Origin of the sequence: Glycomyces sp. NPDC046736, assembly GCF_040645615.1 — a bacterium.
GTDB lineage: Bacteria > Actinomycetota > Actinomycetes > Mycobacteriales > Micromonosporaceae > Glycomyces.
In genome coordinates, this window is record NZ_JBEYYO010000021.1 from 1 (window position 1) to 104,968 (window position 104,968).

Genomic DNA, 104,968 nt, shown 5'->3' on the forward strand with positions numbered 1-104,968 from the left:
CAGAAGTCGCGGCGGCCCTCGCGCATGAACGAGCCGACGTTCACCACGCCGGGGATGTTGGAGCCGACGCCCCATTTCGCGCCCGGGAACCGCCGGGCCTGGCCGGGGTCGGCTCGGACCCCGGTGACGTTCGCCCACGGGACGGCGAGCGGCCGCCACCGCCCGAACGCGCGGCGCGCGCCGTGGAGCCGGACGACGAGATGACGATCGGTGGTCTGGACAGTGGCCATGAGGTGCTCCTTCGTGAACGGTTTCAGGTGACGTCGCGGCGCATGGGCGCGGTGACCGCCGCGAGGGACGCCGCGAGCGCGTAGGCCAGCAGCACCGCCGCTCCCAGCAGCGGCGGCAGCAGCGTCGGGGCGCTGCCCGCGGCCGCGGCGGCCTCGCGCATGAGGCTCGACTCGGTGAGCGCGGCGGTCGCGCCGCCGGGCAGGAACGGGTAGACCGCGTTGAACCCGGGGACGAGCGCGAGCGCGTGCTCGACCATGTACAGGTACCCGCCGAGGACGATGAGCGTCGCGGTCTGGTTGCGTACCAGGGCGCCGAAGCCCACTCCGATCACCGTGTACGCGGCCATCGCCGCGGCCTGCCCCGAAAGCATCGCCGCGACCTCCCCGAACGAGACTCCGACCGGGACGCCGCGAGCGGCCGCGCCCGCGTACAGGGCCGCTGCGACCGCGACCGCGACGAGTACGCCGTAGACCGCGCCCGCCGCCGCGTAGGCCGCGAGCTTCGCGGCGAGCACCCGGTATCGCTTGGGCGCGAACAGGAACGTGTGCCCGATCGTGCGGTGGCGGTACTCCGAGGTCACCGCGAGTGCCCCGAACAGGGCCGGGACCAGCACGGTCAGTCCGACCGCCGAGAGCACGATCCGCACCCCGGCGGCCGTCTCGACGCCGGGCATCGGCGGTTCGAACCGCTCGGGCCCGATGAGCACCAGCAGCAGCGTCAGCCCGCCGCCGCACGCGAGGGCCGCGAGCGGGCCCCAGCGCCACAGCCGCGTCGAGAGCAGCCTGCGCATCTCAGCTCGGATCAAGCGGTTCACGCCAGGGCTCCGATCCGGTCGAGGAACACCGTCTCCAGGTTCGCCTCACCGGTCAGCTCGGCGAGCGGCGCGGCGGCGACGAGGCCGCCGCGGTGCATGATCAGCACGTCGTCGACGAGCCGTTCGGCCTCGGCGAGCACATGGCTGGCGACCAGCACCGTGCGCCCTTCGGTGGCGGCCTCGCGCAGGAACCCGCGCAGCCAGGCGATGCCCTCGGGGTCGAGTCCGTTGGTGGGCTCGTCGAGGACGAGCACCGCCGGGTCGCCGAGGATCGCTGTGGCCAGGTTGAGGCGCTGGCGCATCCCGGTGGAGTAGCCGCCGACGCGGCGTCCGGCGGCCGCTTCGAGGCCGGTGCGGGCCAGGACCTCGTCGACGCGCGCGTCGGGCAGGCCGAGCATCGCGGCGTAGACGCGCAGGTGGTCGCGGCCGGTGCGGCCGGGGTGGAAGCCGTCGGCCTCCAGGGCCGCACCGACGGTGCGGGCGGGTTCGGGCAGGTCGCGGTAGGCGCGACCGCCGACGCGGGCGGTGCCGGCGTCGGGCGCGACGAGGCCGAGCAGCATCCGCAGGGTCGTGGTCTTGCCGGAGCCGTTGGGGCCCAGGAATCCGGTGACGCGGCCGGGCCGGGCGTCGAACGAGACGCCGGCGACGGCCTCGACGTCGCCGAAGCGCTTGGCGAGGTTCCGGACCTCGATCGGGACGGGGGTCATGCGTGCCTCCTGGACATCACAGCTATCTGTTATAGCTCATGTATATCAGATATAGTCCTGAGATGCGATTGACGCTCGACGTGGACAGCGAGATCCCGATCTACCAGCAGATCCGGGATCAGGTCGTCGCGGCCATCGCCGCCGGGGAACTCTCCGCCGAGACCCCGCTGCCGTCCACGCGGCAGCTCGGCGCGGACCTGGCGATCAACTTCCACACCGTCAACAAGGCCTACGACCTGCTGCGACGCGAGGGCTTCATCCGCGTCAACCGCAAGAGCGGCGCGGTGGTCCGCCGCGACCGCGCCTCCGGGCCGCCCGACCCCGGTGTCGCCGATGCCTGGCAAGAGCGCCTGCGCATCCTCCTCGCCGAGGCCGTCGCCCACGGTCTCACCGCCGAGGAAGTCCACGAGCGCTCGACCCGAGTGCTCGACTCGTTCACCCCCGCCGAAGGGAAGACCCCGTGAACCTCGCCTCGCTCACCCTGCTGCTCGCCTCCACCGGCACGGCCACCGCCGTGTGGTGGACCGTGCCCGCGCTGAGCCGCCCGACACTGCCCTTCGGCGTGGCCGTCCCCGAAGGCCGCGTCGCCGACCCCGCGATCGCCCACGCGCGGGGCCGCTACTCCCGCACCGTGATCGCCTCCGGCGTGGCGGTCACCGCGCTGGCGTTCCCGCTCGTGCTCCTGCTCGGCGAGGCGGTCGCCCTTACGGCCGCCACGCTCGTGCTCGTCGCGGTGGGCCTGGCCGCGTATCTCGCCGCGGGCCGCGCTGTGCGCGAGGCGAAACGCGCGGGGGACTGGTACGGCGGCGCGAAGCAGGCCGTCACCGCCGATCTCAGCTTCCGCACCGACCCGGTGCGCGTCCCCTGGCTCGCCCTCGCCCCCGCGGCGGCGATCGCCGCGGCCACGGTCGTCGTCGGCTTCGCGGTCCCGCTGCCCGAGACGCTCCCCGGTCTCCAGGGCCTCGACCTCGACGGCGGCGAACGGGTCGCGACCGGGTTCTGGACCGCGTGGAACCCGGTGGTCGCCCAGGGCGCGGTCACGCTCGTCACCGCGTTGTGCCTCGCCGGGGTCGTGCGCGTGCGCCCCGAGATCGACGCCGCCCGCCCGGCCGGGACCGCCCGCCGCTACCGGGTCTACCTGCGCTCGGTGTGCCTCCTCGGCGGCTTCATCGCCGCGTGCGTCAACCTCACCCTGCTCGGGGTCGCGTTGCGGCTATGGGAGATCGCGCCCGCCTCCCCGGTCACCACCGCCTTGGTATTCGCCCCGCTGGTCGCGATCGCCATCGCCCACATCCGCTTCGAGCTCAAAGTCGGCACCGGCGGCCACCGCCTGCCCGCCGCTCCCGGCGAGGCCGATGAGGACACCGGTCTGCTCCAGAGGGACGACGACCGCCACTGGCACCTCGGCGGCTTCGTCTACCTCAACCGCGACGACCCGGCCGTCTTCGTCCACCAGAGGGCCGGAGGCGCGCAGTGGACGATCAACCTCGGCAGCCCCGGCGGCCGTCTCGCCGGTCTCGTCATCGCCGCGATCACCGTCGCCGCCTCGGCTACCGCCGCGCTCGACGCCCTCGGCGTGCTCGACCTCCCCAGCACCGCAAGGTTCTGACCGCCGTTCAGCGTCGCGCCGCCGAATCCTGACCGCGTTCGAGAGGCACTGTCGCACCCCCGGCCTACCCTCATGAGTCAGTTCCCTCGCCGCATGAAGGACGACCATGACTGAACACGTTGCGCCCCAACAAGTCTCGATCGAGCTGCCGAAGGCCTTCGCCGCCAAGGTCCTGCCGCGCCGCGACCGGCCCGCGGCCCCGGCCCCGCCCGCGCTCGACCCGGACGCACCGCAACGCCTCCGCGAAGCGCTCGCCGACAAGGCCGAACTCATGGAGCGGGCCCTCCACATGCGCAAGAACCGCCGCCACAAGAACGCCGTCGCCGCCTATTACGAGGGCCGACCCGACGCGCGCGGCGCGGCCGTCACCGGGGAGCTCCTGCGCTACGTCGGCCCCCACGACCCCGACGAGTGGAGCCGTCTCGAACTCCACGCCTGGCTCCAGACCCACGGCCTGGCCTGGACCGTGCGCGCCTGGCTCGAACGCGGCGACGTCGAGATGATCGGCTACCACTGGAAACACGTCGAAGTCCCCCTCCAAGACCTCGTGCTCCTGCCGACCTCGATCCACAACACCCGCTCCCTGACCCGTGAGATCGACAACGGCACCCTCGCCGAGATCCGCGCCCACCTCGCCACCGCACCCGAAGCGGACTACACCGCCGCGCTCGCCGCCGCCGCGGAGCACCGCGACACCATCGGCAAGATCTTCGGCGCCGCGCTCCTGTTCCCCGAACGCCGCGACTGGGTCCTCGACTCCTGCAACGAATACCGCAACCGCCCCTGGAACATCGGCTTCGACAAGGTCGTCCTCCACGCCATGAGCGAGAAGGCCCACCTCAAGGCCGCGAGGATCACCGAACTCCACGACTACTACATGGACGTCGAATCCATCGCCGCCCTCGTCGACGGCCTCGGCACCGCCGCCCTCCCCGTCCTCACCACCACCCTCGGCAGCCGCTACCACCAGGCCAAACCCGTGCGCCAAGCCCTCTACCAGGCCGTCGCGCTCCTGCCCACCTCCGAGGCCACCGACCACCTCGTGGCCAACCTCGACCAGCCCCACGCCTTCGACGCCGCCGTCCAGGCCGCCGAGCGCCACCCCGAACTCATGCTCCGCTCCCTGGCCGTCGAGACGGGTGAGGTCAGCACCGCCCTCAGGGGCCGCTTCGCCGCCCTCGCCGAACACGCCGGACCCGCGGCCCTCGACAACCTGACCGACGCCGAACGCGCCGCCATCGCCGCGTTCACCGCCTCCCGCACCGCCGTCCCCGAAGCCGACCCCGCCGACCTTCCCCAGCTCCTCACCGCCCCGCCCTGGACCCGAAAGCGCCCCAGGCACAAACCCGTGACCATCGAAGGCCTCGCCCCGATCGGCGAGCCGCGCCTGGTCTGGCCCGAAGGCCGCCACCGGCACTGGCTAGACTACGCCGACGAACCGCTGCGCGACGACCCCTTGGGCGAGGTGCGGCAGTTCTGGTACGAGCACGCCGAGACCCTCCGCCGAGGCGACACCGTCGATCGCCGCGACCGCCTCGGCGTCCTGGTCGCCCACGGGCCGATCGAACTCGCCGAAGAGTTCGTGGCCGAATGGGCCGCCTCCGGCGACGAACCCGGCGGCTGGCAGGCCATCGCGATCCTCGCCCGCTTCGGCGAGATCGGTATCCCCAAAGCAGTCACCGCCGCGATCGAGTACTGCGGCATCGACCCGGTCCTGGAACCCGTCCTCTCAGTCGAGGCCGCGAGGTTCGTCGCCGACCAACTGGTGCGCCTCAAATCCGCCCGGCCCCAAGCGGCCGCCTGGCTCGACCACCACGGCCTCGACGTCGTGCCGCTCCTGGTCCCCGACGCGTTCGCCCCCGCCACCGACCCCGCGGCCAAGCGGGCCCGCAAGGCCGCCGAGACCGCCCTGGCGCACCTCGCAGTCCGCCACGGCGCGGCCGCCGTCGCAAAGGCCGCCGAACCCCATGGGCCCGAAGCGGTCGCGGCCCTCACCGAGATCTACGCCGACCCGTACGAGCCCTACGGCACCACCGTCCCCAAGCCCGGCCCGTGGGCCACCCCGGTCATGTTCCCGCAGGTGCTCCTCAAAGGACGCGACCGCGCCTTGCCCGCCTCCGCGATCCCGCACCTGCTCACCGTGCTCGCGCTGGCGGCCCCGGACTACCCCTACCCGGGTCTGGCCGCCGTCGTGGAGATCTGCGACCGGGCCTCGCTGGCGCGGTTCAGCCGGGCCGTGTTCGACCAGTGGCTCGCGGTCGGCGCCCCGCCGAAGGACTCGTGGGCTTTGACGCAGCTCGCGCATGTGGCCGAGGACGAGACGGTGTGGGCGCTGGCGCCGAGGATCGCCGAGTGGCCGGGGGAGAACCAGCACAAGCGGGCGGTCGCAGGTTTGAAGGTGCTCGGCGCGATCGGTTCGGAGGAGGCGCTGCGCGCGGTGAAGCGGATCGCCGACCGCTCCAAGTTCGAAGCGCTGCAATCCGAGGCCGCGACGCAGATCAAGGGCATCGCGGCCGCCTTGGGCCTGACCGAAGACCAGCTCGCCGACCGTCTCGTCCCGGATTTCGGGCTCGACGACGAGGCATCGCTCATCCTCGACTACGGGCCCCGCTCGTTCACCGTCGCGTTCGACGAGCACATGCAGCCCTTCGTGATCGACGACGCTGGCAAGGCCCGCAAGGCCCTCCCCAAACCCGGCGTGAAGGACGACCCGGACGCGGCCGAGGCTTCCCGCGCCCGGTTCTCGGCGTTGAAGCGCGAACTCAAATCCGTTGCGGCCGAACAGGTCAAACGGCTCGGGGCCGACCTGGTGACCGGCCGGGCCCACACCGTGGAGGACTTCGGCCGCTACGTCGCGGGCCATCCGCTCACCGGCCGCCTCGCGCGCCGCCTGGTGTGGCTCGCCGAGACCGCCGAGGCGCGACTGGCGTTCCGCATCGCCGAGGACGGCACCTACAGCGATGTCGAGGACGACACCGTAGACCTTCCCGCTGACGCGTCGATCCGCCTGGCCCACCCCGTCCATCTCGGGTCGCAAGTGGACGAATGGGCGAAGCTGTTCGCCGACTACGAGATCCTCCAGCCCTTCGACCAGCTCCTGCGCCCCGCAATGCGGTTCACCGAAGACGAACTCGCCACCGGCCGCCTCGCGCGCTTCGAAGGGGCCACGGTCGCGACCGGCCGAGTCCTCGGCATGACCCGCCTGGGCTGGCACCGCGCCGCCCCCGAACCGGGCGGCCGAGCCCGGGGAATCAGCTACCCGCTGCCGAACGGCGGCTTCGTGACCGTGGCGCTCGACCCCGGCATCGAGGTCGGCTACGTCGAAGAGACCCCGACCCAGACGATCCGCGGCGTCCACCTCACCTCCACAGAGGAATACCCCTGGGCCGGGCAGAGCGCCGAACCCCCGGCACGAGGACCGCTCGATCCGGTCGCGGCCTCCGAGGCCCTCGCCTCCCTCACCCGACTCACCCGCCCCTGAAACCCCGCCAGGGCTGTCGTACCCGCGCTCTATGCTCGATGCCGACAACCCCGGTCCAACGAAAGACACCGATGACTGAACACACCGCATCCCCCGAATACCGCCTCGACCTCCCCGAGGACTGGACCGGCCTCCTCCTGCCCCGCCGAGGCAAGCGCACCGGCGAGCCGGTCGTGCTCGACCCCGAAGCGCCCAAACGCGTCCGAGGCCTGATCAAGTGGCACCAGGACGAGCTGCGGGCCGCGTTCGCGCTCAGCGACAACCAGCCGTACGCGCCCGCGGCGCTGCGCCACCTCGACAGTGTCCTCAACGACAGCGTCTCCACCGGTTCGACTCCCGACCCGGCCGGGGCCGGCGCCATCGCCGCGGTGCTGCTCAGCTCCGAGAAGCGGTACCGCAGCGGGAACCTCCGGCCCGAACTCGACGCCTGGTACCTCGAACACGGCCTGGCCTTCGCCGTCGGCGCCCTCATCGAACTGACGAGCCTCAACCCCTGGCCGAACTCCTGGCACCGCACCCGGGACGACTCCGTGGCCGAACGGCGGCTCCGCGACTCCACCCGCTCGCAGCTCAGCTACCTGCACACCGAACTGCGGCACGGGATCGCGGCCGCGCGGGGCCTCATCGCCACCGCGCCCGAACCCGACTACGAGGCCGCGGTGGCCGAGGCCGCAACGCACCGCGGCGATCCCACCCGCCGCCTCCTGACCTCGCTGCTGTTCCCCGAACGCGCCGACTGGGCCGCCGAGGTCGCCGCCGAGCACGACAACGGCATGGACGACTACGCGGCCGTGCTCATGTGGTACCTCCTCGAAGATCCCGCGCACCTCGCGGCGGCCCGCCTGACCAAGTTCGCCGACTGGTGGATCAGCGACCTCCTCGTCGCGAACACCCTCGCGGGCCTCGGTGCGGCCGCCTACCCGGTCTTCGCCGCCACGATCCGCCAGCACCCCGACGCCGAGTCCCGCCAGCGCCTCTACCGGGCCCTCGCCCTGACTCCGAGCGACGAGGCCGCCGCGTTCCTTTTCAGCCGCCTCGACGAGCAGTTCACGCTGCCCGCCGCCGAGACCGCGATCGCCCGCGCCCCGCAGCGCGCGCTGCGCGTCATCGCCGGTTTGAGCGCATCGGCCGCCCCGGAGTTGCGCCCCCGCTTCGCCGCGCTCGCCGCGAAGGCCCCCGAAACCGCGCTTGCGGCCCTCGACGTGGGCGACCGCGCCGCGATCGAGAGCCTCCTCAAACCCGCTGGGCTTCCCGAAGCCGCCCCCGAGGCGCTCCCGCCGCTGCTGGTGACCCCGCCGTGGACGGTCAAGCGCCCCAAGCGCAAAGCCGTGACCATCGACGGCCTCGAAGCCTCAAGCGACCTCGACCTGGTCTGGGCCGAAGGTGAGGAGGAGGCCTGCGCAGTCCCCGGGGCCTCCTACTTCAGCCGCTTCACCGAGGAGAACTGGCGCCAACGCGCACGCAGCCTCGGCACCCGCGACCGCGGCTACATGCTGTGCGCGATCCTCGCCTACGCGCCCAAGGAGATCGCCGAGACCGTCGTCGATCGCTGGGAGGGCACGACCTCCACCTATGAAGCCGACGACTGCAAGACGATCCTTGCCCGCTTCGGCCCCCGGGTCGTCCCCGGCGTCATCGAAACGCTCCGCGCCAACCCCGCCTACCACGAAGCGCTCGTCCCGATCCGCAGCGTCGAGGCCGCCCGCCTGGCCGCCGACTGGTTCGCGCGCCTCAAGACCGCGCGCGCCGGCGCCGTCGCCTGGGTCGACCGGCACGGCCCCGAAGGGGTGAGCCTCCTGGTCCCCGACGCGCTCGGCGCCGACCGCAAGGCCCGCCAGAGCGCCGAAGGGCTCCTCGTGCTCGCCGCGATGCGCCACGGCGCCGCCGCCGTCACCGCCGCGGCCGAACACTATGGGCCCGAAGCGACCGCAGCGATCGCGGCCCTGGTCGACGGCGACCCGCTGGAGCCGCGCGGCGTCAAGGTCCCCAAGCTCCCCGCCTGGGTCGACCCCGCGATGCTCCCGCCGGTCACCCTCGCCGACGGCACCGCCGTCCTCCCGCCCGAAGCGGTCAAGCACCTCGTCACCGTCCTGGCCCTGACCTCCCCGGATTACCCGTACGCGGGCTTCGACGTCGCGGTCGCCGCGTGCGACCCCGCGTCCCTGACCCGCTTCAGCCGCGCCCTGTTCCAACTGTGGCTCTCCTCGGGCGGCACTTCGAAGGACGGCTGGGCCCTCACCCAGCTCGCGCATTTCGCCGACGACGACACCGTGCGCCTCCTCGCCCCCAAAGTCCGCGAATGGCCCGGCCAGAGCCAGCACAAACGCGCCGTCACCGGCCTGGGCGTGCTCGGCGCGATCGGCTCGGAGACCGCCCTGCGCGCCGTCCAGGGCATCGCCGACAAGGTCAAGTTCAAGGCCCTCAAAGTCGAAGCGGGCGTGCAGATCGCCGCGATCGCCGCCGAGCTCGGCCTGACCCGCGACCAGCTCGCCGACCGGCTCGTCCCCGACTTCGGACTCGCCGGCGAGGCCGCCCTCACCCTCGACTACGGGCCGCGATCCTTCACCGTCCGCTTCGACGAGCAACTCAAGCCCTACGTCACCGACGCCGACGGCAAGCCCCGCAAGAGCCTGCCCAAACCCGGCGCGAAAGACGACGCCGCACTCGCCGAACCGGCCTACCAGCGGTTCACACTCCTGAAGAAGGAACTGCGCTCCACTTCGGCCGACCAGGTCGCCCGCCTCGAAAAGGCCATGGCCCAGGCCCGCACCTGGACCGTCGAGGAGTTCGAACGGTTCTTCGCCCGCCACCCGCTGGTCAAACACCTCGCCCGCCGCCTCGTGTGGACCGCCGAAGCAGACGGCACCCGCACCGGGTTCCGCATCGCCGAGGACGGCACCTACGCAGGTGCCGCCGACGACGACTTCGACCTCCCCGAGCACGCCACCGTCCGCATCGCCCACCCCTTCCACATGCAGCCCAAGGAGATCGACGCCTGGTCGGAGATCCTCGCCGACTACGAGATCCTCCAACCGTTCGAGCAGCTCACCCGCCCCGTCATGGCCTTCACCGACGCCGAGCTCACCGACGGGCACCTCGCCCGCTTCGAAGGCGTCGAAGTCGAAGTCGGCCGCCTGCTGGGCCTGACCAAGCACGGCTGGCACCGCGGCGCGCCCGAAGACGGCGGCGTCGAACCCGGCATCGCCTACGCGATCCCCGGCGGCGGCTACGTCACCGTCGCCCTCGAACCGGGCATCTGGGTCGGCATGATCGCCGAAAACCCGATCCAGAAACTCGTCGGCGTCCGCCTCGCAGACCAAGAGGACTACTACTGGCACGGCACGGCCAAGGACACCCAACCCCGCCCGCCCGAAGTCGACCCCTTGATCGCCTCCGAGATCCTCACCGCCCTCGCCCGCGTCACCGGCCGCGGCTGACCCACCGACCCAGAGAGACCACCATGAGCTCCCAAGCCACACCCGAGCTGCGCCTCCAACGGCCCCCGGCCGAACGCCGCTACGCCGACGAACTGGCCAAACTCGCCGCCGAAGACGACGCGCCCCGCCCGCCCGGCTGGGCCCTCAGCCTCCAGGCCGCCCGCACCTTCGTCGTCGGCGACGAATCCCGCGGCATCGCCAAGAAATTCGTCGGCGACCCCTCCCTGATCGACCGCGCCCTGGTCACGCTCGCCACCAACCGCGGCCTCATGCTCGTGGGCGAACCCGGCACCGCCAAATCGCTCCTGTCCGAACTCATCGCCGCCGCCGTCTGTGGCGACTCCACCCTCACCATCCAAGGCGGCGCCTCCACCACCGAAGACCAGATCGCCTACTCCTGGAACTACTCCCTGCTCGTCTCCGAAGGCCCCACCCAGCGCGCCCTCGTCCCCGCACCCCTCCTCCAAGGCATGGCCGAAGGCCGCGTCGTCCGCTTCGAAGAGATCACCCGCTGCCCCCTCGAAGTCCAGGACTCACTCCTGTCGCCCCTGTCCGACCGGGTCCTGGCCATCCCCGAACTCGACGGCGACTCCATGGTCTTCGCCCGCGAAGGCTTCAACATCATCGCCACCGCCAACACCCGCGACAGGGGCGTCAACGAGATGAGCGCGGCCCTCAAGCGCCGCTTCAACTTCGAGACCGTGTTCCCCATCGCCGACTTCAACACCGAACTCGACCTGGTCGAGACCGAGGCCGCCGCCGCGCTGGCCCGCTCGGGCGTGCCCGCGCCGCCTTCGCGCGATGTCCTCGAAGTGCTGGTGCGGGTCTTCCGCGACCTGCGTTCGGTCGACGCCTCGACCGGCGGGCGCCCGCAGGCGGTCATGTCCACCGCCGAGGCGGTCTCGGTGGCGCACGCCGTGGGCATCAAGGCCTGGTATCTGAGGGGCGGTGAGGCCGAAGCGGGCGACATCGTCGACTGCATGGCCGGGGCCGCGGCGAAGGACAACGCCGAGGACCTCGCGCGGCTGCGCCGCTACCTCGAACAGAAGGCCGCCAAACGCAAAGGCCCGCAATGGCAGTCGCTCTACCAGGCCCGGAATCTGCTGCCCGGATGATCGAACGCCTCACCGTGCTGGGCGTGCGCCATCACTCGCCCGCGTGCGCCCGCCTCGTCGCCGACACGATCGACCGGTTGCATCCCGCGGCGGTCCTCATCGAGGGCCCCGCGGACTTCAACGGCCGCCTCGACGAGCTCGCGCTCGAACACGAACTGCCCGTGGCGATCTACTCCTACGCCAGCACCGGGTCGGCCGTGCGCCGTTCGTGGGCCCCGCTGTGCGACTACTCGCCCGAATGGGTCGCCCTCACCGAGGGCCGCCGCACCGGAGCGGACGTCGCGTTCATCGACCTGCCCGCCTGGCACGACGCGTTCGACGGGATCGAGAACCGCTACTCCGACGCCGAACGCCGCTACACCGAAGCGACCGAACGGCTCTGCCGCGCCTTCGCCGTCGACAACTCCGACGCCCTCTGGGACCACTTGGTGGAGATCGCGGACGCGGACGGCCTGGCCGAACGCCTTGACCACTACTTCGACCTCGTTCGCGGCGAAGCAGAAGCGAACGAGGCCGACACGGCCCGCGAAGCCCACATGGCCGCGTGGATCCGCTCGGCCCTGGCCGAGCACGAGGGCCCCGTCCTGGTCGTGTGCGGCGGCTTCCACGCCCCGGCCCTGCGCCGCCTCGCCGCCACCGGACCGGCCGAGCGACCCGAGGTCCCGGCGGCTCCCGAAGGCACCGACACCGGCGGGTTCCTGGTGCCCTATTCCTTCCGCAGGCTCGACGCGTTCGCGGGCTACCAGTCCGGGATGCCCTCACCGGAGTATTACCAGCGCCTGTGGGAGGACGGCCCCGAGCCCGCCGCGGCCGCGCTCGTGCAACGCATCACGCACCGCCTGCGCGGCAAGGGACTCCACGTCTCCACTTCGGACCTCATCGGCGCGCGCAGCCTCACCGACGGCCTCGCGCGCCTGCGCGGTCACCACCGGCCCGGCCGCACCGACCTCCTCGACGGCCTCGCCAGCGCCCTCATCTCCGACGACCTCGAACAGCCCCTCCCGTGGACCCGCCGCGGCACCCTCACCGCCGGCACCCATCCCGTCGTGGTCGAGATGACCGCCGCCCTCACCGGCGAGCGGGTCGGCCGCCTCCACCCGGACACGCCCGCCCCGCCGCTGGTCGCCGACGCCGAGTCCGCGCTCGAACGAGCCGGCCTCCACGCCGACGGCTCCGTCCGCCTCGACCTCGCCAAGGCCCGCGACCTCGAACGCAGCCGCCTCCTGCACTGCCTGCGCCTGCTCAACGTCCCCGGCGTCACCCGCGACGCGGGCCCGGCCGCGGGCAGCGACGTCACCGCCGAAGAGCACTGGGCCGTCCGCACCCACCCCGACCGCCTGCCCGCGCTCATCGAGGCCGGCGCGCTCGGCGCGACCCTCGGCGACGCCGCCCAGACCGCCCTCGAACAGCGCCTCGACGCCGACAACGGCCTCAACGCCCTGGCGGCGATCCTGTTCGACGCGGCCCTGTGCGGGCGCGCGCATCTGACCGACCGCCTCGGGCAGGCGGTGCGAAGCGCGGTCGCCGCCAGCGGCGACACCGCCGCCGTGGGCCGGGCTCTCGGTGTGGCCCTTGCCCTGTGGCGGCACGACCACCTGTTCGGGACGGTCGGTTCGGACCTGTACGCCTCGGTGATCGCCGCGTGCTGCGACCGCGTCCTGTGGCTGGTCGAAGGCCTCCACGCCCCGCCCGGCCCGGCCGACCTGGGCCGCCTCCAGGCGCTCACCGCTTTGCGGGACGCCGTGCACCACGCGCCCGGGCACGCTCCCGGCCCTTCAGTGGTCACCCAAGCGGCCGAGCGGATCGCCCGCGACGGGGCCGCCCCGCCGGATCTGCGCGGTGCGGCCTTGGGCCTGGCCTGGTCGCTCGGCGCGTCCGCCGACGCCGCCGCGGCGGCCGAAGGCGCGGCTGGGCCCGACCGGCTCGGCGACTGGCTCGCGGGCCTGTTCGCTCTGGCCCGTGAGGAAGTGCTCGCCGAGCCCGAGGACGGCGGCGTGGTCGCCGCGGTCGACACTCTCGTGGGCGACTTGACCGAGGGGGAGTTCCTCGAATCGCTGGCGTCGCTGCGTCAGGCGTTCGCGATGTTCCCGCCCCGCGAGCGGGGCCTGATCGCCGAGCGGATCGTGGGTCTGCGCGGCGGCGGCGACGCCCGATCCCTCACCGCCCGGCACGAGGTCGACCCGCATGTGGTGGCCGCGTCGATGGCGCTCGAAGCCCGCGTGGAGGCCGCGCTGGAGCGCGAGGGCCTGCGTTTGCTGTTCCCCACCAACCGATCGGAGACCTGATGGGCGCCGAACTGGAACGCTGGCGGCTCATCCTCGGGCCCGCCGCCGAGCGCAGCACCGGGGGCTTGAGCGATGAGAACGCCGGTCGCGACGCGGCCCTGGACTGGCTGTACGGCCGCGACGAGGACCTCGGCAAGCGGGAGGTCCGCCGCGGCGGGGCGCGCTCGGATTCGCGCTCGGGCGGCGACGACCCCTCCATCGTGACCACAGTGGACTGGCTGGACGGGATCCACCGGCTCTTCCCCAAGGAGACCGTCGAACGCCTCGAACGCGACGCGATCGAACGCTACGAGATCCACGACGTGCTCACCGACCCCGAGGTCCTCGCCCGGGTCGAACCCAACCCGGCCCTGCTCAAAGCGGTCCTGCGCACCAAGCACCTGATGAACCCGCAGGTCCTGGCCGCCGCGCGCCGCATCGTCGAAGAGGTCGTGCGCGCCCTGGTGGAGAAGCTCTCGGTCGAGGTCCGCACCGCGTTCACCGGCAGCCGCAACCGCAAGCCCAGCCGCCACCGCCGCGCCCGCGACTTCGACCTCAAGACCACCCTGCACGCCAACCTCAAGCACTACCGGCCCGAAGAGCGCCGCGTCGCGATCGAGAAGCCCCGCTTCCACTCCCGCACCGCCAAACGCCTCGAACAGTGGCAGCTGGTGCTCCTGGTCGACCAGTCCGGGTCCATGGTCAGCTCCGTGGTCCACTCCGCGGTCACCGCCGCGTGCCTCTACGCCCTGCCCGGCCTCAAGACCCACCTCGTCGCGTTCGACACCGACGTGGTCGACATGACCTCCGAAGTGGACGACCCGGTCGAGACCCTCATGAAGGTCCAACTCGGCGGCGGCACCGACATCGCCCGCGCCGTCGACTACGCCGCCGGCCTGGTCGAGAACCCCCGCCGCTCCATCGTCGTCCTCATCACCGACTTCTACGAAGGCGGCTCCGAAACCCGCCTCGTCCACACCGTCAAACAACTCTGCCAGCAGGGCACCCAGGTCCTCGGCCTCGCCGCCCTCGACGAGGAGGCCAACCCCTCCTATGACCGGGCCCTCGCCGCCCGCCTGGCCGAGCACGGCGCCCACATCAGCGCCATGACCCCCTCCCACCTCGTCGAATTCGTCGCCGAAAGGCTCGGCACATGACCCGCCACGACCTCCTCGCACTCACCCCCGACGCCCTCGCCGCCCTCGCCAACCGCGGCCTGGTCAAACGCGCCGCCAAGGACCTCGACGCCGGCGCCGTCCCCACCGTCGACCTCGCCGACGACGGCACCCTCACCGCGCGTTTCCCCGACGACGCCGAGACCGTCCTCCCCGCCCACGGCGGCCTCGACACCGCCACCTGCACCTGCGGCGCCCCCGGCAAATGCCGCCACCGCGTCGGCGCCGTCCTCGCCTACCAACGCGCCCAACAAGACACACCCGAGCCCGAACCCGAAGCCCCCGCCACCCCCGCGGCCATCACCGACGAGCAACTCCTCGACGCCTTCGGCCCCCACACCCTCAAAGCCGCCGAGACCACCCGCCGCGCCGGCTACACCGCCCGCCTCACCTGGCCCGGCCCCGACCAGCCCGCCACCGCCGAACTCCCCGCCGCCACCGTCGCCTTCCTCGTCCCCGGCCTCGGCTACGTCCACACCGACGCCACCGGACCCGCCCGCGACACCGCGATCGTGCTCGCCACCTGGGCCTTCCGCGAAGCCCCAGGCCCAGGCACCACCACCGTCACCGTCGGCGGCACCACCACCGAAGACCCCCTCAGCGACGCCCTCGACCTCACCCACCGCGTCCTCCTCGACGGCGCTGGCAGCGCCGACGCCGTCCTCCGCGCCGCCCTCCAACGCGAAGCCAAAGCCCTCACCCGCCGCCGCGCCCACTGGCCCGCGGGCGCACTCACCGACCTCATCGACCAGCTCACCCGCTACGAAGACCGCTCCGCCGCCTACGACCCCGCCCGCCTCGCCGCCCTCCTCACCGAACTCCCCGCCCGCGCCGCGGCCGCCGCCCACCCCCACGGCACCCCCGCCACCCACATCCTCGGCAGCGAAGAAGCCGACGCCACCCCCCTCACCCTCGTCCGCCTCACCGGCCTCGGCGCCCGCATCGGCACCGAAGGCGACCGCCGCACCCTCCAGCTCTACTTCGCCCAACCCGAAACCGGCATGGTCCTCGCCCTCCAACGCGACTGGGCCCTCACCGAAGACCACAGCCCCACCGGCGCCGAACTCGCGAACCGCCGCATCGCCGGGTGCCGCATCGCCAGCCTCGCCGCAGGCAACACCGTCACCGAAGCCGCCACCCGCACCGCCGCCCGCAACCTCAAACTCGGCACCGGCCGCCTCGCCAAGACCCAGGTCCTCCCACTCGGCAGCGCCTGGAACGACCTCCCCGCCACCCTGCGCACCACCGACCTCGACGCCCTCGCCACCCACCTCGCCGACCTCCCGCCCAGCCTCATCCGCCCCCGCATCACCGCCGAAACCCTCCGCGTCATCGCCATCGCCGAAGTCACTGACCTCGGCTACGACCCCGCCGCCCAACGCCTCGAAGCCCGCATCACCGCCCCCGACGGCGGCACCGCACTCCTGCGCGTCCACCACCGCGCCGCCACCCCCGGTGCACTCGAAGCCATCGAAACCGCCCTCACCGCCGGCCCCCACGCCGTCGCCGGCCACCTCACCCGCCACAGAGGCGACATCGTCATCGACCCCACCGCCATCCACACCCCCACCGGCCTCACCGTCCCCGACCTCGCCCCCGGCGACGACACCGCCGACCTCACCGCCGCCCAAGACCCCACCACCACCGACCCCGTCACCGCCGCACTCGACACCGCCGCCACCGTCTGCGCCGACCTCGCCCACACGGGCCTGCGCCGCGCCCGCACACCCTCCATCGCCCGCGTCGACACCGCCGCCGCCCACCTCGCCCGCGTCGGACTCCAAAGCGCCGCAAACGAATTCGCCCAACTGTCCAAAGCGTTGACCCACGAGGACGACACCACCCGAATCACCGCCTGGACCGCCGCGGCACTCCGGATCCACCTCACCGCTGAGCTACACTGACCCGATCCCGGGGCCAGGCGCACGGGCCACGAACCCGCGCCCAACGCACGCCGCCACTCGAACCACACCGCAGAGCCATCGCTCCGCGACACCAGAGCCGGCGACCGTCACCGAAGCAATGAGGCTTTCCATGCCAGCGCACACCGTGGTCGACCTGCAAGACCCGATCTTCCTCGCCCACCGCGGCGGCAAACTCCGCACCGCCACCACCATCCCCCTCGACAGCCGCGAAGACCTCTCCGTCGCCTACACACCCGGCGTCGCCCGCGTCTGCGAAGCCATCGCCGCCGACGAAGCCCTCGCCCGCACCCACACCTGGCGCTCCAACGTCGTCGCCGTCGTCACCGACGGCACCGCCGTCCTCGGCCTCGGCGACATCGGCCCCGCCGCCGCACTCCCGGTCATGGAAGGCAAAGCCGCGCTCTTCCGCCAATTCGCCGACATCGACGCCGTCCCCATCTGCCTCGACACCAAAGACCCCGACGCCATCGTCGCCGCCGTGGCCGCCATCGCCCCCTCCTTCGGCGGCATCAACCTCGAAGACATCTCCGCCCCCCGCTGCTTCGACATCGAAGAGCGCCTCAAGACCCAGCTCGACATCCCCGTCTTCCACGACGACCAGCACGGCACCGCCGTCGTCGTCCTCGCCGCCCTCACCAACGCCCTCCGCCTCCAAGAACGCCGCGCCGAAGACCTCACCGCCACCATCGTCGGCGCAGGCGCCGCAGGCGTCGCCATCACCAAGATCCTCAACGAAGCCGGCGTCGGCGACATCATCGTCTGTGACTCCACCGGCATCATCCACCAAGGCCGCGACCGCCTCAACCCCGTCAAGACACACCTCGCCGCCACCACCAACCGCCACGGACGCACCGGCGACATCACCACCGCCCTCAAAGGCGCCGACGTCCTCGTCGGCGTCTCCGGCGGCACCGTCCCCGAAACCGCACTCCAAGGCATGGCCCCGAACGCGATCGTCTTCGCGCTGGCGAATCCGACACCGGAGGTCGCCCCGGAGGTCGCGGCCCGCCACGCGGCGATCGTGGCGACCGGCCGCAGCGACTATCCGAACCAGATCAACAACGTGCTGGCGTTCCCGGGGATCTTCCGCGGCGCGTTCGACGCGGGGGCCGCCCAGATCACCGAGGCGATGAAGCTCGCCGCGGCCAGGGCGATCGCCGACATCGCGGCCGAGGACCTCGCCCCGGACCGCATCGTCCCCTCGGCCTTGGACCCGCGGGTGGCCCCGGCAGTGGCGGCAGCGGTCAAGGCCGCCGCCTGACCGGGCCGGGTTAGATTCCTCGACGGTCTCGCGTCTCGCGTCTCGGACCGAGGCCGGTCGTCATGCGTGGATCGTATACTATATATGAGATAGGATATACGATCCACGCGGGTAAGTCCCTTACGCCGCCATCAACTCCGCGAGCGTCTCGATCGTCTCGCGGCCCTCGACCTGCGAGGCCCATTCGCGCGGCAGCGCGTCGTGGCCGTAGGCGGCGCCGTAGAGGTTGCCGAGGATCGCTCCGGTCGAGTCGGAGTCGCCCGAGTGGCTCACGGCCGCGATGAGGCCCGCGCGCACGTCGTCGGTGCCCAGGAAGCAGTAGACCGCGATAGCCAGGGCCTCCTCGGCCACCCAGCCTTCGCCCAGTGGCGCGCACGTGTTCGGCCCGGGCGGCACGTTCCCGGCCAGTGCGTAGGCCGCGCCGAGGGCGTCGGCGGTCTCGGAGCGGTCGAGGCCGCTGCGCAAGTGCAGCATGGTCTCCGAGACCGCGCGCTGCGGCGCCTCGCCGTTCATCAGGTGCGCGGTGATCATCGCGAACGCGCCCGCGGCGGCCCCGGCCGTCGGGTGCCCGTGGGTCAGGCGCGAGCATTCCTCGGCCAGTTCGTAGGCCTCGGCGGGGGAGTAGCGCAGCCCGAACGGGGCCGAGCGCATCACGGTCCCGCAGCCCTTGGAGTTCGCGTTCACGACCGCGAGGGTGCTGCGCCAGTCGGCCGCGGCGCTGCGGTCGTGCGCGGCCAGCCCCGAGATGCACGCCCCGCCGGGCGCGCGCCGCGCGTACAGCCACGGCTGCGCCGCTAGTCCTTCAGAACCGTTGGGAGGCATGGGTTCTCTTTGGGTCTGCAACCACCGCAGGTACGCCAGCCGCACCGAGTCGACCTCCGCGCCCGCCTCGGCCAGGAGCAGCCCCTCGGCGGTGAACAGCGTCATCTGCGTGTCGTCGGAGACCCGGTTGTACTGCATCTGGGTGACCCCATCGGGCCCGAAGTCGCTCGCGATCCGCTCCCACGAGTCGAACTCGACCTGATACCCCAGCGCATCGCCGACCGCGCCCCCGATCAGACACCCCATCACACGGCTCCGCCGCGAAACTCCATCACTCACGCCGAGATTCTATGGCCCCCATGCCTCTCGGCGGAACCTCCAGATCCGGGGCTCTAGACGGCGGGTTCTCGCTCGATGATCTTGTCGCCTTCGCGTTCGCCGTGGATCTCGTAGTGGAGGGGCGTGACGCCTTCGGTGCGGGGGGCGCGGCGGCGGAGGCTGAAGGGGATCGCCATCGCGGCGGCCCACAGGACGCCGGCGCCGAGCATGTGAAGGCCGACCAGGAGGATCGGCAGGTCGAGGTAGTACTGCGTGTAGCCGATGACGCCTTGGAGGAGTTCGACCACGAGCAGCACGTACGCGGCGCGCTTGGCCTTGTCGGGTGCTTTGACCGCGTGGAGCGCGGCGATGAGGGCCACGGTCAGGCCCAGCAGGAGCCACACGAGGTCGGCGTGGAGCTGCGACATCAAGGCCGGGTCCATGCCGTTGCGCGGGGTGTCGGCGTCGCCCGCGTGCGGGCCCGAGCCGGTGACGACCACGCCGAGCACGATCACCGCGGCGGCCACGCCCACGATGCCCCGGCCCAGGAGCTTCACGGCGCGCGGCACGAGCGGCACGACCTCGCCGTCGGGTTCGCCCGATCGCACGTACAGCGTCACCGAGATCGCGACCAGCGGGATCGAGGCCAGGAAGTGCAGGCCCACCACCCACGGGTTGAGGTTGGTCCACACGGTGATCCCGCCGATGATCGCCTGCGCCGGGACGTACAGGAGCCCGGCGAACGCGAGCTTGACCAGCGAGGCGCGGCGCGGGACGCGCCGCCAGGCCGCGAGGAGCGCGCCGACGGCGATCGCGACGAGCAGGAACGTCAGCACCCGGTTCCCGAACTCGATGACCCCGTAGATCCCCATCTCAGGGGTGGTGACCAGGGATTCGGGCGTGCACTTGGGCCATTCGGGGCAGCCGAGGCCCGATTCGGTCAGGCGCACCGCGCCGCCGGTCACGATGATCCCGATGTTGGCGATCACGGCCGCGAGCGCCCACCGGCGAATCGCACTGGGCCGACCGAACCAACGCTGCAACAGCTCCACGGCGCGAATCTAACCTTCCAGGCGGCTCCGGCCACGGGCCGGGTCGAGCGATGTGTCCGGCGCTTCCCGACAGGCGCGCCGGTGGTTCGCGAGCCGCCCCTTGGGGCAGGTGAGGTTAGGCATGCCTGCGTGCCCCGTCTCACCTTCCGCCATATCGACGCCCCAACGCGAATTAGGTAACATTTAGCTTGTGGAAATGGTGACGAGGGCGACCAGCCACTCGACCGACGGGGACACCCGCCGTCGAGTGACCCGGTTGCTGCTCGAACGGGGCCACGCCACGGCCTCCGACCTCGCGCAGGACCTCGGCATCACCGCCACCGCCACCCGCCGCCATCTCGACGCGATGGAGGCCGAAGGCCAGGTCGAGACCCGCGTGGTCCGCACCGCCGGCCGCGGCCGACCGGCCAGGAGCTACCAGCTCACGCCGGCCGCCCGCACCTCCTTCGGCCACACCTACGACGATCTCGCGATGGAGGCGCTGCGCTGGATCCGCCGGTTCGAAGGCGAGGACGCCGTCGGCGGTTTCGCCGCCGAGCAGGTCGCGCGCTTGGAGGCCCGTTGCCGGGCCGCCATGGACGCGGTCGACTCGCAGGACCCGATGGCGCGCGCCCAGGCGCTCGCCACCGCGATGTCCGGGGAGGGCTACGCCGCCACGGCGTCGGTCATCGCCTCGGGCGGGCAGATCTGCCAGCATCATTGCCCGGTGGCGGGCGTGGCCGCGGAGTTCCCGCAGCTGTGCGAGGCGGAGACCAGGGTGATCAGCCGTCTGCTGGGCGTACACGTCCAGCGGCTGGCCACGATCGCCAACGGGGACGGGGTGTGCACCACCCATGTGCCCGGCCAGAACCACGGCCGCGAGGCCGCCTGCGCCGACGGGGGAAGCGGCCCGGTGCCGCTGCCCGATCCCGAACGCGCCGACCGATAACCCGACAGGTCAAAGGTGAGACTTGAGATGACCGACACGCAGAAGAGCGAACCGCTGAGCCAGGAGGAGGCCCTCGCCTCCCTGGAGCGGTACGAGTACGGCTGGGCCGACTCCGACATCGCCGGTGCGAACGCGCGGCGCGGGCTGACCGAAGAGGTCGTCCGCGACATCTCCGCGCGCAAGAACGAACCGGAGTGGATGCTGGACCTGCGCCTCAAGGGGCTCAAGCTCTTCGGCCGCAAACCCATGCCCAACTGGGGCGCCGACCTCTCGGGGATCGACTTCGACAACATCAAGTACTACGTCGAGGCCTCCGAGAAGCAGGCCGAGTCCTGGGAGGACCTGCCCGAGGACATCAAGAAGACCTACGACAAGCTGGGTATCCCCGAGGCCGAGCGCCAGCAGCTGGTCTCCGGCGTGGCCGCCCAGTACGAGTCGACGGTGCTGTACCACTCCATCCGCGAGGACCTGGAGGAGCAGGGCGTGGTGTTCATGGACACCGACACGGGCCTGCGCGAGCACCCCGAGCTGTTCAAGGAGTACTTCGGTTCGGTGATCCCGGTGGGCGACAACAAGTTCGCCGCGCTGAACACCGCGACCTGGTCGGGCGGCTCGTTCATCTACGTCCCCAAGGGCGTCCACGTCGAGATCCCGCTCCAGGCCTACTTCCGGATCAACACCGAGAACATGGGCCAGTTCGAGCGCACGCTCATCATCGCCGACGAGGGCTCGTTCGTGCACTACATCGAGGGCTGCACCGCCCCGGTGTACTCCTCGGACTCGCTGCACTCGGCGGTCGTGGAGATCATCGTCAAGAAGGACGCGCGCGTGCGGTACACGACGATCCAGAACTGGTCGTCGAACGTCTACAACCTGGTCACCAAGCGGGCGATCGCCGAGCAGGGCGCGACCATGGAGTGGGTCGACGGGAACCTCGGCTCCAAGGTCACCATGAAGTACCCGGCCGTGGTCATGGTCGGCGAGCACGCCAAGGGCGAGGTCCTGTCGGTCGCGATGGCCGGCGAGGGCCAGCACCAGGACACCGGCGCGAAGATGACGCACGCCGCGCCGCACACGTCCTCCACGATCGTCTCCAAGTCGATCTCCCGGGGCGGCGGCCGCACCTCCTACCGCGGCCTGGTGAAGGTCGACGACGGCTCGCACCACGCGAAGTCCACCGTCAAGTGCGACGCTTTGCTGGTCGACACGATCTCGCGTTCGGACACGTACCCGTACGTGGACATCCGCGAGGACGACGTGGACATGGGCCACGAGGCCACGGTCTCCAAGATCGGCGAGGACCAGATGTTCTACCTCATGAGCCGCGGCCTGACCGAGGACGAGGCCGCCGCGATGATCGTGCGCGGCTTCATCGAGCCCATCGCCAAGGAACTCCCGATGGAGTACGCCCTGGAGCTCAACCGCCTGATCGAACTTCAAATGGAAGGCGCGGTCGGTTAAGCGGCCCGGCTAGGAACTAGGAACCGAGATTCATGAGCATCGAATTGGCGAATGCCAAGCCGCACACCCACGGCGTGGGCGAGGCGCCGCCCAAGACGAAGTCGCAGCTGCTGCGCTCGTTCGACCCTGCCCAGTTCCCGACCCTCACCGGCCGTGAGGAGGAGTGGCGGTTCACGCCGATCAAGCGCCTCGCCGGGCTCGACTCGGCCGAGACCGCTCCGGCGGCGAAGGCCGCGGAGTACGCGATCCGCAGCCTGCCCGAGGGTGTGAGCGCCGAGGCCATCGGCAAGGACGACGCCCGCCTGGGTTCGATCCTGACCCCGTTCGACCGCCCGAGCGCGGTCGCGTGGGCCAACAGCGAGAAGGCCCTGCTCGTGGCCGTCGCGCCCGAGACTCAGGTCGCCGAGCCGGTGTGGCTCGACGTGACCGGCGGCGGCCTGGACGGCGCCACGTGGGCCCACACGTACATCGAGGTCGGCCGCCACGCCGACGTCACGTTGATCGTGCGTCACACCGGTCAGGCCCGCCTGGGCGACAACGTGGAGATCTCGGTCGGCGACGGCGCGCACCTGCGCTTGGTCGTGGTCGCCGAGTGGGACCGCGAGTCCACCCACGTCGAGCACCAGAAGGCCCGCCTGGGCACTGACGCGAAGCTCGACCACATCGCGGTGACGCTCGGCGGCGACCTGGTGCGCCAGTACCTGTCGATCGACTACGCCGGCCGCGGCGGTTCTGTGGACGCCTACGGGCTCTACTTCGCCGACGCCGGCCAGCACTTGGAGCAGCGCCAGCTCGTGGACCACTCGGTGCCCGACTGCCACTCCAACGTCAACTACCGCGGGGCGCTCCAGGGCGCGACCGCGCACACCGTGTGGGTCGGCGACGTCCTCATCCAGGACAAGGCCACCGGCACCGACACGTACGAGATCAACCGGAACCTCGTCCTCTCCGACGGGGCCCGGGCCGACTCGGTCCCCAACCTGGAGATCGAGACCGGTGAGATCGTCGGCGCCGGGCACGCCTCGACCACGGGCCGCTTCGACGAGGAGCACCTGTTCTACCTCCAGTCGAGGGGGATCCCCGAGGCCGAGGCCCGCCGCCTGGTCGTCAAGGGCTTCTTCAACGAGATCGTCTCGAAGATCCCGTCCGAGGAACTGCGCGAGGAGCTCACCGAGCTCGTCGTGGCCCGCCTCGATGCCGGGCCAGCCGAGGCCGGTGCGTAGATGACCGACACGGATTTCCTGCGCGTGTGCGCGCTCGACGAGCTGCCGGAGGCCGAGCCGATCGCGGCCGACATCCACGGCACGTCGATCGTGCTCGTGCGCAAAGGCGACGAGGTCTTCGCCCTCTACGACGAGTGCTCCCACGCGGCCGTGGCGCTCTCGGAGGGCGACGTCGAGGACTGCTCGATCGAATGCTGGCTCCACGGCTCCAGCTTCGACCTGCGCACCGGGAAACCCTCGGGACCGCCCGCCACGGCGCCGGTCCCGACCTATCCGGCCGAAGTCCGCGACGGCGACGTCTACCTCAGCCTGAAACCCAAGACCACCGAACACGCTTAGGAAACCAGCAATGAGCAAGCTCGAGATCCGCGACCTGCACGTCTCGGTCGACACCGAAGACGGCGCCAAGGCGATCCTGCACGGCGTCGACCTCACCATCAACTCCGGGGAGACCCACGCCATCATGGGCCCCAACGGGTCCGGCAAGTCGACCCTGGCCTACTCGCTGGCCGGGCACCCGAAGTACGAGATCACCGGCGGGACCGTCCACCTCGACGGCGAGGACGTCCTGGAGATGACCGTCGACGAACGCGCCCGCGCCGGCCTGTTCCTGGCCATGCAGTACCCGGTCGAGGTCCCCGGGGTGAGCGTCTCCAACTTCCTGCGCACCGCCAAGACCGCCGTCGACGGCGAGGCCCCGAAGATCCGCACCTGGATGAAGGACCTCAAGGGCGCGATGTCGGAGCTGAAGATGGACGAGGCGTTCATCAACCGCAACGTCAACGAGGGCTTCTCCGGCGGTGAGAAGAAGCGCCACGAGATCCTCCAGATGGAGCTGCTCAAGCCCAAGTTCGCGATCCTCGACGAGACCGACTCCGGCCTCGACGTCGACGCGCTGCGCGTCGTCTCCGAGGGCATCAACCACGCCAAGGCCACCAGCGACTCCGGTGTCCTGCTCATCACCCACTACACGCGCATCCTGCGGTACGTCAAGCCCGACTTCGTGCACGTCTTCGTCGACGGCAAGATCGCCGAAGAGGGCGGCCCCGAACTGGCCGACAAGCTCGAAGCCGAAGGCTACGAGTCCTACGTCGGCCAGAAGGCCGCCTAGACCACCAGGAAGAAGGAGCCCGTGGAGGCTGTCACCAAGCTCGACGTCGAGGCCGTCCGCGCCGACTTCCCGATCCTGGACCGCAGGATCGGGGGCCGGCGGCTGGCCTATCTCGACTCGGCCGCCACCTCGCAGAAGCCCGTCCAGGTGTTCGAGGCGATGCGCCGCTTCACCGACCACTCGAACGCGAACATCTCACGTTCGGTGCACACGCTCGGCGCCGAAGCGACCGAGGCCTACGAAGGCGCCCGCGCCCGCGTGGCCGCGTTCATCGGCGCCCCCAGTGCCGACGAAGTGGTGTTCACCAAGAACTCCACCGAAGCGATCAACCTGCTGGCCTACGCGTTCCAGAACGCCGCGTTCGACCCCGGCGCCGACCCGCGCTTCAAGCTCGGGCCCGGCGACGAGATCGTGGTGACCGAGATGGAGCACCACGCGAACCTGATCCCGTGGCAGCAACTCGCGCAGCGCACCGGCGCCACGCTCAAGTGGATCGGCGTCACCGACCACGGCCGCCTCGACCTGGAGAGCGTCCCCGAGGTCATCACCGAACGGTGCAAGATCGTCTCGTTCACCGCCGTGTCCAACCTGCTCGGCACCGTGAACCCGACCTCGCAGATCACCGCCCGCGCCCGCGAGGTCGGCGCGCTGGTGGGCCTGGACGCCTCCCAGTCCGTGCCGCACATCCCGGTGAACGTGTCCGAGCTCGGCGTCGACTTCATCGCGTTCACCGGCCACAAGATGCTCGGGCCCACCGGCATCGGCGTCCTGTGGGCGAAGGCCGAACTGCTGGAAGCGATGCCGCCGTTCCTGACCGGCGGCTCGATGATCAAGACCGTCACCATGTCCGGTGCCTCTTTCGCCGACGCACCGGCGAAGTTCGAGGCCGGGACGCCGCCGATCGCCGAGGCCGTGGGCCTGGCCGCCGCGGTCGACTACCTCGAAGGGCTGGGCATGGACAACGTGCGGGCCCACGAGAAGGAACTCGCCGGGTACATGCTCGAGCGCCTGGAGACCGTCGACGGGCTCACCGTGGTCGGCCCCCGGGTCCCCATCGGCCGCAGCGCCACCGTGTCGTTCACGTTCGCCGAGGTCCACCCGCACGACGTGGGCCAGATCCTCGACTCCGAAGGGATCGCCGTCCGGGTCGGCCACCACTGCGCCAAACCCACCTGCGACCGCTTCGGCGTCAACGCCACCACGAGGGCCTCGGGGTACGTCTACAACACCCACGAGGAAATAGACCGGCTCGTGGAGGCGTTGGGCAAGGTGCGAAAGGTGTTCGGCTGATGGATCTCGACGAGCTGTACCAGGAAGTCATCCTGGACCACTACAAGCGCCCCCGCGGCGCGGGACTGCGCGAACCCTTCGAGGGCGAGTCGCACCAGGTCAACCCGACCTGCGGCGACGAGATCACCCTCCGGGTCCACGTGGAGGGCGACAAGGTCGCCGACGTCTCCTACGAGAACGTCGGCTGCTCGATCTCCAAGGCCTCCGCGTCGGTCCTGTACGAACTGGTCCAGGGCCAGTCCGTGGACGACGCTCTGGCGCGCCTCGCCGAGTTCACCGAGCTCATGAACTCCAAGGGCCACGGCGAGGGCGACGAGGAGACCCTGGAGGACGCCGTCGCGTTCGCGGGCGTCTCGAAATACCCGATGCGCGTCAAGTGCGCGCTGCTGGGCTGGATGGCGTTCAAGGACGCCCTGGTCCGCGCTTCGGCGACCAATGATTAAAGCCTCGATCCCCGGAAGGACCGGAGCATGACCGACACCGTGAAGGCCAAAGAGGACGACATCCTCGAAGCCATGAAGGACGTCGTCGACCCCGAGCTGGGCATCAACGTCGTCGACCTGGGCCTGATCTACGGCGTCCACGTCGACGAACAGAACGTGGTCACCCTCGACATGACCCTGACCTCGGCGGCCTGCCCGCTGACCGACGTCATCGAGGACCAGTCCCGCACGGCCCTGACGACCGGCGCCGAAGGCGGCCTGGCCTCCGACCTCAAGATCAACTGGGTGTGGATCCCGCCGTGGGGCCCCGACAAGATCACCGACGACGGCCGCGACCAGTTGCGCGCCTTGGGCTTCAACGTCTGACGGCGTCAGACGTTGAAGGATGAGACGCAGCAGCGTCTAGCGACATGGTGAAGGTCCGCCCCGCCTCCGGCGGCGGCAAGATCGTCGAGGTCGAACCCGAACGGCTCCCCAAGTGGGTCGCGAACTTCGCCGCCCGCAACGGCGGCATCGCCGCCCACCACGCCGAGGGCGACGCGTGGACGATCGAATCGAACGAGGGACCGTTGGCGAGCGTCGTCTGGACGCTCGCCGGCGGCCTGCCTTCGGCGTGGCTGCTCGACCCCGACCCGATCCGCGCCGCCGAGCACCTGAGGGACTACGCCCTCGAACCCCGCCGCATCGCAGTCCTCCTGGCCCGCAAAGGCGCCTACTCCGTCGGCATCCTCGCCGACGGCCGCATCCTCACCTCCAAGACCGACACCTCCTACGTCCAGGGCACCACCAAGGCAGGCGGCCAATCCCAACAGCGCTTCGCCCGCCGCCGCGAAGGCCAGGCCAAAGCCGCCCAGAAACGAGCACGCGAAGCGGCCTTCGCCGTCCTCGGCAACGCCAACTTCGACGCCCTGGTCACCGCGGGCCCGGTAGAGGGCATCCTCGAAGACCCCCGCCTCACCGCTCTCAAGCCCGCGGTCCACTTCGGCGACACCCCCGAACCCAAACAAGCCCTCCTCGCCCCGACCGCCTACAGGGCAATAAGCTTCCAAATCCACCTCCCCGACCCGGACAAGCGCCGAGTGACCTTCGGCAGCCTGAAAGGCCAGCTCGAATACGACGACGCCGCGTTCGACATCGACCCGGACATCCAAGCGGCGTTCTACGCAGACGAGCCCTAACCCAACGCGAGCTCCACCAGCCGTTCAGTGTGGATCCGCGTGGAGTCGAAGACCGGGACCGGACTGTCCGACCCGTCCACCAGCAACGTGATCTCGGTGCACCCGAACACGATCCCCGCCGCCCCCCGCGAGGCCAGACCGGCCATGACCTCGCGGTAGACCTCCCGCGACGCCTCACGGACCTGCCCGAGCGTCAACTCGCCGTAAATGATCTCGTGCACCGCCTCCCGCTCGGCCTCGGCCGGGACCAGCACCTCGATCCCGTGACGCGCCATCCGCTCGGCGTAGAACCCCATCTCCATCGTGAACCGGGTCCCCAGCAACCCGACCGTCCCCGGCCCGCCCGCCCGCGCGCTGGCGGCGACGGCGTCCACGAGGTGCACGAACGGCACGTCGATCGCGTTCTCGATCGTTTCGGCGACCACGTGCATCGTGTTGGTGCACAACGCGACGTATTCGGCGCCGCCGCCCCGGCGCGGGCCGGGGCGGCGTCTGCGTGTTCAGGCTTCGGTGAAGGCGATAGCGGTGGTCCAGCCGCCGTTGATCTGGTCTTGGACTTTCATGTGCAGCAGCTGGAACGCTTCGAGGGCGCGGGCGTGTTTGAGGCCGCCGACGTCGATGGGGCGCAGGTCGGCATCCAGGCACAGGCCGGTGACGGTCTTCTTCGCGTCGGGGTCGTCCCCGGCGATGAACACGTCCAGCGGCGTCGAGTTGGCAAGGCGGGACGCGAACGTGGTGTTGAACGCTTTGACGACGCGCGCCCCGGGTGCGGCGTCGGCGATCTGTTGGGCCGCGGACTTGTCGGGCGGGGTCACCAGGCCATCGAAGGTGTCGAAGTCGACCGGGTTGCAGATGTCGACGACGGTCTTGCCCGCGAGCTGGTCGGCCCACAGCCGCGCAACCTCAAGGCTCCCCTCGTACGGGGTCGCGAGCACGATCACCTCGGCTCCGGCGGCGCTGTCGAGCACTTCTCCGGCGGCGCTTTCGCCGAGTTCGGCGGCGAGGTCGGCGGCCTTGTCGGGTTGACGGTCGGCGATGCGGACCTGGTGGCCGCCGCGGACGAGCCGCAGCCCGATGCCGCGGGCCATGTTGCCCGAGCCGACGATGAGAATCTCCATGTGCGTTTCCTCCTTGTGTTGGCGTGCAAGCAGTTCGATCTCAGGGGGAGGTCTCGGCCTTGATCTCGGCGGCTTTCGCGTCGGGGTCGTCGGGCGCTTCGCGCTGGGTGGCGCGCAGGGTCAGGTTCGGCATGAACAGGGTGAGGACGATGGTGACGGCGGCGATGCACGCGGCGATGAGGAACACGCGGTCGAGGCCGTCGGTGAAGGCCTGCTGCACCACGGTCCGCACGGGCCCGGGGAGGTGGGCGACCACGGTCGGCGATTCCATGACGGCGTTCAGGTCGGTCTGGGCGAACGCGGCCTGCTCGTCGGGGGAGAGCTCACCGACCGCCCCGGGGAGGTTCGCGTCGAGTTCGGTGCCCAGGCGGGTGGTCATGACCGCGCCGAGGACGGCGGTGCCGACCGCGCCGCCCAGCGACCGGGCGAAGTTGTTGGTGCTGGTGCCCGCGCCGAGGTCCTCGATTCGGACGATGTTCTGCATGGCCAGCACCAGCGGCTGCATGAACATGCCCATGCCGACGCCCAGCACCAGCAGGTAGACGCTGGAGACCCACAGCGGCGTGTCGACGTGCAACTGCGTGAACAAGGCGAGCCCGGCGGTGATCACGACCGACCCGGCCACCAGGAACCACTTGTAGCGCCCCAGCCGCGAGATCACGAACCCCGAACTCACCGAGGTGATGACCATGCCGACCATCATCGGCAGCATGAGCAGCCCCGATTCGGTGGGCGTGTATCCGCGGACCATCTGGAAGAACAGGGGGATATACACGATCCCCGAGAACATCCCCACCCCGAAGATCAAAGCGATGACGCTCGCCAGAGCGAACGTCCCCTGCTTGAACATCCGCAACGGCAGGATCGGCTCCTCGGCGCGGGTCTCGACCACGATGAACGCCGCGGTCAGCAGCGCCGCGGCCCCGAACAGGCCGACGATGACCGGTGAGCTCCACGCGTAGTCCTTCCCGCCCCAGGTGACGGCCAACAGGAGACTGACCACGGCCGGGACGAGGCAGCCCGCGCCGAGCCAGTCGATCTGGTGGGGCCGGGTCGGGAAGTGGTGCCTGCGCAGGATCTGGTCGACCGCGATCATCGCGGCGAACCCGAGCGGCAGGTTGATGTAGAAGATCCACCGCCAGTCGACCTCGGCCAGCCACCCGCCGAGCACCGGTCCCGCCACCGACGAGATCCCGAAGACCGCACCGAAGAACCCCTGGTAGCGGCCCCGCTCCCGCGGAGAGACCACGTCGGACACCACGGTGAACGCGAGCGTGATCAGTCCGCCGCCGCCCAGGCCCTGGAGCCCGCGGAACAGCACCAGTTGCAGCATGTTCTGCGCCAGCCCGGCCAGCGCGGACGCGACCAGGAAGATCACGATCGCCGTCAGGATCACCGGTCGCCTGCCGTACAGGTCCGAGAGCTTGCCGTACAACGGCACCGACGCGGTCGTGGCGATGAGATAGGCGGTGACGACCCACGTGTAGTCGTCCATGCCATGAAGATCACCGACGATCGTCGGCAGCGCGGTCCCGACGATCGTCTGATCGAGCGAGGCGAGCAGCATCGTGAGCATGAGCGCCCCGAACAGCGTGTACAGCTCGCGTTTACTCATGGTGGCGCTCGGGCTCATAGAGCCGAGCGTATGGCCCGCCTCCGCGAAGACGGGCCGAAACGGCCTATTCGGGCCGCCGGTCGACCGCCCACGACCCGGCCGGGACGATAACCTGCCCGACCTGGGCCTCCTTCTCGGTGTGGTTGACGATGAACCGCCAAGGCCCTCGGTCGACCACGTCGACCCCAGGCGAGCCCGGCCCGGTCAGTTCGAGCTCCTCGAACAGCCGGTCCCAGGCCTCGTCCACGAGCTTGCACGACACATACCACGCCTCGCCCTCGCCGAAGGGATTCACCGTGACCGCGGGCTGGTTCTCGATCACGTCCCCGGTCGCGTACTGGGTCACGCATTGGGCTCCGCGAAGTTCCACGAGTTCGCAGAACCGTTCGGCCGCACCGAAATTCCACAACGCCCGCAATTCACCGGCAGGTTGAGGCAGATGCTCGGTGACCCGGATCCCGAACAGATCGGTGAGCCCGCCCAGATACCCACCGGTCCACACCTGACAGTGTTCATCGACCGCGCCGGTCAGATACGACGCGACGAGGCGACCGCCCCCGGCGGTGAACCAGCGGAGGTTCTCCGCTTCGGCCTCGGAGAGGATGTAGGTGCTGGGCGCGATCACCGTCCGGTACTTCGACAGGTCTCCGCCGGGGGTCGCGAAGTCGGCCACGACGCCTCGCTCGCGTAGGACGCGGTGGATCTGCGCCACGTTCTCCAGATAGTCGACGGGCGCCGGCAGGTGCGCTCCGCCGGTGGCCCACCAGGATTCGTGGCTCCACAGGATCGCCGTGTCGGTCTCGACCGGGGAGGCGACGGTGTGCGCGATGCCGGGCAGGACGTTCCCGAACTCGGTGACTTCCCGGAACATCCGGGTGTGCTTGCCCGCGTGGGGGAGCAGCGCGGAATGCCATTGCTCGGCCCCGCCTTTCCCTGCCCGCCATTGGAAGAACAGGGCGCCTTTGGAGCCGCGGCTGATGTGGATCATGGAGTGGCGGGCCATGCGGCCGGGAGTCTTGGCGATGTTGCCGTGCGGGGAGTGGACGGTGGCGGCGGCCTGCTCCATGAGCAGCCAGTCGCCGCCGCCGGCCCACGACCGGGAGAGGTCGGCGTGGAGGGCGCTCTGTTGCTCGGCTCGCTCGTCGGGCGCCGAAGGGTAGGAGTCGAACGCGATCAGGTCGACCTCGCTCGCCCACTGGTGCGGGTCGACCGGAACCCATTGGCCGAACACGAGATTGGTCGTGATCGGGACCTCGGGGTTCGCCTCCCTGAGAATGTCGCGCTGGTCCTTGTAGTGGGCGAGCATGGCGTCGGAGGTGAAGCGCTTGTAGTCGAGTTCGTGGGTGGGGTTGGCGAGGTATTGGGTGGCGCGGGGCGCGAGGATCTGGTCCCAGTCGCTGTAGGCCTGGGACCAGAACGAGCCCCACCATGCTTCGTTGAGCGCTTCGAGGGTCTTGTACTTCTCCTGGAGCCAGACGCGGAAGGCCCGTTCGGCGTGCGCGGAGTGGGTGGCCGAGCCGTATTCGTTGTGGACGTGCCACATCGCCAGCGCCGGGTGCTGGGCGTACCGCTCGGCGAGCGCGGCGGCGATCCGCCGGGAGGCGTCTTGGTAGGCGGGCGCGCAGATGTCGTAGGTGTCGCGGGAGCCGTGGACTTGGAGGACCCCGTCGGGGCGGGTGTTCAGTGCGTCGGGGTGGGCGAGGGTGAACCACGGCGGCGGGGAGGCGGTGGGGGTGGCGAGGTTGACGCGGATGCCGCCGGCGTGGAGTTTGTCCAGGACGCGGTCGAGCCAGTCGAAGTCGTATTCGCCTTCTCTGGGTTCGAGGCGGGACCAGGAGAACACGCCGACGGTGACGAGGTTGACGCCGGCTTCGCGCATGAGGTGCACGTCGTCGTCCCAGATGTCCTCGGGCCACTGCTCGGGGTTGTAGTCGCCGCCGTAGCTGAGGCCGTCGAGGCCTTTGGGCCAGTCCATCAGGGGTCCTCCATCACACGGGGCGGCGAGCCATTAGTTGCAAGACTAAACTAACGGCTTGTGGGGCGATTTGCCCAGCCTAATGTGACCCCTTTTCGGGTTCGCTTATTGGGCGTTCGCCAACGCCCCGAACCGCTCGCTCCGCAGCCGCTCGGGCCACGAGTCGTCGATCTGCGGCAACTGCCCCGGATTCACCCCGACCGCCCACGCCAGCAACAGATCAGCGAGCTTGGGGTTGCGAGCCAGGCCCGGACCGTGCATGTACGTCCCGATCACGTGACCGGCCCAAGCGCCCTCGGTCGCCCCGTCATTGCCGATCCCCGACGTGACCCGCGCCAGCGGCTGCACCGCCTCACCCAGATGCGTACGCCCGCCGTGGTTCTCGAACCCGGTGATCGGACCGATGCCCAGCTGCGGCGCGGTCTCCCCGGCGATCTCCCCGACCGCACGCGACGGCCCCCGGTCCGAACGCAGATCGAGGATGTTCAACCCCTCGTGAGCGCGCCCGTTCGCGTAGAACGACGACCCCAGCAACTGGTAGCCCGCGCAGATCGCCAGGATCGGCTTCCCCGCCTCGGCCGCGCGGCTCAGCGCGCCGTCCTGAAGCAGCCGGTCGGCGGCCACGGCCTGCGGACCGTCCTCGCCGCCCCCGATGAGATACAGGTCGGCGGAGTGGGGGACGCGCTGGTCGCTGCGGACCTGCATCGGCTCGACCTCGATGCCGCGGGCCCGGGCCCGGTGGGCCAGGACCAGCAGGTTCCCGCGGTCGCCGTAGGTCGACAGCAGGTCGGGGTAGAGCCAGACGATGCGCAGGGTGCTCATGGCCACGGTCGGACGCTCACTCTCTTCTTGCTAGTTGACCCGGTTGAATTCGGCGCGGATGTCCTGGAACGCCGTGTAGTTCGCCACGACCTCGACCGGGCCCGGCGGCACGGCCGCGATCGCGGCGCGAATGTCGTCGACGACCTGGAAGCGGACGTTGTCGACCTCCAGGCGAACGGCCAGGTCGGTGCGACGGTCGCCGGTGACCACGACGTTGCGCCCCGACAGGGACGTGAAGTCCACGTCGTAGATCCAGGAGGTGTCGAACCCGTCGACCTCGCGGGCGTTCAGGGACAACACGACCGGCGGCACGGGGTCGATCATGTCGAACGATTCGAGCCACCCGGCCGGGTTCTTCGCCAGCAGCAGCCGCAGCTGCCGCCCGTCGCGTTCGACCCGCGCGTACCGCCCGGCCACCGAGGCGACCTCGGACAGGCGCGGCGCGGCCTGGGCCGGGTCGACCCCGAACAGGCTCGCGATCGCCAGGGCCGTGGCCGCATTCGCGCGGTTCACCCGGCCCGGAAGCTGCAGGTTCAGTTCATAGCGTCGCCCGTCGGGGCCGACGACGGCCTCGCCCTGCTGCGCGACCGACCACTGCGGGCTCGGGCGGTTCAGGCCGCAGTTCGTGCACCGCCAGAACTCCCCGAACCGGTCCAGGTGCGAACCGCAGTTCGGGCAGATCGCCGAGTCGGCCGTCCAGCTCTGGCCCGCCGCGACCCATACCACCCGCGGGCACACCGACGCGGCCCACACGATCAGCGGGTCGTCCGCGTTGGCCACGATCGTCGACTGCGCCGCCGCCTCCTGCAACGTTTGGCGCCACTTCGCGGCCAGCGCCGTGACCTCCATCGCCCGGTCGAGCTGGTCGCGCGAGAGGTTCAGCAGCGCCACGACCTTCGGGCTCGCTGCGTCCAGCAGCTGCCCCAGGTAGTGCTCGTCGCACTCCAGGGCCGCGTACTCGGCCTTCGGGGCCTTCGCCAGCGCCGTGGTGTGCCCGGTCGGCATATTGGCGCCGAACGAGTTCGTGGCGACCTTCCCGATCGCCTCCAAAGCCGCGGTCGTGAACCGCGTCGTGGTCGTCTTCCCGTTCGTCCCCGAGATCAGCACCACGTGGCGGCCCTCGGCCAGCAGCTCCAGCAGCCGCGGCTCCACGATCAACCCGACCCGCCCGCCGATCACCGAACCGTCACCCCGGCCGGTCGCCCGCGACAGCGCGGCTGCCGTCCGCAGGAGCGTGGTGGCGAACTTCGCGCGTGGGGTCAGATTCGCGCTCATGCGGACTCTCGCTTTCGGCTGGATCGGACGCGGCGACGGCGTACTGCAACGCCTAAGAGTTTGTCACACGACCCTCAGAACCCGTGCCCAGTGGCAAGGGAGCGTGAGACCGCCCGCCCCCGCGCTGACGACCGTCGATGCCCCGCCCCACCCGCCCCCACTCCACAGTGACCACCCGGCCCCGCACCGTGCCCGCCGCCGTGGCGCAGCGTGCCCGAACCAGGGCGCCCAGTCCGGTCCCCTTGCGGCCCAAGCCACCCGAACGAATGAAAAACGAATGAACCTCACGTCTCGACACCGGTGTCGCACACACCTCCCTCCACCCCACACCACCACCAACCACCAGCACAAACACCACCCACAACACGAAAGCCCCACCAAAACAACCCCCACAGGTGGGGAAGAGTGGAGTAAGGTGGGGCGCAATGGCGGGACCGGTGGCCCGCCACAGCGGTCGGGGAGGCCGCGCAGACACCAAGTCACGGGGGGTGGCGCCAATGTTCCTCGGCACCCACAACCCCCGCCTGGACGACAAGAACCGCGTCATCCTCCCCGCCAAATTCAGGGAAGGACTAGCGGAGGGCATCGTGATCACCAAAGGCCAAGAACGATGCCTCTACGTCTTCCCCCAGACCGAATTCACCCGCATCGCCGAAGCACTCCAACAAGCCCCCATGTCCTCCAAGACCGCCCGCGCCTACAGCCGCGTGTTCTTCGCCTCCGCCCACGACGAGACACCCGACAAACAAGGCCGCATCACCATCCCCGCCCGCCTGCGCGAATACGCCGGACTCGACCGCGACCTCGCCGTCATCGGCGCCTCCAACCGCGTCGAAATCTGGAACACCACCACCTGGGACGACTACCTGGAGGCCTCCGAAGAGGCCTTCGCCGACATCGAAGAGGGCGACCTGCCCGAAGGACTGTGAGAAGGAGGTGAGCCACATGAACGCACCGCACATCCCCGTCATGCTCGACGAGGTACTCGACTACCTCGCCCCCGCAGCCGCACGAGACGGCGCGCTCGCGGTCGACGCCACCCTCGGCGCCGGCGGCCACACCGAGGCCCTCCTCACCGCCCACCCGGGCCTCACCGTCATCGGCGTCGACCGCGACCCGACCGCGCTCGAGCTCGCCTCGAAGCGCCTCGCCGACTTCGGCGAGCGCTTCATCCCCGCCCGCGCCGTCTACGACCAGATCCCGCAGGTGCTGGCGGACAACGGCTTCGACCGGCTCGACGCGGTCCTGTTCGACCTCGGCGTCTCCTCGATGCAGCTCGACCAGGCCGACCGCGGCTTCGCCTACAGCCAGGACGCGCCCCTGGACATGCGCATGAACCCCGACGACGACCTCACCGCCGCGATCGTCGTCAACACCTACCAGCCCGGCGACCTCGTGCGCCTCCTGCGCACCTACGGCGAGGAGAAGTTCGCCCCCCGCGTCGTCAGCGCCATCGTCAAGACCCGCGAGAAAGCACCCATAACCTCCAGCCGAGCCCTCGCCGACCTCGTCCGCGACGCCATCCCCGCGGCCGCCCGCCGCACCGGCGGCAACCCCGCCAAGCGCACCTTCCAGGCGCTGCGCATCGAGGTCAACGGCGAACTCGACACCTGGGAGCGGGCCCTGCCCGCCGCCCTCGACGTCATGAACCCCTCAGGGCGCATCGTCGTCCTCTCCTACCACTCCCTCGAAGACCGCATCACCAAACAGGAGCTCACCCGCCGAGCCACCTCCACCAGCCCCGCCGGACTGCCCGTCGACCTCCCCGGCACCGAGCCCACGTTCCGACTCCTCACGAAGAAGGCCCAGCAACCGACCGAAACCGAACTCGACCGCAACCCGCGAGCGGCGCCCGCCCGGCTCCGCGCCGCGGAACGCATCGCACCGTCCACAGGAGCAGGAGGCGCACCATGAGCGACCAGCCCTACCGCCGGCCCCAGGCCGACCCCGAGGAGATCATCAAGGCCGCCCGCCGCCGGGCCCGCGCCGCGTCCTCGCGCCGTAGGTCCCTCGTCGGCGACGCCGAGACTCCCGTGTTCGACGGCAACCTCGCGGTCCAGCCCGCACCGGTCGAAACCCCGGCAGAGGCCCCACCCGCCCCGGCACCAGCCGCGCCGCAACGCGAGACCGTGGTGCTCCCGCGCACCCGACCGACCGAGCGCACCGCCGCAAAGCCCGCGCCCGACCCGGTCGAAGTCCCGCGCCCGGCGTTCGTCGGCGGCATCGTCGCCCTCGTCGTCGCCGGCATCGTCGGCCTCCTCGTCCTCAACACCGTGATCAACGAGGACGCCTACCACCTCCAAGACCTCCGCACCCAATCCGGAGAACTCGACCAGACCGAGCAGGCCCTGGCCGACGAGCTGACCAACCTCAACTCGCCGAACAACCTGGAGGCCGCGGCCTCCGAGCTCGGCATGGTCAAGCCCGAGAAGGTGACCTACCTGTACCTGCCGGGCGGCCAGACCGTCGAGATGCCTTGGAGCGGAAAGTAAAGGACGTCGATGACCGAATCCGACCCCCGTCGACGGCGCGACCCCTCCTCCATCAGCCGAGCCCGTCGTTACACGCCTCGCGGACGCACCGTCCGCGAGGCGGCGGCGGGCTCGGAGGACAACCGCGCCCGCGAGAACGGCGCCCGCGACCGCGAAGCCGCCCGCCGCGAACGCAACCGCGCCGCCGCCGACGACACCGACGCACAACGCCCCGACGACCTCGCCGCACGCCGCCGCCGCGAGGCCGCCGCGCGCTCCCGCGAACGCCGCCAACGCGAAACCGGCGTCATCCCCGACGAGGCCCCCGCGCCCCGCACCCCACGCCGCCCCGCACCCGCGAAATCCGAACCGGCACGCCGAGACGACACCCGACGCACCCCCACCAACCGGACCGAACCGCGCCGCACCGGCACCGTCCGAAACACCGGAACGATCCGCAACACCGGCACCGTCGGCCCCCAACGGCGCGGCTCGACCCGCGCCACCGGCCCGATCTCGGTCCGCGCCGAACCACGCCTGCCCCGACTGGGAAGCCCGGCAAGACGCCTGCGCATGGCCTCGGCATTCGTCATGGTCCTCCTGGCGCTCTCCGGAATCCGACTCGTCCAACTCCAGGTCACCGACTCGGCCGTGTACGCCGCCGAAGCGATGAACCAGCGCCTGACCACCGAACCGCTCACCGCCGAACGCGGCGCCATCCTCGACCGCAACGGCAACCGGCTCGCCTACTCCATCGAATCGAACTACATCGCCGTCGACCCGGTCATGCTCAAAGGCGACGCCGCCGAAGTCGCCGAAGCGCTCTCCAGGCTCCTGCCCGTCCGCGCCTCCGAACTCGAACCGCTCCTCGCCACCGAGGCCACCCCCCAAGGCGACCCGATCCGCTTCCAATACCTCCAACGCGGCGTCTCCCTCAGCGTCGGCGACCAGATCCGCGACATGGCTGACCCCGGCCTCATCATCGGCCACGACGAACGCCGCGTCGTCCCCGGACACGACCTCGCGGCCAACGTCATCGGCTTCACCGGCGGCGACTCCGGCGAAGGTCTCGGCGGCCTGGAGCACACCTACGACTCCTGGCTGTCCGGCACCGACGGCGAAGTCTCCTACGAACGCAGCCAGTCCGGCCAGCCGATCCCCGGGGCGTTCTACCGCGAAGAACCCGCCGTGCCCGGCAAGGACATCCAACTGACCCTCGACTCCGACCTCCAGTTCCAGGTCCAGAAGATCCTCCAAGCCACAGTGGACGAACACGACGCCGAATTCGGGTCCGCGCTGGTGATGGAGGTCGGGTCGGGCGACATGCTCGCGATGGCCTCGACGCCGACGTACGACGCGGCCAACCCGTTCGAGGTCGACGACGACGAGGCGTACCGCGACTACTCCACACAGGCCACAGTGGACCCCGGTTCAATCCACAAGGCGATCGTGTTCGCCGCGGCCCTGGAGGAGGGCTGCATCGAGCCCGACGGGACGATGCCGGTGGCGCAGTCGATCAACAGGGGCGGCACCGACTACAAGGACGGTGTCAGCCACGGTGACGCGGTGCTGAGCCTGGCGGGAATCATCGCGCAGTCCTCGAACGTGGGCACGATCCAGCTCGCCGACTGCATCGGCAAGGAGAAGCTCTACGAGTACCAGCTCGCGTTCGGTCTCGGCGAGGTCTCCGGCGTGGGCGTCGAGGGGGAGGCCGCGGGCCTGCTCCAGCCGCCGGAACTGTGGTCGGGGACCTCGTACGGTTCGGTCCCGATCGGCCACGAGGGCACCGCGACCATGATGCAGATGGCGGCCATGTACGGCGCGATCGCCAATGACGGCGTGTATGTGCAGCCCAAGCTGGTCGACCACCGGATCGACGCGAACGGCGACGTGGTGGAGGAGGACGAGGAGCAGGTGACGCGGCGGGTGATCTCCACCGAGACCGCCGAGGACCTCCAATACCTCCTCCAGGCCCCGATCACGGCCGAGACCGGCACGGGCCGCCAGGCCCAGCTGGAGAACTACCACCTGGCGGGGAAGACCGGTACCGGCGGCCTGGTGGTCGACGGCGTGTACGCGCCGGGCAACGTGACCTCGTTCGTGGGATTCGCTCCGGCGGAGGACCCGCAGTACGTGGTGGCGGTGAGCGTCTACGTCCCCGACGGGGGCGGTGGCGGTTCGACCACCGGCCAGGCGTTCAAGGAGATCAACGAGTTCGCGTTGGGCTACTTCGGAGTCCGGCCCGCGACCGAACCGGCTCCCGAGTTCGACGTCTGGGGTTAGGCGGTCGCGGATTCGGGCGTGACGCTTCTCCGAAGTCTCCCTGAGGGGAATCGGAGGTCGGCCCCGGGCGTTAGCATCGAAGGCGTCAAGGAAGAAGGAGCCGATTGTTTTGAACGTTGACCCTTGGGCACTGTGTGAAGTCCTTGCCGAACCCCCGGAGGCGCGGGGCGCGGTCCTGCTGCACTTCCTCGACGGGTTCATGGACGCGGGGCAGGCGGGGCGCGGGGTCGTGGACCACCTGTTCAAGAACTTCGAGCACACACCGGTCGCGTCCTTCGACGTGGACCAGCTCATCGACTACCGCTCGCGGCGGCCCAACCTGACGTTCTCGATCGACCGCTGGTCCGATTTCGAGGCGCCCCAGCTGGTCGTCTACCTCATGCGCGACGCCTCGGGCCGCTCGTTCCTGCTCCTGACCGGCCCCGAACCCGATTTCGCGTGGGAACGGTTCGTCGACTCGGTGGAGGACCTGATCGAGCACTGGCATGTCCCGCTCACCCTGGGCTTCCAGGGCATCCCCATGGGCGTCCCGCACACGCGGTCCCTGGGCATGACGGTGCACGCCACCCGCCCCGAGCTCGTCTTCGACAACCGCCCGATGTTCAACGAGGTCACCGTCCCCGGCAACGCCGCTGGCCTGCTGGAGTACCGCCTCGGCGAATCCGGTCGCGACGCGATCGGCCTGTCGGTGCACGTGCCGCACTACGTCATGCAGATGACTTACCCGGCCGCCACGATCCGCCTCCTCGAAGGCATCCGCGAGGCCACCGGCCTCGACCTCCCCTCCGACGAGGAACTCGAACTCGAACGCGCCCAAGTCGACTCGGACATCGCCGAACAGGTCGCCGAATCCGACGAGGTCGCCGAAGTCGTGAAAACCCTTGAGGAGCAATACGACTCCTTCACCGAAGCCGCCGAGGCCGACGAAATGCTCCAAGACGGCCGCATGCCCACCGCCGACGAACTCGGCGCGGCCTTCGAACACTTCCTCGCCGAGCGCCAGCGAGGAGAGGACGACAAGTAGGGGCTCGCCGAGCGCCAGCGAGGAGAGGACGATAAGTAGGGGCTCGCCGAACGACCAACGAGGCGAGGACGACAAGTTATCCACAGCCCCAGGCTCGAACGTGTCACCTGCTCACGGAGTTATCCACAGCCAGAATCTTTTCCTTGAGGGTGTTGACTTTCTGTGTAAAGCTTGCCCCAGTTTTGGTGTAGGTAGGCGGTGAGTAGGGGAACCGCGCGGACCGCCACAAGACTCGGGCGCGGGGTGGCTCCCGCGTCCGGGCACCTCCACCAGACCGCGCAGCGCACAACTGGATACGAAGCGAGGGCCGGAGCCCCGCCAGGCCCCGGCCCTCGCTTACTCACACGAAACTACTTGTTGTGCTTGGCCTTCGAAGCCGAGCGGCCCCGTTCCTTCTGGTCCAGAACGACCTTGCGGATGCGAACGGTGTCGGGGGTGATCTCCACGCACTCGTCCTCGCGGCAGAACTCCAAGGACTGCTCAAGCGACAGCGCCCGCGGCGGGACCACGTTCTCGGTCGAGTCGGCCGAGGCCGCGCGCATGTTGGTGAGCTTCTTCTCCTTGGTGATGTTGACGTCCATGTCGTCCGAACGAGAGTTCTCGCCCACGATCATGCCCTCGTACACCTCGGTGGTCGGGCCCACGAACAGCGTGCCGCGCTCCTGGAGGTTGATCATCGCGAACGCGGTGACCGCCCCGGCCCGGTCGGCCACGAGCGAACCGTTGTTGCGGGTGCGCAGCTCGCCGAACCACGGCTCGTGCTTCTCGTAGATCGAGTGCGCGATGCCGGTGCCCCGGGTCTGGGTGAGGAACTCGGTGCGGAAGCCGATGAGGCCGCGGGAGGGCACGAGCCACTCCATGCGGATCCAGCCCGAACCGTGGTTCGTCATGGTCTCCATGCGGCCCTTGCGGCTCGCCATGAGCTGCGTGATCGCACCCAGGTGCTCCTCGGGGGAGTCGATGGTCAGGCGCTCGACCGGCTCGTGGGTCTTGCCGTCGATCTGCTTGGTGACCACCTCGGGCTTGCCCACGGTCAGTTCGAAGCCCTCGCGGCGCATCTGCTCGACCAGGATCGCCAGGGCCAGCTCGCCGCGACCCTGCACCTCCCACGCGTCCGGGCGCTCGGTCGGGAGGACCCGCAGCGACACGTTGCCGACCAGCTCGCGGTCGAGGCGGTCCTTCACCAGGCGCGCGGTGACCTTGTGGCCCTTGCCGCCCTTGCCGACCAGCGGCGAGGTGTTCGTCCCGATGGTCATCGAGATCGCCGGCTCGTCCACGGTGATCAGCGGCAGCGCCACCGGGTTCTCCGGGTCGGCGAGGGTCTCGCCGATCATGATGTCGGGGATCCCCGCGATGGCGCAGATGTCGCCGGGGCCGGCCATGTCGGCGGGCTTGCGGGTGAGCGCCTCGGTCATGAGCAGCTCGGTGATCCGCACGTTCGACATCGACCCGTCGCGCTTGATCCAGGTGACGGTCTGGCCCTTGCGCAGCTCGCCCTCCTCGACGCGGCACAGCGCGATGCGGCCGAGGAAGTTGTCGGCGTCGAGGTTCGTCACGTGCGCCTGGAGCGGCGCGCCCGGGGTGTACTCGGGGGCCGGGACGTGCTCGATGATGGTGTCGAAGAACGGCTTCAGCGAGTCCGAGTCCTCGGGGACAGTGCCGTCCTTGGGCTTGTTCAGCGACGCGACGCCGTCGCGCGCGCACGCGTAGACGATCGGGAACTCGATCTGCTCCTCGTCGGCGTCCAGGTCCAGGAACAGGTCGTACGTCTCGTTGACGACCTCGTCGATGCGGGCGTCGGGACGGTCGGTCTTGTTGATGCACAAGATGACCGGGAGCCGCGCGGTGAGCGCCTTGCGCAGCACGAAGCGCGTTTGGGGCAGCGGGCCCTCGGAGGCGTCGACCAGGAGCACCACCGCGTCGACCATGGACAGGCCGCGTTCGACCTCGCCGCCGAAGTCGGCGTGGCCGGGCGTGTCGATGATGTTGATGACCATCGCCGAGTCGTCGGCGGGGTTCGTGTAGTGGACCGCGGTGTTCTTCGCGAGGATCGTGATGCCCTTCTCGCGTTCAAGGTCACCCGAGTCCATGACGCGGTCGTCGACGGCCGCGCCCTCGCGGAAGGCGCCGGCCTGCTTGAGCATGGCGTCGACGAGCGTGGTCTTGCCGTGGTCGACGTGGGCGACGATGGCGATGTTTCGCAGATCAGAGCGTGTAGACACGACGACCATTGTCGCCTAAGCACAGGACCGGTCTGGCGTCAACCCTGGTGATCGCGGCCACCCCGGTGGAGGAATGTTCACATTACTGCATTCCATGACGGAAAATCCCTCACTGCTTACACTCCCTGGGTATGGGCGTAATCCATATCTCCATCCGATTCGTTATGGTCCTCGCGCTCGCCGCCGGAGCGATCCTCGTCGGCGCGCTCCCCGGCTACGCCAAGATCACCGGCGCGGTCGTCTCCACCGCGGAGGGCCCGCTCAACGTGCGATCCGGGCCCGCCACCGACCAGAAATCCGCCGGCACCCTCGCCAGAGGCGCCAGTCCCGAGGTCTTCTGCAAGGCCCGCGGCGAGCAGATCCGCGGCCACGTGCGCAACACCTCCACCTGGCTCAACATCGGCAAGGGCCGCTGGATCTCCGAGGCCTACATCGTGTGGTCCCCGTTCCAGAACGTGCCCTGGTGCGCAGCCGCCAAGGAAGTGGCCACCGTCTCCAAGGTCACCACCGCCGGCGGCGAACTCAACGTGCGCGCCGCCGCCAACTCGACCTCGGGCCGCCAAGGCGGCCTCGCCAACGGCGCCGCCGTCCTCGTCCAATGCCAGGTCTGGGGCCAGGAGGTCAACGGCACCGCCGGCAAGTCCGGCGTCTGGTACCAGGTCGGCAGCAAACGCTTCGTCTCCTCCGCCTACATCAAATGGAGCTCGGGCCAGCCATGGCTGCCCTGGTGCGGCCAAGACGCGCCCACCGTCCCGCGCGGCGGCCAGATCGGCTTCATCCAGTCCCACGCCCCCGCCGCGAAGGCCAGCGACAAAGCCACAGGCGTGCCCGCCTCGGTCACCCTCGCCCAGGCGATCCTGGAGACCGGCTGGGGCAAGGGCGCTCTCGCCCGCGAGGACCACAACCTGTTCGGCATGAAGTGCTTCGGATCGCCCGGCGACCACGCGATCGGGTGCCGCGACTACGCCACGTTCGAGTGCAGCCCCACCGCCGGGTGCTTCGACATGAAGGCGACCTTCCGCGCTTACGCGAACGTGGCCGACTCCTACCGCGACCACGGCGAACTGCTGTCGAACTGGGCCCGCTACGACACGGCGATGTCGCACGCAGACGACCCGAAGCGCTTCGCCAAGGAGATACAGAAGGCCGGCTACGCGACCGACCCGAAGTACGCCGAGAAGCTCATCGGAATCATGGACCAGTACGACCTGTACCAGTACGACTGACCGCCGCGGCGGACACGGGCCCCGAGCAGCCGCTCCGGGCCCGTTCAGCTCTCCGCGAATCATGAGGCGAAGGTCACACTTGCGACGGAAACCGCAGGATGCGGCGAGGTAGCCTCGAACAGCGGCCCTCGACAGCGTCATGTTCGAACAGCGGGCCTCCCAGAACTGTCGGACCCGAACGTTAGATTCCCACCGTGGCCAACGAGCACCGTCTTCCAGATGCACCGTCGATCGAACCCAGCGCGCACTCGAGCACCATCGTCGTTCGCGGCGCGCGCGAGCACAACCTCAAGGACGTCGACCTCGACCTGCCCCGCGACTCCTTGATCGTCTTCACGGGGCTGTCCGGCTCCGGGAAGTCCTCCCTGGCGTTCGACACGATCTTCGCGGAGGGCCAGCGCCGCTACGTCGAGTCGCTCTCGGCCTACGCCCGCCAGTTCCTCGGCCAGATGGACAAGCCTGACGTCGACTTCATCGAGGGCCTGTCCCCGGCGGTGTCGATCGACCAGAAGTCGACCTCGCGGAACCCGCGTTCGACCGTCGGCACGATCACCGAGATCTACGACTACATGCGGCTCCTGTTCGCGCGCGTGGGCGTCCCGCACTGCCCCGTCTGCGGCGAGGAGATCGGCCGCCAGTCGCCGCAGCAGATCACCGACCAGATCATGGCGATGCCCGAGGGCACCCGCTTCCAGGTGCTCGCGCCGGTCGCGCGCAAGCGCAAGGGCGAGTTCCTGGAGCTGTTCGCCGACCTCCAGCAGCAGGGTTACGCCCGTGCGCGGGTAGACGGCGTGGTGTACGCGCTGACCGATGTGCCGAAGCTGAAGAAGCAGGAGAAGCACGACATCGACGTGGTGATCGACCGCCTGGTCGTGAAGCCCTCGTCGGTGCAGCGCGTCACCGACTCGGTGGAGTCGGCGCTCGGGCTGGCCGACGGCGTGGTCGTGCTCGACTTCGTCGATGTCGCCGAGGACGATCCGGCGCGCACGCGGCGGTTCTCCGAGAAGCTCGCCTGCCCGAACGACCATCCGCTCACGCTCGACGAGCTGGAGCCGCGCACGTTCTCGTTCAACGCGCCGTTCGGCGCGTGCCCGGTGTGCCATGGCCTGGGGGTGCGCAAGGAGGTCGACCCGGATCTGGTGATCCGCGACCAGGAGGCCACGATCCGGTCCGGGGCGCTGGCGCCGTGGTCGTCGGTGGGCATGGGCGATTACTTCCTGTACCAGATCGCGTCGCTGGGCGAGGCGGTCGGTTTCGACGTGGACACGCCGTGGGCGGATCTGCCGTCGCGGGCCCAGAAGGCCGTGCTGTACGGGCATGACGAGACGCTTCAGGTGTCATACCGCAACAAGCGGGGTCAGAAGCGTTCGTACGAGACGCGGTTCGAGGGCGTCGTGCCGTGGGTCGAGCGTCGTCACCATGAGACCGACTCGGAGTGGACGCGGGAGAAGTACGAGCTCTTCATGCGGGAGATCCCGTGTTCGACGTGTGCCGGGACGCGGCTCAAGCCGGAGGTCCTGGCGGTCACGGTCGAAGGCTTGTCGATCCATGAGGTCTGCACGCTGTCGATCGCCGAGTGCGCGTCGTTCTTCAACGCGCTCAAGCTTTCCGACCGGGATTCGATGATCGCCGCGCCGATCGTCAAGGAAGTCACGGCGCGACTTCAGTTCCTGCTCGACGTCGGTTTGGACTATCTGACGCTCGCTCGCGCCTCGGGGAGCCTTTCGGGCGGTGAGGCGCAGCGCATCCGGCTCGCGACGCAGATCGGCGCGGGCCTGGTGGGGGTGCTGTACGTGCTCGACGAGCCGTCGATCGGTCTGCACCAGAGGGACAACAACCGGCTCATCGCGACGCTGGAGCGCTTGCGGGACTTGGGTAACACGCTGATCGTGGTCGAGCATGACGAGGACACGATCCGCATCGCCGACCACATCGTCGACATCGGCCCTGGGGCCGGGGAGCACGGCGGGGCGGTCATCTACTCCGGCCCGGTGGCCGGTCTCACCGATGCCGAGGGGTCGATCACCGGTGACTACGTGGCGGGCCGCCGGCATATCCCGGTGCCGGAGAAGCGACGGAAGGCCGATCCTTCGCGGGAGCTGGTCGTCAAGGGCGCCACGGAGAACAACCTGAAGGGCGTGGATGTGGCGTTCCCGATGGGTTGCATGGTGTCGGTGACGGGCGTGTCGGGTTCGGGCAAGTCGACGCTGGTGAACGAGATCCTGTACAACACGCTGGCCGCGGAGATCAACGGCGCGAAGCTGGTGGCGGGGCGGCACCGCACGATCACCGGCCTTGACGGGGTCGACAAGGTCGTGGGCGTGGACCAGTCGCCGATCGGGCGCACGCCGCGTTCGAACCCCGCGACGTATACGGGCGTGTTCGACAAGGTCCGGAAGCTGTTCTCGGGTACGCCGGAGGCGAAGGTCCGCGGTTGGGGGCCGGGGCGGTTCTCGTTCAACGTCAAGGGCGGGCGCTGCGAGGCGTGCTCGGGTGACGGCACGTTGAAGATCGAGATGAACTTCCTGCCTGACGTGTACGTGCCGTGCGAGGAGTGCGGCGGGGCGCGGTACAACCGCGACACGCTGAAGGTGCACTACCGGGGCAAGACGATCTCTGACGTGCTGGACATGCCGATCGAGGAGGCCGCGGAGTTCTTCGAGCCGATCCAGTCGATTCACCGGCATTTGAAGACGCTGGTGGACGTGGGCTTGGGGTATGTGCGCCTGGGGCAGCCGGCGCCCACGTTGTCGGGCGGTGAGGCGCAGCGGGTGAAGCTCGCGTCGGAGTTGCAGAAGCGCTCGACGGGCAAGACGGTGTACATCTTGGACGAGCCGACCACGGGCCTGCATTTCGAGGACGTGCGCAAGCTTCTCGGGGTGCTCGACGGGTTGGTGGACAAGGGGAACACGGTGATCACGATCGAGCACAACCTTGAGGTGATCAAGTGCTCGGACTGGGTGATCGACCTCGGCCCTGAGGGCGGCGACAAGGGCGGCACGCTCGTGGCGGCCGGTACGCCCGAGGAGGTCGCGGCGATCGCCGCGAGTCACACCGGTGACTACCTGCGGCCGCTGCTCGGCCTTGATGGCAAGGGCAACGGTGACGGGCCTGCGGCGAAGCGGGCGCGAAGTGGCAACGCGCGGAAGAAGGCTGTGGCGAAGAAGACGGTGGCGAAGGCGACCGCGAAGCGCTGAGCGAACGGGCAGCGGCGGTCGGGCGATAGCCCGGCCGCCGCTCGCGGTTTGCGGGGAGTAGGGCGGCAGTTCGCGGCGGGTTGCCCGACCCCCGCGGTCGGGCGTGTCGCCACTGAGTCGCCCCCGAATCAATTATCGCGCGAGGCACCGACACTCCTCGCCGCTGACGCTGACGCTGACGCTGACGCTGACGCTGACGCTGACGCTGACGCTGACGCTGACGCTGACGCTGACGCTGACGGCTCTCGCGCGTGAGCTTCACTCGTTTAGCGGGGTTGTCGTACCTTCGCGCGATCATTGCAGTCGGGGGCAGTCGAGTTTGGACACGCCCGAGCGCGGGGGGCGACACACGCGGTCGGGCGTGTCGGGATTCAGCTACCCCCGGTTCACATGATCGCGCGAGGGTCTGACATTTCTGGTGGCGTTTGCGAGGTGGCGGTGTTCGATCGGTTATCGGGTTCGGTTGCGACACTTTCGGACTCGGCCGGGTCGGTTCGTGTTTTTGCGGGGTTCGGTTGCGAGGATTGGGCGGTGTTGCTCGTGCTCGGTGCCGTTGGTGGGTTGTTGGTGGTTCCCGCTGTGGTGTTCGTGGTGCGGGTTGGCGCCGGGAGGCGGGCGAATTCTGGCTTGGTCGGGTTCGTGTGCGTTGCGGCCTCGCTCTTGGTGGTGTGGAGCGCGAGTGGGGTGCTGCATGCCGGCGCGCTTTCGCTTGTCGTGGTTTCGGGGATCGCGGCCGGGTGGATTGATGCGTATGAGCGGCGTCTTCCTGACCTGCTGATCTTGCCTTTGTATCCGGCTGTCGGGTCGTTGCTCGTCGCGACTGGGGATGCCGACCTCATGCTTCGGGCTGTCGTCTGTGCTGCCGCTGGGATCGGTTTGTGCGGGGTCGGTTGTGCCACTGGGCAGCTCGGGTTCGGGGATCTCAAGCTTGCCGGGGTGCTCGGGCTCGTGCTCGGGTGGGATTCGTGGGGCACCGCCGCCGTCGCTGTGCTCGCCACCGTGGTCGTCGGTGGGGTGCAGGCCGCCGTGGTGCTCGCGCTCGGGCGTCACGATTTTCCCTACGGTCCCGCCATGCTCACCGGTGCCGCAGTCGCGCTCGCTGCCGCGCCCCTGCTTTGATCCACACCTTCGGAGACATTGACACAGTTGCATGTCTTACTTAGTCTAAGTCTTACGTGTAAGTCTCGATCCGTAAGGAACCGCTTATGAATCGCAAACACCTCCCGGGCCGGAGGCTGGCCGCCGTCGGCGTCAGCCTCGCCGTGCTCGGGTCCTCCCTAGTGGCGGCGGGGCTCGTGTCCTCGGCGCAAGCGGCCCAGGGCCAGGCTGACGTCTGGGTCACCACGGCCGATCAGAGCAAGCTCCTCGCGCGGCAGCCGAGCGTCCCCTTCGGCAGCGGCGGCACCGGGCCGGTGATCACCGTCGACACCGGCACCACCTATCAGACGATGGACGGCTTCGGCGCCTCGTTCACCGACTCCTCCGCCTGGCTCGTCCAGAACGAGCTCGACCAGAGCCAGCGCGACCAGCTCATGCAGCGGCTCTTCGGCGATGACTCGGGGATCGGCCTGAGCATGGTCCGCCAGCCCTTCGGGGCCAGCGACTTCACCGCGAACAACGCCGACTACACCTACGACGACACGTGCTGCGACCTCGGCGACTTCTCCATCGGGCACGACCTGCCCTACACCGTCCCGATCCTCCAGCAGGCCAAGGCCATCAACCCCGACCTCAAGATCATGGGCACGCCGTGGACCGCCCCGGCGTGGATGAAGACCAACAACTCGCTCTTCGGCGGGCAGCTCGCGCCCGACCGGTTCGACGACTACGCCGACTACCTCGCGGCCACCGTGGAGGCGTATCGCTCCCACGGGCTTCCGATCTACGCGGTGACCCCGCAGAACGAGCCCCACCACGAGACCGGCTCCTATCCCTCGATGCGCATGACCTGGCAGGACCAGGCCGCGCTCATCGGAGACCACCTCGGCCCCGCACTCGAGGGCACCGGCACCAAGATCATCGCCTGGGACCACAACTGGGACGAGGCGTACTACCCGATCAACGTCCTGAACGACCCCGAGGCGAACCGGTACGCCGCCGGGAGCGCCTTCCACTGCTACGGCGGCGACGTCTCGGCGCAGAGCCAGGTCCACGACGCCCACCCGGGCAAGGACCTGTGGTTCACCGAGTGCTCCGGCGGCGAGTGGGCCACCGACTTCGGCGGCAACCTCAAGTGGAACATGCAGAACCTCGTGATCGGCTCGACCCGCAACTGGGCCAAGGGGATCACGCTGTGGAACATGGCGCTCGACCAGAACCACGGGCCCACCAACGGCGGCTGCGCCGACTGCCGCGGCGTCGTCACCGTCGACACCGGCAACGGCGCGGTGACCTACAACGTCGAGTACTACGTGCTGGGCCACATCAGCAAGTTCGTCGAGCCCGGAGCGACCCGCATCGCCTCCACCAGCACGCCCGGCGACATCGAGACCGTGGCCTTCCGCAACCCGGACGGCACGATCGCGCTCCTGGCGCTCAACGCGGGCTCGGGCGAGCGGACCTTCACCGTCTCCCAAGGCGGACAGGACTTCGGGTACACCCTCCCGGCCGGGGCCGTCGCGACCTTCACCTGGGACACCGGCGGCACGCAGCCGCCCGGCGACATCGACCAGAACGCGACCTACGCGATCGGGTCGGTCAGCAGCGGCAAGACCCTCGACGTGCAGGGCTGGTCGGTCGCGGACGGCGCTCTCGTGCAGCAGTGGGCCGACCACGGCGGCGAGAACCAGCGCTGGCGCTTCACCGATGCCGGTGGCGGGCACTGGCGGATCGACAACCTGCACTCGGGCAAGGCGCTGACCGTGGCGAACGGTTCGACGGCGAACGGCGCGGCGATCCATCAGGTGACCTATACGGGCGCGGCGAGCCAGCAGTGGCGGCTCGACCGGCTCGCGGACGGCACTTACGCGATCGTCAACCGCGGCAGCGGGAAGGCGCTCGACGTCAAGGACGTGTCGCAGGCGGACGGCGGCCTGATCCAGCAGTGGGACTACTTCGGCAGCGCCAATCAGCGCTGGAGGCTGACCCTGGACTGACCCGGGCGGCGATTCTGCGAATCTCCCTTGTCGACTCTGAGACGACGTTATATTCATGGCCGACCTGGCACGAAAGGGTCGCAAGGAGACACGAGTACTGAGAGGTGACAGTGATTCGTTTTATCGCCAAGACCGCCGTGGCGGCCGCCGCCGCGGGCGCCCTGGCCGCCGGGGCCGCTACCCCGGCCTTCGCCGCAGCACCGACCGAGGGGACGCACTACGACCCCTCCGACTTCGGCGGGGTCAACTTCCTGTCGAACCTGTGCATCGGCAACTGGAGCGGGGACGTCCTCTCCCTGCTCAACGTCGGCAAGAGCGACGTGACCAACCTGTGCAACGGCTGGGACCAGAACCCGAACGGCGTGAACGTCGCCTCCAACATCTGCGCCCTGAACTGGGACTGGAGCAACGCCGCGAGCCTGGGTCTGCTCGGCGTCTCGGACGTGGACAACGTCTGCAACTGGTCGTCGGAGGAACTGGCCGCCTCCGCGGAGTGAGGTGCGGGTTCACTCGAAACCGCGGGGCGGCCGCTGTGAAGCGGCCGCCCCGTCGCCGTGCCCGGGCTCACCCTGCCCGGTCACGGCCGATTGATGCTCAACTCGCCGAGCAGGTCACCGCCCCCGGGAGCACCGCGGTGCGGGCGTCCTTGGCGCCGATGAACCCGAACGAGAACGTCTTGCCCGGCTTGAGGGCCGCGCCGCCGGCGAGCGAACTCGCGGTCACCATGTGGCCGTCGAGGCTCACCTCGGCGCTCCACGACTGCACGATCGACTGCCCGGTCGGCAGAGCCCACCGCAGCGACACCGCGTTCAGTGGCACGTCCCCGGTGTTCTTGACCAGCACTTGGGCGTTGAACCCGCCCGGCCACTGCCCGTTGATGCGGTACTCGACCTGGCATGAGGGCGCGGTCCGCACGCCCCCGGTCTGGTCGGCCGCGAAGCTGGCGACCTGCGCGAGCGAGGCGTTCCAGTTGATCGTCAGCTCGTTGGTCGCCCACGACCCGATGTCGTCGATGTAGCAGCTCTGCGGGGCGCAACCGGACAGCCAGCGCTGCGCGATCGGGTCCCACGTGCCGGTCATCGAGTTCGGGCCGCCCGAGAGCGTCCCGGCCGGCGGGTTCGGTGAAGCCGGGTCGAGCTGGTTGGCGTACCAGCGGCTGTGCTGGTTCTTCGAGTAGTGCGAGCCGTAACCGGTCACATAGGAGTTCCCCAGCGCGTTGCGGCCCAGCACGTAGTCGAGTCCGGCGAACACGCCGTCCTTGTAGTGCCGTTCGCCGGTGAGGTCGAACGCGGCTCCGATGACGACGAGGCGGTTGAGGACGACGCTGGTCGAACCCCATTCGAAGGTCCCGTCGGCGCCGTAGCCGAGGTCCCACGGGCTGGCGTCCTGCTCGGCGAGGTACACGTCGGCGCCGGCAACGACCTGCGCGACGAGCGCGTCGCGCTGCGGGAGCGCGTTGGGGACCGTGGCGAGGTCGAGCTTGGCCAGCTGCGCGACCGAGCCCCACCAGAAGCCGCCGTCGCTGAACGAGTCGGCCTCGTGGTGCTCGGAGGCGAGCACGAAGTCCTCATAGGTCTTCGCCCCGGTGGTCAGGAACAGTTCGGCTGCGGCCCAGTAGAACTCGTCGGTCACGTCGTCGTCCCCGTAGGGGCCGCCGCCCGCGCCGCGGTCGACGGCGTAGACCTCGGGGTTCGCGATCGCGGCGGCCCAGGCGGTCTCGGCCGCCTCCAGGGCCTCGGCGGCGAAGTCGGGGTCGTACGGTTCGAACAGACGCGCGGCCTGCGCGGCCGCGGCCGCGAGGTTGAGCGTGGCCGCCGTGGACGGCGGCTCCAGGAACCGCTCCTCGGGGTCGTCGGCGGGCATGAGCGGCAGGCCGGTCCAATTCTCGTCGTGGATCTTGTGGTGTGCCATGCCCGCGAGTTCTTCACCGGCCGGAACCTGCATGGACATCAGGAACTCGACTTCCCAGCGGGCCTCGTCGAGGACGTCGGGGACGCCGTCGCCGTGCTCGGGCACCCGCAGGCTCCCGTCGCCGAGCCGGTCGGCGTCGCCGGTGGGGGCGTACAGCGCCCGCTCGTAGATCGCCATGAGCTGGGCGACCGAGATGCCGCCGTTGACGACGTACTTGCCGTGGTCGCCCGCGTCGTACCAGCCGCCGGTGACGTCCAGGGTGTAGTCGCAGGCCCCGCCGTAGCAGGTCACCGCGCCGTCGCCGCGGTTCGGGGCGACGTCGACGTGCCCGGCCTCGCGCCCGTATCCGGGAGCGATCGCGTCGTCGATCGCGATGCCCGAACGCTGCGGGTAGTAGAAGGACAAGGCGTCGACCGCGAGGTCCCCGTAGGCGTCGGTGCCGATCGCGAACGGGTAGGAGGTCTCGCCGTCGGCGGTGAGCGTGAAGCCCTCGCCCGCGGCCGAGACACTGGAGAAGTCGATGACGTGGACCGACTCGCCCGAGGTGGGCTCGTCCCCGTACGGCGTCGAGTCGCCCTCGGCCACCACGGTTCCGGCCGCGTCGTGCAGCTGCCACGGCACGGCGTCTTCGGCGTCGGTCACGAGCGTTGCCCGCTTGGGGCCGTCGGGCAGGTAGGAGACCTGGTTGACGCGGACCCGGGGCCCGGTGTCGGGGTCGTAGACCGGCGGTTCGGCGTCGGTGAGCAAGGCGACCTCCGAGAGGCAGAACTGCCAAGGCGATGCGTTGCGCCCGATCTGGAACGCCAGCTGCGCGGCCTCCCAGTCGGCGGCGGCGGTGAACGTGTAGCTGAACTGCTGCGGCTCGGCGGTGAAGGCCGGGAACTCCTCCATCGCGGTGAGCCAGGGGTCGACCGGCTGCTGGACGAGGGCGCGCACGCTCACGTCGGCCGAAGCGCGGGCGGTGAACTGGAGCTCGTAGGACTCGCCCGCGGCCAGCGGGAGGCCGTCTTGGCCGAGGATCGCGTCCCACGGGTTCAGGGTCCCGCCGGGCACGTCGACGCACCATTCGCCGTCGGCCACCGATCCGGTGAGGTTCTCGGTGGTCCACCAGCCGGTGGTGCCGTCGGCGAAGTCGCCGTTGGTGATGAGGTCGCTGGGCTCCTCTTCCTGCGCCTGCGCGGTCGGAGCGGCGGCAACCGCTCCCACGGCGAGTGCGCTCGCGGCGGCGAGCATGAGCCCCCGGCGTGCGCGGCGGACGGGTGGGGCCAGTGATCGCTGTGGCATGAAGGGGCTCTCCTCTGCGAAATTGGGAGCGTTACCATCAGCATCCTGTCATCAATAGTGATCAATGTCAATATGCGAACCTGTACGAACCGTAGGCAAGCGGTCGCCTTGAGCCTCTACGCTTCCGGCGGCGGCCCGCTCGTCCCTCGCACCACGAGCTTCGACTCCAGCTTCAGCGCCTGGCCCGCCTCCCTGACCCCGCGCAGCTGCTCGTCGGCCGCCTGCACCGCGAGCCGCGCCAGGCGCGGCACGTCCTGTCGCACCGTGGTCAAGTCGATGTGGCTGAGCCCGGCGATGTGGCTGTCGTCGTAGCCCACGATCGAGACCTGCTCGGGGATCTTCACCCCCGCCCGAGTGAACACGTCGAGCAGCCCCAGCGCGCACTGGTCGTTCGCAGCGAACACCGCCGTGGGCAGCGGCCCGTCCTCGCTCAGCAGCAGCCGCGCGGCCTCCGACCCGCCCTCCTGGCAGTAGTTCCCCGGGATCACCCGCGGCGCCAGGCCGTGCCCGCGCATCGCGTCCCGGTAGGCCCGCCGCCGCTCCGGCCCGCCCGACCGCGACCCCGCGTCCACGTGCACGATCGACCGGTGCCCCAGTCCCACCAGGTAGTCCACGACCTCCCGCGCGCCCGGGCGGTCGTAGGAGGTCACCACGTCCACGCCCGCGTCCTTGAGGTGGCGCCCGATCACCACCGTCGGCACCCGTCGCCCCAGCGAGGCCACCTCGGCGTCGGCGATGTTCGGCCCGCACAGCAGCAGCGCCTCGCTGCGGTGCCCCACCAGCGCCTCGATCGCCTTGTGCTCGTCGTGCGAGGGCACCACCGCGCTCAGCACCAGGTCGTAGCCCAGCTCCTCGGCCGCCGGATACACCGCCTCCACCAGGTCCACGTGGTAGGGATTGCGCGGGGTGAACAGCACCCCCAGGACCTTGCTGCGCCCGCGCGCGAGCAGCCGCGCGGCCATGTCGGGCTTGTAACCCAGCCGCGTCGCGGCCTCGAACACCCGCGCCCGCGTCTGCGCGCTCGCGCCCGGTTGGCCGCGGAACACCAGCGAGACCAGCGCCCGCGAGACGCCCACCTCCGCCGCGACGTCCGCCATCGTGGGCTTGCGCGACCGCGGTGCCGGGGTGCGGTCAGCGGAGCCTCGGATGCGTCGGGGACTCATCGCATCTTCGTCCTTCCGTCGTCCTCGTTCGCGCGGCAACCGTGTGACCTGCGATCTCGAATGTACGAGTGTAGTGGCCCCGTTCCATGGAACGCGCCTGCGCGAGTCCGCATCGCCCTGGTCGAACCCATGCGCCACAACAGCATCGCCGTCCCCTCCAGCAGCTTCCCCCTACCGGGCCGCCGCGGCCGCGCCCATCGGGTGGGATGCGAAGTCCACCAGGTGCCGAATCACACCCGCCCCAGTGGCAGACTTGACGGCGTGTTGCGATGGATGACTGCTGGAGAATCACACGGACCCGAACTCGTGGTCACGCTCGACGGACTCCCCGCCGGGATCGAGCTGGACACTGAGGCCGTGGCGGCCGAACTGGCCCGCCGCCGCCTCGGCTACGGCCGCGGCGCGCGCATGAAGTTCGAGGCCGACGTCGTGAACTTCATCGGCGGCGTCCGCCACGGCCGCACCCTCGGCTCGCCCGTCGCCATCCGGATCGGCAACTCCGAATGGCCCAAGTGGGAGACCGTGATGTCCGCCGACCCGGTCGACCCCGCCGAGCTCGAAGGCGTCGCCCGCAACGCGCCCCTGACCCGGCCCCGCCCCGGCCACGCCGACCTCGCCGGGATGCAGAAGTACGACCACGAGGACGCCCGCCCGATCCTGGAGCGCGCCTCGGCCCGCGAGACCGCCGCGCGCGTCGCCGGAGGCACCGCCGCCAAGGCCTTCCTCAAGCAGGCCTTCGGCATCGAGATCGTCTCCCACGTCAAGGCCCTCGGCCCGGTGCGCGCCAAGGACGGCCTCGTGCCCACACCCGCCGACGCCGCCGCCGTCGACGCCGATCCCCTGCGCTGCATGGACCCCGACGCGTCCGCGCGCATGGTCGCCGAAGTCGACGCCGCCAAGAAGGACGCCGACACCCTCGGCGGGGTGGTCGAAGTCCTCGCCTACGGCCTGCCGCCCGGGCTCGGCTCCCACGTCCAATGGGACCGCAAGCTCGACGCGCGCCTGGCCACCGCCCTCATGTCGATCCAGTCGGTCAAGGCCGTCGAGATCGGCGACGGCCTCATGCAGGCCGCCGTGCGCGGCTCCTCGGCCCACGACGAGATCGTGCCCGGCGCCGACGGCGTCGAGCGCCTCACCGACCGCGCGGGCGGCCTCGAAGGCGGCATCACCACCGGCCAGCCGCTGCGCGTCTCGGCCATGCTCAAGCCGATCTCCTCGCTCACCCGGCCCCTGCGCACCATCGACACCGTCACCGGCGAGGCCGCCGAGGCCATCAACCAGCGCTCCGACGTGTGCGCGGTGCCCGCCGGGGCCGTCGTGGCCGAGCACATGGTCGCCTACGTCCTCGCCGAAGCGGCCCTGGAGAAGTTCGGCGGCGACTCCGTGGGCGAATCGCGCCGCAACTTCGAGTCCTACCGCCAGCACCTGCGGGTCAAGTAGCCCGGCATCCGACCCGGCGGGCCCTCGCCCGCCGGTACCGCCGCCAACGCACCGGAGTGAACCCATGAGCCTGGTCGTCATCGTCGGGCCCCCCGGCTCGGGCAAGACCACGATCGGCCGCGCCCTGGCCGCCGCGCGCGGCGCGACCTTCCGCGACACCGACGCCGACATAGCGAGCGCCGCAGGGAAGTCCATCCCCGACATCTTCGTCGACGAAGGCGAGGAGCGCTTCCGCGCGCTCGAACGCGAAGCGGTCCGCCGAGCCGTGGCCGAACACGACGGCGTGCTCGCCCTCGGCGGCGGCGCGGTCCTGGCCGAGGCCACCCGCAAGATCCTCGCCGACGTCACCGTCGTCCACCTCCGCGTCGACCTCGGCGAAGCGGTCAAGCGCACCGAGATGGACCGGGGCCGCCCCCTCCTCCAGGTCAACCCCCGCGCCACCCTCCGCAGGCTCCTCGACGAGCGCCTCCCGCTCTACCGCGAGGTCGCCGACATCGAGATCGACACCACCGGAAGGGACGTGGACGACCTGGCCGCCGAACTGAACGCCCGCCTGAACGTCGCCACGGTGACCGTGAACGACGCCCAGACCCCCTACCCGGTCCTCATCGGACGCGGCACCGCCGCGCGCCTCCCCGAGTTCCTCGGCAAGGCCGCCCGCGTGGCCGTCCTCCACACCGCCAGCACTGCAGGGCTCGCCCAGCGCCTCGGCGACAGTCTCCCCGGCGGCGTCGAAGCGACCCTCATGGAACTTCCCGACGCCGAGGACGGCAAGACCGTCGCCGTGGCCGAGCAGTGCTGGGACGCCCTCGGCGCCGAAGGCTTCACCCGCACCGACCTCGTCGTCGGCGTCGGCGGCGGCGCCGTCACCGACCTCGCCGGATTCGTGGCCGCGTGCTGGCTGCGCGGCGTGGACGTCGTCCACGTCCCCACCTCGCTCCTGGGCGCGGTCGACGCCGCGGTCGGCGGCAAGACCGGCGTCAACACCGCCGCCGGGAAGAACCTCGTGGGCGCCTTCCACCCGCCCCGCGCCGTCCTGGTCGACCTCGACAACTTCGCGACCCTGCCGCGGGCCGACCTCGCCGCGGGCCTGGCCGAAGTCGTCAAAGCCGGATTCATCGCAGACCCCGTGATCCTCGACCTCATCGAAGCCGACCCCGAAGCGGCCCTGGACGCCTCCAGTCCCGTCCTCGCCGAACTGGTCGAACGCGCCATCGCCATGAAGGCCGCCGTGGTCGCCGCAGACCTCAAGGAAGGGGGGCTGCGCGCGATCCTCAACTACGGGCACACCTTCGCCCACGCCATCGAGAAGCTCGAGCACTACCGCTGGCGGCACGGCGACGCCGTCGCCGTCGGCATGGTCTACGCCGCCCACCTCGGCGCGCTCACCGGCCGCGCCGACCTCGTCGGCCGCACCAAAGCCGCGCTCGAAGCCCTCGGCCTGCCCACCACTTACGAGGCCGGACGCTGGGACGACCTCCTCAAGGTCATGCTCATCGACAAGAAGAACGTCGGCGCGACCCAGCGGTTCGTGCTCCTCGACGCGCTGGCCGCGCCGGTCGTGGTCGAGGACGTGACGACCGAGCAGCAGCGCGAGGCGTATGAGAGGCTGACGGCATGAGCGACGACCTGAAGGTGCTGGTCCTGAACGGCCCCAACCTCAATCGCCTCGGCAAACGCGAGCCCGAGATCTACGGCCGCACCACCTTCGACGACCTCGCCGCCACCTTGGTCGCGCACGGCCGCAAGCGCTCCCTCGACGTCGACGTGCGCCAGACCAACAACGAAGGCGAACTCATCGACTGGCTGCACGAGGCCGCCGACCACGGCCACCCGGTGGTGCTCAACGCCGCCGCCTGGACCCACACGTCGGTGGCGATCGGCGACGCCTGCGCGCAGCTCACCGGGCTCCTCATCGAGGTCCACATCTCCAACGTCCACCGCCGCGAGCCCTTCCGGCACCACTCCTACATCTCGGCCCACGCCACCGGCGTCATCGTGGGCCTCGGCGTCCGCGGTTACGAGCACGCGCTCGACTTCATCGCCGACGAGACGCAGACCGACGCCGAGTAGCCCGACTGCGCCGCTGGACACAGCCGCAGCGGGTGCAGCGGTGACCTGCGGGCCCGCCCGCTACCATTGACGGTCGGTCAAGTCTGAACCTCTACTGAAAGAGACGAACGCCCGTGGCATCCACGAACGATCTCAAGAACGGCCTGGTGCTCAACCTGGAGGGCCAGCTCTGGCAGGTGCAGGAGTTCCAGCACGTCAAGCCCGGCAAGGGCCCCGCGTTCGTGCGCACCACCCTCAAGCAGATCCCCTCGGGCAAGATCGTCGACAAGACCTTCAACGCCGGCACCAAGGTCGAGACCGCCAACGTCGACCGCCGCACGATGTCCTACCTCTACAAGGAGGGCGAGGACTTCGTGTTCATGGACATGGAGACCTACGACCAGTTCCCGCTGGGCCCGGGCCTGGTCGGCGACGCCGCCAAGTTCATGCTGGAGAACTCCGAGGTCACCATCGCCTGGCACGACGGCAAGGCGCTCTACGTCGAGCTGCCCGCCTCGGTCGAGCTCGTGATCACCTACACCGAGCCGGGCCTCCAGGGCGACCGCTCCTCCGGCGGCACCAAGCCCGCCACCGTCGAGACCGGCGCGCAGGTCCTCGTGCCGCTGTTCATCGACAACGGCGAGAAGATCAAGGTCGACACCCGCGACGGCAAATACCTCTCGCGGGCATAGGGGTGGCGAACCAGGGAAGCGGACCCGACCGGCTGACCGCGCGCACCAAGTGGCGGATGCGGGCCGTCGAGATCCTCTACGAGGCCGAGAGCCGCGACATCGCGCCCTCGAAGGTGCTCGCCGAACGCGCCTCCCGCGCCGTCGCCGACCCCGAGGCCCCGCGCCTGCCCGCGTACGCCGAGCAGCTCGTGCGCGGCGTGGCCTTGAAGATCGATGAGCTCGACGACGCGATCGGCAAGGCCGCCTCGGGCTGGGCCGTGGAGCGGCTGCCCGCCGTGGACCGCAACGTCCTGCGCGTGGGCCTCTACGAGATCCGCCACGTCGAGGACGTGGACACCGCCGTGGCCATCAAGGAGGCCATGCGTGTGGCCGAGCAGATCGGCTCCTCCGACGACACCTCGTTCGTCAACGCCGTCCTCGACGCCGCCGCGAAGGCCCAGTAGCCAAGGCGCACAAGCAGAAAAGGCCGGGCCCACCGCGATGGCGGGCCCGGCCTCTTCGTCCAGGCACGAAGAAAGACCGGGCCTTCCGATCCAAGGCCCGGCCTCCTGCGGGAGTGTCTACTCCTCCGAGGCGAAGAACGCCTGGAGGTCGTGGACGAGGACTCCGAAGTCCTCGAGCTTCTCGATCAGGCCCGAGGGCGTGGTCGAGTAGACCACCGCGAGGGTGTAGAGGTCGTCGGCGCGGATCGAGAGGATCCGGCCGTTGTAGTCGCCCCGGCGCTGCTGGATCGATCGGGCCAGCTTGGCCACGTGCTCCAGGTCGGAGTCGGGGTGGTCGTACAGCGCCTCCAGGTTGAGGACGATCTTCTCGGCCTGCTCGACCGGGAGCGGCACGCCCTCGGGGAGCAGCTCGGAGACGGGGATGCGGTAGAAGTCGGCCAGTTCCGCCAGGCGGCTGACCGTGATCGAGCGGTCGCCCCGCTCGTATGAACCGATGACGACGGCCTTCCACTTGCCGCCGGACTTGTCCTCCACGCCTTGCAGCGACAGGCCCTGCTGCATGCGGATGTCACGCAGCCGGTTGCCGAGCGCCTTGGCGTAGTCAGATGTCGCCATGCTGGGATCAACTCCAATTTTCGGTACGAGAGGAACCCTATTGTTGACTACGGTCGGTGACCATCGGCCGTTGGGGTGCCCCCGAACAGTGTTCTTCGTCGCCTGAGGCCCCCATTACCGCCGTGCAAACCCCAGTAAATCAGGCATCGAGGGTGATTTCAACGGTCAGTCTTTGGGATCGGCCTTTACGCTCCGTCACCGGCGACGGTAAGATGGCCCGCGACGAAACCGTTCTTTAACAGACCGTCCAGTGAGGCGGAGAAGGAGGTTCGCGTGGTTTCCCCTGCCCTCAGGCAGCACGAGGACGACCCGTCGGGCAAGCAGATCCTGTCCAGTGAGGACATCGGCCGCATCCTCGACCGCATCGCCCACCAGATCCTCGAGAAGACCAAGGGCGCCCCCGACACTTTGCTCCTGGGCATCCCCACCCGCGGCGTGGCGCTCGCCGGCAGGCTCGCCGACCGCATCCGCCGCTTCGCCGACATCGACGTCCCCGCCGGGACCCTCGACATCACCCTCTACCGCGACGACCTGCGCCGCCACGCCATGCGGGCCCTCGGGCCCACGGAGCTGCCGCCCGGCGGCGTGGACGACCAGCGCGTGATCCTCGTCGACGACGTGCTCTACTCCGGGCGCACCGTGCGCGCCGCGCTCAACGCGCTGTACGACCTCGGCCGCCCCGCCAGCGTCCAGCTCGCGATCCTGGTCGACCGCGGCCACCGCGAGCTGCCCATCCGCGCCGACTACGTCGGCAAGAACATCCCCACCGCCCGCGACGAGAACGTGGCCGTGCGCCTGACCGAGTACGACGGTCTCGACGCGGTGGTCCTGACCGGAGGCCGGGAGCGATGAAGCACCTGCTCACCACCAAGGAGCTCACCCGCGAAGAGGCGGAGCTCATCCTCGACGTCACGCAGCAGATGGCCGACGCGGTCACCGGCCGCGAGGTCCCCAAGCTCCCGGCGCTGCGCGGGCGCACCGTCGTGAACCTCTTCTACGAGGACTCCACCCGCACCCGCACCTCGTTCGAGACCGCGGCCAAGCGCCTGAGCGCCGATGTGGTCAACTTCGCGGCCAAGACCTCCAGCGTCAACAAGGGGGAGAGCCTGCGCGACACGGCCCTGACCCTCCAGGCCATGGGCGCCGACGCGGTGATCATCCGCCACCCCGCCGCGGGCGCGCCGCAGCGGCTCACCGAGTGGCTCGACGGCGCGGTGCTCAACGCCGGGGACGGCACCCACGCCCACCCCACGCAGGCCCTGCTCGACGCCTACACGATGCAGAAGCGCCTCGGCGGGATCGAGGGCCGCACCGTGGCGATCGTGGGGGACATCCTCCACTCGCGCGTGGCCCGCTCCAACGTGTGGCTGCTGTCCAAGCTCGGCGCGAACGTGCGCCTGGTCGGCCCGCCCACGCTGCTGCCCAAGGACATCGGCGACTGGCCCGTCGAGATCGGTTACGACCTCGACGCGAGCCTCAAGGGCGTCGACGCGGTGATGATGCTCCGCGTCCAGCGCGAACGCCAGCACGCCTCGTTCTTCCCCACCGCCAACGAGTACGCGCGCCTGTACGGCCTCGACGAGCGGCGCCTCGCCCTCATGCCCGACCACGCGATCGTGATGCACCCCGGCCCGATGAACCGCGGCATGGAGATCGCCGCCTCGGTCGCCGACTCGCCGCGCGCCACGATCACCGAACAGGTGACCAACGGCGTGTGGGTCCGCATGGCCGTCCTCTACCTGCTGCTGACGAACGGAGAGACCCGGTGACCAAGCCAGTCCTCATCAAAGGGGCCGACCTGATCGGCAAGGGCCGAAGCGACGTCCTGGTCAAGGACGGCCGCGTGGCCGAGATCGGCTCGCTCAGCGCGACCGATGCCGACGTGGTCGACGCCGACGGCCTGGTGCTCCTGCCCGGCCTCGTCGACCTCCACACCCACCTTCGCGAGCCGGGCCGCGAGGACGCCGAGACCGTCCTGACCGGCACCCGCGCCGCCGCCAAGGGCGGCTACACCGCCGTGTGCGCCATGGCCAACTCCAACCCGGTGGCCGACACCGCCGGGGTCGTCGAGCAGGTCGCCGCGCTCGGCCGCGCCGCCGGGTACGCCGACGTGCAGCCCATCGGCGCGGTCTCGATCGGCCTCGAAGGCCAGCGCCTCGCCGAGATCGGCGCGATGGCGAACTCCGCGGCGAACGTGCGGATGTTCTCCGACGACGGCCACTGCGTGTCCGACCCGGTCCTGATGCGCCGCGCGCTCGAATACGTCAAGACCTTCGGCGGGCTCATCGCCCAGCACGCCGAGGAGCCGCGTCTGACCGAAGGCGCGCAGATGAACGAGGGCCCCGTCTCGGCCGAGCTCGGCCTGCCCGGTTGGCCCGCGGTCGCCGAAGAGGCCATCATCGCCCGCGACGTGCTCCTGGCCGAGTACACCGACGCGCGCGTGCACTTCTGCCACGTCTCGACCGCCCGCTCGGTGGACATCATCCGCGAGGCCAAGGCCCGGGGCGCGAAGGTCACCGCCGAGGTCTGCCCGCACCACCTGCTCCTCACCGACGAGGCCGTGCGCTCCTACGACCCGGTGTTCAAGGTCAACCCGCCGCTGCGCCGCGAGGCCGACGTGCACGTGCTGCGGGCCGCGCTCGCCGAAGGCGTGATCGACGCCGTGGCCACCGACCACGCCCCGCACGCCTTGCAGGACAAGGAATGCGAGTGGGCCGCGGCCCGCCCGGGGATGCTCGGGCTGGAGACGGCGCTGTCGATCTCGGTGCTCGCCCTCGGCGGCCCCAAGGACGTCGACTGGGACGTGCTGGCCGAGCGCACCTCCCGCACCCCGGCGCGCATCGCCGGGCTCGAAGCCCACGGCCGCGACCCGCAGCCCGGTGTCGAGGCCAACTTCACCCTGGTCGACCCGGCCGCGACCTGGACCGTGGTCCCCGAGGGCCTCGCGTCCCTGTCGCGCAACACCCCTTACGCCGGGAGCGAACTCCCGGTCACCGTCGAGGCGACGTTCCTGCGGGGACGCGCCACCGTGCTGAACGGCAAGATCCAAGAGGAGACGACCGAATGAGCAGTCGAGCACCAGCGATCCTCGTCCTCGAGGACGGCCGCGTCTTCCGCGGCGAGGCCTTCGGCTCGGTCGGCGAGACCTTCGGCGAGGCCGTCTTCAACACTGGCATGACCGGCTACCAGGAGACCCTGACCGACCCGTCCTACTACGGGCAGGTCGTGGCACAGACCGCGCCGCAGATCGGCAACACCGGTTGGAACGACGAGGACGACGAGTCCCGCCGCATCTGGGTCGCCGGGTACGTGGTGCGCGACCCCTCCCGCGTCACCTCGAACTGGCGGGCCAAGCGGGGCCTGGAGGACGAGCTGTCCTCCCAGGGGATCGTGGGCATCTGCGAGGTCGACACCCGCGCCCTGACCCGCCACCTGCGCGAGGCCGGGGCCATGCGCGTGGGCATCTCCTCGCGCAGCACCGACGCCGAGGCGCTCCTGGCGAAGGTCCTCGCCTCTCCGCAGATGGCCGGCGCGAACCACGTCGGCGCGGTCACCACCGCCGAGCCCTACACGTACGCGGCCAAGGGCCCCCAGAAGTACACCGTGGCCGCCGTCGACCTCGGCATCAAGCGCAACACCCCGCGCCGCCTGGCCGAACGCGGCATCACCACCACCGTCTACCCGGCCACGGCCACGGTGGACGAACTGCTCTCGCAGGGCCCCGACGCGGTGTTCCTCTCCAACGGCCCAGGCGACCCCGCCACGGCCGGGCACCAGATCGAGGTCACCCGCGAGCTGCTGCGCCGCCGCGTCCCGGTCTTCGGCATCTGCTTCGGCAACCAGATCCTCGGCCGCGCGCTGGGCCTGGACACCTACAAGCTCAAGTACGGGCACCGCGGCATCAACCAGCCCGTGCTCGACCGCCACACCGGCAAGGTCGAGATCACCGCCCACAACCACGGCTTCGCCTTGGCCGCACCCGAATCCGGCGAGTTCTTCGAGACCGAGTTCGGCCGCGTCCAGGTCAGCCACGTGTGCCTCAACGACGACGTGGTCGAAGGCCTCACCTGCCTGGACGCGCCCGCCTACTCCGTGCAGTACCACCCCGAGGCCGCCGGCGGGCCGCACGACGCCGACTACCTGTTCGACCGGCTCGTCGAACTCATCCAGCACACCGAGGGGGCCCCGGCCAATGCCTAAACGCGACGACATCCAGCACGTCCTGGTCATCGGCTCCGGCCCCATCCAGATCGGCCAGGCCTGCGAGTTCGACTACTCCGGCACCCAGGCCTGCCGGGTCCTGCGCGAGGAGGGCCTGCGGGTCACCCTCGTCAACTCCAACCCGGCCACGATCATGACCGACCCCGAGTTCGCCGACGCGACCTACGTCGAGCCGATCACCACCGAGGTCATCGAGCAGATCATCGCCAAGGAGAAGCCCGACGCGCTCCTTGCCACCCTCGGCGGCCAGACCGCCCTCAACGCCGCCGTCGGCCTCCACGGCGCAGGGATCCTGGAGAAGTACGGCGTCGAGCTCATCGGCGCCGACATGGACGCCATCCAGCGCGGCGAGGACCGCCAGCAGTTCAAGGACGTGGTCCTCAAGGTTGGCGGCGAAGTGCCCCGCTCGGCCGTGTGCCACTCCATGGACGAGGTCCGCACCACCGTCGAGGACCTCGGCCTCCCCGTGGTCATCCGTCCCTCCTTCACCATGGGCGGCCTCGGCTCGGGCATGGCCCACACCTGGGAGGACGTCGACCGCATCGCCGGGAACGGCCTCGCCGAGTCGCCCACCACCGAGGTCCTCATCGAGGAGTCCGTGCTCGGCTGGAAGGAGTACGAGCTCGAGCTCATGCGCGACCAGAGCGACAACGTCGTGATCGTGTGCTCCATCGAGAACGTCGACCCGATGGGCGTCCACACCGGCGACTCGGTCACCGTCGCCCCCGCGATGACCCTCACCGACCGCGAGTACCAGCACATGAGGGACGTCGGCATCGCGATCCTGCGCGAGGTCGGCGTCGACACCGGCGGCTGCAACATCCAGTTCGCGATCGACCCGGCCACCGGCCGCATGATCGTCATCGAGATGAACCCGCGCGTCTCGCGCTCCTCGGCGCTGGCCTCGAAGGCCACCGGGTTCCCGATCGCCAAGATCGCCGCGAAGCTCGCCATCGGCTACACGCTCGACGAGATCCCCAACGACATCACCCGGGCCACCCCGGCCGCGTTCGAGCCTGCCCTGGACTACGTCGTGGTCAAGGTCCCGCGCTTCACGTTCGAGAAGTTCCCCGGCGCCGACCCGGTCCTGACCACCACCATGAAGTCCGTGGGCGAGGCCATGAGCCTGGGCCGGACCTTCCAGCAGGCCCTCCAGAAGGCCCTGCGCTCCACCGAGACCAAGGCCGCCGGGTTCTGGACCCGCCCCGACCCTGAGGGCGCGACCCTGGAGAACACGCTCGAAGCGCTCCGCACCGCCCACGACGGGACCCTCTACACCGCCGAGCGCGCCCTGCGCCTGGGCGCCACGGTCGACCAGGTCCACCAGGCCTGCAAGATCGACCCGTGGTTCCTCGACCAGGTCGCCCAGCTCATCGACCTGCGCGACGAGATCGAGGCCGCCGCCGTGGTCGACGAGGCGCTCCTGCGCCGCGCCAAGCGGGCCGGGTGCTCGGACGCCCAGATCGCGGCCCTGCGGCCCGAACTGGCCGGTGAGGCGGGGGTGCGGCGCCTGCGCCACCGCCTGGGCCTGCGCCCGGTCTTCAAGACCGTGGACACCTGCGCCGCCGAGTTCGAGGCCCACACGCCCTACCACTACTCGACGTATGAGGACGAGACCGAGGTCGCGCCTTCGAACCGCCCCAAGGTCATCATCCTCGGCTCGGGCCCCAACCGCATCGGCCAGGGCATCGAGTTCGACTACTCCTGCGTCCACGCCGTGCAGGCGCTGCGCGCGGTCGGATACGAGACCATCATGGTCAACTGCAACCCCGAGACCGTCTCCACCGACTACGACACCGCCGACCGGCTCTACTTCGAGCCGCTCACGTTCGAGGACGTCACCGAGGTCTTCAACGCCGAGCACGAGTCCGGCAAGGCCGCGGGCGGCCCCGGCGTCATCGGCGTCGTGGTCCAGCTCGGCGGCCAGACCCCCCTGGGCCTGGCCGAGCGCCTCGAAGCGGCCGGGCTCCCGGTCGTGGGCACCTCCCCGAAGGCCATCGACGCCGCCGAGGACCGCGGGGTCTTCGGGCGCCTCCTGGCCGAACTGGGCCTGGTCGCCCCCGCCGGTGGCACCGCCACCTCCTACGAGGAGGCCCGCGAGGTCGCCGCCCAGGTCGGCTACCCCGTCCTGGTCCGGCCCTCCTACGTGCTCGGCGGCCGCGGCATGGAGATCGTCTACGACGAGGACACCCTCGCCGGGTACATCTCCCGCGCCACCGACGCCAGTCCCGAGCACCCGATCCTGATCGACCGGTTCCTCGACGACGCGGTCGAGATCGACGTCGACTGCCTCTGCGACGGCGAGGACTTCTACCTCGGCGGCATCATGGAGCACATCGAGGAGGCCGGCGTCCACTCCGGCGACTCCTCGTGCGCGCTCCCGCCGATCACCCTCGGCGCGGCCGTCATCGCCCAGATCCGCGACTACACCGCCAAACTCGCGTTCGGCATCGGGGTGCGCGGCCTGATGAACGTCCAGTACGCCCTCAAGGACGAGCAGCTCTACGTCCTCGAAGCCAACCCGCGGGCCTCGCGCACCGTCCCGTTCGTCTCCAAGGCCACCGCGGTCCCGCTCGCGAAGGCCGCGGCCCGCATCGCCCTGGGCGCGACGATCGCCGAACTGCGCGATGAGGGGATGCTCCTGCCCGAAGGCGACGGCTCCGACGCCGGACCGGACGACCCGATCTCGGTCAAGGAGGTCCTGCTGCCGTTCAAGCGCTTCCGCACCGTCGAAGGCGCCGGGCTCGACGCGGTCCTGGGCCCGGAGATGAAGTCCACCGGCGAGGTCATGGGCATCGACGCCACGTTCGGCCTCGCGTTCGCCAAGGCCACGCTCGCCGTCTACGGGAAGCTCCCCACCTCGGGGAAGGTCTTCGTCTCGGTCGCCGACCGCGACAAGCGCTCCATCGTGTTCCCGGTGCGGCGCCTGGTCGACCTCGGCTTCACCGTCTACGCCACCGAAGGCACCGGCCTGGTCCTCAAACGCCACGGCATCGACTTCACCCCGGTCGCGCGCCACAGCCGCGCGGTCAAGTCCGAAGGCGAACTCGACGCGATCACCCTCATCGGGTCCGGCGAGATCGACCTGGTCATCACCACGCCCTCGGCCTCCTCGGGGCCGCGCACCGACGGCTGGGAGATCCGCTCGGCCGCCGTCGTGGCCGACGTCTCCTGCGTCACCACCATCCAGGGCGCGGCCGCCGCGACCCAGGCGATCGAGTCCGCCTCCCGCGGCGAGATCCGCGTCGCCTCCCTCCAGGAACTCCACCGCCGCCTCCGCGGCGCCGAGACCGCCGCGGCCTGATTCGCACCGGGCGGGCGCCAGACCCTGTCGCCCGCCCGGCGAACTGACGTATACAGGAACGAACATGCTGTATCAGAAACTGGCCCGACCGGTCCTGTTCAGGATCGGACGCGGCGACGCCGAGAAAGCGCACGACACCACGCTGCGCTGGCTCTCCCGCCTGTCCTCCCAACGCCAGGCCCGCAACGCGCTCATCAAGCTCAACCAGGTGAGTGCCCCGGTCACCGTGTGCGGCATCCCGTTCCCCAACCCGATCGGCCTGGCCGCCGGGATGGACAAGAACGGCCGCGCTCTCGGCGCGTGGCCCGCGCTCGGCTTCGGCTTCGCCGAGATCGGCACCGTGACCGCTCAGCCCCAGCCCGGCAACCCCGCGCCCCGGATGTTCCGGATGCCGCGCTCGGAGGGCATCGTCAACCGCATGGGCTTCAACAACGACGGCGCGCAGGCCCTGGCGGCCCGCCTGGCCGCCGCGCCCGCGGTCAACTGCCCGCTGGGCATCAGCATCGGCAAGTCCAAGGTCGTGCCCCTCGATGGCGCGGTCGAGGACTACCTCCAGTCGATGCGGTTCCTCTACCCCTTCGCCGACTACTTCGCGGTCAACGTGTCCTCGCCCAACACCCCGGGTCTGCGCCAGCTCCAGGACGCAGCGTCCCTGCGCCACCTGCTCGGTTCGCTGCGGACCGAGGGCGAACGCCTCGCGGCCGGGCGCACCCCGCGCCCGATCCTGGTCAAGATCGCCCCCGACCTCACCGAACCGGCGATGGCCGAACTCTTGGAGGTCTGCCTGGAGACCGGGGTGTCCGGGGTGATCGCGACCAACACCACGATCGGCCGCGACCGGGTCGACCCGGTCGACGACGCCGTGGCCGCCGAACCGGGCGGCATGTCCGGCAGGCCGCTCACCGAGATCTCCCGCGAGATCGTGCGCTTCGTCCACACCGAGACCGGCGGGCGGCTCCCGATCATCGGCTCGGGCGGCGTCATGACCGCCGACGACGCCAAAGCCATGTTCGACGCGGGCGCCAGCCTCGTCCAGATCTACTCCGGGCTCATCTACTCAGGGCCCGCTCTCGTGCGCCGCAGCGTGCGCCGCTACAAGGCCGGCGGCGCCCGCCGCAGCGTCCACACCCCCTAGCGAAGGATCGCCAATGCCCACTGCCAAGGACTTCGGTACCCGAGCCCACCACCTGTCGCGCTCGCGCGGCCCGCTGTGCGCCGGGATCGACCCGCACGGCGCGCTGCTCCAGCACTGGGGCCTGGACGACGACCTCGCCGGGGCCGAGCGCTTCGCGATGACGCTCGCCGAGGCGCTCGCCGAGGAATGCGCGTTCATCAAGCCGCAGTCGGCGTTCTTCGAACGCTTCGGCTCGGGCGGCGTGGCCCTGCTCGAACGGGTGATCGCCGAATGCCGCCGCGCCGGGGCCCTGGTGATCCTCGACGTCAAGCGCGGCGACATCGGCTCCACGATGGCCGCGTACGCGCAGGCCTACCTCGACCCGGCCTCGCCGCTGGCGGTCGACGCGATCACCGTCAGCCCCTATCTGGGGACCGGTTCGCTCCAGCCCGCGTTCGACCTGGCCTCGGCCCACGGCAAGGGCCTGTTCGTGCTGGCCCGCACCTCCAACCCCGAGGGCAAGCAGGTCCAGATGGCCAAGCGCCGCGACGGGAAGTCGGTGGCGCAGAGCGTCATCGACGAGGTCGAAGAGCGCAACGCCGGCGCCGACCCGATGGGCTCCTTCGGGATCGTCATGGGCGCCACGATCGGTGCGTGCGCCGCCGAAGGCGAGGCCCGCCTGCGTGAGTCGACTTACGGAATCACCCACACCACCGCAAGCCAACGTGACTCCGCTCACGACTTGTCCCAGTTCAACGGCCCCATCCTGGTCCCGGGCATGGGCGCCCAAGGCGGGAAGCCGAGTGATCTTCCGCGCGTCCTCGGCGCCGCCGCGAGCTTCGCAATCCCGTCCTATTCGCGACAAATCGCGCAGCCGGGACCCGCCGTAGCGAGCATTCGCGCCGCCGCGGCGGCCCTCCAGGACGAATGCCGATCCGCGATGGGGGAATAAACCGGGGATTTCGGGGCTCCGGAAATGCCCGCCCCCCGGTCGCAGGCGTGTCGGACCCTGGGGTTACCGTTCCCGAGCTGGGTATGCTTCACCGATACCCGCACGTCAAGGTCCACAGGGACGAAAACCACGACTGCAAGGAGACCCCGTGCCGCTCCCTAAACTGACTCCGGAACAGCGCGCCGCAGCCCTTGAGAAGGCCGCCGCGGCCCGCAAGGCCCGCGCCTTGCTCAAGGAGAAGCTGAAGTCGGGCGAGACCACCCTGGAAGCGGTCCTCAAGTCCGCTGCCACCGACGACATCTCGGGCAAGATGAAGGTCTCGGCCGTGCTCAAGGCCCTCCCGGGCATCGGCGACAAGCGCGCCACCCAGATCATGGAGAAGCTCAAGATCGCCGACTCCCGTCGGCTGCGCGGCCTCGGCGAGCACCAGCGCGCCGCGCTTCTGGATGAATTCAAGGGCGACCAGGCCTAAGTTCGGGTAGTAGTAGTCGAGTGAGCATCGATCGTCATCACGCGGCCCTCGCCCAGCGCCTGACAGTGCTCTCCGGCCCGTCCGGAGTGGGCAAGGGCAGCGTCAAGGCCCTCATCCAGGAGTACTACCCGTGGGTCTGGCTCTCCGTGAGCTGCACGACCCGCAAGCCGCGCCCGGGTGAGGTCGACGGCGCCGACTACCACTTCGTGTCGACCGAGCAGTTCGAGTCGATGATCGCCGCGGGGGAGTTCCTTGAATGGGCCTCCTACGCGGGGAACCTCTACGGAACCCCCCGCGGCCCGGTCGAGGAGCGCCTGCGCGCCGGACTCCCGGCGCTGCTGGAGATCGAACTGCAAGGGGCCCGCCAGGTCCGCCGGGCGATGCCCGACGCGCAGCTGGTGTTCCTGGCCCCGCCGTCGTGGGACGAGCTCGTCCGCCGCCTCACCGGGCGGGGGACCGAGGACGCGGCCACGATCGAGCGCCGCCTGGGCGCCGCCCGTCAGGAACTCGCCTCTGAGGCCGAGTTCGATCACACAGTCACGAACGTGTCGATCGAGCAAGCGGCCGCAGAACTGGTAGAGTTGCTCAGTTCTCCCGCTTTCGCCACGGCGAAACTCGCGAGCCGCGGTTAGCCCCGCGGCTGTCGGAGACTTCTGAGCACCACGAGTCGCACACGAAGGATTACACGTGTCAGGGACTGTCGCCGACCCGGTCGGCATCACCAACCCGCCGATCGACGACCTGCTCGAGAAGAGCCAGTCGAAGTACCAGCTGGTCATCTACTCGGCCAAGCGGGCCCGTCAGATCAACGCCTACTACTCCCAGCTCGGCGAAGGCCTGCTGGAGTACGTCGGCCCCCTCGTCGAGACCACTCCCGAGGAGAAGCCGCTGTCGATCGCCATGCGCGAGCTCGACCGGGGCCTCCTCGAGACGAAGGCCTTCGACGACCCCGAGGCGTAGTTGAACGTCGTCCTGGGCGTGTCAGGCGGCATCGCCGCCTACAAAGCCTGTATTCTGCTCCGCCTCCTGCGTGAATCCGGCCACGACGTGCACGTGATTCCGACCGAGGCAGCCTTGAAGTTCGTCGGTGAAGCCACCTGGGAGGCCCTGTCGGGCCACCCGGTGGCTTCCGGCGTGTTCTCGGACGTGTCCGAGGTCAAGCACGTGCGCCTCGGCCGCGAGGCCGACCTCGTCGCGGTCGTCCCGGCCACGGCCGACCTGTTGGCCCGCGCGGCCTCGGGCCGCGCCGACGACCTCTTGACCTCCACGCTCTTGACCGCGACCTGCCCGGTGGTCTTCGCTCCGGCGATGCACACCGAGATGTGGGCGCACCCGGCCACCGTCGCGAACGTGGCGACGCTGCGCGAAAGGGGCGTCCACGTCGTCGAACCCGACTCGGGCCGCTTGACCGGCGCCGACACCGGCCCCGGCCGCCTTCCCGAGCCCGAGGCGCTGTACGCCCTGCTCAAGGGCTTCCTGTCCTCCCCGGCGCGCGACCTGGTGGGCCGCAAGGTACTCGTCTCGGCCGGCGGCACCCGCGAGCCGATCGACCCGGTGCGGTTCATCGGGAACCATTCTTCGGGCCGCCAGGGCATCGCGATCGCCGCCGCGGCCGCCGCGCGCGGCGCCGACGTGCACCTCATCGCCGCGCACATCGACGCGCCGCTGCCCGCGGGGGTCAGAGTCGAGCGCGTCTCGACCACCGGTGAGCTCTACGAGGCCACCGTCAAGGCCGCCGCCGAAGCCGACGCCGCGGTCCTGGCGGCCGCGCCCGCCGACTTCAAGCCGAAGGCCGCCGCCGACCGCAAGCTCAAGCGCAAGGGCGACATCGACCTGTCGCTGACCTCGACGCCCGACATCGCCGCCGCCGTCGGCGCCGCCAAGGGCGAGGACCAGGTCCTCGTCGTTTTCGCGGCCGAGACCCACGACGGTGTCGAGCACGCCCAGTCCAAGCGCGCCGCCAAAGGCGCCGACCTGGTGGTGCTCAACGACGTCTCAGGCGGGGCCGTGTTCGGTTCGACCGAGAACTCGGTCACGATCTTCGACGAACGTGGCGTGGTCGACGCTCGCGAGGCCGCTTCCAAGGAGTCCGTGGCCGACGCCATCTGGGACGCCGTATCCGCACGTCTCCCGGTGGGTGGACGGGACTGACACCGCCTCGGTCCTGCGCGGCGACTTGGTGGGAAGATCGGAAGCGCATAGACTTGTGAGCTGCGAAGTCAGTCGAATAGCGCCGCTTGGCGGCGTGGATGTGTGTTGAGGAGTGCCGTGGCACGTCGCCTGTTCACCTCCGAGTCGGTCACTGAGGGCCACCCGGACAAGATCGCCGACCAGATCTCCGACGGGATCTTGGACGCCCTGCTGGGCGAGGACCCCGGAAGTCGGGTGGCGGTCGAAACCCTCATCACCACCGGTCAGGTGCATGTCGCGGGCGAGGTGACGACCCACGCGTACGCCGACATCCCCCGCATCGTGCGCGAGACGATCCTGCGGATCGGCTACGACTCGTCCAAGAAGGGCTTCGACGGCGCCTCGTGCGGCGTGAACGTCTCGATCGGCGGCCAGAGCCCCGACATCGCCCAAGGCGTCGACAAGGCCTGGGAGTCCCGTGTGGACTCCGCCGAGCTCGACGAGCTCGACCTCCAGGGCGCGGGCGACCAGGGCCTGATGTTCGGGTTCGCGTGCCGCGAGACCCCTGAACTGATGCCGCTGCCGATCGCGCTGGCGCACCGCCTGTCGCAGCGCCTGACCGAGGTCCGCAAGGACGGCACCGTGCCGTACCTGCGCCCGGACGGCAAGACCCAGGTCACCATCGAATACGACGGGAACCGTCCGGTGCGCCTGGACACCGTGGTGGTCTCCAGCCAGCACGCCCCGGACATCTCGCTGGACTCGCTGCTCGCGCCCGACGTGGCCGAGCACGTGATCGCGCCGGTCGTCTCGGGGCTCGACCTCGACATCGAGGACTACAAGCTCCTGGTCAACCCCACCGGCCGTTTCGAGATCGGCGGCCCGATGGGCGACGCGGGCCTGACCGGCCGCAAGATCATCGTCGACACCTACGGCGGCTACGCCCGCCACGGCGGCGGCGCGTTCAGCGGCAAGGACCCCTCGAAGGTCGACCGCTCCGCCGCGTACGCGGCCCGCTGGGTCGCCAAGAACGTGGTGGCCGCCGGCCTCGCCGAACGCTGCGAGGTCCAGGTCGCCTACGCCATCGGCAAGGCCAAGCCCGTGAGCCTCGCCGTCGACACCCTCGGCACCGGCACGGTCGACCCCGCCCGCATCGAACGCGCGGTCCTCGACGTCTTCGACCTCCGCCCCGCCGCCATCATCCGCGACCTCAACCTCATCCGCCCCATCTACTCCAAGACGGCCGCCTACGGCCACTTCGGCCGAGAACTCCCCGAATTCACCTGGGAAGCAACCGACCGAGCAGCAGCCCTAAAAGAAGCCGTCAACTAGGCCCCGACCGGAGCCCCCGCCGCGATGCGGCGGGGGCTCCGGCGTTCGCTCCTGCTCGATATGATGCGGTCTCACCTGTGCCCCCAATGAGGAAAGGCCGCACCCCTCGTGAAACTCCGTGCCACGCTGGCCGCGTTGACCGTCGCTCTGGGCGTCATCGCCGCCGGGGTCGTCCCCTCCAGCGCACACGCCGATGGCGCCGACCCGAACTCGCTGCTGTTCGCCGACTTCGAGAACGGCGACATCAAGTCCGGATACCCAGACATCGACCACAACAAGTTCGCCCCGTACTCGGTCAAGATCGCCAGCTCAGGTCGCGACAGCGGTGCCTCCGTGCATCACGAGCTGCGCCAAGGCGACGAACCGCAGGCCGGTGGCATGCGCGCCGAGAGCGACGCGTTGCATTTCCCGCCTGCGCGGTTCGGCGTGGGCGACACCCGTTACTACGCCTTCAGCGTCTATCTCCCCAGCACCTGGGAGTACGACAGCCTGACCGAGGACATCGTCTTCCAGTGGCACAACACGCCCAAGGGGACCGAGCCCTGCGAGCCCACGAAGACGCCGAGCGCCTTCCTGGCGGTCCACCCGCACAACGGCGGCGAGTGGCGTCTGCGCGTCAACTCCGACCCGAACCCGTGCACGACCCCCGAGACGATCGCGAAGACCCACCTCGGCCTCGGATCGCTCGCACTCGGCCAGTGGACCGACTTCGTGTTCCGCTTCGACTGGGCCTATGACGCCTCGGGCGAGATCGAAGTGTGGAAGCGCACGAGCGGCAATCCCACTTGGGCGTATGCGCACCACGACGGCCCGAACACCTACAACGACAACCACGACAGCGGCTACATCAAATGGGGCATCTACAAGCCGGGCTGGAACGGCGGTGCGGTGAGCGACGTCGACAAGCGGGCGGTCTTCCACGACAACATCGCGGTGGGCACCACCTGCGCGTCGGTCATGCCCACGGGGTGGGCCCCGCCATGCGCTGCTGCGCCCGCCGCGCCGTCGCACGACTCGGGGCACCCGACCCCAGCGGTCACGTTCGATCCTCCCGCGACCCGCACCCGGCGCTCGCGCTGACGCCCCCTGGGTTCGACCGGGCGCCCTCGGTTCGTCGGTGGGGGCCGGTACGTTTGTCGGATGGGTGAGTCTTCGGGGATTGCGGCGGTCTGTATTGATCAGGCTTTGCCGCAGCTCGATCGGCTCTTTGACTATCGGATTCCTGAGGATCTTGCCGACCAGGTGAGACCTGGGTGTCGGGTGAAGGTTCGGTTCGGGAGTCGGAAGGTTTCCGGGTTCGTGATCGAGGTGAAGCCGTCTACGGACTTCACCGGGAAGCTGTTGTGGGTCTCCGACCTCGTCTCGCCTGAGGTCGTGGTCAGTGCCGAGGTCGCTCGGCTCGCTCGGGCTGTGGCCGATCGGTATGCCGGGACGCTCGCTGATGTGCTGCGACTGGCGGTGCCTGAGCGGCGGGTTCGGGTTGAGGCCGAGGCCGTGGGGGAGGCGCTGCCGGTGGCCGCGCCCGATTCGCGGGCTTGGCGGAGGTACAACGCGGGCGAGGCATTTCTACGCGCGTTGCGGGAGACCAAGTCGCCGAAGGCAGTGTGGGGCGCGCTCGCGGGGGAGGACTGGCCCGCACGATTCGCCGAGGCCGCTGCGGCGACCGCTTCGGCCGGGCGTGGTGCGGTCCTCGTGGTGCCTGACCAGGCCGACCTCGATCGCCTCGATGCCGCGCTCGCGGCCGTGCTCGGGCCGGATCGGCATGTCACGCTCTCGGCTCAGATGGGGCCGACCAAGCGCTACCGGGCCTTCCTGAAGGCCGCGCGCGGCGAGGTCCGCGTCGTTGCGGGGACCCGCGCCGCCGCTTTCGCTCCTGTGGCCGATCTCGGGCTGGTCACGATCTGGGACGACGGGGACGAGTCGCATGTGGACCGACACGCACCCTATCCCCATGCGCGCGAAGTGATCCTGACCCGTGCGAACCTCGCCGACGCGGCCTGTCTCGTGGGCGGCTACGGCCGCACTCCGCAAGCGCAGTTGCTGGTCGAGACCCGGTGGGCCGTCGACATGACCGCCCCCAGGGACGAGATCCGCAGCGCCACACCGCGAATCGTCCCCATCGGCGACGAGGCCGACCTCGAACGCGACCCCTCCGGCGGTACCGCCCGGCTCCCCACGGTCGCTTGGGAGGCCGCCCGAGCTGCCCTCGCGGCCGACCGTCCCGTCCTCGTCCAGGTCCCCAGGCGCGGCTATGTTCCGGCCGTCTCGTGCCAGCGCTGCCGTACCCGAGCGGCGTGCCCGAACTGCTCCGGTCCGCTGCGGCTCCTGGGGGCGCGCCGCGCCCCCGTATGCGGCTGGTGCGGCACGATGGTCGACTTCCGTTGTGCCGAATGCGGTTCGGGCCGTGTCCGCGCGGTCATCATCGGTGCCGAGCGCACCGCCGAAGAACTCGCGCAGGCGTTCCCGGGCGTGCAAGTGGTCGAGTCGACCGGTGCGGAGCGCCTTGATGCGGCCCCAGGCGGCGCGGCCGTCGTCGTCGCCACCCCCGGGGTCGAACCCCTTGCGCTGGAAGGCTACGGCGCGGTGCTGCTGCTCGACACGTGGGCGCTGCTCACCCGTGCCGAGCTGACCGCGTCCGAAGAGGCCTTGCGCCGCTGGATGAACGCGATCGCCCTCGCTCGCCCGGACGGGACCGCGGTGGTGGTCGCCGACGGCGGCTTGGCGGTCGTCCAAGCGCTCTTGCGCTGGGACCCGGCCTGGTTCGCCGCGCGCGAACTCGCCGAGCGCGCCGAGCTCGGGTTCCCGCCGGTGATGAAGTTCGCGGCCCTGACCGGCCCCAACGGCGAGGCCGAGAAGCTCGCCGCCGACCTCCCCTCCGACCTCGGCGTCGAGGCCATCGGCCCGATCCCGGTCGACGAGCACACTGAACGCCTCCTCCTGAGAGTCCGCCGCCGCGACGGCGCCGCCCTGGCCTCGACCCTCGCCAAAGCCACCGCCGAACGAGCCTCCGCCAAAGCCGACCCGGTGAGAATCCAAATAGACCCCCGCGAAATCGCCTGACCCGGCGGGTTCAGTGCAGGTCGGTGTTGGCGAAGATCCAGTCGATCTCGTCGCGGAGGGCCTCATCGTCGGGGCTCGGGTTCGGGCAGCGGGGCGTCTGAGGGGCTCGAGGGCGGAGTCTACACAGGATCGCCGCCGGGGCTTGCCTCCGGGTTGCGGACGCGGTCGAGGTAGGCGGCTATGGCGTCTCTGTTCTTGAGGACGCATTCGGCTTTTCGGGTCATGCGGTCGCGTTGCTCTTCGAGGAGGGCGAGCATGTCGGGTTCGGGGTCGGGGAAGTAGATGTCGCGGGGGCCGCCGAGGCAGGGGAGGATCTGCTTGATGATCTTGACGGGGACGCCGGCTTCGAGGAGGCCCCGGATCTGGGTGACGCGGTCGATGTTGTGGTCGCCGAAGTCGCGGTAGCCGTTGGGGGAGCGCTCAGCGGCGATGAGGCCGTGCTGCTCGTAGTAGCGCAGCAGGCGCGGGGAGGCGCCGGTGTGTTTCGCGAGCTCGCCGATTCTCATGTGCGCTGCCTCACTTCGAGTGGACTATGACATTAGTGTCAAGGTTAGACCCTTCAGGGATGACCGAAACGACCCTCCCGGGGCCCGCCGCCGACACCGCCGCGCCCGAGCGGCTGCCCGTGTTCGGGCTCCTCGCGCTCAGCACCGCCGTGTTCATCACCGTCATCACCGAGGCCCTGCCCGCCGGGCTCCTGCCGGGCATGCGCGCCTCGCTCGGGGTGAGCGAGTCGGCGATGGGCCAGGCGGTCACCGTGTACGCGATCGGCACCGCTCTCACCGTGATCCCCCTGTCGACCCTCACCGCCGGGTGGGGCCGCAAACCGGTGCTGCTCATCGCGATGGCCGGGTTCGTCGTCGCCAACACCGTCACCGCCCTCTCCTCCGACTACGCGCTCACCATGGGCGCGAGGTTCGTCGCGGGCATGGCCGCGGGCCTGTCGTGGGCCCTCATGGTCGGCTACGCGCGCCGCATGGCCCCGCCCGCCCTGCAAGGCAAGGCCATCGCGATCGTCATGGCCGGGATCCCGCTCGCACTGGCCCTCGGCGTCCCGGTCGGCACGTTCATCGGCGGGGCCTTCGGCTGGCGCGAGGCCTTCGGCGTCATGTCCGCGCTCGCCGTCGCCGCGATCGTGTGGATCTGGGCGATCGTGCCCGACTTCCCCGGCCAGCGCCCCGAGCACCGCGTCCCGGTCCTGCGCGCCGCGCGGATCCCCGGCGTGCCCGCGATCATGGCCGTGATCGCGGTCTACGTGGTCGCGTTCAACCTGCTGTACACCTACATCGCGACGTTCCTGGAGCGCGCGGGCCTGGGCGGCTCGATCGACCGCATCCTGCTCGTGTTCGGCCTGGCCGCGATCGCCGGGATCTGGATCGTCGGCGCGCACATCGACCGCAGGCTGCGCGCCCTGACGATCGCGACCCTGGCCCTGACCGGCATCGCCGCTGCCGCCCTCGCGGTGTTCGCCGAGCAGCCCGCGCTGGTCTACGTCGCGATCGCCTTGTGGGGCCTGGGCCACGGCGGCCTGCCTACACTCCTCCAGACCGCGGCCGGTCAGGCCGGAGCCAAAGCCGCCGACGCCGTCCAGGCCCTGGTGGTGACGCTGTGGAACGCGGCCACCGCCGCGGGCGGCGCGCTCGGCGGCCTCGTGCTCGCCTGGCACGGCCCGGTGGCGCTGGCCTGGCTCATGGCCGCGCTCACCGTCCCGATCGTGGCCCTGGCGGTGCTGTCGCGCAGGCACGCGTTCCCGCGTTAGCGCGAGGGCCGCATACGCAGAGCGCGGGCCACACCTGGGTTTCTCGCCGCCTCGAGGGCACTCGCCCGCAGGCGATTCACTCCGCTTCACCCGTCCGCGGGCGCCGCACCGACCTCCACAGGCCGCGCAGGCGCTCGCGGAAGAAGTACCCGACGGCGAGCGCGATGAGCACGAACGGGATCGCGATCGGCAGGACCGTGGTGAACCCGAGGACCACGATCAAGGCCTCCACGCCGATGAGTGAGACGACGCCCATGTACCCGAACATGGTGAGCGCCTGCATGCGCCACACCATGGCCGCCAACGCGGTCCGAACCCGGTCGATCACCGTTCATGTATAGCAGCCCGGACGCTCAGCACACGGGACCCGGCGCGGCCGCCGTCGCCCTCGCGAGGTCGCGCACCAGGTCGAGGTCCACCTTGCCCGGGCTGGAGAACCTGAGGCAGCCCTTGCCCATGTCGTGGCCCGCGAGGCGCTCGGCGAACGCCTCCTTGAGGTCGGTCCGCAGCAGGTACACCGAGATGTACCGCTTCTGCGACGCGAACCCGACCTCGGTCACGCCCTCGTGCTCGTAGCAGGGCATCCCGTAGGCCATGACCTCGCGGAAGTCGGTCAGTTCGGCCCGCATCACGTCGCGGATCGCGGTCACGACCTCGCGGCGGTCCTCGGGGAGTTCGGCCAGGTACTCGTCCACCGTCGCCGCTGCGCTGCTCACCATGCCCCAAACGTAGCGCCGCCGCGTGCGCCGCCGATGAGTTTCGGCGCGCGGGCTCGTCTCAACTGATGCAATCGGAACACGGCCGCGACTTCGATGCGGCTCACTTCGGAAGGACGCAGCCATCATGCAGAAGATCGTCACCAACATCTGGTACACCGGCGACGCCGAGGAGGCCGTCGACTTCTACGCCGGGCTCTTCGACGACGCGAAGATCACCAGCACCATCCCGTTCGTCGAGGACGCCCACGGCACCCCCGGCCAGGCCATGGTCGTCAACTTCGACCTCGCCGGGCAGTCGTTCACCGCCATCAACGGCGACGACTCCGCCAAGCACGACCACGCGATGTCCCTGCTCGTCAACTGCGACGACCAGGCCGAAGTCGACCGCTACTGGGACGCGATCCTCGCCGGAGGCGGCAAGGAGATCCAGTGCGGCTGGATCGCCGACAAGTGGGGCGTCAACTGGCAGATCTGGCCCACCGAGGCCGACCGGTACGTCGGCGGCCCCGACAAGGACGCCGCCGTGCGCGCCGTCCAGGCCATGTACCAGATGAAGAAGATCGACCTCCAAGCCCTCAAGGACGCCTACGGGGGCAAATAGCGGCCCGCCCGGTCCCCCGCACGGGGGACCGGGGCCGCACCCCCGAGGGAGGCGCCGGCCCCGAGGACGCGCGAAGCTGGACCGGTGAACACCGTCCGCCGCTGGCACAATGGCCCCATGCGCCTCCTCGCCCCGCTCTGGTCCCGCGCCACCTACCGCGGCTGGGTGTGGGTCATCCTCGGCGGCGCCCTGATGATGCCGTTCATGATGGTCGGCGCCGTCGTCCACAGCTTCATCGACCCCGCGGCCGGATTCAGCGGCATCCTCGACCCCCGCGTCTACCTCGCCGTCCTCCCGCTCGTGGCCGCCGCCTCGCTGCTCCTGCCCGACCGCGAAGTCGAACGCACGGCCGCCCGCCGCCTCCTCGCCGCCGAGTTCGCCTCGCCCGCCGACGAGGACTCCTGGAACTCGCGCTGGCGCACCGGCGCCTGGTTCACCCTCCACGCCGCCGTCGGCGGCCTCCTCTCGGGCCTCACGCTCGCCGTGATCCCCTTCGCGGCCTACCTGATCTTCTTCGGCGCGGGCCTGACCTTCGGGGTCATCGACGAGGCGCCCGCGTTCTACTCCGACTCCACGGTCGTCTGGGGCCTGCTCACCGGCCCGACCTACCTCGTGTGCCTCGTCGCGATCGTGGCCGCCTCCATCCGTGGCATGAAGGCCCTCGCGCCGCGCCTCCTCGGCCAAGGCGCCGCCGACCGCCTCGCCGCCTCCCGCGCCGAGGCCGCCCGCCTCGCCGCCCGCAACCGCATCGCCCGCGAACTGCACGACTCGGTCGGCCACGCCCTCTCCGTGGTCGCCATCCAGTCCGCCGCCGCGGCCCGCGTCATCGACTCAGACCCCGGCTTCGCCGCCCAGGCCATGAACGCCGTCAGCGACACCGCCCGTGGCGCGCTCGCCGAACTCGACGCCGTGATCGGCGCGCTCCGGGAGGATCGCGACGACCACCGCGGCCCCCAACGGGACCTCACCGACCTCGAAGCGCTCGCGGCCGAATCAGGCGTCGACGTCGACCTCACCGTCACCGGCGACCGCGAGGCCCTCGGACGCCTCGCCTCCCGCGAGACCTACCGGATCGTCCAGGAATCGCTCACCAACGTCCTGCGCCACGCCGACGAGCCCCGCGCCGCCGTCACCGTCGCGATCGGCGAGCGCGACGCCTGCGTCAGCGTCGTCAGCCCCGCCGCCCGCAGGCCCCGCGGACGCGCGGGCGGGAGGGGCCTCATCGGCATGGCCGAACGCGCCGCCGTCCTCGGCGGCACCGCCGACACCGCCTGGACCCCCGGCCGGTGGACCGTCACCGCCGCCGTCCCGCTCGCCTCCACCGAACCGAAAGGCCGCCCATGACCGCGCCGCTGCGCATCGCCCTCGTCGACGACGAGGCCCTGATCCGCTCCGGGTTCGCCGCCATCATCGGCGCCGAACCCGACCTGGAGGTCGTGGCCGAAGGCGCCGACGGCGTCGACGCGCTCGCCATCGCCCGCTCCGGCAAGGCCGACGTCATCCTCATGGACGTGCGCATGCCCAAAGTCGACGGCATCCAGGCCACCGAACGCATCGTCGCCGAACTCGAAGCGCCCCCAAAGATCCTCGTCGTCACCACCTTCGACAACGACGACTACGTGTGGCAGGCGCTGCGCGCCGGCGCCGACGGGTTCCTGCTCAAACGCACCCGCCTCGAAGACCTCCTCGCCGCCGTGCGCCTGGTCGCCCGCACCGACGCGCTCCTGTTCCCCGAGGCCGTGCGCCGCCTCGCCGCCGCCGCGCCCGCCCGCAAGGCCCCCAAAGGCATCGCCGACCTCTCCGAACGCGAACGCGAAGTGCTCGTCCTGGCCGCCCGGGGCCTGTCCAACGCCGAGATCGCCGCCGAGCTCTACCTCGGCCGCGAGACCGTCAAAACCCACCTGAGCAGCGTCTACACCAAACTCGCCGTCCGCGACCGCACCCAAGCCGTGATCGCCGCCTACGAAGGCGGCCTGGTCTGAGAACGACACGGGAGCGCTGATCGCGGGCTCCCGTCACACGCGTGTGCCATCGTTGAAGGGTGAAGGCCAACCTCGCCGACCTCGCCCGGCTGCGCCGGGCCCGCGACACCATGGACCGCGACTACGCGCAGCCCCTCGACGTCCCCGCGCTCGCGCGCGTCGCCCTCATGTCCTCGGGGCACTTCTCGCGGTCCTTCCGCGCCGCCTACGGCGAGACCCCCTACAACTACCTCATGACCCGCCGCATCGAACGCGCCAAAGCCCTCCTGCGCCGCGGCGACCTTTCCGTCACCGAAGTCTGCTTCGCGGTCGGCTGTACCTCCCTCGGCTCGTTCAGCTCCCGCTTCACCGAACTGGTCGGCGAGAGCCCCAGCGCCTACCGCGCCCGCGGCCACGACGAGGGCGCGACCATCCCCGCCTGCGTCGCCAAGATCTACACCAGACCGGTCAGGAATGGAGAAGCGAAGCCCTCCACCCGCACCTAGCATGGGTTTCATGAGCATCAACGTTTCCACCACCTTCATCGCCGTCGACGACCACGACAAGGCGCTGGCCTTCTACCGCGACGCTTTGGGCTTCGAAGTCCGCAATGACGTCGGGTTCGAGGGCATGCGCTGGGTCACCGTCGGCTCGCCCGACCAGCCCGACGTGGACGTGGTCTTGGAGCCGCCCGTCGCCGACCCGAACGCCTCCGACGAGGACAAGGAGGCCGCCGCGGTGCTCCTGGCCAAGGGCCTCCTGCGCGGCGTGATCCTCTCCACCGACGACGTGGACGCCGCGTTCGAGCAGGTCCGCGCCACCGGCGCCGAGGTCCTCCAGGAGCCGACCGACCAGCCCTACGGCGTGCGCGACTGCGCGTTCCGCGACCCCGCGGGCAACATGGTGCGGCTCAACCAAGCCCAGTGATCCTCGCGGCGCCCGGCAACCGATCGGGCGCCGCCGAGTGTCGTACCCCGGGGGTACGGTGTCTCCCCACCCACCGAGTGAAACCCCGGGCCGGCGCGGCCGCGCACAGCCCACAAGTGACTTGGAGCGAACATGAGCAAGGCTGCGAAGCCACCGGCGATTAAGCCCCACCTCGCCGACCGCCACGACCTGATCCGCGTGCAGGGCGCGCGCGTGAACAATCTCAAGAACGTGAGCGTCGAGATCCCCAAGCGCCGCTTGAGCGTCTTCACCGGCGTGTCCGGCTCCGGCAAGAGCTCGCTGGTGTTCGACACCATCGCCGCCGAGTCGCAGCGGATGATCAACGAGACCTACAGCGCGTTCCTCCAGGGCTTCATGCCCTCGCTCGCCCGCCCCGAGGTCGACTTCCTCGACGGCCTGACCACGGCGATCATCGTCGACCAGGAGCGCATGGGCGCCAACCCGCGCTCCACTGTGGGCACCGCCACCGATGCGAACGCGATGCTGCGCATCCTCTTCAGCCGCTTGGGCGACCCGCACATCGGCCCGCCCGACGCGTTCTCGTTCAACGTCCCGTCGGTGACCTCCAGCGGCGTGATCAAGGTCGAGCGCGGCGGCAAGTCGATCGCCGAGAAGGCCACCTACAACCGACTCGGCGGCATGTGCCCGCGCTGCGAGGGCATGGGCCGCGTCCAGGACTTCGACCTCACCGCCCTGTTCGACGAGGAGAAGTCCCTCAACGAGGGCGCGCTCACCATCCCGGGGTACACGATGGACGGCTGGTACGGCCGGATCTACCGCGGCTGCGGCTTCTTCGACCCCGACAAGCCCATCAAGAAGTTCAACAAGAGGGAGCTCCACGACCTGCTCTACAAGGAGCCCACCAAGATCAAGGTCGAGGGCGTCAACGTCACCTTCGAGGGCCTCATCACCAAGATCGAGAAGTCGATGCTCTCCAAGGACGTCGACGCGATGCAGCCGCACATCCGCGCGTTCGTCGAGCGGGCCGTCACCTTCCAGTCCTGCCCCGAGTGCGAGGGCACCCGCCTGGCCGCCGAGGCCCGCTCCTCCAAGATCAACGGCAAGTCGATCGCCGACCTGTGCCGGATGCAGATCTCCGACCTCGCCGACTGGATCCGCAAGGTCGACGACCCGTCCGTGGCCCCGCTGGTTGGCGGCCTCCAGCATCTCCTCGACTCGTTCACCGAGATCGGCCTGGGCTACCTCTCGCTCGACCGGCCCGCGGGCACCCTCTCCGGCGGTGAGGCCCAGCGCACCAAGATGATCCGCCACCTCGGCTCCTCGCTCACCGACGTCACCTACGTCTTCGACGAGCCCACGATCGGCCTCCACCCGCACGACATCCAGCGCATGAACGACCTGCTGCTGCGCCTGCGCGACAAGGGCAACACGGTCCTGGTGGTCGAGCACAAGCCCGAGGCCATCGCGATCGCCGACCACGTGGTCGACATCGGCCCCCACGCGGGCACCAAGGGCGGCGAGGTCGTGTTCGAAGGCACCGTGGAGGGCCTGCGCGCCTCAGGCACCCTCACCGGCAACCACCTCGACGACCGCGCCCGCCTCAAGGACGAGGTCCGCAAGCCCACCGGGGCGCTCGAAGTGCGCGGCGCCAGCGCCAACAACCTCCAGGACGTCGACGTGGACCTCCCGCTGGGCGTGCTCTGCGTGATCACCGGCGTCGCCGGTTCGGGCAAGAGCTCCCTGATCCACGGCTCGATCCCCGAGGAGGGGGTCGTCTCGATCGACCAGAGCGGCATCCGCGGCTCGCGCCGTTCCAACCCGGCCACCTACACCGGGCTGCTGGAGCCGATCCGCAAGGCCTTCGCCAAGGCCAACGGCGTCAAGCCCGCCCTGTTCAGTTCCAACTCCGAAGGCGCCTGCCCGGTCTGCAACGGTGCGGGGGTCATCTACACCGACCTCGGGATCATGGCCACGGTGGAGTCCACGTGCGAGGCCTGCGGCGGGAAGCGGTTCCAGGCCGCGGTCCTCGAGTACAAGCTCGGCGGTCGCGACATCAGCGAGGTCTTGGCCATGCCGGTCACCGAGGCCGAGGCGTTCTTCAAGGACGGGGACGCCAAGCTCCCGGCCGCGCACAAGATCCTCTCGCGCCTGGCCGACGTCGGCTTGGGCTATCTCAGCCTCGGCCAGCCGCTGACCACGCTCTCCGGCGGCGAGCGCCAGCGCCTCAAGCTCGCCACCCGCATGGGGGAGTCCGGCGGCGTGTACGTGTTGGACGAGCCGACCACCGGCCTGCACCTGGCCGACGTGGAGCAGCTGTTGGGCCTGCTCGATCGCCTGGTCGACGCGGGCAAGTCGGTGATCGTCATCGAGCACCACCAGGCGGTCATGGCCCACGCCGACTGGATCGTCGACCTCGGCCCGGGTGCGGGCCACGACGGCGGCAAGGTCGTGTTCGAGGGCACGCCCGCCGACCTCGTCAAGGCCCGCTCCACGCTCACCGGCGAACACCTCGCCGCGTATGTAGAGGCCTGATCCCAAGGCCCGCAACGGGTTCCGTTGCGGTCTACAACTTCAAGCTCGAACCAGCGCCCGGGGGCTTCCGCTCCCGGGCGCTCTCGTGCTATGGTTCATTAGTCAAGTAATGAACCTCTGAACCGATCAACCGAACCACTAGACCGAAGGAGGCGAGATGTTCGATGACGGCACGCCGATCTACCGGCAGATCGCCGACCAGATCAAAGCCGAGATCATGAACGGCTCGCTCGAACCGGGAGGCAAGGTCATGTCGACCAATCAGTACGCCGCGTTCTACCAGATCAACCCGGCCACGGCCCAGAAGGCGTTCCGCGAACTGGTCGACGAGGGCGTCCTCTACAAGCAGCGCGGCGTCGGCATGTTCGTCGCCGACGACGCCCGCGAGCGCCTCGCCGCCGACTTCCGCGAGCGGTTCTTCGAGACCGTCCTGGCCCCGCTGGTCCGCGAGGCCCGCCAGGCCGGCATCCCCCTGACCGACATCATCGACTACCTCCGAACGCAAGAAGGTGCCCTCCAATGAGCTTCGCCGTCAATCTCCGCGACGTGACCCTCCGCTACGGCGAGTCCGAAGCGCTCGCCGACGTCAACTTGACCCTTGAGGCCGGGAAGATCTACGGCCTGCTCGGCCGCAACGGCGCGGGCAAGACCAGCCTGCTGAGTCTCCTGGCGGCCTTCCGGCGGCCCACCTCCGGTGAGGTCCTCGTCGGCGGTGAGCCGGTGTGGGAGAACGCCCCGATCGTCTCCCGCGTGGCCCTGGTTCGCGAGGGCGGCGACTTCGACGATTCCGACTCGGTCAAGTCCGCCATCTCCACCGGCGAGCTGCGCCCCAGCTTCGACGCCGCCTACGCCCTCAAGCTCGCCGACAAGTTCGAGCTGCCGCTGAAGAAGAAGGTCCGCGAGCTCTCGCGCGGCAAGCGCTCGGTGCTGGCCGCGATCACCGGCCTGGCCGCCCGCGCCGAGCTGACCATGTTCGACGAGGTCCACCTCGGCATGGATGCGCCCACCCGGGACGCGTTCTACAAGGAGCTCCTCGCCGAGTACATGGACCGCCCCCACACCGTGGTCATGTCCACCCACCTCATCGACGAGGTCGCCAACTACCTTGAAGAGGTCGTCATCGTCGACCGCGGCCGCGTGCTCGTCCACGACGAGGTCGAGGCCTTCCAGGGCCGCGGGGCCACGCTCACCGGCCCGGCCGACAAGGTCGACGCGGTCGCCGCGGGGCTCGAAGTCCTCGCCGAGCAGCGCCTGGGCGGCACCAAGAGCGCCACTGTGGCCGCCCTCGACGGCGAGGTCCGCGCCCGAGCGGCCGACGCCGGACTGGAGATCGGCCCGGTCGGCCTCCAGGACCTCTTCATCCACCTGACCGACCCCGAACGCACCGGAGCCTGATCATGTCCGAACTGACCCTCACCAACCGGCGCTTCGCCCTCGGGGTCGGCATCTTTACCGACTGCCTGAAGTACTTCGCGTGGTGGATCGTCGCGGGCGTCATCGCCGCCATCGCCATCCCGCTCATCGTCGGCCAGTGGGCCGACGTGAACATGTCCGGCTGGTACCACGCGGGGAACGTGGCGAAGATCTGGACCGCGATCCTCGCGGGCGGATTCCTGTACTCGCTGATGCCCACCCTGGTCGCCGTCGGCGTCACCCGCCGCGAGATCGCCGGCGCGATGGGCGTGTTCGGCCTGCTGTGGGTTCTCGCGTTCGCGCTGCTCACGCTGGCCGGGTTCCTCGCCGAGCACACCTATTACGACCTGCTCGGCTGGAGCCAGGGCATCGACCAAGAGACCCCGATGCCGCTGGAGACCTACGGCGAGGTCTTCGCGTTCATCCTGCCCTACCCCCTGACGTACGCCGTGTACTTCACCGGCGGCGCCCTGATCGGCGCGGGGGCCTACCACTCCGACGCGGGCTGGTTCATGTTCATCCCGGTCATCCCGGTCGGTCTCGCCCTGGACGACCTGCTCTCGAAGGTCGACCCGTGGGGCCCGGGCTGGCTCGTCCACTTCGTCACCGGCAGGGCCGAGTTCAGCCCCTGGGTCGCCGCGGCCGTGGCCGTCGCCGTCCTCGCCTTCGGCGTCTGGGCCACTCGCCGCCTCATCGTCAACTCGCCGATCCGCGGGAAGGCGGCGTGACCATGAACGACCGACTCGCCTCTCGCCGCTACCGGCTCGGCCTGAGCCTCTTCCGCGGCTCGGTGCTGTGGCTGCGCTGGAGCCTCCTGTTGTGGGTGGTGGCCACCCCGATCCTCTCGGTGGCCCTGTCGAACGTGTTCGAGGTCGGGCTGTGGACCATCACCGCCTCGATCTTCCAGTGGTTCGTGGCCGTCACGGCCGGGTTCTGGATCTACCAGAACCTCCCGGCCAGCATCGCCCGCGGCATCACCCGCCGCGAGCTCACCGTCGCCTACCTCGTGTTCGGCGCGCTCACCACGGTGGGGACGGCGGCGCTCGTCACCGCCGGGTTCGCCGCCGAGCACGCGCTCCTCGCCTGGTTCGCCGAACCGTTCGGCACCTGGGGCGAGGCCCTCGGCCAAGGCGCCCGCTACCTGCTGATCACGCCCATCTACTTCTTCACAGGCACGTTCATCGGCGCGGCCGCCGCCCGCTTCGCGGGCCGGGCCTGGTTCACGATCGCGGTGCTCCTGGGCACCGGCCTCCACTACACGGGCCTGCTCGCCCTGGAGTTCCGCGACCTCGGATCGGGCGGCGTCGCCGCCTGGATCGCGATCGCCCTCGCCGTGGCCGCCGTGCTCGTGACCGCCTCAGTGCTCACCTTGCGATCCGCGCCCGTCGCGGCGAAATGAGGCCCGCCATGACCGCCCTGCTCACCCAGCGCAAGTACCGCCTCGCGGCCCGGCTCGCGAACGACACCGCCCGCACCTTCGGGCTCTGGCTCACCGCCGCCTTCGCCGTCCTGCTCGTCGGCTCGCTGGTCTACCGCGCCGTCACCGGCGAGTACGCGCAGGTGGCCCAATGGGCGATCCTGGCGATCCCACTGGTCATGGCCGGTGCCGCGTGGTTCCATCTCGTGAAGGGCCAGCCGAGGGCGATCGCCAACGGCCTCACCCGAAAGGAGTTCATTACCGCGTTCGCGCTGTACGGCGCGGTCACCGTGGCCACGGCCGCGCTGCTCACCCACCTCGGTATCGCCGTCATCGGCCTGTTCGCCACCTACAAAGGCGCCGAGCACGGCTTCAGCTTCTACGGCACCGGCTGGCTCGACTCCTTCGCCAGGCCCGCCCTGTGGTTCGCGATCGGTGCCGCGGCCGGAGCGGCCATGCTCCGCTTCGGCACCGGCCTCCTCGGCGCGTTCCTCGCAGGGCTGATCGCCGCCGCCGGCCTCTACCGGTCCGTGGCGATCTCCCTCGTCGTCAACGCCGACGGCGAATCCGGCACCCTCGTCGAGGTTCCCGTCGCGATGAACTCGACCTCCATGGCCTGGGTCGACCTGGCCCTGACCGCCGCCTTCGCCCTTCTTGCCCTCGCTCTGCTCGCCCGGGCCCCGATGCGACCCAAGCCGGCCTGAGCCATGGGCCTCATCGGAGCGCAGGTGCCCTTCCCTCTTCTGGTGCTGGCCGCCTGCATCGCGGCGGGCATGGTGGCCGGGCTCCTGCTCACCACCGGCCCCGCGCCCGCGCGCCGCACGGCCCGCACCACACCCTCCGGCGACCCCTCACGGGAAGCGTGCGGCGAGTGGGACACTGGAGGACGGCCAGTTCACGCTTCGGAAGGTCAGCACATTGTCGATCCAGCCCATCCGCATCTTCGGCGACCCGGTCCTGCGCACGGCCGCCGAAGACGTCGACACCTTTGACAAGGAACTGCGCGGCCTCGTGAAAGACCTGCTCGACACCATGCGCGACGAAGGCGGCGCCGGGCTGGCCGCCCCGCAGCTGGGCGTCTCCAAGCGGGTCTTCTCCTTCGACGTCGACGACGTCGTCGGCCACATCGTCAACCCGGTCCTCGAATTCCCCGACGAGGAGGAGCAGGACGGCCCCGAAGGGTGCCTGTCCCTCCCCGGGCTCTACTTCGACACCGTCCGCCGCCAGAACGTGGTCGCCAAGGGCTTCAACGAATACGGCGACCCCCTCCAGATCGTCGGCACCGGCCTCATGGCCCGCTGCCTCCAGCACGAGACCGACCACCTCGACGGCATCATCTTCATCGACCGCCTCGACGCGGACCGCCGCAAAGCCGCGCTCACCGAGATCCAGGCCCAGGACTGGTACAACGAAGACGTGAAGGTGAAGGTCACCCCCCACGACGCCAAAGGCGTGTTCTTCAAGTCCTAGGCAGCGAAAGGCTCCACGTGTCCATCCAGCCAGTCCGCCTGCACGGCGACCCGGTGCTGCGCAGCAAATCCGAACCGGTCACCGCGTTCGACCGCTCCCTGCGCCGCCTCGTCGAGGACCTCCACGACACCCTCGACGACCAGCGCGGCGCAGGCCTGGCCGCGCCCCAGATCGGCGTCAACCTCCGCGTCTTCGTCTACGACCTCGAAGGCCGCCGCGGCCACATGGTCAACCCCGTCGTCCGCACCATCGGCGACCAGACCCAGGACCGCGAACTCGAAGGCTGCCTCTCGCTGCCCGGCGGCCTCTACTACCGCCGCGTGCGGCACCTCAAAGCCGTCGCCAGCGGCTTCGACGTCGACGGCCGCCCGATCGAGGTCCGCGGCAACGGCTTCATGGCCCGCTGCCTCCAGCACGAGGCCGACCACCTCGACGGCGAGCTGTTCATCGACGGCCTCGACCCCGACACCCGCCGGGCCTTCGAAGCCGACCTGCGCCGCCAGAGCTGGCACCAGGCCGAACAGACCAGCGTCCCTGCCGGTCGCAGCGAACTCGGAGGGGTGTTCTTCAAACGATGAGGCTGCTCTTCGCAGGAACCCCGGAGGTCGCGCTGCCGACCCTCGCGGCCCTCCACGACTCCCGCCACGAGATCGTCGCCGTCCTCACCAGGCCCGACGCCCGCACCGGACGCGGCCGCAAGGTCTCCCGCTCGCCCGTCGCCGCCTGGGCCGACGAGCACGGCGTCGAAGTCCTCACCCCCGCCAAACCGCGCGAACCCGAATTCCTCGAACGCCTGCGCGACCTCGACGTCGACCTCGTGCCCGTCGTGGCCTACGGCGCGCTCGTCCCGCCCGCGGCCCTGGAGATCCCGCGCCTGGGCTGGATCAACCTGCACTTCTCGCTCCTGCCCGCCTGGCGCGGCGCCGCCCCCGTCCAGCACGCCGTGCTCGCCGGGGACGAGATGACCGGCGCGTGCGTCTTCCAGCTCGAATCGGGCCTGGACACCGGCCCGGTCTACGGCCGACTCACCGAGCCCATCGACCCCGCCGACACTTCCGGCGATCTCCTCGACCGCCTCGCGGTCGCCGGGGCCCGCCTCACCGCCGACGTGGTCGACGCCCTCGACATCGGCGCCCTCGTCGGCGAACCGCAACCCGACGACGGCGTCTCCTACGCCTCCAAGATCACCGTCGACGACGCCCGCGTCCGCTGGAGCGACCCGGCCTTCGCCGTCGACCGGCGCATCCGCGCCGTCACCCCCGCCCCCGGAGCCTGGACCGAATTCGAAGGCCAGCGCCTGCACCTGGGCCCGGTCACGGTCGACCCCGACGGGCCCGCGCTCGCCCCCGGCGAGGTCGCCCTCGCCAAGCGAAGCGTCCACGTCGGCACCGCCACCGACCCCGTCCGCCTCGACCGGGTCAAACCCGCCGGGAAGCAGCTCATGGACGCCGCCGCCTGGGGCCGCGGCCTCCAGACCGAGAATCCGAGGTTCGCATGAGCGACAACCGAAACCGCTCCCGAGGCAAGCGCCCCCGCGACGAAGGCGAACGCGCCCGCCCGCACGTGAACCCGCGCCGCGTGGCCTTCGACGCGATCAGCGCCGTCACCGCCGACAACGCCTACGCCAACCTCGTGCTCCCGCGCATGCTCGCCGAGACCGACAACACCGGCCGCGACGCCGCGCTCGCCACCGAACTCGCCTACGGCACGCTCCGCAGCCTCGGCACCCTCGAAGCGATCCTCGCCGCCGCCTCCGGCCGCGATGTGCGCGAACTCCAACAGGACCTCCTCGACGCCCTCTGCCTGGGCGCCTACCAGCTGCTGTACATGCGCATCCCGCCGCACGCGGCCGTCGCCACCACCGTCAGCCTCGTCAAGGCCGCCGTGTCACCGCGCGTCTCAGGGCTCGCCAACGCCGTGCTCCGCAAGGTCGCCGCCAAGGACCTCGACCAGTGGTGCGACGAACTGGCCACCGGCGACCGCCTCGCCGACCTCGCACTGCGCCACGCGCATCCGAAGTGGATCGCCGCCGAGTTCGAAGCGGTCATCGGCCCCGACGAGCTCGCCGACGCGCTGGCCGCCGACAACGCGGCCCCGCCGGTCCACTTGTGCGCCAAGCCCGGCCGCATCACCAAGGGCGACCTCTCGCGCGAGACGCGCGGCGGCGAACACGGCCGCTGGTCGCCGTACGCGGTGTACCTGCCCGGCGGCGACCCGGGCAAGGTCCGCGCGGTCGCGGTGGGCCAGGCCCACGTCCAGGACGAGGGCTCCCAGCTCGTGGCGGTGCAACTCGCCGAGACGCCATTGGAGGGCCCGGACGCGGCCTGGGTCGACCTGTGCGCCGGCCCCGGCGGGAAGACCGGCCTGCTCGGGGCGATCGCGGCCGAGCGGGGCGCGCGATTGGACGCGGTGGAGATCCAGCCGCACCGCGCCGAACTGGTCGCCAAGGCCGCCAAGGGACTTCCGGTGAAGGTCCACACCGGCGACGGCCGCGAGTTCGGCGAGGCGAACTCGGCCGACCGGGTCCTGGTGGACGCGCCGTGCTCAGGGCTCGGCGCGCTGCGCCGCCGCCCCGAAGCGCGCTGGCGCAAGCAACGGGGGGACATCGACGACCTGGTGCCGCTGCAACGCGAGCTGCTCGCGTCGGGTCTGCGTCTGGCCAGGCCCGGCGGGATCGTGGCCTACGTGACCTGCTCGCCGGTCACGGCCGAGACCGAGGAGGTCGTGGCCGAGGTCCTCAAGGCCGGGGGAGCGGAGCTCGTCCGCGCCGACTGGCTCACCGCCCGCGTCCCCGATGCCGAGCGCGGCGAGTTCGCGCAGCTGTGGCCCCACCGCCACGGCACGGACGCGATGTTCCTGGCGCTGCTGCGCAAGACCGCGTAAGCGGTAACACTCCTGCTCGCCCGCGCCAGGGCCGGTCCGTGGCGCGGGCTTCGCGCTGCCCCGCGTCCTTTTGCCGGGTGTGGTCGCTTAAGTCACCGCTTCGGGAGCGCTACCATTCATCGACAAGAGTAAATATAATCCCCGGGTTACCGGCAAACCTAGGAGCAATCATGAATCGAAGGCAGAGGCTCGCGGCCATCGTCGCGGGCGCCGCCACGGCGGTCGCGACCGCCCTGAGCGCGGGCTTCCTGTTGAGCCCGGGCGCGGGCGCGCAGGACGCGGCGCAGTCGCAGGCGCTGTGGACGAACCCCGACACGCAGGCGGCCCGCTGGGTCAGCCTCAACCCCGGCGACTCGCGCGCGGCCGTGATCGACGAGCGCATCGCCCAGACCCCGGCGGGCAACTGGTTCACCCAGCACAACCCGTCCACGATCCAGGGCCAGGTGGCCGAGGTGGTCGCCGCCGCGGCCGCCGACAACGCCGCCCCGATCCTCGTCGTCTACAACATCCCCAACCGCGACTGCGGCGGGCACTCCGGCGGCGGCGCGCCCTCCCACCAGGCCTACCGCGAGTGGGTCGACGCGTTCGCGGCCGGGCTCTCCGGTCCGGCCTACATCGTCCTCGAACCGGACACGCTCCCGCACAACTGCTCGAACGAGACCGAGCGCCAGGAGATCAACCAGTCCCTGACGCACGCGGTGCAGGCCATCAAGAACGCCGACTCGCAGGCCAAGGTCTACATCGACATCGGCCACTCGGCCTGGCTCGCCCCGGCCACGGCGGCCCAGCGCCTCCAGGACGCGGGCGTCCAGTACGCCGACGGCTTCGCGCTCAACACCTCGAACTACCGCACCAGCGAGGAGTCCGCCGGGTACGCCCAGCAGATCCAGGGCATCATCGGCTCGGACAAGCGCGCGGTCATCGACACCAGCCGCAACGGCAACGGCCCCTTGGGCTCTGAGTGGTGCGACCCCGAGGGCCGCGCGATCGGCAACTACCCGACCACCTCGACCGGCAACAGCGCCGTCGACGCCTACCTGTGGGTCAAGCTCCCCGGCGAGGCCGACGGCTGCGCCGGTTCGGCCGGGCAGTTCATCGCCGACCTCGCCTACCAGCTCGCGACCGCCGCCGGTTCGGACTGGCCCGGCCAGGTCGACCCGACCGACCCGCCGAGCGAGGACCCGTCCGAGGACCCCACGACCGGCGGCCCGTCCGATTCGGACTGCACCGTCACGGTCGAGCCGGTCAGCGACTGGGGCTCGGGCTGGCAGGGCAAGGTCTCGATGACCTCGACCGAACCGGTCAACGGCTGGAACCTCTCCTGGACCTGGCCCGGCTCCCAATCGATCGAGAGCAGCTGGAACGTGCAGCTGACCTCCTCGGGCGCCAACGTCACGGCCTCTGACGTGGGTTGGAACGGGACGATCTCGGCAGGCCAGTCGCAAGAGTTGTTCGGCTTCGTGGCCTCCGGCCCGGCGGTCGAACTGGAATTCGCCTGCTGATCCGAGATCACTACGGACACTTAGCGCCCGGTGTGAGGGCGAATGGGCCGGATTCGACTCCGCACCGGCCCTCACACCGGACCCAGGTGTCCGGCCTGCGTCGCGGTGAAGCGACCTACACTGTCCGTGTGGCACAGTTCCAAGCGGCGCAGGCCGACACCGTCATCGCACCGAGCCTTCTGGCAGCGGACTTCGCCCGTCTCGCCGAGGCGGCCGCCGCGGTCGAGGGCGCCGTCGACTGGCTCCACGTGGACGTCATGGACAACCACTTCGTCCCCAACCTCACGCTCGGCCCGCCGGTCGTCAAGTCCCTCAAGGCCGCCACGGACATCCCGCTCGACTGCCACCTCATGATCGAGGACCCCGAGCGCTGGGCCGTGGGCTACGCCGAGCTCGGCGCCCACAACGTCACCTTCCACGCCGAGGCCTGCGAGGACCCCGCGGTCCTGGCCAAGCGCCTGCGCGCCGCGGGCACCAAGGCCGGCCTCGCGATCGACCGCGACACCGCGATCGAGGACTACCTGGAGATCCTGCCCGAGTTCGACACGCTCCTGATCATGACGATCAAGGCCGGGTTCGGCGGCCAGGCGTTCATCCCCGAGACCCTCGACAAGGTCCGCACCGCCCGCGCCCACGCCCGATCGGGCCACCTCGAACTGCGCATCGAAGTCGACGGCGGCATCGCCGAGGACACGATCGCCGCCGCCGCCGAAGCCGGGGCCGACGCCTTCGTGGCCGGCACCGCGGTCTACGGTGCGGCCGACCCCGCCGACGCGGCCCGGCGCCTGAGGGCCCGCGCCGACGCGGCGCGATCATCCGGATGAGCCCATGGCAGCCTCCACCCCCGAACTGGTCCTCATCGCCGACGCCGATCCCGAGCTCGCGGAGTTCCTCGCCGCGCGCCTGAGGGCCGACGGCTTCGACACCGCGCTCGCGCGCGACGGCTACCAGGCCCTCGCCGGGATCGCGCTGCGCAGGCCCGGCATCGTCCTCTTGGAGACCGACCTGCCGTTCATCGACGGCCTGGCCCTGACCCGCCAGCTGCGCGCCGACCCGGCCACCGCGAGCCTCCCGATCATCCTGCTCGGCGCCCAGGCCTCCTCGGCCGACAAGATCGCCGGGCTCAAAGCCGGAGCCGACGACTTCATCGCCAAGCCCTTCGACCCCGCCGAGGTCTCCGCCCGCATCGACTCAGCGATCCGCCGCCACCGCGAGGTCCGCGAGTCCTCCCCGCTCACCGGGATGCCCGGCAACGACCGCATCCTCCGCGAACTCCAGTCCTGGATTAAACGCGGCGACCCGTTCGCGTTGTGCTACATCGACATCGACCACTTCAAAGCGGTCAACGACGTGTACGGCTTCGTGCGCGGCGACGAGTTCATCAAAGGCCTGGCCGAATGCGTCTACGCCGCCGCGGGCGACGCCGGGGCCGCCCCGGTCTTCCTCGGGCACGTCGGCGGCGACGACTTCACCATCCTGTGCCTGCCCGACCACGCCGAAGCGGTCACCGGCTTCCTCAACGACCACTTCGACCGCCGCGTCCGCCTCCTGTGCGACCCCCGCGACGTCCAGCGCGGCTACATCGAGCACACCGACCGCAGCCGCCGCATGACCCGCTCGCGCCTGCCCACGCTCTCGACCGGCGTGGCCCTCTCGACCCAGCGGCGCTTCACCGACGCCTACGAGGCCGTCGCCGAGGCCACCACCCTCAAGAGCGTCGCCAAATCCCACACCGGGAACTACGTGGCCTTCCCCGACGGGCGCACCCCCGGCAAGTCCGGCCGCCGCCCGGTGTTCTGGACCAACAACGACCGCTGAACCGGCGAGTGTCGGGTACCTCACAGTACGGACCGCGGCGGAATAGCGGCGTGGCACAATTCCTTGTATCAAACGCGCGTCAGCGGGGTCGGTGAAATTCCGAGCCGGCGGTGAGCGGCCCCAGGGCCGCGAGTCCGCGACCCGTCCGCAACCAGCGGACGGTTGACCTGGTGAGAATCCAGGACCGACGGTTAAAGTCCGGATGGGAGCAGACGCAACGCGGGAGGCCACTGGTGGCCCCTGCGAGCCATTCTTCTGCCCCGCCTGCGTGCCCTTATACACCGCAGCAGGTAGGGGGTCCCACCCGTGTTCACCGGAATCGTCGAAGAGCTCGGCGAAGTCGTCAAGGTCAGCGAGGCGTTCCTCGCGGTCAAAGGCCCGCTCGTCACCTCCGACGCCGCACTCGGCGACTCGATCAGCGTCAACGGCGTGTGTCTCACCGTCGTCCAGGTCGAAGACGACGTCTTCACCGCCGACGTCATGGAGGAGACCTACCGCCGCACCGCGATCGGCGGCCTCCGCGCAGGCGACCGCGTCAACCTCGAACGCGCCGCCACCCTCACCACCCGCCTCGGCGGCCACCTCGTGCAGGGACACGTCGACGGCGTCGCCGAGATCGTGGGGCGCACCCCCGCCGCCGAATGGGAGGAAGTGACCTTCCGCCTCCCGCCCGGCCTGGCCAAATACGTGGTCGAGAAGGGCTCCATCACCGTCGACGGCACCTCCCTCACCGTGGCCGCCATCGAAGGCGACGAGTTCACCGTCGGCCTCATCCCCACCACCCTCGAAGCGACCACCCTGGGCCGCAAGACCATCGGCGACCCGGTCCACATCGAGACCGACGTCGTTGCCAAGCACGTGGAAAAGCTGCTCCAGACTGGAGAACTCCGATGAACGACATCCGCCTGGACAGCGTCGAAGACGCGATCGCCGCCATCAAGGCAGGCAAGCCCGTCATCGTCGCCGACGACGAAGGCCGCGAGAACGAAGGCGACATCATCTTCGCCGCCGAAGACGCGACCCCCGAACTGGTCGCCTTCACCATCCGCCACAGCGGCGGATACCTCTGCGTTCCGATGACCTCCGACCGCGCCGACCTGCTGCAACTGCCCCCGCAGGCCACCAAGAACCAGGACCCGCGAGGCACCGCCTACACCGTCTCGGTGGACGCGCTCCGCGGCATCGCCACCGGCATCTCCGCCGCCGACCGGGCCCACACCATCAACGTGCTCGCCGACCCCGAGACCCTCGCAGCCGACCTCAGCCGCCCCGGCCACGTCGTGCCGCTGCGCGCCAAGGAAGGCGGCGTGCTCGTCCGCACCGGCCACACCGAGGCCGCCGTCGACCTCGCCCTCCTCGCGGGCAAGCAGCCCGTCGGTGTCCTCAGCGAGGTCATGAACGACGACGGCACCATGATGCGCCTGCCCGAACTGCGCGCCTTCAGCGACGAGCACGGCCTCAAGCTGATCACCGTCGCCCAACTCGTCGCCTGGCGTCAACGCAACGAAGTGCACGTCAAGCGCCTCGCCGAAGCCCGCCTCCCCCTGGAAGCAGGCCAGTTCACCGCCGTCGGCTACCGCGCCGTCCACGACGACAACGAGCACGTCGCCCTCGTCAAGGGCGACATCGGCGACGGCGAGGACGTCCTCGTGCGCGTCCACTCCGAATGCCTCACCGGCGACGCCTTCGGCTCGCTGCGCTGCGACTGCGGCCCCCAGCTCCAAGCCGCCCTGCGCGCCGTCGAGGCCGAAGGCCGCGGCGTGGTCCTCTACATGCGAGGCCACGAAGGCCGCGGCATCGGCCTGGTCCACAAGCTCCAGGCCTACCAGCTCCAGGACCAGGGCCGCGACACCGTCGACGCCAACCTCGAACTGGGCCTGCCCGCCGACGCCCGCGACTGGGCCACCGGCGCGCAGATCCTCGCCGACCTCGGCGTCAAGTCGATGCGCCTGCTGACCAACAACCCCGACAAGCGCGCCGGGATCGAAGGCCAGGGCCTCGAAGTCATCGACCGCGTGGCGCTGCCCAGCTACGCCACGCCCGACAACCTCGCCTACCTGACCACCAAACGCGACCGCATGGGGCACCTCCTCGCCGACCTGCCCCAGCTCGCACCCGTCGCACGAGAGGCCGCCTGACATGGCAGGACACGGAGCACCCGAAGTCAAGGTCCCCGACGCGGCCGGGCTCACACTCGGCATCGTCGCCACCGAATGGAACGCCGACGTGGTCGGCCAACTGCTCAAGCGGGCCCTCGACGCCGCCGCCGACGCCAAAGTCGCCGACGTCAAGGTCCTGCACGTGGCCGGAGCCGTCGAACTCCCGATCGCCGCCCAGGCCCTCGCGCGCCGCTACGACGCCGTGGTCGCCCTCGGCACCGTCATCCGCGGCGGCACCGCCCACTTCGACTACGTCTGCAAGTCCGTCACCGAAGGCCTCACCCGGATCGCGCTCGACGAGTCGACCCCCGTAGCCCACGGCGTGCTCACCGTCGACAACCAGGAGCAGGCCCTAGCCCGCGCCGGCTATCCGGACTCCACCGAGGACAAAGGCTACGAGGCGGTCGTGGCCGCCCTCGGCGCCGCGCTGGCGATCCGCTCGCTCGACTGAGCAGCACGAAGCCGCCGCACTCGTCGAGTGCGGCGGCTTCGTCGTGTCATGAGAAGTGCTGGAACTCTTCCCAGAGTTCGTCCCAAGGCTCGACCGGCCCCCGGCACACGCCGATGATCCGGCCCTGCTCCTCGTTGTCCACGCCCACTTCGTTGTCGAGCACGCCTTCGGCCGTGCAGGTCTCGAAGTACTGCGAGACCCGCTCCAGCGGCAGGCCCACGGTGACGACTGCCGTCGCGGTCTGGGGCGGCGGCCCGTACTCGTGGAGTTCGTTGTGGCCGCTGTAGATCGGCGGCAGTCCCCACCCGTACCGGTCGAGCGCGCCCGCCTCGCCGTAGTTCGCGGTGATCACCACCGCTTCATCCGAGTCCGGCATTTCCGAGACCACGATCTCGACCTGGTAGGTGTATGCCTCCCAACCGATCTGGTCGGGCACCGACTCGTTCATGACCACCACGGGCGTCTCACCCACGACCGCGATCGGGACCAGTGGCAAGGCCACCACCCCTGAGACCGCCGCGTTGAGCACCACCGCAGTGACCAGGATCGCCCTGCGGCCCTTGGACTTCGCCCACGCCGCCACCGGGACGCACCCGGCCGCGTACAGCGCGATGAGCAGCCCGATCGGGTAGTACATCTGCCCGCCGGTGGCGAACACGACGACCAGCAGGATCGGATACGCGACCGCCAGGGCCCGCACCGCGCGCCACTCGGGCCGCCGCAGGAGCGCCCAGATCCCGGCGATCCAGACCGGTACCAGGAACGTCCCCAGCAGCACGAACTGGAACGGCAGCAGGATCATCCGGTTCTCCGCGCCGTCCCCGTCGGCGATGGCCTCGGCCATGCGCAGCTGCGGCCAGTCGTTCACGGCCTGGTAGATCAGGTTCGGCGACCCGACCACGAGCGCGATCCCCAGGCCCGCCCACAGCCACTTCGACGCGAGCGCCTTGCGCGGCCCGACCGCGAGCAGCGCCGCGGCGAGACTCACGAGCAGCAGCACGATCAGATGCTTGTTGTAGAGCCCGATACCGGTCACGGCCCCGGCCGCGAGCCACCAGCGCGGCTCGCGCATGAGCGCCCGCACCGCGAACAGCAGCACCGCCGACCACACCACCAGGTCCACTGTGGCTGTCGAGAGCAGGTGTCCGAACGCCAGCGCCACCCCGGCGAACGCCAGGCCCCACACGCACAGCGCCTGCGCGGCCTTGCCGCCGCCCAACTCGCGCACCAGAAGCGCGCCGATCCACAGCACCCCGACCATGCACAGGATCGAGGGCACCCGCATGGCCCATACCGAGTCGCCAAGCAGCGCGATCGCGGCGCGGCCGAGCAGCGGGGTCAGCGGCGGCTGGTCGGCGTAGCCCCAGGCCGGTTCGAGCATCCGGAAGTACAGCTCGTCCCGGTGGTAGTCGTAGCGGGCGTTGGTGACGGCGAGGACCGTGGCGAGCACGAGGCTCGCCGCGATCGGGTGCGCGCGGTCGAGGGGTCGCATCTGGCGCCTTTCGAGGGTTTGCTGAGCCGAGTAGATAGTCCCCCAATGTCCCCCCGAGCGCAATCCCACCCCCCTAATGGGACCCGCGCATCGCCGCGATCGCCTCGTGGAAGGCCGGGGTCGCCCGCTCGAAGTGCTCGGTGAGCACGGCCAGCTCTTCGGCGGTGCAGGAGGCGAAGATCTTGGCGAGGCGCTCCCGGGCCGGCGCGAGGGCCGCGTCCAGGTCGGTCTCGTCGGTTTCGACGGCTTCGACCAGGACGCGGCGCCGGTCGGCGGGGTCGGGGACGCGCCGGACCCGGCCGTGCTCTTCGAGCCGGTCGATGAGCCTGGTGGTGGCCCCGGTGGTGAGCCCGGTCTTGGCGGCGAGCTCGCCGGAGGTCATGCGGCCGTGGAAGGCGAGGGTGCCGAGCGCGTAGAAGTCGGTGGGCCCCATGCCGACCGCCTGCGACGTGGCGAGGCCGTGGAGGACCACGGCGTTGAGGTAGCGCGGGTAGACCTCGCCGAGCCTCGCGAAATCGGGACTTGACACTGGCGGTTCCCTTCCTTAAGCTAATATCTGCATGAAGGCAGAGAATGTTTTCATGCAACTACTGCGTCAAACTACCAGAAGGAGCCCTTGGATGGACACCGCACAGGACCGCACCGCGATCGAAGCCCGCATCACCGCCGCCGCCCGGGCCTGGGCCTCCGGCGACGGCGCGGCCTATGGCGCGAACTTCACCGACGACGCCACCTACGTCACGTTCGTCGGAACCCTCTACCACGGCCGCGAGGAGATCGGCCGCGCCCACCAGGCCCTGTTCGACAAGTTCCTCAAGGGCAGTGTCCTGGTCGACGACATCACCGACGTCCGCTTCCTCGGCCCCGACGCCGCGATCGTGACCAGCCGCGGCGACGTGGCCAAGCACGGCGCGCGCCCCGGGCGCCTGTCCAAGGTCCAGACCTACACGCTGCACCGCGAGGCCGACGGCCAGTGGCGCATCGCGGCCTTCCACAACACCAAGCGCAAGCCGGTCATGGAGAAGGTCTCGTTCGCGTTCGCCCCCGAGACCGCGCCCGCCGTGCGATGATTTCGCCGCTCCCGGCTCGTCTTGACAGGTACACCAACCGAGGAGTCGACATGAGCAGCGCGAAGCCGCAGACGATGGACCACACCTTCACCGCGCCGATCGAGAAGGACGGCGCGTTCCCCACCTTCATCACCGTGCCCGGCTCGGCCGAGTTGCTCGGCACGCGCCGGGCCGTGAAGGTCACCGGGACGCTGGACGGCCACGAGTTCGCCGCCACGCTGATGCCCTCGGGCACCGGCCCGCACTGGCTTCCCGTCAGGGCCGCCCTGTGCAAGGCGATCGGCAAGAGCGAGGCAGGCGAAGAGGTGACCGTCCACCTCGCTCAGCGGCTCACGTAGCGTCCACGCGCGCGAAGTAGGCCTCGACCAGCGGTGCTCCGATCCCGGTCATCCACTGCTCGAACGTGAGCAGTCCGGGGTGGATCTTCCGCAGCGCCGCGATGTCGACCGCGATCCGGTGCTCGTTGATGGCTTGGAGTGTGTCGGCGGTCGACTCGCTCGCCTCGCGGATCTGCGCGATCGGGATGCCCACGTACGGCACGTCGCGCCCGGTCACGCGGGCGATGAGGGCGGCCTTCTCGACCTGGGTCAGGTCGTCGCCTGCGAGGTCGTACGCCTTGCCCGCGTGGGCCCGCGGATCGGCGAACGCGATCGCGGCGAACGCGGCGATGTCGTCGGCCGCGATGAGCGGCTCGTACGTGTCGGCCCACAGCGGCGACACGAGCGAGCCGTTCTGGAGCTCGCGCGGTGAGTCGAAGGCGTTCTCCATGAACGCCGTGGGGCGCAGCACCGTCAGCGGCAGCCCGGTCTCGCGCAGCGCGGCCTCGGCGGCGGCCTTGTGGTGCAGCATGTCCAGCGCCGCTTCGAGCGGCGTGCCGATCCCGACCGAGGAGCTGTGGACGAGGTGCGTCGCGCCGGCGGCCTTCGCGGCCGCCCCGAGCTTGGCGGCCGAACGCGCCTCGTGGTCCGTGTCGTGCCCGTACGGCCCGCCCGCGTAGGCCCCGGCGTGGACGCTGAAGACGCCCCACACGCCCGCCGCGGCCCGGTCGAGCGAGTCGCGGTCGTCCAGGTCGCCTTCCACGACTTCGGCCCCGACCGCCTTGAGCGCCAAGGCTTTCGCGCTCGAAGCGTCGCGGGTCAGCGCCCGCACCTTCCATCCCTCGGCCAGCAGCCGCGAGGCCACCGCGCCGCCCTGCCTTCCGGTCGCGCCGGTCACGAGCACGGTCTTGTCGTCATGCGACATGAGGAGTCCCTTCCGTTTCCAGGGCCGCCGGATAGTATCGGACGTGGCGACCCGGTTGATGAAACGGAACAGTACACCCGTTTAAGGGCCTGAGCGAGAGGGGGCGCGCCTATGAACACCGCGACGCGAGTCGAAGAGCAGGGCCGCAGGGCCGAGCGCGTCGACGCCCAGCGCAACCGCCAGAAGGTCCTCGTCACCGCCGACCGCCTCTTCGCCGAGCGCGGCACCGCCGTCACCCTGGGGGAGATCGCCGCCGCGGCGGGCGTCGGCGCGGGCACCGTCTACCGGCATTTCCCCACCAAGGAAGCCCTGATGGCCACGGTGCTCGACCTGCGCACCGAGCAGCTCACCGCCCGCGGCCGCGCCCTCCAGCGCGAGTGCGCGCCAGGGGAGGGGTTCTTCGCGTTCCTGCGCCACGTCGCCTACCAGGCCTTCGCCAACCGTGCGATCTGCGAGGCCCTGGCCTCCCGCGGCGAGTGGCAGCAGCCGCTCAAGGCGGTGGGCCGGTGCCGTATCGACTCCCCGCTGGCGAACCTGCTGGACGACGCCCAGGCCGTCGGCGCGGTGCGCTCCGACCTCGACGTGGAGGACGCCCGCGCGCTCATGCTCGGCTTCGTGGCGATGGCCCAGACCCTCGACTCCGCCGAACGGGCCTGGGACCTCACGAAAGTCCTCCTCGAAGGCCTCCGTCCGGAACGAAACGAAAAGTTTCGTAACGAAATCGCGATCGAACCCGATTCCCGTAACGAAACGAAACGGAACTGCCCGGTCTGCGACGGCCCGATCGCGCTCCCGTCCACGGGCCGCCCGCCCAAGTACTGCTCCTCGGCCTGCCGTCAGAAAGCGTTCCGCGACAAGCGCAAAGCCGCCTGAACCCCGCGCCGGGAGGTTCAGGCGGCCGCCGCTCAGGTCGAGAGCGAGTAGCTGTTGCAGGTGAAGTCGTAACCGGCGGCCGCCGAGGTGATCTCCCAGCCGAACTGGATCTGGTCGATGCGCACGTTCGGCATCCGGCCCTGGTTGACCAGCCACTGGCAGTGCGCGGTGATGTTCACCGTGGAGTTGGTGGTGTGGGTGTGCGCCAGGAAGCTGTAGACGGCGTTGGAGCCGTTGCTGCCCTGGTAGTACGACCAGTTACGGCCGCCGAGGTTGACGTTCTGGACGAACGAGCCCAGCGGTCCGACCGGGCCGTGCCACTGCGTCCAGATCATGATCTCGTGGTCGTGCCCGTTGCCCCACACGTCGTAGGCGCTGTTGTAGGCGAGCCCCGAGCCGCTGGTCGGCACCGTGATGTTGTGCGAGCTGGACACGTTCCCCATGTTGGAGACGTTGCGCCCCAACGTGTAGGAGACGTTCGGGTAGGACTTGATGCCGCCGGTGTTCGGGTGGTTCGCCCACACGCCCCAGTTCGACTGCGAGTTGGCCCAGATCGTCTGGGAGCCCGCGCCCGAGCCCCAGATGTTGTTGTAGAGCGTGTACGCGCCGGTGGTCCAGTTGCCCCACTGGTCCGAGGACGACCAGGCCGCGGCCTGCGCGGGGGACTGGAGGGCGCCGACGGCGCCCGCGGTGGCGAGCGGGGCGGCCAGGGCGGCGGTGATGAGCGATCTGCGTCGCATGGGATGCGCCTTTCGGGAGAGTCGCGGTTTCAGTCATCGACTTCGAAGAATGTCGATGAATTAATTAGAGCATACGACCAAATTAATGTCCAGATCCGCAGCGCCCGCTCAGCGCCCCCGCGTGATCCGTGTCTCGGCCGTCCCGCACTGCGGTCGCACGCGTGCGTCGCCGTCGCCGTTTCCCGCCGCGCCACGTAGCATTACCGGTCGTGAAGACCTTCGAGCAGCTCTACGCCGAACTCGCCGAGAAAGCAGTCACCCGCCCCGAGGGGTCGGGCACCGTCGCCGCCCTCGACGCGGGCGTCCATGCCATCGGCAAGAAGATCGTCGAAGAGGCGGCCGAGGTCTGGATGGCCGCCGAATACGAGTCGGACGAGGCCGCGGCCGAGGAGATCTCCCAGCTCCTCTACCACCTTCAGGTGATGATGGTCGCCCGCGGCATCAGCGTCGACGACGTCTACCGGTACCTCTAGCCCTCCCGAAAGGCCATTCGCATGCTCCGCATCGCCGTGCCCAACAAAGGTGCGCTCTCCGAGGGCGCGACCGACATGCTCACCGAGGCCGGCTACCGCCAGCGCCGCTCCAGCCGCGACCTCCAGTCCGTGGACGCGGCCAACGGGGTCGAGTTCTTCTACCTGCGTCCCGGCGACATCGCCACCTACGTCGCCTCCGGTGACCTCGACCTCGGCATCACCGGCCGCGACCTCGCCGTCAACTCCGGCGCCGAGGTCGAAGAGGTTCTTTCGCTCGGCTTCGGCCGCTCCACCTTCCGCTACGCGGCCCGCCCGGGCACCGTCGACTCGGTCGCCGACCTCGACGGCAAGCGCATCGCGACGTCGTATCCCGGCGTGGTCCAACGCGACCTCGAAGCCCGCGGGGTCTCGACCTCGATCGTGAAACTGGCGGGCGCGGTCGAGAACGCGATCGCCCTCGGCGTGGCCGACGCGATCGCCGACGTGGTCGAAACCGGCACCACCCTCAAGCAGGCCGGCCTCGCCGTCTTCGGCGACCCGATCATGCACTCCGAAGCGGTCCTGGTCCGCAAGTCCGGCAACGGCCACGGCACCGGCGTCGAGCAGCTGCTGCGCCGCTTGCGAGGTGTCCTCGTGGCCCGGTCGTACGTGATGCTCGCCTACGACGTGCGCGCCGAGCTGCTCGAAGCCGCGGTGGAGCTGACGCCGGGAATCGAGTCCCCGACGATCTCGCCGCTTCATCGGGAAGGGTGGGTGGCCGTGCAGTCGATGACCGAACGCGTCGACCTCCACCAAGTAATGGACGCCCTGTACGAGCTGGGTGCTCGGGGCATCCTGGCCTCGAACATCGACGCCTGCCGCCTCTAGTCGTCGGTTCGGCGACTGAAAGGCCCAGACGCTTCGCGTCTGGGCCTACTCACGTTGGCGGCGCGGGCGGAGCGGTAACGCGAGAAGAAGTCGGGTCCGCAATCGCCCCCGGTTGCAATGATCGCGAGAGGGTACGACACTCCGGCGCGGCGCCGTACCCCGCGGTCGGGCGTGTCGCGACGCAAGCGCCCCCGGTTCAAGTGATCGCGCGAGCCACCGACACTCCTCGCCGCTCCCGCTCCCGCTCCCGCTCCCGCTCCCGCTCCCGCTCCCGCTCCCGCTCCCGCTCCCGCTCCCGCTCCCGCTCCCGCTCCCGCTCCCGCT

94 protein-coding genes, 2 pseudogenes and 1 riboswitch are annotated in these 104,968 nt (G+C 70.2%); of the genes and pseudogenes, 74 read left to right on the forward strand and 22 right to left on the reverse strand.

The genetic code is table 11. The features are described 5' to 3' along the window. From AB0B28_RS18965 to AB0B28_RS18975, 3 genes and pseudogenes are all read right to left on the reverse strand, one after another. Positions 1–230: pseudogene (locus AB0B28_RS18965) on the reverse strand (hypothetical protein); the annotation flags it as partial. Positions 231–253: 23 nt separating this feature from the next. Beyond that, on the reverse strand, positions 254–1,045 hold the full coding sequence (locus tag AB0B28_RS18970; protein WP_360122920.1) for an ABC transporter permease: 792 nt from the start codon (positions 1,043–1,045) through the stop codon (positions 254–256). Positions 1,046–1,098: 53 nt separating this feature from the next. Beyond that, positions 1,099–1,752 (reverse strand): annotated as a pseudogene (locus AB0B28_RS18975) (ATP-binding cassette domain-containing protein); the annotation flags it as partial. A 62-nt stretch (positions 1,753–1,814) separates the two neighbouring features. Here AB0B28_RS18975 and AB0B28_RS18980 point away from each other — a divergent pair. From AB0B28_RS18980 to AB0B28_RS19020, 9 genes are all read left to right on the forward strand, one after another. Continuing rightward, on the forward strand, positions 1,815–2,216 hold the full coding sequence (locus tag AB0B28_RS18980) for a GntR family transcriptional regulator (RefSeq protein ID WP_360122923.1): 402 nt from the start codon (positions 1,815–1,817) through the stop codon (positions 2,214–2,216). Next, complete coding sequence (locus AB0B28_RS18985; RefSeq protein ID WP_360122926.1) at positions 2,213–3,361, forward strand: hypothetical protein; 1,149 nt, start codon at positions 2,213–2,215, stop codon at positions 3,359–3,361. Before AB0B28_RS18980 ends, AB0B28_RS18985 begins: the two co-directional genes overlap by 4 nt. A gap of 106 nt (positions 3,362–3,467) precedes the next feature. Then, a complete protein-coding gene (locus tag AB0B28_RS18990) occupies positions 3,468–6,842 on the forward strand; it encodes a DUF4132 domain-containing protein (protein ID WP_360122929.1) in 3,375 nt (1,124 codons plus the stop codon). A gap of 71 nt (positions 6,843–6,913) precedes the next feature. Then, complete coding sequence (locus AB0B28_RS18995; protein ID WP_360122931.1) at positions 6,914–10,279, forward strand: DUF4132 domain-containing protein; 3,366 nt, start codon at positions 6,914–6,916, stop codon at positions 10,277–10,279. Positions 10,280–10,302: 23 nt separating this feature from the next. Continuing rightward, positions 10,303–11,394, forward strand: a complete 1,092-nt coding sequence (locus tag AB0B28_RS19000; RefSeq protein ID WP_360122934.1) for an AAA family ATPase — start codon at positions 10,303–10,305, stop codon at positions 11,392–11,394. After that, on the forward strand, positions 11,391–13,679 hold the full coding sequence (locus tag AB0B28_RS19005; RefSeq protein ID WP_360122937.1) for a DUF5682 family protein: 2,289 nt from the start codon (positions 11,391–11,393) through the stop codon (positions 13,677–13,679). The genes AB0B28_RS19000 and AB0B28_RS19005 overlap by 4 nt, the downstream gene beginning before the upstream one ends. After that, positions 13,676–14,815, forward strand: a complete 1,140-nt coding sequence (locus tag AB0B28_RS19010; protein WP_360123176.1) for a VWA domain-containing protein — start codon at positions 13,676–13,678, stop codon at positions 14,813–14,815. Before AB0B28_RS19005 ends, AB0B28_RS19010 begins: the two co-directional genes overlap by 4 nt. Continuing rightward, positions 14,812–16,737: a hypothetical protein gene (locus tag AB0B28_RS19015; RefSeq protein ID WP_360122940.1), complete on the forward strand. Its 1,926-nt coding sequence runs from the start codon at positions 14,812–14,814 to the stop codon at positions 16,735–16,737. The genes AB0B28_RS19010 and AB0B28_RS19015 overlap by 4 nt, the downstream gene beginning before the upstream one ends. Positions 16,738–16,867: 130 nt before the next feature. Further along, complete coding sequence (locus AB0B28_RS19020) at positions 16,868–18,019, forward strand: NADP-dependent malic enzyme (protein ID WP_360122943.1); 1,152 nt, start codon at positions 16,868–16,870, stop codon at positions 18,017–18,019. 120 nt (positions 18,020–18,139) lie between these two features. Here AB0B28_RS19020 and AB0B28_RS19025 read toward each other — a convergent pair whose 3' ends face one another. Together AB0B28_RS19025 and AB0B28_RS19030 are read right to left on the reverse strand one after the other, a co-directional pair. Further along, entirely contained in the window at positions 18,140–19,120 is a 981-nt protein-coding gene (locus AB0B28_RS19025) for an ADP-ribosylglycohydrolase family protein (protein ID WP_360122946.1), read from the reverse strand. A 53-nt stretch (positions 19,121–19,173) separates the two neighbouring features. After that, positions 19,174–20,151 (reverse strand): COX15/CtaA family protein, encoded by a 978-nt coding sequence (locus AB0B28_RS19030; RefSeq protein WP_360122949.1) that lies wholly within the window; start codon positions 20,149–20,151, stop codon positions 19,174–19,176. 196 nt (positions 20,152–20,347) lie between these two features. Here AB0B28_RS19030 and AB0B28_RS19035 point away from each other — a divergent pair, with 196 nt between their 5' ends. The 9 genes from AB0B28_RS19035 to AB0B28_RS19075 are packed head-to-tail and all read left to right on the forward strand — an operon-like array spanning position 20,348 to position 27,785. Continuing rightward, positions 20,348–21,079 (forward strand): metalloregulator ArsR/SmtB family transcription factor, encoded by a 732-nt coding sequence (locus AB0B28_RS19035; protein WP_360122952.1) that lies wholly within the window; start codon positions 20,348–20,350, stop codon positions 21,077–21,079. Positions 21,080–21,106: 27 nt separating this feature from the next. Beyond that, positions 21,107–22,540 (forward strand): Fe-S cluster assembly protein SufB, encoded by a 1,434-nt coding sequence (gene sufB / locus AB0B28_RS19040; protein WP_360122955.1) that lies wholly within the window; start codon positions 21,107–21,109, stop codon positions 22,538–22,540. A 32-nt stretch (positions 22,541–22,572) separates the two neighbouring features. Next, positions 22,573–23,763, forward strand: coding sequence for a Fe-S cluster assembly protein SufD (gene sufD / locus AB0B28_RS19045; RefSeq protein WP_360122959.1), 1,191 nt, complete (start codon positions 22,573–22,575; stop codon positions 23,761–23,763). Then, positions 23,764–24,102, forward strand: a complete 339-nt coding sequence (locus AB0B28_RS19050; protein ID WP_360122962.1) for a non-heme iron oxygenase ferredoxin subunit — start codon at positions 23,764–23,766, stop codon at positions 24,100–24,102. A gap of 10 nt (positions 24,103–24,112) precedes the next feature. Continuing rightward, positions 24,113–24,874: a Fe-S cluster assembly ATPase SufC gene (sufC, locus tag AB0B28_RS19055; protein WP_360122965.1), complete on the forward strand. Its 762-nt coding sequence runs from the start codon at positions 24,113–24,115 to the stop codon at positions 24,872–24,874. 21 nt (positions 24,875–24,895) lie between these two features. Continuing rightward, on the forward strand, positions 24,896–26,164 hold the full coding sequence (locus AB0B28_RS19060; RefSeq protein ID WP_360122968.1) for a cysteine desulfurase: 1,269 nt from the start codon (positions 24,896–24,898) through the stop codon (positions 26,162–26,164). Beyond that, the gene (gene sufU / locus AB0B28_RS19065) at positions 26,164–26,607 is read left to right on the forward strand and encodes a Fe-S cluster assembly sulfur transfer protein SufU (protein WP_360122971.1); all 444 of its coding nucleotides are present in this window, start codon (positions 26,164–26,166) and stop codon (positions 26,605–26,607) included. The genes AB0B28_RS19060 and sufU overlap by 1 nt, the downstream gene beginning before the upstream one ends. 27 nt (positions 26,608–26,634) lie before the next feature. Beyond that, positions 26,635–26,973, forward strand: coding sequence for a metal-sulfur cluster assembly factor (locus AB0B28_RS19070; RefSeq protein ID WP_360122974.1), 339 nt, complete (start codon positions 26,635–26,637; stop codon positions 26,971–26,973). A gap of 44 nt (positions 26,974–27,017) precedes the next feature. After that, a complete protein-coding gene (locus tag AB0B28_RS19075) occupies positions 27,018–27,785 on the forward strand; it encodes an acVLRF1 family peptidyl-tRNA hydrolase (protein ID WP_360122977.1) in 768 nt (255 codons plus the stop codon). On the opposite strand, the gene AB0B28_RS19080 is transcribed toward AB0B28_RS19075, so the two are convergent. The 6 genes from AB0B28_RS19080 to AB0B28_RS19105 all read right to left on the reverse strand — a co-directional run bounded on the left by AB0B28_RS19080 (position 27,782) and on the right by AB0B28_RS19105 (position 34,578). Then, entirely contained in the window at positions 27,782–28,231 is a 450-nt protein-coding gene (locus AB0B28_RS19080; RefSeq protein ID WP_360122980.1) for an amino acid racemase, read from the reverse strand. The two genes, AB0B28_RS19075 and AB0B28_RS19080, sit on opposite strands and share 4 nt — an antisense overlap. Before the next feature lie 54 nt (positions 28,232–28,285). After that, on the reverse strand, positions 28,286–28,942 hold the full coding sequence (locus AB0B28_RS19085; RefSeq protein ID WP_360123179.1) for an NADPH-dependent F420 reductase: 657 nt from the start codon (positions 28,940–28,942) through the stop codon (positions 28,286–28,288). A 1-nt stretch (position 28,943) separates the two neighbouring features. Beyond that, complete coding sequence (locus tag AB0B28_RS19090) at positions 28,944–30,536, reverse strand: MDR family MFS transporter (protein ID WP_360122983.1); 1,593 nt, start codon at positions 30,534–30,536, stop codon at positions 28,944–28,946. Positions 30,537–30,582: 46 nt separating this feature from the next. Further along, positions 30,583–32,493, reverse strand: a complete 1,911-nt coding sequence (locus AB0B28_RS19095; RefSeq protein WP_360122986.1) for a beta-galactosidase — start codon at positions 32,491–32,493, stop codon at positions 30,583–30,585. A 105-nt stretch (positions 32,494–32,598) separates the two neighbouring features. After that, a complete protein-coding gene (locus AB0B28_RS19100) occupies positions 32,599–33,321 on the reverse strand; it encodes a glutamine amidotransferase (protein ID WP_360122989.1) in 723 nt (240 codons plus the stop codon). A 24-nt stretch (positions 33,322–33,345) separates the two neighbouring features. Then, complete coding sequence (locus AB0B28_RS19105) at positions 33,346–34,578, reverse strand: MurT ligase domain-containing protein (protein ID WP_360123182.1); 1,233 nt, start codon at positions 34,576–34,578, stop codon at positions 33,346–33,348. A gap of 509 nt (positions 34,579–35,087) precedes the next feature. Between AB0B28_RS19105 and mraZ the strand changes: the two genes are divergently transcribed. The 5 genes from mraZ (at position 35,088) to AB0B28_RS19130 (ending at position 40,368) form a co-directional block, all read left to right on the forward strand. After that, the gene (gene mraZ, locus AB0B28_RS19110) at positions 35,088–35,519 is read left to right on the forward strand and encodes a division/cell wall cluster transcriptional repressor MraZ (RefSeq protein ID WP_360122992.1); all 432 of its coding nucleotides are present in this window, start codon (positions 35,088–35,090) and stop codon (positions 35,517–35,519) included. 16 nt (positions 35,520–35,535) lie between these two features. Next, positions 35,536–36,504: a 16S rRNA (cytosine(1402)-N(4))-methyltransferase RsmH gene (rsmH, locus tag AB0B28_RS19115; protein WP_360122995.1), complete on the forward strand. Its 969-nt coding sequence runs from the start codon at positions 35,536–35,538 to the stop codon at positions 36,502–36,504. Continuing rightward, on the forward strand, positions 36,501–37,082 hold the full coding sequence (locus AB0B28_RS19120) for a hypothetical protein (protein WP_360122998.1): 582 nt from the start codon (positions 36,501–36,503) through the stop codon (positions 37,080–37,082). Before rsmH ends, AB0B28_RS19120 begins: the two co-directional genes overlap by 4 nt. Before the next feature lie 9 nt (positions 37,083–37,091). After that, a complete protein-coding gene (locus tag AB0B28_RS19125; RefSeq protein ID WP_360123001.1) occupies positions 37,092–39,344 on the forward strand; it encodes a penicillin-binding protein 2 in 2,253 nt (750 codons plus the stop codon). Between the two features lie 109 nt (positions 39,345–39,453). Further along, positions 39,454–40,368, forward strand: a complete 915-nt coding sequence (locus AB0B28_RS19130; RefSeq protein WP_360123004.1) for a PAC2 family protein — start codon at positions 39,454–39,456, stop codon at positions 40,366–40,368. 350 nt (positions 40,369–40,718) lie between these two features. On the opposite strand, the gene typA is transcribed toward AB0B28_RS19130, so the two are convergent. Beyond that, the gene (gene typA, locus AB0B28_RS19135; RefSeq protein ID WP_360123007.1) at positions 40,719–42,590 is read right to left on the reverse strand and encodes a translational GTPase TypA; all 1,872 of its coding nucleotides are present in this window, start codon (positions 42,588–42,590) and stop codon (positions 40,719–40,721) included. 131 nt (positions 42,591–42,721) lie between these two features. On the opposite strand from typA, the gene gsmA reads away from it, so the two are divergent. The 5 genes from gsmA to AB0B28_RS19160 all read left to right on the forward strand — a co-directional run bounded on the left by gsmA (position 42,722) and on the right by AB0B28_RS19160 (position 50,605). Continuing rightward, a complete protein-coding gene (gene gsmA, locus AB0B28_RS19140; RefSeq protein ID WP_360123010.1) occupies positions 42,722–43,816 on the forward strand; it encodes a sporangiospore maturation cell wall hydrolase GsmA in 1,095 nt (364 codons plus the stop codon). 257 nt (positions 43,817–44,073) lie between these two features. Next, complete coding sequence (uvrA, locus tag AB0B28_RS19145; protein WP_360123185.1) at positions 44,074–47,013, forward strand: excinuclease ABC subunit UvrA; 2,940 nt, start codon at positions 44,074–44,076, stop codon at positions 47,011–47,013. A gap of 531 nt (positions 47,014–47,544) precedes the next feature. After that, positions 47,545–48,132, forward strand: coding sequence for an A24 family peptidase (locus tag AB0B28_RS19150; RefSeq protein ID WP_360123013.1), 588 nt, complete (start codon positions 47,545–47,547; stop codon positions 48,130–48,132). A gap of 86 nt (positions 48,133–48,218) precedes the next feature. Beyond that, positions 48,219–50,108 carry an RICIN domain-containing protein gene (locus AB0B28_RS19155; RefSeq protein WP_360123016.1) on the forward strand — a complete coding sequence of 630 codons (1,890 nt, stop codon included), beginning with the start codon at positions 48,219–48,221 and terminating at the stop codon, positions 50,106–50,108. 110 nt (positions 50,109–50,218) lie between these two features. Beyond that, positions 50,219–50,605, forward strand: coding sequence for a hypothetical protein (locus AB0B28_RS19160; protein WP_360123019.1), 387 nt, complete (start codon positions 50,219–50,221; stop codon positions 50,603–50,605). Between the two features lie 97 nt (positions 50,606–50,702). Here the strand turns inward: AB0B28_RS19160 and AB0B28_RS19165 are convergent, their stop codons facing one another. Beyond that, entirely contained in the window at positions 50,703–53,303 is a 2,601-nt protein-coding gene (locus tag AB0B28_RS19165) for a glycoside hydrolase family 9 protein (RefSeq protein WP_360123022.1), read from the reverse strand. Between the two features lie 116 nt (positions 53,304–53,419). Then, the gene (locus tag AB0B28_RS19170; RefSeq protein WP_360123025.1) at positions 53,420–54,466 is read right to left on the reverse strand and encodes a LacI family DNA-binding transcriptional regulator; all 1,047 of its coding nucleotides are present in this window, start codon (positions 54,464–54,466) and stop codon (positions 53,420–53,422) included. Positions 54,467–54,727: 261 nt separating this feature from the next. On the opposite strand from AB0B28_RS19170, the gene aroC reads away from it, so the two are divergent. The 5 genes from aroC (at position 54,728) to nusB (ending at position 59,093) form a co-directional block, all read left to right on the forward strand. Next, on the forward strand, positions 54,728–55,906 hold the full coding sequence (gene aroC, locus AB0B28_RS19175) for a chorismate synthase (RefSeq protein WP_360123028.1): 1,179 nt from the start codon (positions 54,728–54,730) through the stop codon (positions 55,904–55,906). A gap of 64 nt (positions 55,907–55,970) precedes the next feature. Beyond that, entirely contained in the window at positions 55,971–57,527 is a 1,557-nt protein-coding gene (gene aroB, locus AB0B28_RS19180) for a 3-dehydroquinate synthase (protein WP_360123031.1), read from the forward strand. Positions 57,528–57,535: 8 nt separating this feature from the next. Further along, the gene (aroQ, locus tag AB0B28_RS19185) at positions 57,536–57,979 is read left to right on the forward strand and encodes a type II 3-dehydroquinate dehydratase (RefSeq protein WP_360123188.1); all 444 of its coding nucleotides are present in this window, start codon (positions 57,536–57,538) and stop codon (positions 57,977–57,979) included. Between the two features lie 113 nt (positions 57,980–58,092). After that, positions 58,093–58,650: an elongation factor P gene (gene efp, locus AB0B28_RS19190; RefSeq protein WP_360123034.1), complete on the forward strand. Its 558-nt coding sequence runs from the start codon at positions 58,093–58,095 to the stop codon at positions 58,648–58,650. Positions 58,651–58,652: 2 nt separating this feature from the next. Further along, positions 58,653–59,093 (forward strand): transcription antitermination factor NusB, encoded by a 441-nt coding sequence (gene nusB / locus AB0B28_RS19195; RefSeq protein WP_360123037.1) that lies wholly within the window; start codon positions 58,653–58,655, stop codon positions 59,091–59,093. A 117-nt stretch (positions 59,094–59,210) separates the two neighbouring features. On the opposite strand, the gene AB0B28_RS19200 is transcribed toward nusB, so the two are convergent. Continuing rightward, on the reverse strand, positions 59,211–59,708 hold the full coding sequence (locus tag AB0B28_RS19200) for a transcriptional regulator (RefSeq protein WP_030156643.1): 498 nt from the start codon (positions 59,706–59,708) through the stop codon (positions 59,211–59,213). Positions 59,709–59,981: 273 nt separating this feature from the next. Here AB0B28_RS19200 and pyrR point away from each other — a divergent pair, with 273 nt between their 5' ends. From pyrR to AB0B28_RS19270, 14 genes are all read left to right on the forward strand, one after another. Then, complete coding sequence (pyrR, locus tag AB0B28_RS19205) at positions 59,982–60,560, forward strand: bifunctional pyr operon transcriptional regulator/uracil phosphoribosyltransferase PyrR (protein ID WP_360123041.1); 579 nt, start codon at positions 59,982–59,984, stop codon at positions 60,558–60,560. Next, a complete protein-coding gene (locus tag AB0B28_RS19210) occupies positions 60,557–61,477 on the forward strand; it encodes an aspartate carbamoyltransferase catalytic subunit (RefSeq protein WP_360123044.1) in 921 nt (306 codons plus the stop codon). The genes pyrR and AB0B28_RS19210 overlap by 4 nt, the downstream gene beginning before the upstream one ends. Next, a complete protein-coding gene (locus AB0B28_RS19215) occupies positions 61,474–62,775 on the forward strand; it encodes a dihydroorotase (protein WP_360123047.1) in 1,302 nt (433 codons plus the stop codon). Before AB0B28_RS19210 ends, AB0B28_RS19215 begins: the two co-directional genes overlap by 4 nt. Then, a complete protein-coding gene (gene carA, locus AB0B28_RS19220; protein ID WP_360123050.1) occupies positions 62,772–63,908 on the forward strand; it encodes a glutamine-hydrolyzing carbamoyl-phosphate synthase small subunit in 1,137 nt (378 codons plus the stop codon). Before AB0B28_RS19215 ends, carA begins: the two co-directional genes overlap by 4 nt. Beyond that, complete coding sequence (gene carB, locus AB0B28_RS19225) at positions 63,901–67,233, forward strand: carbamoyl-phosphate synthase large subunit (protein ID WP_360123053.1); 3,333 nt, start codon at positions 63,901–63,903, stop codon at positions 67,231–67,233. Before carA ends, carB begins: the two co-directional genes overlap by 8 nt. 64 nt (positions 67,234–67,297) lie before the next feature. After that, positions 67,298–68,368: a quinone-dependent dihydroorotate dehydrogenase gene (locus AB0B28_RS19230; protein ID WP_360123056.1), complete on the forward strand. Its 1,071-nt coding sequence runs from the start codon at positions 67,298–67,300 to the stop codon at positions 68,366–68,368. Positions 68,369–68,381: 13 nt separating this feature from the next. Further along, entirely contained in the window at positions 68,382–69,299 is a 918-nt protein-coding gene (pyrF, locus tag AB0B28_RS19235; RefSeq protein WP_360123059.1) for an orotidine-5'-phosphate decarboxylase, read from the forward strand. Positions 69,300–69,447: 148 nt separating this feature from the next. Continuing rightward, the gene (mihF, locus tag AB0B28_RS19240) at positions 69,448–69,771 is read left to right on the forward strand and encodes an integration host factor, actinobacterial type (protein WP_136528615.1); all 324 of its coding nucleotides are present in this window, start codon (positions 69,448–69,450) and stop codon (positions 69,769–69,771) included. A 20-nt stretch (positions 69,772–69,791) separates the two neighbouring features. Beyond that, positions 69,792–70,403 carry a guanylate kinase gene (gene gmk, locus AB0B28_RS19245; protein WP_360123062.1) on the forward strand — a complete coding sequence of 204 codons (612 nt, stop codon included), beginning with the start codon at positions 69,792–69,794 and terminating at the stop codon, positions 70,401–70,403. Positions 70,404–70,458: 55 nt separating this feature from the next. Next, entirely contained in the window at positions 70,459–70,731 is a 273-nt protein-coding gene (rpoZ, locus tag AB0B28_RS19250) for a DNA-directed RNA polymerase subunit omega (RefSeq protein ID WP_360123065.1), read from the forward strand. Next, positions 70,732–71,922: a bifunctional phosphopantothenoylcysteine decarboxylase/phosphopantothenate--cysteine ligase CoaBC gene (gene coaBC / locus AB0B28_RS19255; RefSeq protein WP_360123068.1), complete on the forward strand. Its 1,191-nt coding sequence runs from the start codon at positions 70,732–70,734 to the stop codon at positions 71,920–71,922. A gap of 117 nt (positions 71,923–72,039) precedes the next feature. Then, positions 72,040–73,233 carry a methionine adenosyltransferase gene (metK, locus tag AB0B28_RS19260; RefSeq protein ID WP_360123071.1) on the forward strand — a complete coding sequence of 398 codons (1,194 nt, stop codon included), beginning with the start codon at positions 72,040–72,042 and terminating at the stop codon, positions 73,231–73,233. 108 nt (positions 73,234–73,341) lie between these two features. After that, positions 73,342–74,313, forward strand: coding sequence for a polysaccharide lyase (locus AB0B28_RS19265; protein WP_360123074.1), 972 nt, complete (start codon positions 73,342–73,344; stop codon positions 74,311–74,313). A gap of 60 nt (positions 74,314–74,373) precedes the next feature. Further along, positions 74,374–76,293 carry a primosomal protein N' gene (locus tag AB0B28_RS19270; protein ID WP_360123077.1) on the forward strand — a complete coding sequence of 640 codons (1,920 nt, stop codon included), beginning with the start codon at positions 74,374–74,376 and terminating at the stop codon, positions 76,291–76,293. Positions 76,294–76,412: 119 nt separating this feature from the next. Here the strand turns inward: AB0B28_RS19270 and AB0B28_RS19275 are convergent, their stop codons facing one another. Then, positions 76,413–76,799, reverse strand: coding sequence for a MerR family transcriptional regulator (locus AB0B28_RS19275; RefSeq protein WP_360123080.1), 387 nt, complete (start codon positions 76,797–76,799; stop codon positions 76,413–76,415). Positions 76,800–76,858: 59 nt separating this feature from the next. On the opposite strand from AB0B28_RS19275, the gene AB0B28_RS19280 reads away from it, so the two are divergent. Beyond that, positions 76,859–78,052 (forward strand): MFS transporter, encoded by a 1,194-nt coding sequence (locus AB0B28_RS19280; RefSeq protein WP_360123083.1) that lies wholly within the window; start codon positions 76,859–76,861, stop codon positions 78,050–78,052. A gap of 76 nt (positions 78,053–78,128) precedes the next feature. Here AB0B28_RS19280 and AB0B28_RS19285 read toward each other — a convergent pair whose 3' ends face one another. Continuing rightward, positions 78,129–78,380, reverse strand: a complete 252-nt coding sequence (locus AB0B28_RS19285) for a hypothetical protein (protein ID WP_360123086.1) — start codon at positions 78,378–78,380, stop codon at positions 78,129–78,131. Between the two features lie 25 nt (positions 78,381–78,405). Beyond that, positions 78,406–78,771, reverse strand: a complete 366-nt coding sequence (locus AB0B28_RS19290; RefSeq protein WP_360123089.1) for a DUF1801 domain-containing protein — start codon at positions 78,769–78,771, stop codon at positions 78,406–78,408. A 124-nt stretch (positions 78,772–78,895) separates the two neighbouring features. Between AB0B28_RS19290 and AB0B28_RS19295 the strand changes: the two genes are divergently transcribed. The 21 genes from AB0B28_RS19295 to ribH all read left to right on the forward strand — a co-directional run bounded on the left by AB0B28_RS19295 (position 78,896) and on the right by ribH (position 97,887). Further along, positions 78,896–79,372: a VOC family protein gene (locus AB0B28_RS19295; protein WP_360123092.1), complete on the forward strand. Its 477-nt coding sequence runs from the start codon at positions 78,896–78,898 to the stop codon at positions 79,370–79,372. A 117-nt stretch (positions 79,373–79,489) separates the two neighbouring features. Continuing rightward, the gene (locus AB0B28_RS19300; RefSeq protein WP_360123095.1) at positions 79,490–80,716 is read left to right on the forward strand and encodes a histidine kinase; all 1,227 of its coding nucleotides are present in this window, start codon (positions 79,490–79,492) and stop codon (positions 80,714–80,716) included. Further along, positions 80,713–81,354 (forward strand): response regulator transcription factor, encoded by a 642-nt coding sequence (locus AB0B28_RS19305; protein ID WP_360123098.1) that lies wholly within the window; start codon positions 80,713–80,715, stop codon positions 81,352–81,354. Before AB0B28_RS19300 ends, AB0B28_RS19305 begins: the two co-directional genes overlap by 4 nt. Positions 81,355–81,464: 110 nt before the next feature. Then, a complete protein-coding gene (locus tag AB0B28_RS19310) occupies positions 81,465–81,839 on the forward strand; it encodes a helix-turn-helix transcriptional regulator (protein WP_360123191.1) in 375 nt (124 codons plus the stop codon). Between the two features lie 10 nt (positions 81,840–81,849). Then, on the forward strand, positions 81,850–82,260 hold the full coding sequence (locus tag AB0B28_RS19315; RefSeq protein ID WP_360123101.1) for a VOC family protein: 411 nt from the start codon (positions 81,850–81,852) through the stop codon (positions 82,258–82,260). Between the two features lie 132 nt (positions 82,261–82,392). Continuing rightward, on the forward strand, positions 82,393–84,774 hold the full coding sequence (locus tag AB0B28_RS19320; protein ID WP_360123104.1) for an excinuclease ABC subunit UvrA: 2,382 nt from the start codon (positions 82,393–82,395) through the stop codon (positions 84,772–84,774). A 157-nt stretch (positions 84,775–84,931) separates the two neighbouring features. Next, positions 84,932–85,297 (forward strand): GntR family transcriptional regulator, encoded by a 366-nt coding sequence (locus AB0B28_RS19325; RefSeq protein WP_360123107.1) that lies wholly within the window; start codon positions 84,932–84,934, stop codon positions 85,295–85,297. After that, on the forward strand, positions 85,294–86,169 hold the full coding sequence (locus AB0B28_RS19330; RefSeq protein WP_360123110.1) for an ABC transporter ATP-binding protein: 876 nt from the start codon (positions 85,294–85,296) through the stop codon (positions 86,167–86,169). The genes AB0B28_RS19325 and AB0B28_RS19330 overlap by 4 nt, the downstream gene beginning before the upstream one ends. A gap of 2 nt (positions 86,170–86,171) precedes the next feature. Beyond that, positions 86,172–86,915: a hypothetical protein gene (locus AB0B28_RS19335; protein ID WP_360123112.1), complete on the forward strand. Its 744-nt coding sequence runs from the start codon at positions 86,172–86,174 to the stop codon at positions 86,913–86,915. A 2-nt stretch (positions 86,916–86,917) separates the two neighbouring features. Then, positions 86,918–87,586, forward strand: coding sequence for a hypothetical protein (locus tag AB0B28_RS19340; protein ID WP_360123115.1), 669 nt, complete (start codon positions 86,918–86,920; stop codon positions 87,584–87,586). 8 nt (positions 87,587–87,594) lie between these two features. Continuing rightward, positions 87,595–88,308 carry a hypothetical protein gene (locus AB0B28_RS19345; protein WP_360123118.1) on the forward strand — a complete coding sequence of 238 codons (714 nt, stop codon included), beginning with the start codon at positions 87,595–87,597 and terminating at the stop codon, positions 88,306–88,308. Between the two features lie 214 nt (positions 88,309–88,522). Then, entirely contained in the window at positions 88,523–89,074 is a 552-nt protein-coding gene (gene def, locus AB0B28_RS19350) for a peptide deformylase (RefSeq protein ID WP_360123121.1), read from the forward strand. A 17-nt stretch (positions 89,075–89,091) separates the two neighbouring features. Beyond that, positions 89,092–89,652: a peptide deformylase gene (gene def / locus AB0B28_RS19355; protein ID WP_360123124.1), complete on the forward strand. Its 561-nt coding sequence runs from the start codon at positions 89,092–89,094 to the stop codon at positions 89,650–89,652. Continuing rightward, positions 89,649–90,572 carry a methionyl-tRNA formyltransferase gene (fmt, locus tag AB0B28_RS19360; protein ID WP_360123127.1) on the forward strand — a complete coding sequence of 308 codons (924 nt, stop codon included), beginning with the start codon at positions 89,649–89,651 and terminating at the stop codon, positions 90,570–90,572. Before def (AB0B28_RS19355) ends, fmt begins: the two co-directional genes overlap by 4 nt. Continuing rightward, positions 90,569–91,957, forward strand: a complete 1,389-nt coding sequence (locus AB0B28_RS19365) for a transcription antitermination factor NusB (protein WP_360123130.1) — start codon at positions 90,569–90,571, stop codon at positions 91,955–91,957. The genes fmt and AB0B28_RS19365 overlap by 4 nt, the downstream gene beginning before the upstream one ends. 170 nt (positions 91,958–92,127) lie before the next feature. Further along, the gene (locus AB0B28_RS19370; protein ID WP_360123133.1) at positions 92,128–93,459 is read left to right on the forward strand and encodes a glycoside hydrolase family 6 protein; all 1,332 of its coding nucleotides are present in this window, start codon (positions 92,128–92,130) and stop codon (positions 93,457–93,459) included. 128 nt (positions 93,460–93,587) lie between these two features. After that, positions 93,588–94,283 (forward strand): ribulose-phosphate 3-epimerase, encoded by a 696-nt coding sequence (rpe, locus tag AB0B28_RS19375; RefSeq protein ID WP_360123136.1) that lies wholly within the window; start codon positions 93,588–93,590, stop codon positions 94,281–94,283. Between the two features lie 4 nt (positions 94,284–94,287). Continuing rightward, positions 94,288–95,277, forward strand: a complete 990-nt coding sequence (locus AB0B28_RS19380) for a response regulator (protein ID WP_360123139.1) — start codon at positions 94,288–94,290, stop codon at positions 95,275–95,277. Positions 95,278–95,351: 74 nt separating this feature from the next. Further along, positions 95,352–95,495: riboswitch (FMN riboswitch) on the forward strand. A gap of 88 nt (positions 95,496–95,583) precedes the next feature. Further along, a complete protein-coding gene (locus tag AB0B28_RS19385) occupies positions 95,584–96,171 on the forward strand; it encodes a riboflavin synthase (RefSeq protein ID WP_360123142.1) in 588 nt (195 codons plus the stop codon). Continuing rightward, positions 96,168–97,415: a bifunctional 3,4-dihydroxy-2-butanone-4-phosphate synthase/GTP cyclohydrolase II gene (locus AB0B28_RS19390; protein ID WP_360123145.1), complete on the forward strand. Its 1,248-nt coding sequence runs from the start codon at positions 96,168–96,170 to the stop codon at positions 97,413–97,415. Before AB0B28_RS19385 ends, AB0B28_RS19390 begins: the two co-directional genes overlap by 4 nt. 1 nt (position 97,416) lies before the next feature. Then, complete coding sequence (ribH, locus tag AB0B28_RS19395; protein WP_360123148.1) at positions 97,417–97,887, forward strand: 6,7-dimethyl-8-ribityllumazine synthase; 471 nt, start codon at positions 97,417–97,419, stop codon at positions 97,885–97,887. 46 nt (positions 97,888–97,933) lie between these two features. On the opposite strand, the gene AB0B28_RS19400 is transcribed toward ribH, so the two are convergent. Both AB0B28_RS19400 and AB0B28_RS19405 read right to left on the reverse strand, forming a co-directional pair. Further along, complete coding sequence (locus AB0B28_RS19400; protein ID WP_360123151.1) at positions 97,934–99,379, reverse strand: glycosyltransferase family 39 protein; 1,446 nt, start codon at positions 99,377–99,379, stop codon at positions 97,934–97,936. 73 nt (positions 99,380–99,452) lie between these two features. Continuing rightward, the gene (locus AB0B28_RS19405) at positions 99,453–99,908 is read right to left on the reverse strand and encodes a MarR family transcriptional regulator (protein ID WP_360123154.1); all 456 of its coding nucleotides are present in this window, start codon (positions 99,906–99,908) and stop codon (positions 99,453–99,455) included. Between the two features lie 91 nt (positions 99,909–99,999). Between AB0B28_RS19405 and AB0B28_RS19410 the strand changes: the two genes are divergently transcribed. Both AB0B28_RS19410 and AB0B28_RS19415 read left to right on the forward strand, forming a co-directional pair. Continuing rightward, a complete protein-coding gene (locus AB0B28_RS19410; RefSeq protein ID WP_360123157.1) occupies positions 100,000–100,449 on the forward strand; it encodes an SgcJ/EcaC family oxidoreductase in 450 nt (149 codons plus the stop codon). Between the two features lie 50 nt (positions 100,450–100,499). Next, complete coding sequence (locus AB0B28_RS19415) at positions 100,500–100,787, forward strand: DUF1905 domain-containing protein (RefSeq protein ID WP_360123160.1); 288 nt, start codon at positions 100,500–100,502, stop codon at positions 100,785–100,787. On the opposite strand, the gene AB0B28_RS19420 is transcribed toward AB0B28_RS19415, so the two are convergent. Further along, positions 100,780–101,691, reverse strand: coding sequence for an NmrA family NAD(P)-binding protein (locus tag AB0B28_RS19420; RefSeq protein WP_360123163.1), 912 nt, complete (start codon positions 101,689–101,691; stop codon positions 100,780–100,782). The two genes, AB0B28_RS19415 and AB0B28_RS19420, sit on opposite strands and share 8 nt — an antisense overlap. Positions 101,692–101,802: 111 nt before the next feature. Between AB0B28_RS19420 and AB0B28_RS19425 the strand changes: the two genes are divergently transcribed. Then, positions 101,803–102,564: a TetR/AcrR family transcriptional regulator gene (locus AB0B28_RS19425; protein WP_360123166.1), complete on the forward strand. Its 762-nt coding sequence runs from the start codon at positions 101,803–101,805 to the stop codon at positions 102,562–102,564. Between the two features lie 32 nt (positions 102,565–102,596). Here AB0B28_RS19425 and AB0B28_RS19430 read toward each other — a convergent pair whose 3' ends face one another. Next, a complete protein-coding gene (locus AB0B28_RS19430) occupies positions 102,597–103,304 on the reverse strand; it encodes a hypothetical protein (RefSeq protein ID WP_360123169.1) in 708 nt (235 codons plus the stop codon). Positions 103,305–103,513: 209 nt separating this feature from the next. Here AB0B28_RS19430 and AB0B28_RS19435 point away from each other — a divergent pair, with 209 nt between their 5' ends. Both AB0B28_RS19435 and hisG read left to right on the forward strand, forming a co-directional pair. Further along, positions 103,514–103,777 (forward strand): phosphoribosyl-ATP diphosphatase, encoded by a 264-nt coding sequence (locus AB0B28_RS19435; protein ID WP_091034543.1) that lies wholly within the window; start codon positions 103,514–103,516, stop codon positions 103,775–103,777. A gap of 21 nt (positions 103,778–103,798) precedes the next feature. Continuing rightward, the gene (gene hisG / locus AB0B28_RS19440) at positions 103,799–104,644 is read left to right on the forward strand and encodes an ATP phosphoribosyltransferase (protein WP_360123173.1); all 846 of its coding nucleotides are present in this window, start codon (positions 103,799–103,801) and stop codon (positions 104,642–104,644) included. Positions 104,645–104,968 lie beyond the last annotated feature (324 nt).

What these genes read in the sequence shown, in the direction of transcription:
- AB0B28_RS19430 (WP_360123169.1), bottom strand. Translation starts at nt 103,304, where the DNA reads ATGCGACGCAGATCGCTCATCACCGCCGCCCTGGCCGCCCCGCTCGCC.
- ribH (WP_360123148.1), top strand. Translation starts at nt 97,417, where the DNA reads ATGGCAGGACACGGAGCACCCGAAGTCAAGGTCCCCGACGCGGCCGGG.
- rsmH (WP_360122995.1), top strand. Translation starts at nt 35,536, where the DNA reads ATGAACGCACCGCACATCCCCGTCATGCTCGACGAGGTACTCGACTAC.
- AB0B28_RS19035 (WP_360122952.1), top strand. Translation starts at nt 20,348, where the DNA reads ATGGTGACGAGGGCGACCAGCCACTCGACCGACGGGGACACCCGCCGT.
- AB0B28_RS19210 (WP_360123044.1), top strand. Translation starts at nt 60,557, where the DNA reads ATGAAGCACCTGCTCACCACCAAGGAGCTCACCCGCGAAGAGGCGGAG.
- AB0B28_RS19120 (WP_360122998.1), top strand. Translation starts at nt 36,501, where the DNA reads ATGAGCGACCAGCCCTACCGCCGGCCCCAGGCCGACCCCGAGGAGATC.
- hisG (WP_360123173.1), top strand. Translation starts at nt 103,799, where the DNA reads ATGCTCCGCATCGCCGTGCCCAACAAAGGTGCGCTCTCCGAGGGCGCG.
- AB0B28_RS19015 (WP_360122940.1), top strand. Translation starts at nt 14,812, where the DNA reads ATGACCCGCCACGACCTCCTCGCACTCACCCCCGACGCCCTCGCCGCC.
- AB0B28_RS19400 (WP_360123151.1), bottom strand. Translation starts at nt 99,379, where the DNA reads ATGCGACCCCTCGACCGCGCGCACCCGATCGCGGCGAGCCTCGTGCTC.
- AB0B28_RS19320 (WP_360123104.1), top strand. Translation starts at nt 82,393, where the DNA reads ATGAGCAAGGCTGCGAAGCCACCGGCGATTAAGCCCCACCTCGCCGAC.
- AB0B28_RS19020 (WP_360122943.1), top strand. Translation starts at nt 16,868, where the DNA reads ATGCCAGCGCACACCGTGGTCGACCTGCAAGACCCGATCTTCCTCGCC.
- AB0B28_RS19340 (WP_360123115.1), top strand. Translation starts at nt 86,918, where the DNA reads ATGAACGACCGACTCGCCTCTCGCCGCTACCGGCTCGGCCTGAGCCTC.
- AB0B28_RS19425 (WP_360123166.1), top strand. Translation starts at nt 101,803, where the DNA reads ATGAACACCGCGACGCGAGTCGAAGAGCAGGGCCGCAGGGCCGAGCGC.
- AB0B28_RS19275 (WP_360123080.1), bottom strand. Translation starts at nt 76,799, where the DNA reads ATGAGAATCGGCGAGCTCGCGAAACACACCGGCGCCTCCCCGCGCCTG.
- AB0B28_RS19310 (WP_360123191.1), top strand. Translation starts at nt 81,465, where the DNA reads ATGGACCGCGACTACGCGCAGCCCCTCGACGTCCCCGCGCTCGCGCGC.
- AB0B28_RS19410 (WP_360123157.1), top strand. Translation starts at nt 100,000, where the DNA reads ATGGACACCGCACAGGACCGCACCGCGATCGAAGCCCGCATCACCGCC.
- AB0B28_RS19330 (WP_360123110.1), top strand. Translation starts at nt 85,294, where the DNA reads ATGAGCTTCGCCGTCAATCTCCGCGACGTGACCCTCCGCTACGGCGAG.
- AB0B28_RS19230 (WP_360123056.1), top strand. Translation starts at nt 67,298, where the DNA reads ATGCTGTATCAGAAACTGGCCCGACCGGTCCTGTTCAGGATCGGACGC.
- carB (WP_360123053.1), top strand. Translation starts at nt 63,901, where the DNA reads ATGCCTAAACGCGACGACATCCAGCACGTCCTGGTCATCGGCTCCGGC.
- AB0B28_RS19290 (WP_360123089.1), bottom strand. Translation starts at nt 78,771, where the DNA reads ATGGTGAGCAGCGCAGCGGCGACGGTGGACGAGTACCTGGCCGAACTC.
- AB0B28_RS19365 (WP_360123130.1), top strand. Translation starts at nt 90,569, where the DNA reads ATGAGCGACAACCGAAACCGCTCCCGAGGCAAGCGCCCCCGCGACGAA.
- sufD (WP_360122959.1), top strand. Translation starts at nt 22,573, where the DNA reads ATGAGCATCGAATTGGCGAATGCCAAGCCGCACACCCACGGCGTGGGC.
- aroB (WP_360123031.1), top strand. Translation starts at nt 55,971, where the DNA reads ATGAGCCTGGTCGTCATCGTCGGGCCCCCCGGCTCGGGCAAGACCACG.
- AB0B28_RS19345 (WP_360123118.1), top strand. Translation starts at nt 87,595, where the DNA reads ATGACCGCCCTGCTCACCCAGCGCAAGTACCGCCTCGCGGCCCGGCTC.
- AB0B28_RS18980 (WP_360122923.1), top strand. Translation starts at nt 1,815, where the DNA reads ATGCGATTGACGCTCGACGTGGACAGCGAGATCCCGATCTACCAGCAG.
- AB0B28_RS18995 (WP_360122931.1), top strand. Translation starts at nt 6,914, where the DNA reads ATGACTGAACACACCGCATCCCCCGAATACCGCCTCGACCTCCCCGAG.
- AB0B28_RS19420 (WP_360123163.1), bottom strand. Translation starts at nt 101,691, where the DNA reads ATGTCGCATGACGACAAGACCGTGCTCGTGACCGGCGCGACCGGAAGG.
- AB0B28_RS19335 (WP_360123112.1), top strand. Translation starts at nt 86,172, where the DNA reads ATGTCCGAACTGACCCTCACCAACCGGCGCTTCGCCCTCGGGGTCGGC.
- AB0B28_RS19390 (WP_360123145.1), top strand. Translation starts at nt 96,168, where the DNA reads ATGAACGACATCCGCCTGGACAGCGTCGAAGACGCGATCGCCGCCATC.
- AB0B28_RS19200 (WP_030156643.1), bottom strand. Translation starts at nt 59,708, where the DNA reads ATGGCGACATCTGACTACGCCAAGGCGCTCGGCAACCGGCTGCGTGAC.
- AB0B28_RS19325 (WP_360123107.1), top strand. Translation starts at nt 84,932, where the DNA reads ATGTTCGATGACGGCACGCCGATCTACCGGCAGATCGCCGACCAGATC.
- AB0B28_RS19305 (WP_360123098.1), top strand. Translation starts at nt 80,713, where the DNA reads ATGACCGCGCCGCTGCGCATCGCCCTCGTCGACGACGAGGCCCTGATC.
- AB0B28_RS19300 (WP_360123095.1), top strand. Translation starts at nt 79,490, where the DNA reads ATGCGCCTCCTCGCCCCGCTCTGGTCCCGCGCCACCTACCGCGGCTGG.
- AB0B28_RS19070 (WP_360122974.1), top strand. Translation starts at nt 26,635, where the DNA reads ATGACCGACACCGTGAAGGCCAAAGAGGACGACATCCTCGAAGCCATG.
- sufB (WP_360122955.1), top strand. Translation starts at nt 21,107, where the DNA reads ATGACCGACACGCAGAAGAGCGAACCGCTGAGCCAGGAGGAGGCCCTC.
- AB0B28_RS19315 (WP_360123101.1), top strand. Translation starts at nt 81,850, where the DNA reads ATGAGCATCAACGTTTCCACCACCTTCATCGCCGTCGACGACCACGAC.
- AB0B28_RS18990 (WP_360122929.1), top strand. Translation starts at nt 3,468, where the DNA reads ATGACTGAACACGTTGCGCCCCAACAAGTCTCGATCGAGCTGCCGAAG.
- gsmA (WP_360123010.1), top strand. Translation starts at nt 42,722, where the DNA reads ATGGGCGTAATCCATATCTCCATCCGATTCGTTATGGTCCTCGCGCTC.
- AB0B28_RS19000 (WP_360122934.1), top strand. Translation starts at nt 10,303, where the DNA reads ATGAGCTCCCAAGCCACACCCGAGCTGCGCCTCCAACGGCCCCCGGCC.
- AB0B28_RS19270 (WP_360123077.1), top strand. Translation starts at nt 74,374, where the DNA reads ATGGGTGAGTCTTCGGGGATTGCGGCGGTCTGTATTGATCAGGCTTTG.
- fmt (WP_360123127.1), top strand. Translation starts at nt 89,649, where the DNA reads ATGAGGCTGCTCTTCGCAGGAACCCCGGAGGTCGCGCTGCCGACCCTC.
- AB0B28_RS19370 (WP_360123133.1), top strand. Translation starts at nt 92,128, where the DNA reads ATGAATCGAAGGCAGAGGCTCGCGGCCATCGTCGCGGGCGCCGCCACG.
- AB0B28_RS19090 (WP_360122983.1), bottom strand. Translation starts at nt 30,536, where the DNA reads ATGAGCCCGAGCGCCACCATGAGTAAACGCGAGCTGTACACGCTGTTC.
- AB0B28_RS19095 (WP_360122986.1), bottom strand. Translation starts at nt 32,493, where the DNA reads ATGGACTGGCCCAAAGGCCTCGACGGCCTCAGCTACGGCGGCGACTAC.
- AB0B28_RS19280 (WP_360123083.1), top strand. Translation starts at nt 76,859, where the DNA reads ATGACCGAAACGACCCTCCCGGGGCCCGCCGCCGACACCGCCGCGCCC.
- AB0B28_RS19380 (WP_360123139.1), top strand. Translation starts at nt 94,288, where the DNA reads ATGGCAGCCTCCACCCCCGAACTGGTCCTCATCGCCGACGCCGATCCC.
- sufC (WP_360122965.1), top strand. Translation starts at nt 24,113, where the DNA reads ATGAGCAAGCTCGAGATCCGCGACCTGCACGTCTCGGTCGACACCGAA.
- AB0B28_RS19165 (WP_360123022.1), bottom strand. Translation starts at nt 53,303, where the DNA reads ATGCCACAGCGATCACTGGCCCCACCCGTCCGCCGCGCACGCCGGGGG.
- mraZ (WP_360122992.1), top strand. Translation starts at nt 35,088, where the DNA reads ATGTTCCTCGGCACCCACAACCCCCGCCTGGACGACAAGAACCGCGTC.
- AB0B28_RS19005 (WP_360122937.1), top strand. Translation starts at nt 11,391, where the DNA reads ATGATCGAACGCCTCACCGTGCTGGGCGTGCGCCATCACTCGCCCGCG.
- AB0B28_RS19075 (WP_360122977.1), top strand. Translation starts at nt 27,018, where the DNA reads ATGGTGAAGGTCCGCCCCGCCTCCGGCGGCGGCAAGATCGTCGAGGTC.
- pyrF (WP_360123059.1), top strand. Translation starts at nt 68,382, where the DNA reads ATGCCCACTGCCAAGGACTTCGGTACCCGAGCCCACCACCTGTCGCGC.
- AB0B28_RS19155 (WP_360123016.1), top strand. Translation starts at nt 48,219, where the DNA reads ATGAATCGCAAACACCTCCCGGGCCGGAGGCTGGCCGCCGTCGGCGTC.
- AB0B28_RS19125 (WP_360123001.1), top strand. Translation starts at nt 37,092, where the DNA reads ATGACCGAATCCGACCCCCGTCGACGGCGCGACCCCTCCTCCATCAGC.
- AB0B28_RS19295 (WP_360123092.1), top strand. Translation starts at nt 78,896, where the DNA reads ATGCAGAAGATCGTCACCAACATCTGGTACACCGGCGACGCCGAGGAG.
- carA (WP_360123050.1), top strand. Translation starts at nt 62,772, where the DNA reads ATGAGCAGTCGAGCACCAGCGATCCTCGTCCTCGAGGACGGCCGCGTC.
- AB0B28_RS19170 (WP_360123025.1), bottom strand. Translation starts at nt 54,466, where the DNA reads ATGAGTCCCCGACGCATCCGAGGCTCCGCTGACCGCACCCCGGCACCG.
- sufU (WP_360122971.1), top strand. Translation starts at nt 26,164, where the DNA reads ATGGATCTCGACGAGCTGTACCAGGAAGTCATCCTGGACCACTACAAG.
- AB0B28_RS19415 (WP_360123160.1), top strand. Translation starts at nt 100,500, where the DNA reads ATGAGCAGCGCGAAGCCGCAGACGATGGACCACACCTTCACCGCGCCG.
- AB0B28_RS19050 (WP_360122962.1), top strand. Translation starts at nt 23,764, where the DNA reads ATGACCGACACGGATTTCCTGCGCGTGTGCGCGCTCGACGAGCTGCCG.